The organism is Streptomyces sp. WZ.A104 (genome assembly GCF_002382885.1).
Classification (GTDB): domain Bacteria; phylum Actinomycetota; class Actinomycetes; order Streptomycetales; family Streptomycetaceae; genus Streptomyces.
The window spans coordinates 54745-168813 of sequence record NZ_NWVL01000005.1; the positions used below are offsets into that span (position 1 = coordinate 54745).

91 protein-coding genes, 1 tRNA gene and 22 pseudogenes (2 of these 114 cut by a window edge) are annotated in these 114069 nt (G+C 71.0%); 57 read left to right on the plus strand and 57 right to left on the minus strand.

Annotated features, from left to right (window positions below; all coding sequences use genetic code 11):
• Positions 1–399, plus strand: partial view of a xanthine dehydrogenase family protein molybdopterin-binding subunit gene (locus CIB93_RS03870; protein ID WP_096624072.1) — the end only. 1758 nt of this gene lie to the left of the window's left edge; only the last 399 of its 2157 coding nucleotides appear in the window; the start codon falls outside the window, past its left edge; its stop codon occupies positions 397–399.
• On the plus strand, positions 392–1522 hold the full coding sequence (locus tag CIB93_RS03875) for an XdhC/CoxI family protein (RefSeq protein WP_096624074.1): 1131 nt from the start codon (positions 392–394) through the stop codon (positions 1520–1522). Before CIB93_RS03870 ends, CIB93_RS03875 begins: the two co-directional genes overlap by 8 nt.
• On the opposite strand, the gene CIB93_RS03880 is transcribed toward CIB93_RS03875, so the two are convergent.
• The 4 genes from CIB93_RS03880 to CIB93_RS03895 form a co-directional block, all read right to left on the minus strand.
• Positions 1470–1754 (minus strand): hypothetical protein, encoded by a 285-nt coding sequence (locus CIB93_RS03880; protein ID WP_143659980.1) that lies wholly within the window; start codon positions 1752–1754, stop codon positions 1470–1472. The two genes, CIB93_RS03875 and CIB93_RS03880, sit on opposite strands and share 53 nt — an antisense overlap.
• A gap of 135 nt (positions 1755–1889) precedes the next feature.
• On the minus strand, positions 1890–2471 hold the full coding sequence (locus CIB93_RS03885; RefSeq protein ID WP_096624078.1) for an N-acetylmuramoyl-L-alanine amidase: 582 nt from the start codon (positions 2469–2471) through the stop codon (positions 1890–1892).
• Between the two features lie 354 nt (positions 2472–2825).
• The gene (locus tag CIB93_RS03890) at positions 2826–4202 is read right to left on the minus strand and encodes an SWF or SNF family helicase (protein ID WP_179499950.1); all 1377 of its coding nucleotides are present in this window, start codon (positions 4200–4202) and stop codon (positions 2826–2828) included.
• Complete coding sequence (locus CIB93_RS03895) at positions 4199–7207, minus strand: DEAD/DEAH box helicase (RefSeq protein WP_096624080.1); 3009 nt, start codon at positions 7205–7207, stop codon at positions 4199–4201. The genes CIB93_RS03890 and CIB93_RS03895 overlap by 4 nt, the downstream gene beginning before the upstream one ends.
• Before the next feature lie 283 nt (positions 7208–7490).
• Between CIB93_RS03895 and CIB93_RS03900 the strand changes: the two genes are divergently transcribed.
• Together CIB93_RS03900 and CIB93_RS03905 are read left to right on the plus strand one after the other, a co-directional pair.
• Positions 7491–8573 (plus strand): acyl-CoA desaturase, encoded by a 1083-nt coding sequence (locus tag CIB93_RS03900; protein ID WP_096624082.1) that lies wholly within the window; start codon positions 7491–7493, stop codon positions 8571–8573.
• An 80-nt stretch (positions 8574–8653) separates the two neighbouring features.
• The gene (locus CIB93_RS03905) at positions 8654–8836 is read left to right on the plus strand and encodes a hypothetical protein (RefSeq protein ID WP_096624084.1); all 183 of its coding nucleotides are present in this window, start codon (positions 8654–8656) and stop codon (positions 8834–8836) included.
• A 144-nt stretch (positions 8837–8980) separates the two neighbouring features.
• Here CIB93_RS03905 and CIB93_RS03910 read toward each other — a convergent pair whose 3' ends face one another.
• Positions 8981–9856: a hypothetical protein gene (locus tag CIB93_RS03910; protein ID WP_257002001.1), complete on the minus strand. Its 876-nt coding sequence runs from the start codon at positions 9854–9856 to the stop codon at positions 8981–8983.
• A 245-nt stretch (positions 9857–10101) separates the two neighbouring features.
• Between CIB93_RS03910 and CIB93_RS03915 the strand changes: the two genes are divergently transcribed.
• Positions 10102–11010: an oxygenase MpaB family protein gene (locus CIB93_RS03915; protein ID WP_096624088.1), complete on the plus strand. Its 909-nt coding sequence runs from the start codon at positions 10102–10104 to the stop codon at positions 11008–11010.
• Between the two features lie 21 nt (positions 11011–11031).
• On the opposite strand, the gene CIB93_RS03920 is transcribed toward CIB93_RS03915, so the two are convergent.
• The 5 genes from CIB93_RS03920 to CIB93_RS03940 all read right to left on the minus strand — a co-directional run bounded on the left by CIB93_RS03920 (position 11032) and on the right by CIB93_RS03940 (position 15804).
• Positions 11032–11634, minus strand: a complete 603-nt coding sequence (locus CIB93_RS03920; RefSeq protein WP_096624090.1) for a class I SAM-dependent methyltransferase — start codon at positions 11632–11634, stop codon at positions 11032–11034.
• 75 nt (positions 11635–11709) lie between these two features.
• Positions 11710–12285: a TerD family protein gene (locus CIB93_RS03925; RefSeq protein ID WP_096624092.1), complete on the minus strand. Its 576-nt coding sequence runs from the start codon at positions 12283–12285 to the stop codon at positions 11710–11712.
• 171 nt (positions 12286–12456) lie between these two features.
• On the minus strand, positions 12457–12621 hold the full coding sequence (gene tatA, locus CIB93_RS03930; protein WP_096624094.1) for a Sec-independent protein translocase subunit TatA: 165 nt from the start codon (positions 12619–12621) through the stop codon (positions 12457–12459).
• 92 nt (positions 12622–12713) lie between these two features.
• The gene (gene mgtA / locus CIB93_RS03935) at positions 12714–15455 is read right to left on the minus strand and encodes a magnesium-translocating P-type ATPase (RefSeq protein WP_096624096.1); all 2742 of its coding nucleotides are present in this window, start codon (positions 15453–15455) and stop codon (positions 12714–12716) included.
• Positions 15439–15804, minus strand: a complete 366-nt coding sequence (locus tag CIB93_RS03940; RefSeq protein WP_096624098.1) for a metalloregulator ArsR/SmtB family transcription factor — start codon at positions 15802–15804, stop codon at positions 15439–15441. The genes mgtA and CIB93_RS03940 overlap by 17 nt, the downstream gene beginning before the upstream one ends.
• Positions 15805–16058: 254 nt before the next feature.
• Between CIB93_RS03940 and CIB93_RS03945 the strand changes: the two genes are divergently transcribed.
• Complete coding sequence (locus CIB93_RS03945) at positions 16059–16697, plus strand: ATP/GTP-binding protein (RefSeq protein ID WP_096624100.1); 639 nt, start codon at positions 16059–16061, stop codon at positions 16695–16697.
• A 25-nt stretch (positions 16698–16722) separates the two neighbouring features.
• Here CIB93_RS03945 and CIB93_RS03950 read toward each other — a convergent pair whose 3' ends face one another.
• Entirely contained in the window at positions 16723–17151 is a 429-nt protein-coding gene (locus CIB93_RS03950) for a PPOX class F420-dependent oxidoreductase (RefSeq protein WP_096624102.1), read from the minus strand.
• A gap of 139 nt (positions 17152–17290) precedes the next feature.
• On the opposite strand from CIB93_RS03950, the gene CIB93_RS03955 reads away from it, so the two are divergent.
• From CIB93_RS03955 to CIB93_RS03965, 3 genes are all read left to right on the plus strand, one after another.
• Positions 17291–17704 carry a roadblock/LC7 domain-containing protein gene (locus CIB93_RS03955; RefSeq protein WP_096624104.1) on the plus strand — a complete coding sequence of 138 codons (414 nt, stop codon included), beginning with the start codon at positions 17291–17293 and terminating at the stop codon, positions 17702–17704.
• 110 nt (positions 17705–17814) lie between these two features.
• Positions 17815–18954: a DUF6397 family protein gene (locus tag CIB93_RS03960; protein WP_096624106.1), complete on the plus strand. Its 1140-nt coding sequence runs from the start codon at positions 17815–17817 to the stop codon at positions 18952–18954.
• 39 nt (positions 18955–18993) lie between these two features.
• The gene (locus CIB93_RS03965; RefSeq protein ID WP_096624228.1) at positions 18994–19482 is read left to right on the plus strand and encodes a GNAT family N-acetyltransferase; all 489 of its coding nucleotides are present in this window, start codon (positions 18994–18996) and stop codon (positions 19480–19482) included.
• 3 nt (positions 19483–19485) lie between these two features.
• On the opposite strand, the gene CIB93_RS03970 is transcribed toward CIB93_RS03965, so the two are convergent.
• The gene (locus tag CIB93_RS03970; RefSeq protein ID WP_096624108.1) at positions 19486–20178 is read right to left on the minus strand and encodes a histidine phosphatase family protein; all 693 of its coding nucleotides are present in this window, start codon (positions 20176–20178) and stop codon (positions 19486–19488) included.
• A gap of 247 nt (positions 20179–20425) precedes the next feature.
• Here CIB93_RS03970 and CIB93_RS03975 point away from each other — a divergent pair, with 247 nt between their 5' ends.
• Positions 20426–21061 (plus strand): LAETG motif-containing sortase-dependent surface protein, encoded by a 636-nt coding sequence (locus CIB93_RS03975; RefSeq protein WP_096624110.1) that lies wholly within the window; start codon positions 20426–20428, stop codon positions 21059–21061.
• A gap of 70 nt (positions 21062–21131) precedes the next feature.
• On the opposite strand, the gene CIB93_RS03980 is transcribed toward CIB93_RS03975, so the two are convergent.
• Complete coding sequence (locus CIB93_RS03980; RefSeq protein ID WP_096624112.1) at positions 21132–23267, minus strand: SpoIIE family protein phosphatase; 2136 nt, start codon at positions 23265–23267, stop codon at positions 21132–21134.
• A 303-nt stretch (positions 23268–23570) separates the two neighbouring features.
• Here CIB93_RS03980 and CIB93_RS03985 point away from each other — a divergent pair, with 303 nt between their 5' ends.
• Positions 23571–24653, plus strand: coding sequence for an enoyl-CoA hydratase/isomerase family protein (locus CIB93_RS03985; protein ID WP_096624114.1), 1083 nt, complete (start codon positions 23571–23573; stop codon positions 24651–24653).
• A 3-nt stretch (positions 24654–24656) separates the two neighbouring features.
• Here CIB93_RS03985 and CIB93_RS03990 read toward each other — a convergent pair whose 3' ends face one another.
• Both CIB93_RS03990 and CIB93_RS03995 read right to left on the minus strand, forming a co-directional pair.
• Complete coding sequence (locus CIB93_RS03990) at positions 24657–24884, minus strand: hypothetical protein (RefSeq protein WP_096624116.1); 228 nt, start codon at positions 24882–24884, stop codon at positions 24657–24659.
• A 65-nt stretch (positions 24885–24949) separates the two neighbouring features.
• Positions 24950–25444: a hypothetical protein gene (locus CIB93_RS03995; RefSeq protein ID WP_096624118.1), complete on the minus strand. Its 495-nt coding sequence runs from the start codon at positions 25442–25444 to the stop codon at positions 24950–24952.
• A gap of 225 nt (positions 25445–25669) precedes the next feature.
• Between CIB93_RS03995 and CIB93_RS04000 the strand changes: the two genes are divergently transcribed.
• A complete protein-coding gene (locus CIB93_RS04000; RefSeq protein ID WP_373558708.1) occupies positions 25670–26533 on the plus strand; it encodes a pentapeptide repeat-containing protein in 864 nt (287 codons plus the stop codon).
• Between the two features lie 21 nt (positions 26534–26554).
• Here the strand turns inward: CIB93_RS04000 and CIB93_RS04005 are convergent, their stop codons facing one another.
• Together CIB93_RS04005 and CIB93_RS04010 are read right to left on the minus strand one after the other, a co-directional pair.
• On the minus strand, positions 26555–27076 hold the full coding sequence (locus CIB93_RS04005) for an SRPBCC family protein (RefSeq protein ID WP_096624120.1): 522 nt from the start codon (positions 27074–27076) through the stop codon (positions 26555–26557).
• A gap of 556 nt (positions 27077–27632) precedes the next feature.
• The gene (locus CIB93_RS04010) at positions 27633–28292 is read right to left on the minus strand and encodes an NADPH-dependent F420 reductase (RefSeq protein WP_096624122.1); all 660 of its coding nucleotides are present in this window, start codon (positions 28290–28292) and stop codon (positions 27633–27635) included.
• Positions 28293–28585: 293 nt separating this feature from the next.
• Here CIB93_RS04010 and ctaD point away from each other — a divergent pair, with 293 nt between their 5' ends.
• Together ctaD and CIB93_RS04020 are read left to right on the plus strand one after the other, a co-directional pair.
• Positions 28586–30316: a cytochrome c oxidase subunit I gene (gene ctaD, locus CIB93_RS04015; protein ID WP_096624124.1), complete on the plus strand. Its 1731-nt coding sequence runs from the start codon at positions 28586–28588 to the stop codon at positions 30314–30316.
• Between the two features lie 43 nt (positions 30317–30359).
• The gene (locus CIB93_RS04020) at positions 30360–30701 is read left to right on the plus strand and encodes a hypothetical protein (protein ID WP_096624126.1); all 342 of its coding nucleotides are present in this window, start codon (positions 30360–30362) and stop codon (positions 30699–30701) included.
• A 33-nt stretch (positions 30702–30734) separates the two neighbouring features.
• Here CIB93_RS04020 and CIB93_RS39530 read toward each other — a convergent pair whose 3' ends face one another.
• From CIB93_RS39530 to CIB93_RS04050, 6 genes are all read right to left on the minus strand, one after another.
• A complete protein-coding gene (locus tag CIB93_RS39530; RefSeq protein ID WP_373558709.1) occupies positions 30735–30878 on the minus strand; it encodes a hypothetical protein in 144 nt (47 codons plus the stop codon).
• A 250-nt stretch (positions 30879–31128) separates the two neighbouring features.
• Positions 31129–32838 carry a sigma-70 family RNA polymerase sigma factor gene (locus CIB93_RS04030; RefSeq protein WP_096624128.1) on the minus strand — a complete coding sequence of 570 codons (1710 nt, stop codon included), beginning with the start codon at positions 32836–32838 and terminating at the stop codon, positions 31129–31131.
• A gap of 250 nt (positions 32839–33088) precedes the next feature.
• Positions 33089–33283 (minus strand): antitoxin, encoded by a 195-nt coding sequence (locus tag CIB93_RS04035; RefSeq protein WP_096624130.1) that lies wholly within the window; start codon positions 33281–33283, stop codon positions 33089–33091.
• Between the two features lie 295 nt (positions 33284–33578).
• Entirely contained in the window at positions 33579–34598 is a 1020-nt protein-coding gene (locus tag CIB93_RS04040) for an MASE1 domain-containing protein (protein WP_179499951.1), read from the minus strand.
• 63 nt (positions 34599–34661) lie between these two features.
• Entirely contained in the window at positions 34662–35495 is an 834-nt protein-coding gene (locus CIB93_RS04045; RefSeq protein WP_096624134.1) for a PP2C family protein-serine/threonine phosphatase, read from the minus strand.
• Between the two features lie 109 nt (positions 35496–35604).
• Positions 35605–36225, minus strand: coding sequence for a DinB family protein (locus CIB93_RS04050; RefSeq protein ID WP_096624136.1), 621 nt, complete (start codon positions 36223–36225; stop codon positions 35605–35607).
• A gap of 130 nt (positions 36226–36355) precedes the next feature.
• Between CIB93_RS04050 and CIB93_RS04055 the strand changes: the two genes are divergently transcribed.
• A complete protein-coding gene (locus CIB93_RS04055) occupies positions 36356–36625 on the plus strand; it encodes a hypothetical protein (RefSeq protein WP_096624138.1) in 270 nt (89 codons plus the stop codon).
• An 18-nt stretch (positions 36626–36643) separates the two neighbouring features.
• On the opposite strand, the gene CIB93_RS04060 is transcribed toward CIB93_RS04055, so the two are convergent.
• A tRNA-Trp gene (locus tag CIB93_RS04060) sits at positions 36644–36716 on the minus strand.
• Between the two features lie 487 nt (positions 36717–37203).
• Between CIB93_RS04060 and mptB the strand changes: the two genes are divergently transcribed.
• The 3 genes and pseudogenes from mptB to CIB93_RS39540 form a co-directional block, all read left to right on the plus strand.
• Complete coding sequence (gene mptB, locus CIB93_RS04065; protein WP_096624140.1) at positions 37204–38682, plus strand: polyprenol phosphomannose-dependent alpha 1,6 mannosyltransferase MptB; 1479 nt, start codon at positions 37204–37206, stop codon at positions 38680–38682.
• Positions 38683–38992: 310 nt separating this feature from the next.
• Positions 38993–39592: pseudogene (locus CIB93_RS39535) on the plus strand (ATP-binding cassette domain-containing protein); the annotation flags it as partial.
• Between the two features lie 495 nt (positions 39593–40087).
• Positions 40088–40469 (plus strand): annotated as a pseudogene (locus CIB93_RS39540) (ATP-binding cassette domain-containing protein); the annotation flags it as partial.
• A 181-nt stretch (positions 40470–40650) separates the two neighbouring features.
• On the opposite strand, the gene CIB93_RS04075 reads toward CIB93_RS39540, so the two are convergent.
• From CIB93_RS04075 to CIB93_RS04090, 4 genes are all read right to left on the minus strand, one after another.
• Positions 40651–40875: a hypothetical protein gene (locus CIB93_RS04075; protein ID WP_096624144.1), complete on the minus strand. Its 225-nt coding sequence runs from the start codon at positions 40873–40875 to the stop codon at positions 40651–40653.
• 208 nt (positions 40876–41083) lie between these two features.
• A complete protein-coding gene (locus tag CIB93_RS04080; RefSeq protein ID WP_096624146.1) occupies positions 41084–41704 on the minus strand; it encodes an L-threonylcarbamoyladenylate synthase in 621 nt (206 codons plus the stop codon).
• Positions 41705–41920: 216 nt separating this feature from the next.
• Positions 41921–42937 (minus strand): hemolysin family protein, encoded by a 1017-nt coding sequence (locus CIB93_RS04085; protein WP_096624148.1) that lies wholly within the window; start codon positions 42935–42937, stop codon positions 41921–41923.
• On the minus strand, positions 42934–44271 hold the full coding sequence (locus CIB93_RS04090) for a hemolysin family protein (RefSeq protein ID WP_096624150.1): 1338 nt from the start codon (positions 44269–44271) through the stop codon (positions 42934–42936). Before CIB93_RS04090 ends, CIB93_RS04085 begins: the two co-directional genes overlap by 4 nt.
• A gap of 223 nt (positions 44272–44494) precedes the next feature.
• Here CIB93_RS04090 and CIB93_RS04095 point away from each other — a divergent pair.
• Positions 44495–45240: pseudogene (locus tag CIB93_RS04095) on the plus strand (sporulation protein).
• Positions 45241–45279: 39 nt separating this feature from the next.
• On the opposite strand, the gene CIB93_RS04100 reads toward CIB93_RS04095, so the two are convergent.
• Together CIB93_RS04100 and CIB93_RS04105 are read right to left on the minus strand one after the other, a co-directional pair.
• The gene (locus CIB93_RS04100) at positions 45280–45642 is read right to left on the minus strand and encodes a DUF4180 domain-containing protein (protein ID WP_096624152.1); all 363 of its coding nucleotides are present in this window, start codon (positions 45640–45642) and stop codon (positions 45280–45282) included.
• Entirely contained in the window at positions 45635–46129 is a 495-nt protein-coding gene (locus tag CIB93_RS04105) for a helix-turn-helix domain-containing protein (RefSeq protein WP_096624154.1), read from the minus strand. The genes CIB93_RS04100 and CIB93_RS04105 overlap by 8 nt, the downstream gene beginning before the upstream one ends.
• 183 nt (positions 46130–46312) lie before the next feature.
• Here CIB93_RS04105 and CIB93_RS04110 point away from each other — a divergent pair, with 183 nt between their 5' ends.
• The 3 genes and pseudogenes from CIB93_RS04110 (at position 46313) to CIB93_RS04115 (ending at position 47705) form a co-directional block, all read left to right on the plus strand.
• Positions 46313–46747 (plus strand): hypothetical protein, encoded by a 435-nt coding sequence (locus CIB93_RS04110; RefSeq protein ID WP_096624156.1) that lies wholly within the window; start codon positions 46313–46315, stop codon positions 46745–46747.
• A gap of 210 nt (positions 46748–46957) precedes the next feature.
• Positions 46958–47125 carry a DUF6381 family protein gene (locus CIB93_RS37650; protein ID WP_179499952.1) on the plus strand — a complete coding sequence of 56 codons (168 nt, stop codon included), beginning with the start codon at positions 46958–46960 and terminating at the stop codon, positions 47123–47125.
• 74 nt (positions 47126–47199) lie between these two features.
• Positions 47200–47705: pseudogene (locus CIB93_RS04115) on the plus strand (GNAT family N-acetyltransferase).
• Positions 47706–47923: 218 nt separating this feature from the next.
• Here CIB93_RS04115 and CIB93_RS04120 read toward each other — a convergent pair.
• On the minus strand, positions 47924–48667 hold the full coding sequence (locus CIB93_RS04120; RefSeq protein WP_096624158.1) for an ABC transporter substrate-binding protein: 744 nt from the start codon (positions 48665–48667) through the stop codon (positions 47924–47926).
• A 100-nt stretch (positions 48668–48767) separates the two neighbouring features.
• Positions 48768–49280, minus strand: a complete 513-nt coding sequence (locus CIB93_RS04125; protein ID WP_096624232.1) for a DinB family protein — start codon at positions 49278–49280, stop codon at positions 48768–48770.
• A 95-nt stretch (positions 49281–49375) separates the two neighbouring features.
• Between CIB93_RS04125 and aac(3) the strand changes: the two genes are divergently transcribed.
• Positions 49376–50230 (plus strand): aminoglycoside 3-N-acetyltransferase, encoded by an 855-nt coding sequence (aac(3), locus tag CIB93_RS04130; protein ID WP_096624160.1) that lies wholly within the window; start codon positions 49376–49378, stop codon positions 50228–50230.
• Between the two features lie 8 nt (positions 50231–50238).
• On the opposite strand, the gene CIB93_RS04135 is transcribed toward aac(3), so the two are convergent.
• Positions 50239–52644 carry a polysaccharide lyase 8 family protein gene (locus tag CIB93_RS04135; RefSeq protein ID WP_096624162.1) on the minus strand — a complete coding sequence of 802 codons (2406 nt, stop codon included), beginning with the start codon at positions 52642–52644 and terminating at the stop codon, positions 50239–50241.
• 316 nt (positions 52645–52960) lie between these two features.
• On the opposite strand from CIB93_RS04135, the gene CIB93_RS04140 reads away from it, so the two are divergent.
• The 6 genes from CIB93_RS04140 to CIB93_RS04165 all read left to right on the plus strand — a co-directional run bounded on the left by CIB93_RS04140 (position 52961) and on the right by CIB93_RS04165 (position 60238).
• A complete protein-coding gene (locus tag CIB93_RS04140) occupies positions 52961–54076 on the plus strand; it encodes a substrate-binding domain-containing protein (protein ID WP_096624164.1) in 1116 nt (371 codons plus the stop codon).
• 216 nt (positions 54077–54292) lie between these two features.
• Positions 54293–55597 carry an ABC transporter substrate-binding protein gene (locus tag CIB93_RS04145; protein ID WP_096624166.1) on the plus strand — a complete coding sequence of 435 codons (1305 nt, stop codon included), beginning with the start codon at positions 54293–54295 and terminating at the stop codon, positions 55595–55597.
• Between the two features lie 119 nt (positions 55598–55716).
• The gene (locus CIB93_RS04150; protein WP_179499953.1) at positions 55717–56709 is read left to right on the plus strand and encodes a carbohydrate ABC transporter permease; all 993 of its coding nucleotides are present in this window, start codon (positions 55717–55719) and stop codon (positions 56707–56709) included.
• Positions 56706–57653, plus strand: a complete 948-nt coding sequence (locus CIB93_RS04155) for a carbohydrate ABC transporter permease (protein WP_096624168.1) — start codon at positions 56706–56708, stop codon at positions 57651–57653. The genes CIB93_RS04150 and CIB93_RS04155 overlap by 4 nt, the downstream gene beginning before the upstream one ends.
• 47 nt (positions 57654–57700) lie before the next feature.
• Positions 57701–58687 carry a hydroxyacid dehydrogenase gene (locus CIB93_RS04160; RefSeq protein WP_096624236.1) on the plus strand — a complete coding sequence of 329 codons (987 nt, stop codon included), beginning with the start codon at positions 57701–57703 and terminating at the stop codon, positions 58685–58687.
• A gap of 36 nt (positions 58688–58723) precedes the next feature.
• Positions 58724–60238, plus strand: coding sequence for an HAD-IA family hydrolase (locus CIB93_RS04165; RefSeq protein WP_096624170.1), 1515 nt, complete (start codon positions 58724–58726; stop codon positions 60236–60238).
• A 176-nt stretch (positions 60239–60414) separates the two neighbouring features.
• Here the strand turns inward: CIB93_RS04165 and CIB93_RS04170 are convergent.
• A pseudogene (locus tag CIB93_RS04170) lies at positions 60415–61058 on the minus strand (transposase); the annotation flags it as partial.
• Between the two features lie 164 nt (positions 61059–61222).
• On the opposite strand from CIB93_RS04170, the gene CIB93_RS04175 reads away from it, so the two are divergent.
• Positions 61223–61660, plus strand: a complete 438-nt coding sequence (locus CIB93_RS04175) for a glutaredoxin domain-containing protein (protein ID WP_096624172.1) — start codon at positions 61223–61225, stop codon at positions 61658–61660.
• Positions 61661–61763: 103 nt separating this feature from the next.
• On the opposite strand, the gene CIB93_RS04180 is transcribed toward CIB93_RS04175, so the two are convergent.
• Positions 61764–62489, minus strand: coding sequence for a dienelactone hydrolase family protein (locus CIB93_RS04180; protein ID WP_096624174.1), 726 nt, complete (start codon positions 62487–62489; stop codon positions 61764–61766).
• 253 nt (positions 62490–62742) lie between these two features.
• Here CIB93_RS04180 and CIB93_RS37655 point away from each other — a divergent pair.
• Positions 62743–62976: pseudogene (locus CIB93_RS37655) on the plus strand (transposase); the annotation flags it as partial.
• Between the two features lie 62 nt (positions 62977–63038).
• Here the strand turns inward: CIB93_RS37655 and CIB93_RS38620 are convergent.
• The 3 genes from CIB93_RS38620 to CIB93_RS04200 form a co-directional block, all read right to left on the minus strand.
• Positions 63039–63368, minus strand: coding sequence for a hypothetical protein (locus tag CIB93_RS38620; RefSeq protein WP_257002003.1), 330 nt, complete (start codon positions 63366–63368; stop codon positions 63039–63041).
• A gap of 345 nt (positions 63369–63713) precedes the next feature.
• Positions 63714–64577: a class II fructose-bisphosphate aldolase gene (locus CIB93_RS04195; RefSeq protein WP_096624176.1), complete on the minus strand. Its 864-nt coding sequence runs from the start codon at positions 64575–64577 to the stop codon at positions 63714–63716.
• Between the two features lie 46 nt (positions 64578–64623).
• A complete protein-coding gene (locus CIB93_RS04200; protein WP_096624178.1) occupies positions 64624–65511 on the minus strand; it encodes an SIS domain-containing protein in 888 nt (295 codons plus the stop codon).
• Positions 65512–65806: 295 nt separating this feature from the next.
• Between CIB93_RS04200 and CIB93_RS04205 the strand changes: the two genes are divergently transcribed.
• On the plus strand, positions 65807–66571 hold the full coding sequence (locus CIB93_RS04205; protein WP_096624180.1) for an SDR family oxidoreductase: 765 nt from the start codon (positions 65807–65809) through the stop codon (positions 66569–66571).
• Positions 66572–66750: 179 nt separating this feature from the next.
• Here the strand turns inward: CIB93_RS04205 and CIB93_RS04210 are convergent, their stop codons facing one another.
• Both CIB93_RS04210 and CIB93_RS04215 read right to left on the minus strand, forming a co-directional pair.
• Positions 66751–79437 (minus strand): non-ribosomal peptide synthetase/type I polyketide synthase, encoded by a 12687-nt coding sequence (locus CIB93_RS04210; protein WP_179499959.1) that lies wholly within the window; start codon positions 79435–79437, stop codon positions 66751–66753.
• Between the two features lie 323 nt (positions 79438–79760).
• Complete coding sequence (locus tag CIB93_RS04215) at positions 79761–80090, minus strand: antibiotic biosynthesis monooxygenase (RefSeq protein ID WP_096624240.1); 330 nt, start codon at positions 80088–80090, stop codon at positions 79761–79763.
• Between the two features lie 242 nt (positions 80091–80332).
• On the opposite strand from CIB93_RS04215, the gene CIB93_RS04220 reads away from it, so the two are divergent.
• Entirely contained in the window at positions 80333–81286 is a 954-nt protein-coding gene (locus tag CIB93_RS04220) for a hypothetical protein (protein WP_257002004.1), read from the plus strand.
• On the opposite strand, the gene CIB93_RS04225 is transcribed toward CIB93_RS04220, so the two are convergent.
• Positions 81283–81807 (minus strand): hypothetical protein, encoded by a 525-nt coding sequence (locus CIB93_RS04225; protein WP_096624183.1) that lies wholly within the window; start codon positions 81805–81807, stop codon positions 81283–81285. The genes CIB93_RS04220 and CIB93_RS04225 overlap by 4 nt on opposite strands.
• Positions 81808–82265: 458 nt before the next feature.
• On the opposite strand from CIB93_RS04225, the gene CIB93_RS04230 reads away from it, so the two are divergent.
• Positions 82266–83018, plus strand: coding sequence for a transposase family protein (locus CIB93_RS04230; protein WP_257002005.1), 753 nt, complete (start codon positions 82266–82268; stop codon positions 83016–83018).
• Between the two features lie 368 nt (positions 83019–83386).
• On the opposite strand, the gene CIB93_RS04235 is transcribed toward CIB93_RS04230, so the two are convergent.
• Positions 83387–84994, minus strand: coding sequence for an alpha/beta hydrolase (locus CIB93_RS04235; protein WP_179499955.1), 1608 nt, complete (start codon positions 84992–84994; stop codon positions 83387–83389).
• Positions 84995–85452: 458 nt separating this feature from the next.
• Between CIB93_RS04235 and CIB93_RS04240 the strand changes: the two are divergent.
• A pseudogene (locus CIB93_RS04240) lies at positions 85453–85733 on the plus strand (IS630 family transposase); the annotation flags it as partial.
• Between the two features lie 33 nt (positions 85734–85766).
• Complete coding sequence (locus CIB93_RS04245; protein ID WP_096624187.1) at positions 85767–86084, plus strand: hypothetical protein; 318 nt, start codon at positions 85767–85769, stop codon at positions 86082–86084.
• 299 nt (positions 86085–86383) lie between these two features.
• Here the strand turns inward: CIB93_RS04245 and CIB93_RS04250 are convergent, their stop codons facing one another.
• From CIB93_RS04250 to CIB93_RS04265, 4 genes and pseudogenes are all read right to left on the minus strand, one after another.
• Entirely contained in the window at positions 86384–86572 is a 189-nt protein-coding gene (locus CIB93_RS04250) for a hypothetical protein (RefSeq protein WP_179499956.1), read from the minus strand.
• Positions 86573–86690: 118 nt separating this feature from the next.
• Complete coding sequence (locus CIB93_RS04255) at positions 86691–87869, minus strand: RNA polymerase sigma factor (RefSeq protein ID WP_096624188.1); 1179 nt, start codon at positions 87867–87869, stop codon at positions 86691–86693.
• 8 nt (positions 87870–87877) lie between these two features.
• Entirely contained in the window at positions 87878–88285 is a 408-nt protein-coding gene (locus tag CIB93_RS04260; protein WP_096624190.1) for a YciI family protein, read from the minus strand.
• A 128-nt stretch (positions 88286–88413) separates the two neighbouring features.
• A pseudogene (locus CIB93_RS04265) lies at positions 88414–89570 on the minus strand (saccharopine dehydrogenase family protein).
• 162 nt (positions 89571–89732) lie between these two features.
• Here CIB93_RS04265 and CIB93_RS04270 point away from each other — a divergent pair.
• Together CIB93_RS04270 and CIB93_RS04275 are read left to right on the plus strand one after the other, a co-directional pair.
• Positions 89733–89942: pseudogene (locus CIB93_RS04270) on the plus strand (alpha/beta fold hydrolase); the annotation flags it as partial.
• A gap of 80 nt (positions 89943–90022) precedes the next feature.
• Entirely contained in the window at positions 90023–90610 is a 588-nt protein-coding gene (locus tag CIB93_RS04275) for a DUF998 domain-containing protein (protein ID WP_096624192.1), read from the plus strand.
• A gap of 111 nt (positions 90611–90721) precedes the next feature.
• On the opposite strand, the gene CIB93_RS37660 is transcribed toward CIB93_RS04275, so the two are convergent.
• Complete coding sequence (locus tag CIB93_RS37660) at positions 90722–90865, minus strand: hypothetical protein (RefSeq protein WP_179499944.1); 144 nt, start codon at positions 90863–90865, stop codon at positions 90722–90724.
• A 249-nt stretch (positions 90866–91114) separates the two neighbouring features.
• Between CIB93_RS37660 and CIB93_RS38625 the strand changes: the two are divergent.
• Both CIB93_RS38625 and CIB93_RS04280 read left to right on the plus strand, forming a co-directional pair.
• Positions 91115–91661, plus strand: a pseudogene (locus CIB93_RS38625) (phosphotransferase); the annotation flags it as partial.
• A pseudogene (locus CIB93_RS04280) lies at positions 91659–92289 on the plus strand (AraC family transcriptional regulator); the annotation flags it as partial. The pseudogenes CIB93_RS38625 and CIB93_RS04280, both read left to right, overlap by 3 nt.
• Positions 92290–92358: 69 nt before the next feature.
• On the opposite strand, the pseudogene CIB93_RS04285 reads toward CIB93_RS04280, so the two are convergent.
• A pseudogene (locus CIB93_RS04285) lies at positions 92359–92646 on the minus strand (phosphotransferase); the annotation flags it as partial.
• Between the two features lie 8 nt (positions 92647–92654).
• Positions 92655–92771: pseudogene (locus CIB93_RS04290) on the minus strand (AraC family transcriptional regulator); the annotation flags it as partial.
• Positions 92772–92824: 53 nt separating this feature from the next.
• Between CIB93_RS04290 and CIB93_RS04295 the strand changes: the two are divergent.
• Entirely contained in the window at positions 92825–94066 is a 1242-nt protein-coding gene (locus CIB93_RS04295; RefSeq protein WP_096624242.1) for an MFS transporter, read from the plus strand.
• On the opposite strand, the gene CIB93_RS04300 is transcribed toward CIB93_RS04295, so the two are convergent.
• Complete coding sequence (locus CIB93_RS04300; protein ID WP_096624194.1) at positions 94026–95594, minus strand: hypothetical protein; 1569 nt, start codon at positions 95592–95594, stop codon at positions 94026–94028. The genes CIB93_RS04295 and CIB93_RS04300 overlap by 41 nt on opposite strands.
• Positions 95595–96186: 592 nt before the next feature.
• Between CIB93_RS04300 and CIB93_RS04305 the strand changes: the two genes are divergently transcribed.
• Both CIB93_RS04305 and CIB93_RS37665 read left to right on the plus strand, forming a co-directional pair.
• Positions 96187–96459 carry a hypothetical protein gene (locus tag CIB93_RS04305; protein WP_257002006.1) on the plus strand — a complete coding sequence of 91 codons (273 nt, stop codon included), beginning with the start codon at positions 96187–96189 and terminating at the stop codon, positions 96457–96459.
• A gap of 1032 nt (positions 96460–97491) precedes the next feature.
• Positions 97492–97638, plus strand: coding sequence for a hypothetical protein (locus CIB93_RS37665; protein WP_179499957.1), 147 nt, complete (start codon positions 97492–97494; stop codon positions 97636–97638).
• 37 nt (positions 97639–97675) lie between these two features.
• Here the strand turns inward: CIB93_RS37665 and CIB93_RS39545 are convergent.
• Positions 97676–97771, minus strand: a pseudogene (locus CIB93_RS39545) (IS5/IS1182 family transposase); the annotation flags it as partial.
• Between the two features lie 153 nt (positions 97772–97924).
• Between CIB93_RS39545 and CIB93_RS04320 the strand changes: the two are divergent.
• Entirely contained in the window at positions 97925–98299 is a 375-nt protein-coding gene (locus CIB93_RS04320) for a PadR family transcriptional regulator (protein WP_096624198.1), read from the plus strand.
• Positions 98299–98868: a hypothetical protein gene (locus tag CIB93_RS04325; protein WP_096624200.1), complete on the plus strand. Its 570-nt coding sequence runs from the start codon at positions 98299–98301 to the stop codon at positions 98866–98868. Before CIB93_RS04320 ends, CIB93_RS04325 begins: the two co-directional genes overlap by 1 nt.
• Positions 98869–98897: 29 nt before the next feature.
• Here CIB93_RS04325 and CIB93_RS39550 read toward each other — a convergent pair.
• Positions 98898–99191, minus strand: a pseudogene (locus tag CIB93_RS39550) (transposase); the annotation flags it as partial.
• Between the two features lie 270 nt (positions 99192–99461).
• Here CIB93_RS39550 and CIB93_RS04335 point away from each other — a divergent pair.
• The 8 genes and pseudogenes from CIB93_RS04335 to CIB93_RS04375 all read left to right on the plus strand — a co-directional run bounded on the left by CIB93_RS04335 (position 99462) and on the right by CIB93_RS04375 (position 107485).
• A pseudogene (locus CIB93_RS04335) lies at positions 99462–100017 on the plus strand (transposase family protein).
• A 75-nt stretch (positions 100018–100092) separates the two neighbouring features.
• Positions 100093–100338: a DUF2283 domain-containing protein gene (locus CIB93_RS04340; RefSeq protein WP_096624204.1), complete on the plus strand. Its 246-nt coding sequence runs from the start codon at positions 100093–100095 to the stop codon at positions 100336–100338.
• Positions 100339–100400: 62 nt separating this feature from the next.
• Positions 100401–100535 (plus strand): annotated as a pseudogene (locus CIB93_RS04345) (IS5/IS1182 family transposase); the annotation flags it as partial.
• Positions 100536–100847: 312 nt separating this feature from the next.
• Positions 100848–101423: a DinB family protein gene (locus tag CIB93_RS04350; protein ID WP_096624206.1), complete on the plus strand. Its 576-nt coding sequence runs from the start codon at positions 100848–100850 to the stop codon at positions 101421–101423.
• Between the two features lie 221 nt (positions 101424–101644).
• Positions 101645–102067 carry a hypothetical protein gene (locus CIB93_RS38630; RefSeq protein WP_179499958.1) on the plus strand — a complete coding sequence of 141 codons (423 nt, stop codon included), beginning with the start codon at positions 101645–101647 and terminating at the stop codon, positions 102065–102067.
• 72 nt (positions 102068–102139) lie between these two features.
• On the plus strand, positions 102140–102508 hold the full coding sequence (locus tag CIB93_RS37675) for a hypothetical protein (protein WP_257002007.1): 369 nt from the start codon (positions 102140–102142) through the stop codon (positions 102506–102508).
• Between the two features lie 410 nt (positions 102509–102918).
• Complete coding sequence (locus tag CIB93_RS04370) at positions 102919–103275, plus strand: hypothetical protein (protein WP_257002008.1); 357 nt, start codon at positions 102919–102921, stop codon at positions 103273–103275.
• Positions 103276–103987: 712 nt separating this feature from the next.
• Entirely contained in the window at positions 103988–107485 is a 3498-nt protein-coding gene (locus CIB93_RS04375; protein ID WP_257002009.1) for a GDSL-type esterase/lipase family protein, read from the plus strand.
• Positions 107486–107721: 236 nt separating this feature from the next.
• Here CIB93_RS04375 and CIB93_RS04380 read toward each other — a convergent pair.
• Positions 107722–108021: pseudogene (locus CIB93_RS04380) on the minus strand (transposase); the annotation flags it as partial.
• A gap of 61 nt (positions 108022–108082) precedes the next feature.
• On the opposite strand from CIB93_RS04380, the pseudogene CIB93_RS04385 reads away from it, so the two are divergent.
• A pseudogene (locus tag CIB93_RS04385) lies at positions 108083–108920 on the plus strand (IS5 family transposase).
• Here CIB93_RS04385 and CIB93_RS04390 read toward each other — a convergent pair.
• Both CIB93_RS04390 and CIB93_RS04395 read right to left on the minus strand, forming a co-directional pair.
• Positions 108885–109289 carry a hypothetical protein gene (locus CIB93_RS04390; RefSeq protein WP_096624210.1) on the minus strand — a complete coding sequence of 135 codons (405 nt, stop codon included), beginning with the start codon at positions 109287–109289 and terminating at the stop codon, positions 108885–108887. The pseudogene CIB93_RS04385 and the gene CIB93_RS04390 overlap by 36 nt on opposite strands.
• A gap of 68 nt (positions 109290–109357) precedes the next feature.
• Positions 109358–109708, minus strand: coding sequence for a helix-turn-helix domain-containing protein (locus tag CIB93_RS04395; RefSeq protein WP_096624212.1), 351 nt, complete (start codon positions 109706–109708; stop codon positions 109358–109360).
• A gap of 86 nt (positions 109709–109794) precedes the next feature.
• Between CIB93_RS04395 and CIB93_RS04400 the strand changes: the two genes are divergently transcribed.
• From CIB93_RS04400 to CIB93_RS04410, 3 genes and pseudogenes are all read left to right on the plus strand, one after another.
• On the plus strand, positions 109795–110244 hold the full coding sequence (locus CIB93_RS04400; RefSeq protein WP_143659981.1) for a hypothetical protein: 450 nt from the start codon (positions 109795–109797) through the stop codon (positions 110242–110244).
• 148 nt (positions 110245–110392) lie between these two features.
• Positions 110393–110971, plus strand: a pseudogene (locus CIB93_RS38635) (transcriptional regulator); the annotation flags it as partial.
• A 12-nt stretch (positions 110972–110983) separates the two neighbouring features.
• Positions 110984–111589 (plus strand): annotated as a pseudogene (locus CIB93_RS04410) (XRE family transcriptional regulator).
• Between the two features lie 129 nt (positions 111590–111718).
• On the opposite strand, the pseudogene CIB93_RS04415 reads toward CIB93_RS04410, so the two are convergent.
• A pseudogene (locus CIB93_RS04415) lies at positions 111719–112490 on the minus strand (transposase family protein).
• Between the two features lie 77 nt (positions 112491–112567).
• A protein-coding gene (locus CIB93_RS04420) for an IS1182 family transposase (RefSeq protein WP_257002010.1) crosses the window boundary here: on the minus strand, positions 112568–114069 show its 3' portion. It continues 145 nt past the right edge of the window; 1502 of the gene's 1647 nt are visible here — the last part of the coding sequence; the start codon falls outside the window, past its right edge; it ends in the stop codon at positions 112568–112570.

The following is a 114069-nucleotide window of genomic DNA, read 5'->3' on the forward strand; positions in this document are numbered from 1 at the left end:
CTGGGCATCTTCGCGGCGGGCCGGATCGTGAACCCGCTCACCGCCCGTAACCAGCTTGTCGGCGGCATGACCTGGGGCATCTCCATGGCCCTGCACGAAGAGGCGGTCCGCGACCGGAACACCGGCGGCCACTACGCACCCGACCTCGCCGGATACCACGTGGCAACCCACGCCGACGTCCCGGACATCGAGGCGGACTGGGTGGACGACCACGACCCGGACGACCCGGTCGGCATCAAGGGCATCGGCGAGGTCGGCATCGTGGGCGCGGCGGCGGCCGTCGCCAACGCGGTCTGGCACGCGACCGGTGTACGCCACCGGCACCTGCCGATCCGTCCCGACCGGGTCCTGGAGGCGTCGATGCGGACCCCGGCGGACAGAGGAGCGGCGGATGCTTGACATCGCCGGCGAGCTGCACCGGTGGATGGCGGAGGGCCGGGAGTTCGCCGTCGGCACCGTCGTCACCACCGGCGGCAGCGCGCCGCGCGGACCCGGTGCCGCCCTCGCCGTGGACAGCGCGGGCACAGTGATCGGATCGGTCTCCGGAGGCTGTGTGGAGGGCGCGGTGTACGAACTGTGCGCGGGGGCCCTCCAGGACGGCGAAGCCGTGCGCGAACGGTTCGGCTACAGCGGCGAGGATGCCTTCGCGGTGGGGCTGACCTGCGGCGGGGTCATCGACGTGATGGTCACTCCGGTCCGCGCCGACTCGCCGGACCGGGCGGTGCTGCGGGCCGCCCTCGCCGTGGCGGCCTCCGGCGCGGCCGGGGCACTCGCCCGGGTGGTCAGCGGCCCCGACGGGCTTCTGGGGCGCTCCCTGCTCGTCCGCGCCGACGGCACCCACGAGGGCGGACTCGGCGGCCACCCGGCGCTGGACCGTACGGCGGCGGCCGAGGCCCGGGCCCTGTTGGACGCCGGTCGCACCGGCACCGTCGAACTCTCCGAGGACGGGTCGCACTGCCCCGGCGGGCTCACCCTGCTCGTCGAGACCAGGGTTCCACCGCCCCGCATGATCGTCTTCGGTGCGGTCGACTTCGCCGCGGCGCTGGTGCGGGTGGGCAAGTTCCTCGGCCACCACGTGACGGTGTGCGACGCCCGGCCCGTCTTCGCCACCCCGGCCCGGTTCCCCGAGGCCGACGAAGTCGTCGTCGACTGGCCGCACCGCTATCTGCGGCGCACCCCCACCGACGCGCGCACGGTGCTGTGCGTGCTGACGCACGAGGCCCGGTTCGACGTACCGCTCCTCACGGAGGCACTGCGGATGCCCATCGCGTTCGTCGGCGCGATGGGCTCACGCCGCACCCACGAGGAACGGACACGGCGGCTGCGCGAGGCGGGCCTGAACGAGCGCGAACTGAACCGGCTGCGTTCGCCCATCGGCCTCGATCTCGGAGCCCGTACGCCGGAGGAGACCGCCCTGTCCATCGCGGCGGAGATCGTGGCGGCCCGGCACGGCGGCACGGGCCTGCCGCTCACCGGCGGTGCGGTGCCCATCCACCGGCACCTGTCCGGGGCGAGCGCCTGACGAGGGGGACTTCCGCGCGGGCCCCCGCGAGCCGGACGGTCGGCCCGGCGGCGTGGTGTCCGACTCGGTGGCGTCCTGCGCGGACGTAGATCCGCTCCTCGGTGAGAACCCGCTCGAACTCCGAGGCGTCCCCGATCCGCGTGGTGATCGTGCCCAGCGCCCGGCCGAAGTCGTGGGAGCCCTTGCCTCCGACGCCCTCGGGGTGCACCCGGTACTCAGTGCAGCGGCGCATACGACGGTCGGCGCCGGCACACGGCGTGTCACAACAGGACTCCGCATCATCCGCACAGGCCATGCGCCCGATGCGGCATGCTCCCCCCTGCGGGGTGCAGTCCATGCCGTTTCAGATGCCGTTCGAGTCGCGGTTTCAGACGCGGTTGACGAGCCGGAGGTAGCGGTCCCAGTCCCAGTGGACACCGGGGTCGGTGTGGTCGCTGCCCGGTACTTCGTGGTGGCCCACGATGTGTTGGCGGTCCTTGGGGATGCCGTGGCGTTCGCAGATGTCGGCCGTGAGCTCCGCCGAGCGCAGGTACATGACGTCCGTGAAGAACTCCGGCCGGTCCACCCACCCCTCGTGCTCGATGCCGACGCTCCGGGTGTTCCAGTTCCAGTTGCCCGCATGCCAGGCGATGTCCCGCTCGCGCACGCACTGGGCCACGAAACCGTCGCCCGAGCGAACCACGTAATGGGCCGACACCTGCTTGGCCGGATCGCGGAAGATGCCCGCGGTCGGGGTGAACAACTGCTGTGCGACATGGATGACGACGCGGTCGACCCGGCGCTCCGAAGGGCGGGCGGGGACGGTGTAGTTGGCGGGAGAGGCCGGAGCCCACAGGGCGGTCGCGTAGTCCGTGACGCCATCCGGCGCCGCCACGGCCCGGACCGATGACGGCAGGGCGGCCGCCGCCGTCGTCACGGCGGCGCACTGAAGGATCCTTCTGCGGTACAACGGCACTCCAGGTGCTGGGGGCGGGGCGAGGGCGGGGCCTGCGGGGCCGTCGCGGCGAGGGGGCACCACCGCCCGCCGGTCGCTCCCCGCAGATGCAGATGACGAGCCCACCGGGCCTACGGTTCCCGAACGCCTACCCGCAACAGCAACCGCAACCGCAACGCAGGCGGCGCTGTCCCGCACTTGCCCGGCCCTGCCCGGAGCCGGCCGCGCCAGGCCTCGGGGCCCGTGCCTTCGGGCCCGTCTTTCCCTGCCCGCGCTTGGGGCACCCGCCTCCCACCCCCGTGCTCCGGCCCTCGCGCCCCGCGCACCCGCCCGGGACCGTCCCGCCCCCGCAGCCGTACGCCCGACCCCTCAGCCCATGCCGTCCGGCACCGCGCCACCGGCCCCCGCCAGCGCACTCGCCGGGTCGTCGTCCGACGGTCCGGCGGGTACCCAGCGGCCGCGCTCCTTGCGGTAGGGCCACCACCGCCCGTCGCGGTCGAACCGGAGCTGGACGTCGGCGCCCACCACCGTCCAGCGCGACCGGCCGCCTGCCCGCAGCGTCGGCCGCTCGCCCGTCTCCCAGGCCGAGGCGAGTTGGGCGCGGGCCCGCGCCAGTGCGTCCGCGTCCGGCTCCCACTCCTCCTCCAGCACGGTGAGCGCGGCGACCCCGCCGTACCGCCAGGCGTCGACCGCCGCAGCCAGCTCGGCGCGCTGCCGGCCCGAGCCCGCGGCCAGCCGGGAGGCGATCCACGGTTCCGGCCGGGCGTCAGCGGCCAGCCGTACCGCATCCTGCCGCGGCGTCAGTTCCACCGGCAGCGGCTGGCCCCCGTGCCCCGGAACCAGTGCGTCCAGGAGCATCCGGTGGGCCCGTACCGCACTGTCGGCGGCCAGCACCTCCAGCGCCGGCGGGTCGATCCCGGGCACCGGACCGGCCTCCGTGTCCAGTGACGGCCCGGGCCCCGGTTCGGCGGGCACCGGCGGGGGAGCGGGGAGCGGTGGCAGGATCCCGTCGGCGGCGAACGCCTCACCGGCCGGGACCCCACGGACCTCCCGGCCCGCGTCCCGAGCGGTCTCCGGAGCCCAGCCGTCCGCATCCCGGGCGGCGCAGGCGGTGCTGCGCACCTGGAGTTCGTCCAGCAGCCGCCGCTCGTCGCGTCCCCGCAACAGCAGCAGTACGAACGGGTCCTCGTCCAGCAACCGTGCCACCTGGTAGCACAGCGCACCCGAATGCGGGCAGTGGTCCCAGGCCCCGCAGGTGCACTCGGGCTCCAAGTCACCGATGCCGGGCAGCAGATCGACCCCGGCGCCCGCCGCGTCCTCCACCAGGTGCGGCGGCATCTCCCGGTCCAGCAGGGCCGCGATGTGCCCGGCCCGGTCCACGGCCATGTCCAGGAACCGGTCCCACGCACCCGGGCCGAGTCGCTGCAACAGCACGTCGCCGCGGTGGGCCGTGCCGTCCCGGTCCCGTACCACCGCCGTGATCCGGCCCGGACGTACCGAGACCGCCCCGACCCGGCCCTCCCGGGCCAGTCGCCGCCCCTTCTTGAGCTGCTCACCGTCGAGAGCCGTGTCCTCCAGGGCCTTGAGCCACGCCAGGCCCCACCAGGACGTGGCGAACCCGCGCCCCCGCGCCGGAGGCAGCGCCGCGAACGTACGCTCCGGCCCACCGCGCCCCTCCCGCGATGCCCCGTCGTCGTCCCGGTCCGATGCGTCGTAGTCGTGGTACTCGTATGCGTCGTCGCTCATCGTGCGCCCCCTCGCAGCTCGACCAGGTCGGCCAGTTCCGCATCGGTCAGTTCCGTCAGCGCCGCCTCGCCGGAGCCGAGCACCGCCTCCGCGAGGCCCTGCTTGCGGGCGAGCATCTCGGCGATCCGGTCCTCGATCGTGCCCTCGGCGATCAGCCGGTGGACCTGCACCGGCTGGGTCTGCCCGATCCGGTACGCCCGGTCCGTCGCCTGTGCCTCGACCGCCGGGTTCCACCAGCGGTCGAAGTGCACGACATGACCGGCCCGGGTCAGATTGAGCCCCGTACCCGCCGCCTTGAGCGACAACAGGAACACCGGCGCCTCGCCCGCCTGGAAGAGGTTCACCATCTCCTCGCGCCGCGCCACCGGCGTACCGCCGTGCAGGAACTGCGTACGCACCCCGCGTGCTGCCAGGTGCTCCTCCAGCAGCCGGGCCATCCGCACGTACTGCGTGAACACGAGCACCGAACCCTGCTCGGCCAGGATCGTGTCCAGGAGCTCGTCCAGCAGCTCGACCTTCCCCGACCGGTCCGCGATCCTCGGCCGCTCCTCGTTGAGGTACTGCGCCGGGTGGTTGCAGATCTGCTTCAACGCCGTGAGCAGCTTCATCACGAGGCCCCGCCGTTCGAACCCGTCCGCGCCGGAGATCTCCGCCAGCGTCTCGCGCACCACCGCCTCGTACAGGCCGGTCTGCTCCGCCGTCAGCGACACCGTCCGGTCGGTCTCCGTCTTCGGCGGCAGCTCGGGCGCGATACCCGGATCGGACTTACGGCGCCGCAGCAGGAAGGGCCGCACCAGCGCGGACAGCCGTTCCGCCGCGCCCGGGTCGGTGCCGCCCTCGACGGCGGCGGCGTACCGGCTGCGGAACGTGCCCAGCCGCCCGAGCAGCCCGGGGGTCGTCCAGTCGAGGATCGCCCACAGCTCCGACAGGTTGTTCTCCACCGGGGTGCCGGTGAGGGCCACGCGCGCCTGTGCGCCGATGGTCCGCAGCTGCTTGGCCGTCGCCGAGTGCGGGTTCTTGACGTGCTGGGCCTCGTCGATGACGAGCATGCCCCAGGCCACCTCGGCCAGCCGGGGCGCGTCGAGCCGCATCGTGCCGTACGTCGTCAGGACGAACCCGCCGTCCACCACCCCCTCCAGGGAGCGCGACGCGCCGTGGAAGCGGCGGACGGGGGTGCCCGGGGCGAACTTCTCGATCTCCCGCTGCCAGTTGCCCATCAGGGAGGTCGGGCACACCACCAGCGTCGGCCCGGCCGTGTCCTGGTCACCCCGGCGATGCAGATGCAGCGCGATGAGCGTGATGGTCTTGCCCAGTCCCATGTCGTCGGCGAGGCAGGCCCCCAGACCCAGCGAGGTCATGGTGTTCAGCCAGTTCAGACCGCGCAGCTGATAGTCGCGCAGCGTCGCGGTGAGCGCCTCGGGCTGTCCGACCTGCCGGTGGGCCGCGGACTCCGGGTCGGCCAGCCGGTCCCGCAGCTGCCGCAGCCAGCCGGTCGCCTCCACCTCCACACGACGGCCGTCCACCTCCGCGGAACCCGTCAGCACCGCGCTCAGCGCGTCGATCGGAGTGACCTTGCGGTCCTGGGTCTCCCGGGCCCGGCGTGCCTCCTCGGGGTCGATCAGTACCCACTGGTCACGCAGCCGGACGATGGGACGGTTCGACTCGGCGAGCCGGTCGAGCTCCTCGCGGGTCAGTCTCCGGTCGCCCAGCGCGAAGCGCCAGTCGAAGGCCAGGAGCGCGTCGGCCGACAGGAACGAGGGCGTGTCCGCCGTGGTACGCCCCTGCCGCCCGGCCCCCGTGCCGTCGGTATCCCGGTCCGAGGATGCCGCGTCGTCCGGATTCCGGTCCGGGGACGCCGCGGTCTCCGGCCCGACCACCGCTCGCGCGGTCAGCTTTCTGGCGAGCTCCTTGGGCCAGTGCACCTGTACGCCCGCGGCGGCCAGGGCGCGCGAGGCGGAGCCCAGCAGTTCGGCGATCTCCTCATCGGCCGGTTCCACCGAGTCGGGCACCGCAGCGGAGAGCAGCGGCGCCAGCGGGGGCCAGGCGCGGGCGGCGCGCCGCAGGGTGAGGAGGGCGTCCATCCGGGCCCGAGGCCCGAACACTGCGGCCGTCCGCGCGCCCCCGGCCCATACCTCGGCCGCATCGGCGACCAGGGAGGGGTCGCTGACGCTGTGGATCTGAAGCACGGCCCGGAACGCGGGAGCCTTCCCGTCCGGCGCGTTGCTGTCCGCAGGGCCGGGCGCGTCCCCCGGTGCGCCTGCGGCCGGGGCCACGCCCGAGATCTCGATACGCAACGAGAGCCGTGCGCCCGCGTCGTGACCGGCCGCCACATCGGCCGCCCAGGCCCGCCCCTCGGGCAGCCGCTGCGGCTCCGGGGCGGCGTACGCGGGGCCTGCGGCGACGAAACCGGCGGCAGGGGTACGGGGCATCGTGTCGGCCACGGCATCGAGGAACGCCCGCAGCAGCCCCTCCGGTTCGGGCAGCAGCGGTTGGTCGGTGGCCCCTTCCGGTGTCCGCGTGCCGCCTGCGTACGGGAGCGGGGTCGCGTGCGCGCTCGGGGGCATCGACGCGGCCATTTCCCGGAGCCGTTCGAGGTCCTCGGTGCTGAGCGGGCCGATTCGCCAGGCGTCGTGGTCGGTGGGGCTCAGCCCCGGCAGCAGCAAGCCGCGCGCGACGAACTGGAGCGCCAGAAGCCCGGCGGCGCCCCAGAAGGCGACGGACGGGGATGCCTGGGCGTCGGCGCGCGCCCGGGTCAGCACCGGCAGAGCGTTCCGTACGGGAAGGTGCAGGGCCGCGACAGTGCGGCGGCGCAGGTCGGCTCCGACAACGGTCAGATCAGAAACGGCCGTCTCCGACGAGATCCCGGGAGCGGCGGGAAGGGTGCTAATGTCCGGGTTCCAGAACGCGATCCGGCCGGTACGGGCCGGGTCCGCCGGGACGAAGACCGCAGAGCAGCGGGACAGTTCGGTGACCTCGGAGGGCGTTGCCGCAGGGTGCCTGTGCACAGCGATGTCGAATTCCTCAAATTTGACTAGTGGGTCAGGGTCGCCGAGGGTACTCCATCTCGTGCGACAACGGGCCGTTGTGTTATGTGATCTATGCCACTTCTGTGGGGTGGTCGCGATCGAGGGTGCAGCCAGCACCACCCTGTGGCACGGGGGTATGCCCCAGGCGAACCAGGGGGATGGCGCCATGGCTGCCGCGCACCTCTGATCCGTACGTTCGGGAGGTCAGCTGATCCGTACGTTCTACGAGGTCGGCGCAGAGGTTCCAGAGACCGGAGACTCCATGCCCCAGGCGACAGCCACCGCTACAGACACCGCCGCGGCCACCGCCGCGACACCCAGCGTCGCCCCCACGCCCTCCTCCCGCCGACCGGCCGCCGGGAGCGACTTCGCGCCCCTGCTGCGTGCGGTGAAGGGCCAGGGTCTGCTGGAGCACCGCCCCGGCCGGTACGCGCTGGGGATCGCCGCCAATCTGACCGCCCTGGGGTCGGTGGTCACCGCCCTCTTCCTGGTGGGCGACAGCTGGTGGAGCCTGTTCCTCGCCCTGCCGCTGGCCGTCCTGTGGGCCCGTACGGCGTTCATCGCCCATGACGCGGGACATGCGCAGATAACCGGTGACCGCAGGACGAGCAGGCTGATCAGCCTCGTGCACGCCAATCTGCTCCTCGGCATGAACGAAGCGTGGTGGAACGACAAGCATGTACGCCACCACGCCCACCCCAATCACATCGACAAGGACCCCGATGTCGGTGTTGGCGCACTGGTCTGGACCCAGAAGCAGGCGGCGCAGCGAGAGGGATTCGCCCGCTGGCTCACCCGCAACCAGGCCCGGCTGTTCTTCCCGATGCTGCTGCTCGAAGGCATCGCCCTGAAGATCTACGGGTTCCAGTTCCTGCGCCGCCAGCCCGCCCGGGAGCGGGTGCTCGCGGCCCTGCTGCTGATCGCGCACGTCACCCTGTACGCGACGCTGTTGCTGAGCACGTTGTCCCCGGGCAAGGCGGTCGTCTTCGCCCTGCTGCTGCACGCGGTGTTCGGCCTCCACCTGGGCCTGGCGTTCGCCCCCAACCACAAGGGCATGGAGATGCCCGACGCCGACGGGGAGCGCTGGGGCCACCTCCAGCGGCAGGTCCTGACCTCGCGCAACGTCCGCGGCGCGGCCCTGACCGACTGGTTCCTGGGCGGGCTGAACTACCAGATCGAGCACCACCTCTTCCCGAGCATGCCCCGGCCCCACCTCAGGCTGGCCCAGCCACTGGTCAAGGCGTACTGCGGGAGCATAGGTATGCCGTATGCGGAGACCGGTCTGATCGAGTCCTACCGCCAGGCCCTGGCGCACATGCATGACGTCGGTGATCCGCTGCGATGACGGGCCCGGCGGGGAACGGAAGGGCGCGCGGACGCGTTCACACAACAGGAGCGGCGCCGGCCGCGAAGGAGGCGTGGACCATGACGAATGGTGCGAAGGTCGCTATCGGGGGAGTTCTCGCGGCGGCCATCCTGTGGCCCCTGATCGGATTCTGGTGGGCCCTGCTGATCGTGATCGGGGTCCCCGTGGCGGGCTATCTGCTGCTGGACCCGTCGCAGCGGCGCAGGCTCCGCAGGATCAACCGCAAGGAAATCGGCCGCTGAGGTCCGGCCCGGCCGGGCCGGTTGTGGAGCGTCTCAGGATCGGCCCAGGCCGGGTCCGGGGCGCGGGCGGTCCTCATCGTGGCGCTCGGGTGCCACGATGAGGACCGCAGCATCACGCCGGGTGCCACGATGAGGACCAGAGCGTCACGCCGGGTGCAGGGCCAGTTCCTCCAGAGCCTTGAGCAGACCGGGCAGCGCGGGCCCACGCCGGACGGTGAGGACCGTGCCGGGCTCCTCGTCCAGCAGGATCAACGCGATGTCGTCGGTCCTCGCCACCATCGACCACCCCGGGCCGTCGACGCGCAGGGTGCGTACGTCCGCCGAGGCGAACGACGAGCGGATACGTCCGGGCGGCGGCGGAGTCTTCGTATAGGCGAGGGCCTCTGACAGCGCCCTGCGTACCCCCGGGTGCTGAACGGACCGTGAGGGGCTGCCACCGGACTCCCCTTCGTCGGCCGCCTCCACCCCAACCGCATCCACTGCCGCCGCATTCACTGGCGCCGCATCGGGGTGCCCCGGATCGGCCGCCGCGTTCTCGTCGATCTGCTCGCGCCAGAGGGACCACTGGGCGGCCACCTCGTCCGCCCCGAGCCGCCGGTGCGCGGGGCCCCAGGCGTCCGCCGCGGGAGGGGCGAGCGGTGCGGGGCCCTCCCCGTCCGTCTTCGGGTCGTGAGGTTCGGGGACACCGGGTGCGGCGACGGCCAGGTCCAGCGGCCAGCCCGGCAGCGCGCACACCACGGAGCGGCCGTCGGGGGAGAGGTCGTGCTCCATCCCGCAGTCCCACGCGGCGACGGCGACCGCCACCTGCGAGACGTCCTCCACGACCACCGTCCACCGCGCCCCGGTGCTGTCCTGCCCCAGGACCAGGCCGTAGCCCTCCTCGTACGGTTCGAGGGCGAGCGCGTCGCACGCGGCCACGTAGTCGTCCCCGAGCACACTCGGGAAGCGCGCGGGCGTCAGCAGCAGCGCGGTCAGCACCAGCAGAGCGTCGTCGTCGGCAGCATCGTCCGTACCCGTCACGGTGTCCTCCCCGTCCTCATCGATCGGCCGCCCGTCACGCGGTCCTGCGTTGCTTAGGGTGCTCCTGGTGTCCCTCGGTCCGTCGGCGCACCCTAACCAGTCGGTAACCCCCTCGTCGAGGCCCCGGCGAGCAGGGGGAATCCGGACGCGCCCGACTCGTCCGGGTGCCTTGGCACCCGCAGGGAGGGGGCGTGCGGGACGTTCCGCGTAAGGTTGGACGCAACCGGCCGAACGAGGGGGACAGCGTGGCGAAGCGGTACGACCGGCTGAAGGAGATTCAGCGACTCGACCCGGAGCGGGACTTCCTGGAGATCTACCGCCTCACCGTCACCTACGAGTTCCCCTGGGACATCACCCGCGCCCTCGAACTGGCCCTGTACCGCACGTATGCCGTGCCCAGCATCGGCCGACTCCTGGACGAGACAGCAGAGTTGACGGAGCGTACGCAGAAGCGGTACGACGACACCGCCCTGCTCCTCGACGCGGTGGTGGAGCACGGATTCGACACCGAGGAGGGCCGCACCGCGGTCCGCCGGATCAACCAGATGCACCGCAGCTACGCCATCAGCAACGACGACATGCGCTACGTCCTGTGCACCTTCGTCGTCACCCCGAAGCGCTGGCTGGACAGTTTCGGCTGGCGTCGCCTATGCGACCACGAGCTGCGGGCCCTCGCCGCCTACTACCGCACACTCGGCGCCCGGATGGGAATCAAGGACGTCCCGCAGACCTACGAGGACTTCGAGCGTGTGCTCGACGCCTACGAACACGAGCACTTCGGCTGGGACGAGGGGGGACGACGGGTCTCGGACGCCACGCTGGCGCTGATGGGGTCCTGGTACCCGGCGCCGCTCGCCCCAGTGGTCCGGGGCGCCAGCCTGGCACTGCTGGACGACTCGTTGCTCAGGACGTTCCGCTACCGCCGCCCGGGGCCGGTGGCCCGGGGGCTGACCCGGGGGGCACTGCGCATCCGGGCCAGGGCCGTCCGGCTCCTGCCGCCCCGCCGCAGGCCGCACTACGCCCGCCAGAACCCGGAGATCAAGGGATATCCGGACGGGTACAAGATTGCCGCACTCGGCACGTTCCCCACTCCGGGCGTCCGCGGCTGCCCGATCCCCGGCCATCGGGGGCCGTCACAGGCGCCCGTGGAATGATCCCCGCCTGCGCCGCCGGGTTCAGGCCCGACGGACGGCGAGAGCCAGGAAGCGGTCGTCCTCGTCGGTGTACGAGTGCAGCCGCCAGCCGGCATCGGCCAGCAGGACCCGCAGTCGGGGCTCGGCCCGCAGATCGTCATCGGTGACGGGGCGTCCGTGCCGCGCGGCGAGGGCGGCCCGGCCGATCGGGTGGAACAGGGCCAGCACCCCGCCCGGGCGTACCACCCGGGCCAGCTCCGCGAGATCGGCCTCCGGCCGGGCCAGATGCGAGATCAGCCCGGCCCCGAACACCGCGTCCAGCGCCCCGTCGCGCAGCGGCAGCCGGGCGACGTCGGCACGGAGCAGCGTCCCGCTGTCCGCCCGGCCCGCCCTGACCGCCGCATCCAGCATGGCGGGGGTGAGGTCGGCGCCCAGCACCGTACCGCCGGGCCCGACCGCGGCCCGCAGCGCGGGCAGTGCGCGCCCCGTGCCGCAGCCCGCGTCGAGTACGGCGTCACCCTGACGCAGCCCGAGCATGCCGGCCGCCGCGGCATAGGCGGGTCCGTCGTCGGGAAACCGGCTGTCCCAGTCGGCCGCACGCGGTGTGAAGAAGTCCAGGACGTGGGCGGTGTGTTCGTCGGTCATACGAACATGATCGCGCAGTGAAGGCGGAACCGGCGGTTGCCGGTTCCGTGAAAGCCCTCCATCCACTCGGACGTCTCAGACGTTGACGCCGTAGTCCGTCGCGATGCCCGCCAGCCCCGATGCGTAGCCCTGGCCCACGGCCCGGAACTTCCACTCCGCGCCGTGCCGGTACAGCTCGCCGAAGACCATCGCGGTCTCGGTCGAGGCGTCCTCACTCAGGTCGTAGCGCGCCAGCTCGACGCCGTTGGCGCGATTCACCACGCGGATGAACGCGTTGCGCACCTGACCGAAGCTCTGGCCCCGGCTCTGGGCGTCATGGATCGAGACAGGGAAGACGATCTTCGCGACCTGGGCGGGGACCGATGCCAGATCGACCTCGACCGACTCGTCGTCACCCTCGCCCTCCCCCGTCAGATTGTCGCCGGTGTGACGGACGGAACCGTCAGGGCTGTTGAGGTTGTTGTAGAAGACGAAGTGGGCGTCGGAGAGGACCTTGCCCGCCTCGGAGCACAGCAGCGCACTGGCATCCAGGTCGTGATCGGCGCCGGTCGTGGTCCGTACGTCCCAGCCGAGACCGACCGTCACGGCGGTCAGGCCGGGAGCCTCCTTCGACAGGGAGACGTTGCCGCCCTTTGCCAGGGTCACACCCATGAACTTCCTCCAGTGCTTCGGTGCTGTTCTGCTGTCACTCAGCCGCTATGTGCCAGAACGCCCGGCGCGGCCCCCGGGGTTCCCGGATTGCGCAAGCCATGAAATGAACGGCTGCGGGGAGGCTCCGGAACGGCCCTTCCCTCCCGCGTCAGTGGTCGTCAGCGGGCGTTCTCAGCGGGCGTCCTCGTCCCTCATCGCCTTGGCTTCGCTCTTGAGGATGCGCAGGGACTTTCCCACCGAGCGGGCGGTGTCGGGCAGCTTCTTCGAGCCGAAGAGGACGACCACGACGACAGCCAGGATCAACAGGTGCCAGGGCTCCAGGCCATTGCGCAACATTCTGGTCCCGCCCTTCTTCTCCGTCGACACGGCAACACTTGCCGCATTGCGCAACTGTACAACCGTCGCGGTCCTGGGAAGCGGGTGACCCCTCAGTGCCCGCCGACCGCCTTGTCGTACCGCCTGCGCGCGGCCGTGAGCCCGATCGCGTACAGCCCCAGGACGGAACCGAGCAGCAGGTAGTAGAGCGGCGGCAGCGCGCCCATGCCCAGCACAGGACCCAGCGCGGTGAGCGGGAGGAGGACCCCGACCGCCGCGAGACCCGCTGCGGCAGCCCGCAGCGGGCCGCCCGCCCGCCGTTCCGCGGCGCTGCGACCGGTCCGCAGCAGGACCATGACCAGAGCCTGGGTCAGCAGGTTCTCCGTGAACCATCCGGCGTGGAACGCCGCCTCCCCGCCGTCCCCGGACGCCTGGTGGAGAGCGAGCGCGAGCACGCCGAAGATGGCGAGGTCGGCGGCCGCGTTGAGCAGACCGAACCCCGTGATGAAGCGCAGGAAGTCGCGCGGCCGCAACACGGTGGGGCGCCGCAGTGCCGACGCCGCCGGGCGGTCGAACGCGAAGGCCAGCTGAGCGGCGTCGAAGCACAGGTTCTGCACCAGCACCTGCGCCGGAAGCATGGGAAGGAAGGGCAGCAGCAGTCCGGCCGTCAGCATGGCGATGACGTTGCCGAGGTTCGACGAGAGCGTGATCCGCAGATACGTGGCGATGTTCCCGCTGCTGCCCCGGCCCGCCAGCAGTGCCCGGTCGATGGCGGTGAGGTCCTTCTCCGCCAGCACGACGTCGGCTGCCTCCCGGGCCACATCGACAGCGTTGCGGGGACAGATGCCGACATCGGCGGCGTGCAGGGCGGGAAGGTCGTTGACGCCGTCGCCGAGGAACCCGGTCGTCCGGCCACCGGCGCGCAGGGCGGAGACGATCCGCGCCTTGTGCTGGGGTGTGCAACGGGCGAACACGGTGGCCCGGTCGGCCACCCGGGCCAGCTCGGCGTCCGACAGCGTGTCCACGACCTCGGCCGTCACCACATCGCAGCCGTCGGCCGAGCCCGCCCGGCGCAGTCCGAGGTCCGCACACACCCGGGCGGCCGTGCCCGGGTGGTCGCCCGTCAGCACCTTGACGGCCACGCCCCGCCGGGCCAGCATCGCGAGCGCGTCGGCGGCGCTCGGAGCCGGGACGTCCCGCAGCGCGATCAGACCCAGAAACGTCAGCCCCCGTTCGTCCGCAGGGCTGTACGCACCCGGCCGGGACGCCCGGTCTGTGCGGGCCACGGCCAGCAGGCGCAGCCCGGACTCGGCCTTGCGGTTCGCCAGCGCGAGCAGCCGGTCCCGTTCCTCCTCATCCATCGCGCACCGCTGGAGCACGGCCTCGACGGCCCCCTTGGTGACCAGGGTGTGCACGCCGAGCCTGCCGGGCCGCCGGACCACGGCGGTCGCGACGCGGCGCACCGGATCGAAGGGCACCACCGCCACGCCCTCGTACGCCTCGGCCACCGCACCCCCCGCGGACGGCGGACCGCACTCCTCGGCCGCGTCCAGGACTGCCTCGTCGAGTGCGTCGGGCGCGGGCAGCTCGGCCAGCTGAAGCGTCCACAGGGCACCGATCGCCGCCCACCGCAGCACGTCGGGGTCGGGCCGGTCCGCACCGTTCGTCGCGCCCGAGACGACGGGCCGGTCCTCGGTCAGCGTGCCCGTCTTGTCCAGGCACAGCACATCGACCGCCCCGAGGTCGTGCAGCGCGGGGAGCCGCTTGACGATGACCCCGCTGGTGCGCGCCAGCCGGGCCGCGCCGCGCGCGAGCGTTGTGGTGACGATGACGGGGAGCATCTCCGGGGTCAGTCCCACGGCGACGGCCACGGCGAACGGCAGCGTTTCCAGGCCGCGGCCGCGCAGCGCCGCGTTGGCCATCAGCACCAGGGGCGGGGTCAGCAGCATGAACCGGATCAGGGTCCAGGAGATCCCCTGCACCGAACGGTCGAAGGCGCTCGCACCCCGCTGCCGGGCCCGGCCGTCATGGGCGGCCGCGAACCGGGTCTCCCCGCCGGTGGCCACGATCACCGCCGTACCGCTGCCGGACGTGACACTGCTGCCCTGGAAGCACCACTGCGGCTGCGCGAACGGCCCGGCCCCCGACAGCGCCGGGTCCGGGATGTCGACGGCGTGCTTGGGCACCGGAGCCGACTCCCCGGTGAGGGCCGACTGGTGCACGGTGAGGCCGTCGGCGCGCAGCAACTGCACATCGGCGGGGACGAGGTCGCCCGGACCCAGACGGATCACATCCCCCGGTACGAGGTCGGCCACCGGAACCTCCCGCTCCCGGGGCGGGGAGTCGGGGGAGGTGCGGCGCACCACGGTCGCGGTCGTCGCGACCAGTTCCCGCAGCGCCGCGGTGGACCGGTCGGCGCGGTGCTCCTCGGCCGAGCGCAGCAAGCAGCTGACCCCGACGAGCGCCAGGGTGACGCAGGCGGTGCCCCAGGCGGAGACGAGAGCGGAGACGAGGCCGAGGCAGAGCAGTACGGCGGTGAAGGGATCGCGGAGGCTGCGCACGAAGCGCCGGGGCCAGGGGGCGGGCCGCCAGGCGGGCAGTATGTTCTCCCCGGTCCGGCCGAGCCGGTTCTCGGCCTCGGTCTCCAGGAGCCCGCGCGGCCCGCTGTCCAGGGCACGCAGTATCTGCAGGGGGGTCGGACCGGTGCCGGAGACAGAGGCCGGTCCGTCAGGTCGGCCGCCTGACCCCGTTCCGGCGCCCGCGACAGGGCGCGGAAACGGCGTGACGGGGGCCGGTGTGCCCGGGGTGGGGTGTCCGGGACCCGCGGCTGCGCTGCCCTCAGGCACCGAGTTCACGCAGGCGGACGGGTTCCCGTGCGGGGTGCCCGGCGCGTTCGGCGAGCTGGCCGACCATCAGCCGGACGACCGTCACCACATCGGGATCGTCGACCAGATAGACCTGCCGCCGGCCCTCGCGGCGCGAGCGTACGAGTCCGGCGAGCTTCAGCTTGGTCAGGTGCTGGCTGACCGAGGGAAGCGTGCCGCCCACCCGCTCGGCGAGCCCGGTCACATCGCTCTCTCCCTGGGCCAGCGCCCACACGATGTGCAGCCGTGCCGGTGTCGCCAGGAGCCCGAACGCTGCTGCGGCCTCCGCCAGCACCTCCGCGGGCGGATCCTGGAAGCCGCCGTCGGAACCTGTCGACACGCTTGTCTCTCCTGTCACCGGCGGCCGAAAAGGCCAGTGTAGGGGCCACGCTGGACTGGCCTGGGGCCTGTGAGGAGCGCCGGGCCTGCCCATAGGAGGGCAGGAAGAGGACGGAAAGAGGGTGGAACAAGGCAAGGGGTGACCATGGTCAAGCCGCATCGGTCAAGAGCGATCAACCCGCTCAGGCGGGGGCGGCCGGTTGTCATGCTGTCGCACCGTAGCGATTTCCGAACGACTCGTGAGAGAAGTGACGCATGCCCTCCGAGCAATTCGACAGCGCCGAGAGCCCCCATGCCGACCGAACCGGTACCGGGAGCGGCCGGGACATCGCACTGACACTGAAGATCGTGGTGGCGGGCGGCTTCGGAGCCGGGAAGACGACGCTGGTCGGGGCGCTCAGCGAAATCCGCCCGCTGCGCACGGATGAACTGCTCAGCGAGAGCGGGCGCGACCAGGACGACACCGACGGGGTGGAGCGGAAGACCGCCACGACGGTGGCGATGGATTTCGGCCGTATCACCATCCACTCGGGCCTGTCCCTCTACCTGTTCGGCACGCCGGGCCAGGACCGCTTCTGGTTTCTCTGGGACGAGCTGTGCGAGGGAGCCCTCGCCGCGGTCGTCCTCGCCGACACCCGTCGGCTTGCGGACTGCTTCGCGGCCGTCGACTACTTCGAGCACCGGCGCATACCGTTCGTCGTCGCCGTCAACCGCTTCGCAGACGCCCCCGCCCACACGGAACACGACGTCGCGCACGCCCTGGACCTGGACCGGGGCACCCCCGTCGTGCTGTGCGACGCCCGCGACCGGGACTCCGGCAAGGACGTCCTGATCCGGACGGTCGAGTACGCCGGACGGATGCACACCGCCCGGCTCCTCGACTCCGTCGGCTGACGGGCCCCGGGCAGGTCCGCGCCGCTCAGTCGGCCATGTCGGCCATCGCGACCACCTTGTCGATGCGCACCCGCACGACCAGTTCACCGGGCACCCCGTTGCGCCTGCCGAACTCCTCGGCGGCGTCGGCCCCCACGTAGCGGCCTGCGATCAGTGTCGCCCACCGCAGCAGTTCCGCGGGATCCTCGCTCAGCTCGGCACGGCCCTGTACCACGGCGAACGCGTACGGAGGCCGATCGTCGTCGACGCACAGGGCCAATCGTCCGTCGCGCGCGAGATTGCGTCCCTTCACGCTCCCCTTGCCGGTGTTGAAGACCACTGTGTCGCCGTCGAGGAGAAACCAGACGGGAGCGATATGCGGACTGCCGTCGGCCCGCACCGTCGAGATCTTCGCGGTGCGGGTGCCCTCCGAGAGGAAGGCCCGCCATTCTTCATCGGTCATGTGGTGTGCCATGCGTCCATCCTGAGCCCGCTGTCCGCTTGGCGCGAAGCGGCACCCCGGGCGGTGGGGGGCGCTTGCCCCTGCGGGACCCGTGCGCGAGGCTTACGCGCGTAGCGGGGTACGGGGAACGAAGGTACGGGGAGGACGAGCAGTGGCGCTTGACCGAGGACTTGACTGGCTCCTTGACGATCTGACCGGCAGGGTGCAACACATACGGCACGCCTTGGTGCTGTCGAACGACGGACTGGTCACCGGCGCCAGTACCGGGCTCGCCCGCGAGGACGCGGAACACCTGGCGGCGGTCTCCTCCGGCCTCCACAGTCTGGCGCGCGGATCGGGACGCCACTTCCGGGCGGGCAGGGCCCGCCAGACGATGATCGAGTTCGACGAGGCACTGCTCTTCGTGACGGCGGCGGGGGACGGCAGCTGCCTGAGCGTGCTGACCGCGGCCGAGGCCGATGTCGGACAGGTCGCCTACGAGATGACCCTCCTCGTCAACCGGGTCGGCGAACACCTCGGCGTCTCCGTGCGCCAGGGTGGACCGGAGGGCATCAGCCCTTTCTGAGCTGCGCGTATCGCTGTCGGCGAGAAGTTATCCACAGGGTCGACGCGAGATGACTCCCTCGGGCTACCGTGATCACGGAGAGTATTCGAGCCGCACGGGGGAGGACGGTCATGACGATCAAGGAAGCGACCCGCGGGTATGGCGGGGCCGGCGGTGAGCTGGGCGAGGACGCGACCCGGCAGGACACCGGGCAGACTGCCGAACGGGGGTTGGACGCAGGCGCGTTGCCGCCGTGCGACACCCCGGCGGCGACGGTCGCCGCCGGGCGCGCGGCCCAGGAGCTGGGGCTCCGGCGGGCCGAGTTCGAGCTGGCGGTGCACCTGGGGCTGATCACTGTCGGCAGTGGGCCGGGAGGCGGGCGGCCCCGGGTGCACGAGAAGGAGATCGCGCGCCTGCGCGAGCAGCCGGGGTTCCCCGACGACCTGGCGGAACGGGTCCGGACGGTCGGCACCGCCGAAGGAGCCGACCTGCTCGGCATCGCTCCGGCCCGGTTCACCCGGCTGGCGCGCGCGGGCTGCGTCTCGCCGGTCACGTTCTATCTGAACCGGTATCGCGCGGTGGTCTGGCTCTACCTCGCCGACGAACTCGCCGCCCTGGCGGTCCGGGAGCCGGAGCTGCTTGCCGGACGGACGCCCCTGGGGATGCGCACGATGCTGGAGGCGGGTGCCGACTGGCGGGCTCGCAACTGGCGCTCGCAGCGCATCGACCGGCTGCTGTGCCGTACGGATGACGCGTGGGCTCGAGCGGCGGTCCAGGCATCGGCGCTCGACGCTGTGCAACTGGCGGAGGTGGTGGAGGACCCCTATGAACGGGGCTATCTCGTACGGGTCCGGCCGGAGCCGGTCTTCGGGGGCCCGGCGTCCACGGCGGCCAGGGAAGCCATGGGGGAGTTGCTGCTGGCGGACGACCCCGACGAGCTCCTCTGGCGGCGGGTCAACCTGACTCTGGAGCTGGACCGGGCCCGCGAGGACCGGCCCGCACCACGTCCCGGAGACGGCGCAAGGCCTCGGACGACACCGGTACGGGTACGGTCGCGGGCAGAGGCAGAGGCAGAGGCAGAGGCAGAGGCAGAGGCAGAGGCAGAGGCACCGGTACGGGTAGTGGCACCGTCTCCCGCCCCGGCACGAGCAACGGCACAGACACCCACGCCCGCACCACCACCCGCACCCGCACGGGCGGTGGTAACGCGAAGGCCATGCGGGAGGGGTCTGCTGGCCAGGTTGGGGTGGCGCGGCCGGGGTGCCGGATAAGTCCTCGCGAACGGCCCTCGGATCAGCCATGCTGTGCCGATGTTGATCAGGGAAGCAGCCCGCGAGGACTGGCCCGCCATCTGGCCGTTCTTTCATTCGATCATTGCCGCGGGCGAGACACTCACCTACCCGCTCGATCTCAGCAGGGAGGACGCCGAAGGCTGGTGGTATGTCGCGGCGCCGAGCCGCGTGGTCGTCGCCGTCGACGAGGCCGGGACAGTGCTCGGCACGGCGAAGATGAACCGCAATCACATGGGCAACGGTTCGCACATCGCCAGCGGCACCTATCTTGTCGATCCCGCGCACTCCGGCCGGGGCGTGGGGCGGGCGCTGTGCGACTACTCGGTGGCATGGGCTCGCGCCGAGGGCTACCGCGCGATGCAGTTCAACGCGGTGGTCGAGACCAACACCCACGCGGTCAAGCTGTACCGGTCGATCGGCTTCGATGTGATCGGCACCCTTCCGGAGGGCTTCAACCATCCGACCGAGGGCTATGTGGGACTGCACATCATGCACAAGGCCCTGTGACAGTCAGCTGCCGGAAGCCGGGAACGCCCGGCCCGCCGGACCGGTGCCCTCCGAGCCGCTCGCGGTGATCGGAGGGACGACCGTCCCAGCCCATGACAGGGCCGTCCAGCCGGTGCCGGGCGATCCTTCGACGACGACCACGCCCGTGTTGTCCAGGCGGTGTTCGGCGGCGAACGCGACCGTCACGTTCCGGGCGCGGGCGGCGGTCCATACGCGGATCGCGGCGCCGTGACTGACGAGAGCCACGGTCCGGGGAGCGCCGGGTGCGCCGGCGGCCAGGGAGCTGGCTGCCTCGGCCACCACCGCGTCGAAGCGCGACAGGGCCTCGACGCCGTTCTCACCGCCGGGCATCCGGCGTGCGGTGTCCCCGGCGGACCAGGCGAAGGCGGTCGTCAGGTATTCCCGGGCCGCCGCCTCGTCGGCCCGCATCTCCAGATCGCCGGCCGAAAGTTCGCGGATGCCGTCCCGGATCAGTACGTCGAGGCCTCGCTCGTCGGCCAGGGGAGCGGCGGTGAGCTGCGTACGCGTCAAGGTGGAGGCGTACAGGGCGGCGATGTCCTCCCCGGCGAGAGCCCCTGGCAGGGCCGCGGCCTGACGCAGACCCAGATCGGTGAGACCGGGCCCGGGCCGCGCCGTGTCCAGAAAGTGGCCGAGGTTGGACGGTGTCTGGCCGTGGCGGATCAGCAGCAAGCGCATAGAAAGGGTCAGGCTCCAGGTCAGGGCGTGCAGGCGGAACAGAGGGCGTGTGTGAGCCACCCTCTCATTCGGCCACCGCCTGAGGGCAGCACGACGGGACGGCTGTCCGCCTTGTCAGAAGTAGCGGGCCTATGGCAGGAGTTGGTCCGGCGGAGAGATGCGCGGGGTGGCTGCGATCTCCCGGGGTGGGGGCAGTACTGTGCGCCCCACCGCCATTCGGGCGGAGATTCATCTGGAGGAAGAACCCATGACCATACCCAGGAGATCGTGGCGTGGCGCGGGAGCTCTCGTGGCCGCTGCGGTCGTCGGTCTGACCGGAGGCGTCCTCTCCGCCGGTCCGGCCACGGCTCACACCCCCGCCTGGGCCGTGACCTGCTCCGAGGTGAGCATCGACCTCACCAACTACACGAGCGACGTCCCCAACACGGTGACGGTTTCGGTGGACGGCAAGGACCTGCTCCCCACGGAGACGTTCGGCAGTGAGTTCCACCGGAAGCTGACGCTTCCCGAGCACGACAAGCTGGTGACGGTCCGACTCGTCGTCAAGGACGCCGACGGCGACGGCGAGCACTCGATCGACAAGACGAAGACGGCCGCGGTGTGCGAGGAGAGCCCCGTGCCCACGCCGAGCGAGTCGACCCCGAGCGAGCCGGTGCCGTCGGAGACCGCGGTAACCGAGCCGCCCGCGCCCAGCGCCACGCCCAGCGCGGAGCCTTCGGAGTCCGCGCCCGCCGCGCCCGCCCCGAGCCCCGGCTCGCCGGACCTGGCCGAGACCGGTTCGTCGTCGGCGACGCCGGTCATCGGTGGCGCCGCTGTCGCGGTGCTGCTGGCCGGCGGCGGCATCCTCTGGGCCGTCCGCAAGCGGCGCACCGACCAGAACTGACGCTCCGGCGTCCGAGGGGTGTGCCTCGCCGCGGAAGCGATACGGCACACCCCTCGTCCCGGCACGCCTTTCATCCTTGGCCGTTGGCCGTCGACGGGGGCGTGGTGGCCGCCGGAGGCGGGGGGCCGATCTCGCACCAGACGGCCTTGCCCTCCCCGCGCGGCTCGATCCCCCAGCGGGTGGCGACCGCGTCGAGCAGGAGCAGCCCCCGGCCCGAGGTCGAGGTCTCACCCGGTGTACGCCGCCGGGGCCAGGCACTCGACCGGTCCTGGACCGACAACCGGATCCGCCGCACCGGTTCGGGCAGCACCTCCAGCGTCAGGACGGCCCCGCCCTCGGTGTGCAGCAGCACGTTCACCAGCAGCTCACCCGTGACCAGCTCCGCGTCGTCGGCGAACTCGGCCAGATGCCAGTCGGCGAGAGCCTCCCGCACGATCGCCCGGGCGTCCGAGAGGCCTTCGGGGTCCGCCTGATGGATGTACTGGTGGAGCCGGGGTGCGTGGGTCGACCCCACATCAGGACTCCGGCGCAGGACCAGGAGCGCCACGTCGTCCCCCGACCCCCACCGTTCCCACAACCGCTCCGACAGATGATCGGCCAGGGCCTCCGCCCCCGCGGGCCCGGCGCTCACCTCGTTGCGCAGGGCGTCCACCCCGGTGTCGAGGTCGGCGCCGGGCTCCTCGACCAGGCCGTCGGTGTACAGCACGAAGGTCTCACCGGGCACCAGATCGAGCCGGGTCTCCGGGTACTCCTCGTCGTGGAGGTCCGTCGAGATGCCCAGCGGCAGACCGCCGCGGACCTGCGGGCTGCCGACCCGGCCGTCCGTGTGCCGGATCAACGGACCGAGGTGTCCGGCCCGGACCACCCGCACCGCCCCGGACGCCAGGTCGACCTGCGCGTAGGTGCAGGTCGCGAAGCGGTCGGTATCCAGCTCGGCGAGAAAGCGGGAGGCCCGCGCCAGGACCGTGGCCGGAGGGTGCCCCTCGGCGGCGTACGCGCGCAGGGCGATGCGCAACTGGCCCATGATCGCGGCGGCGTGGGTGTCGTGCCCCTGCACGTCTCCCACCACCAGCCCGTAGCGGTTGTTGGGGAGGGTGATCACGTCGTACCAGTCTCCGCCGACCTGCCGACCGCTCCAAGCGGCGTGATAGCGCACCGCGATCTCGCCGCCCTCGACGTCCTGTATCCGGGGCGGGAGCATCGCGGACTGAAGCTGGGTGGCGAACTCCCTCTCCTCGTCGAAGAGCATCGCCCGTTGCAGTGACTGGGCCACGATGGCGGCCAGGCCCAGGCACAGTATGCGCTCGTCCGCGTTGAAGACCGTGCGCTCCCGGTAGAAGAGGGCCAGTCCGCCCAGCGACCGGGCCTGTGCCACCAGCGGAAGATACGCGGCAGCCCGGAACCTGAGCTTCCCCAGGTGTGGCTCCAGTTCCGGATACCGGCGGGCCAGTGCGGCAAGGGAGGTGATGAACCGGGGGCGGCCGCTGCGGATCGTGTCCGCGAGGGGCAGATCGCGGTCCAGGTCGCCGGAGCCCAGGCCGTCCAGCACCTCCAGTGACTCGCCGCTCAGCGCCACGATGTTCAGCGCGGAGTTCTCCACGAGCCCGAGCGCGAGTCCGTCCGCGCCGAGCCTGGCCAGCCCGCCGGGGCCGGTGAGCGCAGCCGTCACGTCGTCCACGGTCACGGCACGTGACATCGCGCTCGTTGTGCGTTCAACGATGTTGGTCTGGCGCTGCCGCCGCTTTTCCAGATCGAGCACGAAGGCCGAATGGGTGACTTCCGCCGTCGCGTCCCGGACGATCCCCACGATCCGCTGGGCCCTGCCGTCCTTCGAACGCAGGATGCGGGCCTGGACATGGGTCCACTGGATGGTCCCGTCGTCCAGCGGTACGCGGAAGTGGACGCTGTAGGAATTGCTGCCGCTGGTGATGGCCTCATCGATCGTGACGTCGAGCCGGGCCCGTTCCGCAGGCTCCAAGTGCTCCAGCAGGGTGCCCGGACGCGCGTCGAACGTCGCCGGATCCACACCGAACACCATCAGCCCGGCCTCGTCGATGTCCAGGGTCCGGGCGTCCAGATCCCAGTCGAAGCTGCCGGTCCGATTCATGGCAAGGCGTTCCGTCGGCCGGATCTCACCGTTGGTCTTCCGGTCGATCCGGCGGAGCGGAGAGGCTTCGGCGTCCTGCCGCCGTTCGTCGTCGGTCATTCCTGCTCCGGAGGTCGTCCGGCGGGGCCGTGCGTCGGTGCGCCCCGTAGGCCTCAATTGTCGAGCCGCTTCCACCGGAGTGCCACAGCGGCTCACGCTTTTGTTGCGTACTGCGCGTCTACGAGGTTCCCAGGGCGGACCCCCGGGTCTCCCGGCTCGGCGGGGCGTCGCAGAATGGCGGGCGAGGCCCGTCCGGAACCGGACACAGGACGGCCGCCCAGGTGCCCCAGTCCGTGTGACCGGCGAGATGTCCAGATGACCAGGCGACCAGCTGGCCTGGCGACCAGTGAGCGGAGCGCATGCATGAACGATGAACGGCCCGTCCTGCTGGAGATGCACGGCCACTGCCTGCGCATCACCCTCAACCGCCCCCGGGCCCTCAACGCACTCAGCCACACCATGGTGGGGCTGCTCGACGAGGCCCTGGCCCGCGCTGAGCGGGACGACTCGGTCGTCTCCGTGGTGCTGGCCGGGGCGGGGGACCGGGGCTTGTGCGCGGGCGGCGACATCCGCGCTCTTCACGACGACGCGCGGGCCTCGGGCCGCGCGTCCCTGGCGTTCTGGCGCGACGAGTACCGTCTCAACGCCCGCATCGCCCGGTTTCCCAAGCCGTACGTCGCCCTGATGGACGGCATCGTGATGGGCGGCGGAGTCGGAGTGTCGGCCCATGCCGGAATCCGCGTCGTCACCGAACGCTCACGCGTCGCCATGCCCGAGACCGCCATCGGCTTCGTCCCTGATGTCGGCGGCACCCGGCTGCTGGCCGCCGCACCCGGTGAACTCGGCACCCACCTCGCCCTCACCGGCCGGTCCGTCGGAGCGGACGACGCCCTCCTGTGCGGCCTCGCCGACCACCACGTCCCGGCCCGGAACCTGCCGGCGCTGACCGAAGCCCTCGCCGCGACGGACACCGCCGCCGAGGTCGCCCGGGCGGTGGGCCAGTTCGCCACGGAGGCGCCCGCCGGTGAACTCGCCGCGCAGCGCGCCTGGATCGACGCCTGCTATGCCGCGGACACCGTCGAGGAGATCATCCGGCGGCTGCGGGACAGCGGTGTCCCCGAGGCGGCGGACACGGCGGCCGAACTCCTGACCAAGTCGCCCCTCGCGCTCAAGGTCACCATCGAAGCCGTCCGCCGGGCGGCCCGGCTGGACAGCCTGGAGGCCGTCCTCGACCAAGAGTTCCGCGTGTCCAGCCGGGTCTTCGAACAGCCCGACTTCGTCGAGGGCATCCGGGCCAGGATCATCGACAAGGACGGCAGCCCGCAGTGGAAGCCCGCGACCCTGGCCGAGGTCGACGAACAGCAGGTCGCCCGCTTCTTCACCCCCCTCGGCCCCGGCGAACAGGAACTCGGCCTGGCTTCCGGCTCCGCCGCCCCCACCCCGTAGTGCCTATCTGTCGCTGCCGGACAGGCTCGGCTGCAACGCCCGCACGAGGGCGAACAGCTTGTCCTCATTCCCCGTCAGCCCCGCACTGCGCAGCGCCTGGTCGGCCTCCCGCATCGGTGAGGTGAGCAAGGGCAGATACACCGGCGCGGCGTCCGCGTCCGCGAGCGCTGCGCGGGTGGCCTCCAGCAGGCGTACGTACGCCTGCGCCGCGGCCAGCTCGTCTTTGTCCATCTCAGCATCCCCTCGTCAGAGCTGTCTGACCGTCAAGCATCTCCTATGGGTCTGACAACGCCCCCTCAAGCCTCGCCGCGCCCACCGGACAACCCGCCAGGGGGCTCGACCTCCAGGTACCGCCGCCTGCGGGGCCCCCGATACAGCAGCACCGTCCAGCCGAGCCGCCGCAACGCGGCCGCGCAACCGGCCAGGGCCTCCTCCTCGTCGTGCACAGCACCGCTTCTCGGCGGCCCGGCCCACTCGACCCGTACCGACCCGGCCGACTCGCCCTCCAGCACCCGGTACCCGGCCGCCACCCGGCGCCCTGACGCGTCGACCCCCGACGGAGCGGCCCCCGAACTCTCCAGGGCCAGGGCGACGGCCCGCACCGGACGTTTCCGTTCCCACAGCGCCGGTACGGCCTCAGGATCGGCCTCTCCGGTACCGGTGAGGCGACGGATCTGCAGCAGCCCCTGCAGCGCGGTCCGCACTGAAGCGGCCCGCCGCTCGGCGGACTCGCCCGACGGCGGGCCGTCACCGGTCGCGGGCTCAAAACCGGTGCTGTCCTCCGTGTCCATGTACCCCTCCCACCGCGTGATACGTACGCGCCAAGTGTGCCCGGGATCGGGCAGGTGGCCCGAGCCGATCGGCCTGCGGGAGGGCGTATGAACATGCACCGGGTTCGCCCCGGCCCCGCCCCCTCATTAGAATCCTGTGTCCGACCACCACAGCAACCGCAACGACCACTGCCCCAGTTTCACCGCCGCACCTCCCGCAGCACCACCCAGCGAGGACCCGCAACCGTGCCCGACCACGTCCCCGACGACTCTCCGACCGCCCTGCCCGAGACCGGACGGAGGGCACAGGAGGATCTGCGCGCGGACTGCACGAACTGTTTCGCCCTCTGCTGTGTCGCTCTGACGCTGACGGCCTCCTCCGACTTCGCCATCGACAAGCCCGCCGGTCGGCCCTGCCCCAACCTCCAGGACGATTTCCGCTGCGGGATCCACACTCGGCTACGGCCCAAGGGTTTCTCCGGCTGCACCGTGTACGACTGCTTCGGCGCCGGGCAGAAGGTCTCCCAGGTGACCTACGGCGGCCGAGACTGGCGTTCGTCCCCCGACATCGCCGCGCAGATGTTCCAGGTGTTCCCGGTGATGCGCCAGCTCCACGAACTCCTCTGGTATCTCACCGAGGCGCTCGCCCTGCCTGCCGCCCGCCCGCTGCACGGCGAGATCCGGCGAGCTCTGGAGGCGACGGAACGGCACACCGCGCGCCCCGCCGTCGACTTCGCGGAACTCGATGTCGCCACCCACCGGGACCGGGTCGCCGGCCTTCTCCTGCACACCAGCGAACTGGTCCGGGCCACGGTGCCGCGCCGCAGGAAGCGCAACCACCGGGGCGCCGACCTCATCGGAGCGCGGCTGCGCGGCGCGGACCTGCGTGGAGCGGATCTCCGCGGGGCCTACCTCATCGCCGCCGACCTCGCCGGTGCTGACCTGCGTCTGGCCGACCTCATCGGGGCGGACTTCCGCGACGCGGACCTCTCCGGCGCCGATCTCACCGGGAGCCTGTTCCTCACCCAGTCCCAGGTCAACGCGGCCAAGGGCAACGCGAGAACAGCCCTCCCCGCAGCCCTGAGCCGCCCGACGCACTGGGCCGGTTAGACCGCGCCGCCGCCCGTCGCATCACGGGGCGATGGTCCCCCTGACATCGTCCTCCAGAGCCGCTTTGAGGCGCTTGAGTGTCGTTCGGATGTTGCCGCGCTGGAACTGGGCGAACGTCTTCCCGCCCGTGGCCACGCGGTCGAAGGCATGGGCCAGGAAGTCCGGCCAGGAGCGGCGGTCATCGGTCCAGGTCTCGGTGACCCGGGTTGCCCCGTCCACTACCTCGAAGCGGTACTCCCAGGTGGCGATCGGCCCCCGGAGCCGCGGCCGCCGCAGGCCGATCGCGTGGACCCGGAACGCGAAGCGCTCGCCCGGATCGGCCGCCGTCACCGTGCAGCGTGTGGTCCAGCGCGCCACCCCTCGCTTGTTGCGGCCTTCGAAGACCATGCCGACGTACGCACTCCGCCGCTCTCCCCGCACGGTCGCCCCTCGGTTCTCCGGGCTCCAGCGGCCCATCGCGGTGGGGTCGCTGAGCTGTTCGTACACCTGGGCGGGGCTGGCGTGGATGATGATGCTGTCCGCTACGGACGTGGTGCGAGGCATGGCGCGACTCCATTTGTCCACGGCCGTAGTCAGACCAGCGCCGGGAGCCGGACGGGCCGTGGAGCCGACATCCGATGTCCCTGGCCCACACCTTACTCGCGAGTAGTCATGATGGAGGCGGGGCGGCAGGGGGACAGGTGGCGGTGGCAGGAGCCGGGTTCCGGTACCGGGCGCCGGCCAACGCGTCCGCTGCTCTCGTCAGGCTCGCGACCCGTGCCCGTACCCGTACGTCGGCCGGCAGGTCGGGTATGCCAAGCAGACCCGGATATTCGCGACGACCCGGCCAGGTCCCGCAGCACCTCTGGCGGTAGGGCCTCCGGATCGACGGCCACGGTCACCACCGCTCGCAGCTGTCGGCCCACCAGGTATGAGAGTGAGCGCCCCGATCACCGCTGTGTACCATCTGCCGTTCCGGTCACCGTGATGGGGGAGGTCTGAGTCCCATGAGGGAGGGCAGGCCGACGTGAGCGGCCGGGGGTACTCCGGACCCCCGCCCACAGCGGACCATCGCGGATAATGGCCTCCGTTCACAGCGGCCCCCCCCGTGCCGCCCTTCTCAGGCGCGCCACTCCGCCGTACGCTCCGGCGACGCCTCCGCGAGGGCCTTCGTGATCGCGTCGGCATCGCCCCGGTTCCCGTACACCGGCGTGCCGGGCTGCTGGCGCCAGGATTCATCCAGGCCTCCGGCGTCCACGGTGTCAAAGCCGAGCTCGTCGATGAGGTCACGCACGGTTTGTTTGGCCGCCGCGTCGTCACCGGCCACCGGGAGCGCCTGCCGGCCCGGGGTGCCCTGCGGCTTGCCCTGGTCCAGGATGTCCTGGGCGTACGTTCCGTTGAACGCCTTGATCACCGGGTGGCTGATCTGCTGCTCGGTCCACCGGCTCTCGGGCAGCCCGTCCTCGATGGCGGCAAGGCGGCCGTCGCGCTGCTGCGGGTAGTAGTTGCCGGTGTCGATGACCACGACGTCATCCGCCGCGCCGGCCAGGAAGCCGTCGGGCAGATCGGGCACGGCCTTGAGGGGGACCGTTACGACGACGACGCGGGCGCCCTTCGCCGCCTCCGATGCTGCCACCGGCGTTGCACCGGTCTCCACGGCGAGGGCGGTCAGTGTATGGGGGCCACGGGAATTGGCGACCGAGACCTCGTGGCCGAGGGCGGTCAGACGCCGAGTCAGGTTTCCGCCGATGTTGCCCGCGCCGATAATACCGATCTTCATGGGTCCGACCTTCCGAAGCCTGCCGAGTGGTGAAGAGGTGGTTCTGTCGTTTCACCAACTCCGCGACCAGGGGAGCTATTCCGACACCGGGGAAGGAATATCCGGTCGCGTCCCGGACGTTGGCATGCGTTTGGCCCGGCTGCGCAGCGCGGGGCGGCGCACGGGTGTAGGCCATTTGAGTGTCCTTGCCCGCCGCTGGCGCCGGGCGGGGAGTGATGTCCCACCGCACCGATCACCGCGGGTCCATTCTGGTCGCCGAGTCCGCACGGGCCGTCGACCGAAGGAGCGTCGTAGTGACGACGAGAGGCATCTCGCAACCGGTGGAGACCGATGCTGCCGACCAGGACGAAGTGCTGGTACGGCGCAAGGAACCGGGCAACGTCGTCATCAAGTGGATGACCACCACGGACCACAAGACGATCGGCACGCTCTACCTCGTCACCTCGTTCGTATTCTTCTGTGTCGGAGGGCTGCTGGCCCTGGTCATGCGTGCTGAACTGGCGCGTCCTGGAACCCAGTTGATCTCGAATGAACAATTCAACCAAGCGTTCACGATGCACGGCACGATCATGCTGCTGATGTTCGCGACGCCGCTGTTCGCCGGGTTCGCGAACTGGATCATGCCGTTGCAGATCGGCGCGCCCGATGTGGCGTTCCCGCGGTTGAACATGTTCGCGTACTGGCTGTACCTCTTCGGCTCGCTCATCGTGGTCGCGGGTTTCCTGACTCCACAGGGTGCGGCCGACTTCGGCTGGTTCGCCTACGCGCCGCTGAACGACGCGGTCCGCTCGCCGGGCATCGGCGCCGACATGTGGATCATGGGTCTGGCCTTCTCCGGCTTCGGTACGATCCTGGGCTCGGTCAACTTCATCACCACGATCATCTGCATGCGCGCACCCGGCATGACGATGTTCCGCATGCCGATCTTCGTCTGGAACGTCCTGCTGACCGGCGTGCTGGTTCTGCTGGCGTTCCCGGTTCTGGCCGCGGCCCTGTTGGCGCTGGAGGCGGACCGTAAGTTCGGTGCCCACATCTTCGACCCTGCCAACGGAGGCGCACTGCTGTGGCAGCACCTCTTCTGGTTCTTCGGCCACCCCGAGGTGTACATCATCGCCCTGCCGTTCTTCGGTATCGTCACCGAAATCTTCCCGGTCTTCAGCCGCAAGCCGGTCTTCGGCTACATCGGCCTGGTCGCGGCCACGATCGCCATCGCGGGCCTGTCCGCGACCGTATGGGCGCACCACATGTTCGTCAGCGGGGCCGTACTCCTGCCGTTCTTCTCCTTCATGACGTTCCTGATCGCCGTACCAACCGGTGTGAAGTTCTTCAACTGGATCGGCACGATGTGGAAGGGGTCCATCTCGATGGAGACCCCGATGCTGTGGTCGGTCGGCTTCCTGGTCACCTTCCTCTTCGGCGGGCTGACCGGGATCATCCTCGCCTCGCCGCCGATGGACTTCCATGTCTCCGATTCGTACTTCGTGGTTGCCCATTTCCACTATGTGGTCTTCGGTACCGTGGTCTTCGCGATGTTCGCCGGATTCCATTTCTGGTGGCCGAAGTTCACTGGGAAGATGCTCGATGAACGGCTTGGGAAAGTGACGTTCTGGACGCTCTTCGTTGGATTCCATGGAACGTTTCTCGTTCAGCACTGGCTTGGTGCCGAGGGAATGCCTCGGCGTTACGCCGACTATCTCGCGGCGGACGGGTTCACCGCGCTGAACACGATCTCCAGCATTTCGTCCTTCGTGCTCGGGCTGTCGCTCCTGCCGTTCTTCTACAACATCTGGAAGACCGCCAAGTACGGTAAGAAGATCGAGGTCGACGACCCCTGGGGATACGGTCGTTCGCTTGAATGGGCGACATCCTGCCCGCCGCCGCGCCACAACTTCGTCACCCTGCCGCGAATTCGGTCCGAATCCCCGGCGTTCGACCTGCACCACCCCGCGTTCCGTGCCCTCGACGAGGCGTCCAACCGTCCCCACAGCTCCACGGTCATCGCACCGGGCGACAAGCAGGATTGAGGGCGGCCAGCGGGAAGGACGGCCCGACGGACAAGGAGGACGGGTGAAACCCGACAAGGAGAGTGCCCGGGGCCTGGCGCAGCTCGAAGGCTTTCTGCTGTGGAACGCCGAGGTCGAAGGGGCGCGGCGGCAGGCACGCCGCTTCACCGATCAACTGCCCTGGCTGACCACGGCACAGCGCGAGGACGTGGAGCGTGTGTACGTCACCGAACGGGTGGACGCTTCCCGGGAGTCGCTCACCCGCATCCGCGACCGAGCGGACGAACTGCGCGAGGAGTACTCCGAACGCTACGCACGGCTCCGGACCCGCTGCGTCGCAGTCTCTACCGCGACGGTGGGGGCGGCCACCGGCCTCTGCACGGTGCTGACGCTGCTTCTGCGCTGACCCGAGCCCGGGCGGGCTCCACGAGTCCGTCCCTCAGCGGCGTACCAGACAGTAGGGGTGACCGGCGGGATCGGCGTACACGCGCCAGCCGCGCCGGTCGTCCCCCGCGTCGAGCGGGCGGTAGGCGCCCCGCAGCACCGCACCCCCGTCGAGCGGTCCGCGCTGCGTCCGCAGCACATGAGAGAGCCTGGGCGGCAGCCGACAGTCGGCGTGGGGAAGGGCGGGTGACACACCTGGCACCAGTCCACAGGGGGAGGGGAATCCGCCGGGGGACTTCGTTGGCCTGGGCGTGGACCCCAGTCCGGGGCACCGGGGTGGAGCAGGCGCTTCCGGCGCATTTCCACTGGATGACACCTTGATCAGCCGGATCAGCCCCGCACGATCACCGGAGCCGGAGCCGGAGCCGGAGCCGGTGATCGTGCGGGGCTCAGCGCGCTCCGAACTTCTGGGTCCACACCGGACCGTCGCCGGATTCCTGCTTGCCCACACCGATCTCCTTGAAGGAGCAGTTGAGGATGTTCGCCCGGTGGCCCGGACTGTTCATCCACGCCTTCATCACATCGGCCGGCGTCCGCTGGCCCTTGGCGATGTTCTCGCCGTAGGTGGACCAGCGGTATCCGGCGGCGGTGATCCGGTCGCCCGGGTCCGTGCCGTCCGGCGACGTGTGCGAGAAGTAGTCGCGGGCCGCCATGTCCGCGGAGTGCCGCTGGGCCGCGGTGTTGAGCAGCTCGTTGACGCTCACCGGCCCGCACCCCGCCTTCGCCCGTTCCGCGTTGACCAGCTCGGTGACCTGCGCGGCGGTGCCCGCGGGGGCGGCCGGCGCGGGCGCGGGCTGTGTGGGCTTGGGCGCCCGGGGAGCGGAGCTGGGCGCAGGCGGTGGCGGGGTGCTCTTCGTCGGCTTCGCCTTGGGTGTACGAGAAGGGCTCGGCGACGTCGAGGCGCTGGGGGACGCGGACGGCGACGGGGAGGCCGACGCGGACGGGGACGCCGCAGCCGACGTGGGGACCTCCGTACGGGGGGCAGGAGCGTCGGCGGTGACGGTCGTCGCGTCCCGGTCCTCGCCGTCGGTGTACAGGTGCACCGCCGCACCGCCGGTGCCCAGGGCCGCCACCGCGACCACCGCCGCGATGGCGGAGTTCCGGCGGCGGCGCCGGGCCTGCACCCGTCTGCGCTCGGCGCGGCCCGCCCCGAGCGCATCGGCGTGCGCGTCGGCGTCCGGCACCCGCAGATGCGCGGTCGTCGCGACCAGCTCCGGCGCCGTGGCACCGGCCGTGGCGTGCTGGTCCAGCGTTGGGACACCGCCCGTGGGGAACTGCCCCAGCGGCGCGAGACCGGCCGCAGCGAGCAGTTCCGGCGCCGCGCCCGCCCCGGCGGCCGCCGCCACCGGGACCAGAGCCAGCCCCACGAGCAGCCCCTCGGCAGGCACCAGCCCCGAACCGTGCCCCGAGCACACCGTGCACTCACGGGCGTGGCGGGCCAGCCGCTTGCGCCACAGAGCGGACGGGACCCCGTCCCATCCGGCGACCAGGTCCTCCAGGAGAACGCACGGCGGATCGGCCGCCAGCGCGCCCACCACGACCCTCGCCGCCTCCAGCTGGGCCTTCATCCGTTGCACCCGTACGGCGGTGTGCTGCGGGGTGAGCTCCAGGGCAGCGGCGACCTCGGCCCGGGACAGATGCCCGGCGGTCTCCAGCCACCACAGGGACAACAGGGCGCGGTCGTCCTCGTCCAGCCACCGGGTCGCCTCCGCCACCTGGCGTCGCTGGCCTGTCAGCCCCAGCTCCAGGATGGTCAGCTCCACGAAGTCCGCACGCGGGTCCGGGAGGTCGTACGCGTCGTCGAGCCGGTCGGCGGGCATCGCACCCGACTGCCGCTCGCGCCAGTTCTGGCGTATCTCGTTCATGGCTATCGCCACCAGCCAGGAACGGAACCGCTCCGGATCACGGAGTTCGGGCAGGCCCCGGAGCATCCGCAGCACGGTCTCCTGCACCACGTCGTCGACATCCGCATGACCGTCCAGCGCACGTCCGACGACGTTGTACAGCAAGGGCAGGTACGCCGCGACGAGCCGGTCCTTGGCCTGCTGATCGCCGCTCCGCGCCGCGGAGATCAAAGCCGTCGGGAGATCCTTGCCCATGCTGTGCTCACTCTTCCGGGGTCCGGTGCTGTCACTTCCCACACTCGGGAGATGCGGTGCGGGCGGGACGATAACAAGAATCCGGCGGACAGCCCCGAAAACCTTCGCCACGCGTACCGGTCCGTGCCACAGATCACTCTCTGTGGCACGGACCGGTGCACGGGACAGGCGTATGGAAGAGGTGTATGGAACGGGTTCACGGGACAGGGGCCGGTCTGCGGTGCGGCCGCCCGGTGAACCGCGGAGCGGCTCAGGTGCGCGGCGGGCCGTCCTCGTCGCGGTCCGCCCCGAACTGCTGCTTCAGCTTGTCCTGGGCGGTGTCGACCTGGCTCTTGTACTTGCCCTGGGTGCGGTCGTCCACCATGTCTCCGGCCTTGTCGACACCCTTGCCGGCCTGGTCCTCGTGGCCCTTGAACATCTTCTTGATCTTGTCCAGTGCGGACATGCGTCCTCCTCCTCGGCTCACCCCCACTCATCAAGGGTCACCGCACCGGGCCCGCCCCGCATCCGCGCGCCACCGGCGGCAGGAGCGCCCCTCAGCCGTCGGGGACGACAGGAAGTGTGAAGCCGCGCTGACTGGGCACATACCGGTTGACCAGGAGGAGGTGGTGGCCATGGGCCGCATCCGAGTCGTCGTCCGTCGTCCCCCGCCCCCTTCGGGGCCACCCCCGCTCGATCTGCGCACCCCGTCCGGCCGCCCCCTGCCGTACTGACCTAGGACGCGCGTCCCCGGTGGGCTCTCAGCGCCCCGGGTGCGAACCACCGCCGAACGGGCGCTCCCGCCCGTCCCCGTACTGCCGCCCCGTGCCCGGTCCGGACAGCGGGGCGAGCTGATCGACCAGGGCCTCCAGCTCCACGACCGCGTGCTCCGTCTCCCGGCGGATGTTCTTGTGCTCCGCGACGGTCGCCCCGAGCAGTAGCGCGGTCAGTGCCACGCATCCGTTGAGCACCGTCAGATTGGCCATGATCTCCATCAAGGTGTGGCCCGCGAACGGTCCGAGGGAGTCCGTACCGGCGATGATCGCGAACACCGACACGACCAGGGCGCACGGGGCGCTGCCGGGCAGCTGGAAGCGGAGCGCCGCCCAGATGATCACCGGGAACACCAGGTAGATCATGGACAGCGAGCTGCGAGTCGCGATCAGCGCGGCCACCACCACGACCACCGCCAGAACGGCGGCCTCCGGCCACCGGTCGTCCAGCCGGGGCAGCCGCACCCGGCGCAGGACCAGCAGTACGGGGGTGACCACCAGGACCCCCATCGCGTCCCCCGCCCACCAGGACGACCAGACCAGCCAGAACCGGCCCGGCGGAACCTTGCCGTCGGCCAGCAGAGTGAAGCTGCCGATCGTGGCGCTGATCAGCATCCCGGCGAACGCCCCCAGGAAGACCAGACAGATACCGTCCCGCAGCCGGACCAGCTCACTACGGAATCCCACCTTCCGTAGCAGGGCGTACGCGGCCAGGGGGGCCAGGGTGTTGCCGAGCATGATCGCCAGACGGCTCATGGTGAAGGCGTCCCCGATGTCGGCGACGGTGATCAGCGTGCCGAGCGCGATCCCCGGCCAGACCCGCACCCCCAGGCACAGCAGCGCGGCCAGGGCGATACCGGTGGGCGGCCAGAGGGGCGTGACCACCGCGCCGTCGATCACCACCTGGCGCATCAGCCCGAGCCGCCCCGACAGGTAGTAGGCCCCGGTCACACCCAGGACCTGCGCCACGTACACGGCCCGACGTCTGGCTTTCTTGCTGCGGATCACAGCACTCATCAGACACCGACCACGGCGGGAGGCGGCAGCTGACACGCGCGGCACGCTCCGGCGTCACCGCGGTCCGCGGCGGGCGGCGGCGTGCCGCAGGACCAGTACGGCGGCGTCGTCCTCGTGGCCCGTCAGCTCCGCCGCGCCCAGAACCTCGTCGGCCAGCAGCTCCGCGCTGGCCCCCGCGTGCGCCGCGACGAGCCGGCGCACCCGGTCCAGACCGTCCTCGATCAGCAGCGACGGGCCTTCCACGACCCCGTCGGTGAGCAGCACGATCGCACCGTCCGAGTCGAGGGTGCGGCGGGTGACGGGGTACTCCTCCCGGGGCTGGATGCCCAGCGGCATTCCGCCCGGGTCCTCCGTGACGCCGGACCGCCCGTCCATGGTGGCCCACACGCAGGGCACGTGCCCGGCCCGGGCACTGTGCAGCTCCCAGGTCGCGGGGTCCAGCCGCAGGAACGTACAGGTCGCGAAGAGCCCGGAGTCCACGGACAGCAGCAGATCGTTGGTCCGGCCCATGACCTCGCCGGGATCGGATGCCGTGCCCGCGATGGCACGCATCGCGATCCGGACCTGCCCCATGAAGGCGGCCGCCTCGACGTCATGGCCCTGTACGTCGCCGACGGCGAACCCGAGGGCGCCGTCGGCGAGGGCGAATCCGTCGTACCAGTCGCCGCCGATGTCCAGGCCGTGCCGGGCGGGCGCGTAGCGGGCCGCCGACTGGAGGCCGGGGAGCGCGGGCAGGGTCGCCGGAAGCATGTCTCGCTGAAGGGCCTGCGCGAGTTCCACTCTGGCCTGGTGGAATTCCACCTCCCGCCGAGCGCGGGCAGTGAGGTTCTGCAAGGTGTTGAGCAGGTCCTCGGCGCTGACTGAGCGGGGAGTCCGACGCCGGTTCATGGGCTGCTCCGCGGTGCGTTAGTCCCTGAATCATATGGCGGGTGTCCGGGGGCGGCGACTGCGGCGACCTCGGGACCTCGATGGGAACCGGGGCCGCCCGGTCCGTCGCTCAGGAGTGCTGCGCGCGGTACAGGTCGCGGATCAGGGCGATCTCCGCGCCGTGGTGCAGCACTTCCTGGTTGACCCACCAGACGATGTCGAGGAACGGATCCTCGGCGTCGCTGCCGTTGGGGTAGGTGCTGTGTCCGACGGTGTCGAGCGCCGTGTCGTCGGCGGCGAGCAGGGCTTCGCGCCAGGCGGCGGCCCCGGCCTCGAAGGCGGCCAGGCCCCCGGCGGCGTCCCCCGGGGTGCGGTAGCCCGCACGCGTCAGGGAACGGGTGCCGTTCGTGTGGTCGGCCCGCAGTGTCAGCATCTCGCTGAGATGGCTCAGCCGCCAGGCGATGGTCGTGAACGGCGGCGGGAAGGGATGCGGCGAGTCCGCCCAGTCCCGGCCCCAGCCCCCGGCCCCCGTCAGGCTGGTCGCCCGGGCCCCGGGCCCGTCGTGGCGGCGACGGACGGACCAGCAGTCGGGCACGGGTTCCCAGAGATACTCGTCGTCGCCGAGCGCGGCGACGCCGATCTCGACACCGTTGCCGCTGTCCACGAGAGGGCCGGCCAGCCGGCCGAGGAGCCGCTCGCAGGCGAAGTCGAACTGTTCCAGCAGAGGGGACAGACGCGGTGGAAGGCTCATTCGACGGAGCGTGCCACACCGCGCGGGCGCGCGCCCACCCAATTTCTCGGCGGCCGTGCCGGGGCCCGGCGAGGGGCCGGATGGACGCTGGTGCCGAGCCGTTGTCAGTGCCCGGTGGGATGCTGCCCGCATGGACGAGCTGATGAGGCAGCGACGGGTGTACGGCACCGATCACGACGATCCCCACCCCGGGCCGAGGCCGGGCCACGACTACCGCGAGCTGGTCGGCGGCCCGCTCGACGGGCTGCTGCTGGACGTCACCGACTGGAGCGAGGCCGACCTGCGAGAGGGCGTCGGTCTGGTCACCGAGATCGGTGCGTACGGACCGGGCGGGCGCGCCGAGTACGGCCCGCGCGCACCGGACAGCCACCAGTGGGACTGGCGCGGCGACGTGCGGTGACGGACGGCACGCGATGGGCAGGGGCGGCAGGGATCGAACCTGCGACGCGCGGTTTTGGAGACCGGTGCTCTGGCCACTGAGCTACGCCCCTTCGTTACGGGTGCAGCTTGGCACGCCCGGTTTCGCGCGCCAACAGGTTTACGCGGGGGCCGCGTTGGCCACCGTGGCCCGGAACACCCGGAACGCCCGGAACGCCCGGAACGCCCGGACGGCCGGCCGGAGACCGGTGCGGTGGGAGGCGGCCCGCGGCCGTGCTGACCCGCACCGGCAGACCGGTCGCGCACGGCGATGCCGGGAGGCGTGCCCCGCACCATGCTCCGCTGTGCGGGCGAGGGCGAGGGCGAGGGCGACGTCCGAAACCGGAGGGGGCCTGGGGCTTCAGCGTCAGCAAAGAGCGCGTCGGCCTGGGCGGACATGAGCGCACCGGTGAACGTCTTGGTCGAGCCGTTCGAGAAGAGCAGCGCTGCTCGAACCCGTCCTGGTCCTCGACCTGGACCTCGGCCTCGACGAGCCTCGCCCGGACTTGTCCCCGGACCTCTCCCGGGCGCCCGGCGAGCCGTCCGATAGGTTGGCCGGTCATGTGGGCTATGAGTGCGGTCGGACACCGGCGGCTGGGTGCGGCAGGATCGCTGGCGGTCGCCGTCGGTGGCTGGTTCTCCGGAAAGCTGCCGGCCCACGACCCCTGGGGCCTGTGGACCGACCACGGCTCCGCCACCAAGGCGGCCGCGGCCGTCCTCGCCTACCTCGGACTGACCGCGCTCGTCGTCGCCTGGTGGCAGTACGGCAGGACCGCCTCCACCGTCCGTGACACCCTCGTCACCCTCGCCTGGTGGACGGCCCCGTTCCTGCTCGCGCCCCCGCTCTACAGCGCCGACGTCTACAGCTACATCGCCCAGGGCGCGATGGTCGTCGAAGGGCACGACGTCTACACGGTCGGCCCCTCCGCCCTGGACCCCGGAGGCATCGGCGGCGACGCGGCCGCGAGCGTCGGCAACCACTGGCGCGACACCCCCGCCCCCTATGGCCCCCTCTTCCTGCTGCTGTCCGCCGCCGTCGCCTGGACCACCGGCGGAACGGTCGTCCCCGCCGTCCTGGCCATGCGCCTCATCGCGCTCGCCTCGCTGATCCTGATCGTCTGGGCACTGCGCCGCCTGGCGCGCGAGCACGGCCACAGCGAGAGCCGCGCCCTGTGGCTGGGCGCCCTCAACCCGCTCCTGCTGATGCATGTCATCGGCGGCCTGCACAACGACGGGCTGATGATCGGCCTCATGCTCGCCGGACTGGTGCCGGCCCTGCGCGGCCGGTGGATCACCGGCAGCGCACTCGTCGGACTCGCCATGATGGTGAAGTCCCCAGCGGCCGTGGCGCTCCTGTTCATCGGCGTCCTCGTGCACGCCTCCGCCACCGGACCCCAGCCGCGCCGCTGGGCCAAGGGGCTCCTCGCGCCCGGCCTGATCGCGTGCGCGGTCGCCGGAGCGGCGACGCTCATCGGCGGCACCGGCTTCGGCTGGCTCCACACCCAGGGCGTCGCCGCGAACATCCACACCGCGCTTTCCGTCCCAAGTGACCTCGGCCTCGGCCTCGGAGAGCTGCTGCACCTGCTCGCGGGCACCGACCCGGCACCGGTCAAGTCCGCTGTGCAGACCCTGGGCCTGGCCGCCGCGCTCGTCGTGATCGTCCTGCTGGCCCGGCGCGCGATGCGGGGCAGCATGACGCCCGCCCACGCCCTGGGTCTCTCACTGCTCGTCCTGGTCGCTCTCTCGCCCATGGTCCAGCCCTGGTACCTGCTGTGGGGCATGGCGGTGGTCGCCGCCACCGCACCGTACGGCAGGGTCTCCTCGATCCTGGTCGTGCTGTCGGCCGCCCTGGTGTACGAGACCCACCCCATGGGCGCCACCCCGGCCTACGGGTTCGCCCTGGCGGGCCTCGCCGCCGTCCTCGGCACCCTCGCCATCCGCAGGACCCCCGTCGTACCGCCCGGCGTCCACCTGCCCGCACCTCGCACACCCGCCGCCGCGGCCCCGGCCCCCGCACCGGCCCCGCAGAGCAGCCCGTAGGAAACGTCCTCGACGCCCGGGCAGCGCCTCCGGTAGCCTGACCGGGTCCTGTTGTCTCCGATAGAGGTGGACGTTGCGCATCTGAGGTCCGCGATCATCGCGCGGTACGGCCCAGGCCCGTACCTGGTCACGACGTTGTCGGCAGATCTGCCGTCCGTGGCTTCCGCGTGGATGCGACCTCGGTGCTGAGCCGTTCCCCGCCTTCGCAGGACTGCTCCTCCCACCTTTTCCTCCGGTCTCCGGCCCGGTCGCCGCGTGCTGTTCGCATACGAAGCCCTGTTCCTTCCGCTTCTGCGACTGCGAGAACCCCATGAGCCATCCCACCGAGCCCGGCGCCTCCGTGGCCGCCTCCCAGCTCACCTTCCGGTGGCCCGACGGCACGAACGCCTTCGACGGTCTCTCCCTCACCGTCCCCCGCGGCCGCACCGGCCTGGTCGGCGCCAACGGCACCGGCAAGTCGACCCTGCTGCGCCTGCTCGCCGGACGGCTGCGGCCCACCGCGGGGTCCGTCGCCGTCGGCGGCCGCCTCGCCCATCTGCCCCAGAACATCACCCTGGACACCGAACTGCGCGTCGACGGGGCGCTCGGCATCGCGGCACGCCGAGCCGCCCTGCGCGCCATCGAGTCCGGAGACGTACAAGAGGAGCACTTCGAGACGGTCGGCGACGACTGGGACGTCGAGGAACGCGCCCTGGCCACCCTCGGCTCCCTCGGGCTCGGCGGTGTCGGACTTGACCGCACCGTCGGACAGCTCTCCGGCGGGGAGACCGTCCTGCTGCGCCTGGCCGCGCTGCTGCTGGAGCGCCCGGACGTCCTCCTCCTGGACGAACCCACCAACAACCTGGACCTGTTCGCCCGCCGCCGCCTCTACGACGCCGTCGAGTCCTGGCGCACCGGCATCCTGATCGTCGTCAGCCATGACCGGGACCTCCTGGAGCGCGTGGACCGCATCGCCGAACTCCGCTCCGGTTCGGTGAGCTGGTACGGGGGCGGCTGGTCCGCCTACCAGGAGGCCCTCGCCACCCAGCAGGAGGCCGCCGGGCGCACGCTGCGTGCCGCGGAGGCCGACGTACGGCGTCAGCGGCGCGAACTGGAGGAGACCCGTGTCAAGGTGGCCCGCCGCCGGCGCCACGACAAGAAGCTGGACGCCCAGCGGCGTGCCCCGCGCATCGTCGCCGGTGAGCGCAAGCGCTCGGCCCAGGAGTCGGCGGGCCGGCTGCGCGGGCTGCACGAGGACCGTCTCGACGAGGCCCGAGAGCGACGGGAGGAAGCCGCCGAGGATGTCCGCCAGGACGCCGAGATCCGGATCAGCCTGCCGCACACCGCGGTACCCGCGGGCCGTACGGTCCTGACCGTACGGGACCTGACCCTCCCCTACGGTCGGCTGCGTGAGGCAGGCCTCCAGGTGACCGGACCCGAACGCATCGCCCTGGTCGGCCGCAACGGAGCGGGCAAGACGACCCTGCTTCGCACGCTGTCCGGGGAGCTCGCACCGAGCTCCGGCGAGGCGACGGCGTCCGTGCCGCTGAAGTTCCTGCCGCAGCGGCTGGACGTCCTCGACGACACGTCGAGCGTGGCCGCGAACGTCGCCCGCACGGCTCCCGGCACCACCGACAACCAGATCCGCTCCCAGCTGGCCCGGTTCCTCTTCAAGGGGGCCCGCGCGGAGCAGCTCGCGGGCACCCTCTCGGGCGGCGAACGCTTCCGGGCCGCACTCGCGGCGACGATGCTCGCTGCCCCCGCCCCGCAGCTGCTTCTGCTGGACGAACCGACGAACAACCTCGACCTGGCCAGTGTGCGGCAGCTGACAAGCGCTCTGGAGTCCTACGAGGGCGCCCTCGTCATCGCCGGGCACGACCTGGCGTTCCTCGAATCCGTGGGTATCACCCGCTGGATCCTCCTCGCGGAGGAGCTCCGGGAAATCAGCGCCGAGGAGGTCCACGACCTGCTCGGCGGCGCTGCGACGCCTCAGGCCGCCTCGTAGCGGTGGGCCCTGCCGCCTCGCCACTCCACCCAGACCGGGTTGTCGAGGATCCGGTCCGGTTCCTCCAGGCCCGCCTCGGTCAGGAACACGATGACGTCGTGGTCGCTGTGGGCCAGCCCGAGTATCTCGTCCCGGCCTTCGTAGTGCACGGTCACCCGGCGGCCGCCTGAAGGGGTCGGCCGGTGGATGACGATCGGGGGATTCGCCATGGGTCCACCCTGCGACGCGCCTCGCGGCCGCGCATCCCCGGCCCGGACGGTCCGGCGGTGAACGGGCTCGCGTCCCGCTCGGCGCGGGCGCTCGGCCGCCCGCCGGTGCGAGTTCCACCGTTGTGGTGACACACACCGGGGAGGGGGTGCGCGGGGGCGGTCCGCAGCCGCGCACCCGCCGCACCCACCTCCGCGCCGTTCACTCGAATCACTCGAAGCGGGACGGGTCACCGGCGCCCCGGCGTACGATCTCGGGCTCGTCACCGGAGAAGTCGATGACCGTGGTCGGCTCGGTGCCGCAGTCGCCGGAGTCGACCACGGCGTCCACCTCGTGGTCGAGCCGCTCCTTGATCTCCCAGCCCTGCGTCAGCGGTTCCTCCTCGTCCGGCAGCAGCAGCGTGCTGGAGAGCAGCGGCTCGCCGAGCTCGGCGAGCAGGGCCTGCGTCACGACGTGGTCGGGGATGCGCACGCCGACCGTCTTCTTCTTCGGGTGCATCAGCTGGCGGGGCACCTCCTTCGTCGCCGGGAGAATGAAGGTGTAACTGCCGGGCGTCGCCGCCTTGATGGCACGGAACACGTCGTTGTCCACACGGACGAACTGCGCCAGCTGCGCGAAGTCGTGGCACACCAGCGTGAAGTGGTGGCGGTCATCGAGATTCCGGATCGACCGGATCCGGCCGATGCCGTCGCGGTTGCCCAACTGGCAGCCCAGCGCGTAGCACGAGTCGGTCGGGTACGCGACGAGCGCACCGGAGCGGATGCTGTCGACCACCGTGGCGATGGTGCGCGGCTGGGGATTTTCGGGGTGTACGTCAAGGTACTTGGCCATTCGCCGAGCTTACGCGTTCGGGGCGGGCCCGTACGGCGGTCGGGCCCGACGGCCGGAAAGCGGCCCGCCGGGCATGCACGGACGAAGGCGGCCCGCCGCGCACGTGAGGACGAAGGCTGCCCGCCGCGCGGAAGCACACGGAAAGCGGCCCGCCGCGCAGGTGCGCGCGACGGGCCGCCTCGGCTTCCGCTTCGATGCCGGGTGCTCCCGGGTCCGTCAGACCGCGGCGGCTCCCACCAGCTCCTCCAGCACGTCCTCCATCGCCACGAAGCCGATGACCGTGCCCTTGTCCCCGGCGACCGCCGCGAGGTGCGTACCGGCGGCGCGCATAGCTGTGAGGGCATCGTCCAGCGGGGTGTCGATCTCGACCCGGATGACGGGGTGGATCGCGCTCGTGGGCAGCGGCTTGGTGCGCTCCGCGACACCGAGGGCGTCCTTGATGTGGAGGTAGCCGAGGATCCCGTCGTCCGGTCCGGTGACCGGCAGCCGGGAGAAGCCGGACGCGACGGCGGCCCGCTCCAGCCCCTGCGGGGTGATGCCGAGGTCGACGGTGACCGTCCGGCCGAGCGGGACCATCACCTCGCCGACCGGCCGGGTGCCCAGCTCCAGGGCGTCGCGCAGGCGCTCGCCGTCGGCCGGGGCGAGCAGACCCGCGTCGCTGGAGTCCTTCACCAGCCGGACGAGCTCGTCGTCGGTGAACACCGAGGCGACCTCGTCCTTGGGCTCGACCTTGAGGAGCCGCAGCAGCGTGTTGGCGAAGGCGTTGATGCCGAAGATCACCGGGCGCAGCGCCCGGGTCAGGGTCACCAGCGAGGGCCCGAGAGCCAGGGCCGTGGCGACGGGGGCGGCCAGCGCGATGTTCTTCGGGATCATCTCGCCGATGAGCATGTGCAGGTACGTCGCCAGGGTCAGTGCGATCACGAACGCGATCGGGTGGACCAGCGCGTCCGGCACGCCGACCGCGTCGAACGGCGGCTCCAGCAGATGGGCGATGGCCGGCTCGGCGACGGCGCCCAGCACCAGCGAGGAGATGGTGATGCCGAGCTGTGCGGTCGCCATGGCGGCCGACAGGTGTTCGAGGCCCCACAGGGCGCTCTTGGCGCGTCGGCTGCCGCGTATGGCCTGGGGCTCGATCTGGCTGCGGCGTACCGAGATCAGGGCGAACTCCGCACCGACGAAGAACGCGTTGGTCAGGAGGGTGAGCGCGCCGATGGCGAGCTGGATGGCGGTCATCGGGCGTCCTCCTCCACGAGGGCCAGCGCCGGGGCGGGCGCGGTGATCCGGACCCGGTCGGCCCGGTGGTGCTCGATGTCGAGGACGTCGAACTGCCAGCCGTTGAGCTCCAGCCGGTCCGTGCGGACGGGAATGCGGGCGAGCTGCGTCGCGACGAGACCGGCGAGCGTCTCGTAGGGGCCCTCCGGCGCACTGAACCCGATCCGGTCGAGCTGGTCGAGGCGGATGCTGCCCTCGGCCTCCCAGACCGGGCGGCCGTCGCCGAGGGGTTCGGCGGGCGCCAGGTCGGGGCGCTCGTGGGGGTCGTGCTCGTCGCGGACCTCGCCGACGACCTCCTCCACGATGTCCTCGACGGTGGCGACACCCGCGGTGCCGCCGTACTCGTCGATCACCACGGCCATGGTGCGGTGCTTGCGCAGCTGGGTGAGCAGCCGGTCCACGGGCAGCGAATCGGGGACGAGCAGGGGTTCGGTGGCCAGCGCGGTGACCGGGGTCCGGGCCCGCTCGGACTCGTCCAGGGCGAGGACGTCGCGGATGTGGACCGTGCCGATGACCTCGTCCAGGCTGTCGCGGTAGACGGGGAACCGGGACAGGCCGGTGGCCAGCGTGAGGTTTGCGGCGTCGGCGGCGGTGGCGTGGGCCTCCAGCGCCCGCACATCGACGCGCGGCGTCATCACGTTCTCGGCTGACAGCTCCGCCAGGTTCAGGGTGCGGACGAAGAGTTCGGCCGAGTCCTCCTCGATGGCGCCCTCGCGGGCGGAGTGCTCGGCGAGCGCGATCAGTTCCTGGGGCGTACGGGCGGAGGCCAGCTCCTCGGCGGGCTCCAGGCCCATCCGCCGTACGGCACGGTTCGCGGTGTTGTTGAGGTGCCGGATCAGCGGGGCGAAGGCGGCCGTGAAGGCCCGCTGCGGGGTCGAGACGACCTTGGCGACCGCCAGCGGGCTGGAGATCGCCCAGTTCTTCGGGACCAGTTCACCGATCACCATGAGGACGACGGTGGACAGGGCCACACCGAGGAGGGTGGCGACCGTGGACACGGCGCCGGAGGGAAGCCCGACAGCCTCCAGCGGGCCGCGGAGCAGCACGGCGATGGACGGCTCGGCCAGCATGCCGATGACCAGAGAGGTCACGGTGATGCCGAGCTGTGCGCCGGAGAGCTGGAAAGTGAGCCGCTTGGCGGCCTTGAGCGCACTTTCGGCGCCGCGCTCACCGGCTTGCGTGGCGCGTTCGAGTTCGCCGCGCTCGACGGTGGTCAGCGAGAACTCGGCCGCGACGAACACCGCGCAGGCCAGGGTCAGCCCGAGGGCGAGGAGGAGCAATATCACTTCGCTCACCGTGTCACCTCCATCCCCTGGTGTGCCGGGGTGGTGATGACACGGTTCGTACTGGGAGGTTCACCCATTGCGGTACCGCAGCTCCTTCTCTGTTCGGGTCGTCCGGTCGACGACGGAGGTGGGCTGTGAACCCACCCCGTCGATATTAAAGGGACCGCAAAGCAAACGGGAGTGGCAGGTATCACACGGGGTGTCACCTGGGGAAGAGCCGTGGCGGAGGGGGATGTGGCGTGAGTGCTCGACGGGCGGGCGGCAACCGGTGATCTTGATGGCCGGAACTGCGCGTAACGGTCGTGCGGTTGGGAAACCCTTGTACCTTCGCGGGCGGTTTCGCCCGGCGGGGCGGCACAGGCCTCCTCGGTCACAGCCGTCACGGACCACACGGTCACGGATCACTCTGCTCCTCCTCGCCCGGGTGGAGAAGGAGGGCCAGGAGGAGGAGCAGGAGGGCACGGTCGCCCTCGACAGCTTCACCGTCGGCGGCGGCTTCCGGCTCGCCGCGGAGGCCGAGCTCACCGTGCCGTTCACCGTCGCCCTGCCCTGGGAGACGCCGATCACCGAACTCCACGGCCAGCACCTCGGCCCCGTCCTCGGCATCCGGACGGAGCTGGAGATCGCCGGGGCCCGGGACAAGCGCGCCGGACTCCTCTCCGGGGACACGACACGGTCCACCGCCTCACGGCCTCCCACCACACCGCCCCGCGGGCCGACTGGAACGACCGGGTCGACGGCTGGCTGAAGCAGGTCATCGCCGGACACGAGGCGTACGCCGCCCCGTCCCCGTACGGAGGACACCACGGCGGTCACCACGACGACGACGCCCACCGCCGCTCGGGCCCCGGTACCGGTGCGGTGGTGGCCGGAGTCGCGGCGGGTGTGGCCGTCGGCGTCGTCGGGGGCATGGTCGCCGCCGAAGTGGTCGACGAGATCGGTGACGCCTTCGAGGGCGATGAGGACGAGGAGGGCTGAGCCGGGGGCTGCGGCCGGGGGTGCGCCGCCGGACAAGTCCTAGGCCAGCCGGGCGGCGAGGGCGTCCAAGTCCGGTAGGAACCAGACGTCCCTGCCCCGGTTGGCCTCACGCACGAGGTCGGGCAGGGCGGCACTGGCCGAGAGGTGGTGGCCGATGTCCCCGAGGACGACCAGGCGCAGCCGGTAGGCCGAGAACTTCTGCAGCACCTCCCCGGCGAAACCGGTACTGAGGTCGAAGAAGCGGTCGTCCAGGCGCGCGGCCGGCACGGCCACCACCTCCGCGCCCTGGAAGGCCATGCCGATCAGCTGGTCGAGGGCGTCCTGGACGGTGGCGATCTGCACACCGTCGGCGTCGCACACCAGGACCGGTACGCCGTGGTGCTCCTCGATGACGTCAGTCATGGTCCGCCCCCTGTCCGCTCTCCGTGGAGGGGAACAGACCGCTGTCCGGGCCCGTCACGCTGTCGATCAGGTGCAGCAGCTCCGCGGTGGTGGCGGCGCCGCCGAGGACGACGATCTTCATTCGGGCTCGCTCCTGGTCGTAGACGGTCTGGATGCGCAGGGAGTCCGACGGGCTCCGCGCGGACTGGGCGCTCGCCGTGACCAAGGTGCTCAAACGGTGTGCGGCGTCCGGGGTGAGCCCGTCGATCTGCACGATGCTGGACACCTCCAGGTGGCCGCGTGCGGGCGCGGAGGCCGGACCCGGGGCGGCCTCGGCGGTACGGCCGGTAAGGGCCTCGAAGTCCTCCCGGCTGATCCGGTACTGCTTGCCGATCCGGACGGCCCTGAGCTTTCCGTCGCGGACGTAGTTCCGGACGGTCCGCACATGCAGGCCCAGCCGTTCGGCCACCTCGCCGATCGAGTACAGCTCGCGTTCATCGCTCTCCATGCTTCCTCATCGTAACGTAAAATGCTCCATGGAGGGCATGTTAAGGAGTGATAAGGAATATTAGGGGTGCAGGTGGTTGCCGTCGGCCTCCTCCGTCCGGGCGGTCCACCGGCGGGAGTGACGCCGCTCGGGGTAGGAAGGTGGGCAGGTGATCCAACGCCTCCACGCCGAGAAGGAGCCCCGATGAACGCCCAAGCGCGGCCGCTCGACCCCCGGCACCGGCGCCCGGAAGGCGTCAGCGACACCACCGTCGAAGCCCTCGGGGCCCTTTCGAAAGCGCTGGAGACCGCCGAGCGGGCTCGCGGTGCCCTCTACGACTTTCATCAGCTCACCGGGAGCGCCGACCTCTGCCTCGACGATGCGGTGCGCCTGCTGCGCGAGGCCGGGCACGGGCCGCAGGCCGAGCAGGTCGAACGGGAGATTCTCGGCCGCAATGTCATTCCCGGGCACTGGACGTTCCAGATCGTCGAGGAGTACAACGCGACCTACTACGACGTGTTCCGGGCGATCGAACGGCAGATCAGACAGGAACTCGCCGAAGGCCGCGACCACCTCTACGAGGCCGAGATGAAGGAGGCCCGCCGGACCGAGGGCCACCCCGCCCACACCGTCGACTGACCGTCCAGTCCACGCACGGTCGTTCGCCCCCCGAGTGCCGGTTCTCGCCGGGAGCCCCGCCGGGAGCCCCGCCGGGAGTTACTGAGCGTAGCCGCACGAGATGCGGACCGGACCGGCTCCGGTGACGCTGGTGCTCCGGTCGCGCGCCCGACGCCGGTCGCACGCACCGCGTCGGCCGCCGACGGAGGACCCACGACGGAGGACACCCGCATGAACCTGCCCGACACCCCGGTGGAACGAGCCCGCCGCACCCGTGAACGCGCCGAGGAACTGGGCCGCGCCGCCGACCGGGCCACCGACCCCGAACACCGCAGGCGGCTGCGGGAGAAGGCCCTGCGACTGCTGAGGGAGGACCCGGCGGCAGGCCCCCGGCCCTGAGGGGAACCGCCCTCCCGGCCCGCGGGCGAAAGGGGTTCGCCGACGGGGACACGGCCCCGGTAGCGTCACCGCCTGTGACCCCGACTCTGCGCACCCACAGGCTCCTGCTGGAGCCGTACGTCCCTGAGGACGAACAGGCCTTCGTCGCCCTGTTCCAGGACACCAGCGTGTCGCGCTGGATGGGCGACGGCCCGCCTCCGAGGCGGAGGACCGCGCCCTGTTCGGACGGATCTTCAGCAAGGTCTACGCCCAGGACCTGTTCGCCGTCTGGGCCGTTCGACGCGACGGTCTCCTGGTCGGGCACGCCGAGATCAAGCCGACCGAGGCCGTCGGCGGCGGCCACGAGATCATCTACGCCCTCGCGCCGACGGCCTGGGGGTACGGCCTGGGCACCGAGCTGGCACAGGTCCTCGTCGCCCACGGCTTCGAGACCCTCGGGCTCACCGAGGTGCACGCCACCGTCGCCGCGGCGAACCAGGCCTCGCTGACACTGCTGGCCCGCATCGGCTTCGAGCACGTACGGGACATCGAGGAGGACGACGGCAGCACCACCCGCGTGCTGACCTGCCGCCGCTCCTGAGCTGCCGAGGCGATCCGTGCTCCGTCCCTCATCCCTTCGGCCCGCTTCCGGCGGTGACCGGGTCCGGGCCCCGGCGGCGTCGACCGGGCCCTCGAACAGGTCCGGGCCTTCGCCGCGGAGGGTGACCTGCGCTTTGCCGCCGAACTCGCCTCCACGCCGCCTTCGCCGACGCCGAATGCCCCCGTCTCGCCCTGGACCCCCGGGCGCCGTGAGGAGATTCAGCCGGAGGGCGCGACCGTCGCGCCCTCGACGCCATGACGCTTCAGAGCGTCGGCGACGAAGCCGCCCGCCTTCATCTCCTCCACGAACGCCGCCAGCAGCTCCTGCGCCGCCGTGCCCCGCCCCTCGGGCGTGCCCATGGCCTGCTGGATCACCATGAACCGGCCCGGCAGCACCCGTACGCCGACAGCCCGCGCGGCCTCGCCCTCCAGCAGCTGCCGGATACCGGCCGCCACCTCCACCTCGCCCGCCCGCAGGGCGGCGAGCGCGGGACCGGCCCCCTGGAACCGGACGATCTCCGCGCGCCGGATCCCGCGCGTGAGGAAAAGGTCGTACGCGGACCCCGAACCGACCGAGATCCGGGTTCCCTCGCGGTCCACCTGGCCGTTCTCGGTGACCGGAGACGCGTCGGGCACCAGATAGCTGCCCTCGATGAGCACGTACGGCGCGGTGAAGCGGAGCCCCTCGCCGCGCGCGGGGTCCACCGCGAAGAAGCCGATGTCCGCCCGGCCCGCCTTCACCGCGTCCACCGACAGCGCGGCCCGATCGAAGACCACGAGCTCGACCGGCACCCCGAGTCGGCGCCCGAACTCCCGCGCCAGGTCGACGGAGACGCCGGCCGGCTCACCGGTCTCGGCGTCCCGGCCCGCCAGGATCGGGTTGCCCAGATTGATCGAAGCCCGCAGGGTGCCGTCGGGCGCGAACGTGGAGACGAGGTCGGGGGAGACCGGCTGCCGAGTCATGCGGCCGAGTCTACGAGGCGGCCCGTCGGCGCTCCGCGGTCTACGCCCGCACCACCGGCGCTCCGCCGAACCACGCCCTACCCACGGGAGGTTCGCGCACTCAGGCGCCCACCGTCCCGTCCACCCCTTCGCGCAGCAGGTCCGCGTGCCCGTTGTGGCGGCCGTACTCCAGCAGGACGTGAACCATGACCATCCGCAACGAGACGTCCTTGCCCCACCGGGGCCGACGGCCCGGCAGATCCAGCGACGCCGCCTCCCGCTCGATGCGGCGCGAGGTCGCCACCTCGGCCTCCCAGGCCGCGAACGCCTCGGCGCGGTTCGAGGCGCTCGCGTCGTACGCGGCCTGGAAGTCGAAAGGCTCCTGTGACCAGACCATCGGCGCATCGCCGTCCTCGAACACCCGCCGGAACCAGGCGCGTTCCACTTCGGTCAGGTGTCGTACCAGAGCCAGCAGCGACAGCGTGGACGGCGGCATCGAACGCTCGCGCAACTGCTCGTCGCTCAGCCCGGCGCACTTCATGGCCAGAGTCTCGCGGTGGTAGTCGAGAAAGCCCCGCAGCGTCTCGCGCTCGCTCCCGGACAGGGGAGGCCCGACCCGGTCATCACTCGTCATGATCATGTCCTCGGTCCGTGGTGCCGGCCGACAGTATGACCGCCCCGCGCCTCCGGGGCAGCCGGTTTGCCCGGAGCGCCCTAGGCTGTGGGGGCATGGACGTACGAGCACTGCTGCGGCGCTCCGGGGGGCCGGTGACGCGGGACCGGATCAGGGACGATCTGGCCGCGCTGGGCCTCGGCCGGGGTGACACCGTGATGTTCCATACGCGGCTGTCCGCGATCGGCTACGTCCCGGGCGGCCCCCAGACCGTCATCGACGCCCTCCTCGATGTGGTGGGCACGACCGGCACACTGATGGTCTCCTGTGGCTGGAACGACGCCCCGCCGTACGACTTCACCACCTGGCCCCGCACCTGGCGGGACGCCCTGCGCGCCCACCACCCCGCGTACGACCCGGAGCTCAGTGAGGCCGAGCACGGCAACGGCCGTCTCCCGGAGGCCCTGCGCCGCAGGCCCGGGGCGGTGCGCAGCCGTCACCCCGACGCGAGCCTCGCGGCGCTCGGCCCGTCGGCGGCCGCACTGATGGCCGACCACCCCTGGGACGACCCGCACGGCCCGGACAGCCCGCTGGCGCGCCTCGTCGCGCTCGGCGGGCGGGTGCTGCTGCTCGGGGCGCCCCGGGAGACGATGACGCTGCTGCACCTCGCGGAGTCCCTGGCCCGGGCGCCCGGCAAACGGTTCGTGACGTACGAGCAGCCCGTCCAGGTGAACGGCGAGCGGGTCTGGCGCACCTTCCATGACATCGACTCGACGGACGGCGCTTTCGACTACTCCTCCGTCGTGCCCGCGGGACAGGACCCCTTCGCGGTCATCGTCCGGAGCATGCTCGACGCAGGCATCGGCCGGGCCGGCGCCGTCGGCGCCGCCAGGAGCTGTCTGTTCGAGGCCGGTCCCGCCGTCGACTTCGGAGTCCGCTGGATCGAGGAACACCTGAGCACTCCCGTGTGACAGGCCGCTCAGGAGAGCCGCACCTTCACCGTCTGCGTCGCCCCGCGCGTACCGGAGAGGTCGCCGAAGACCAGCCGCAGCGACGCCCCGGTGGCCGCCGATGTCACGGTCGACGGCTTCGAGACGACCGAGGCGACCGCCCGGTCCCACGTGAGGGTCAGGCTCGTCCGCATGCGCATGGGGTCGCTGACGCACACGGTGGCTGTCCCGTCGGCGTGTTCGGTGACCATCACCGAACAGGGGGCGTCCGCCACCAGCGGGCCGATGCTCCCGCCGAACCAGAAGTTGACGGCGGTCAGCCCGATCGACGGGACCGCGACGCCCTGCTGGTCGTCGGTGTTGGCGAGCACCCGCAGCCAGTCGCTGTCCGCCGCCCGCGCCGCGGTCCGCTGTTCGGTCGCGCCCGGCAGCACCTGGTAGACGTAGGCGGCGTCCGTCGGGTTCTGGCCGTGGTCGAACCAGAGGGTGAGGTATTTGCGCGAGACCGGGTCCGTGGAACCCGCGGTGTTGATGTCGCTCCAGCGCCCGGTCCGGTTCTCCCGCAGAGCCTTCACGGTGGCCCCGCCGGGGAAGACGTAGCCGCCGTGTCCGGCGAGATGCGCCCAGGAGGTGTTGGTCAGCGTCGCCGACCAGGGGAGGGTTCTCGGTGTGGCCGAACCGCCGACGGTGAAGGGGGCGTTGCCCACCGGCCCCAGGTTGCGGTTGTCGACCGTGCTCTCCACGGCCGCGCCGTCCCGGCCGTGGATGCCCGCGCCCAGGCACACCACGGTGTCGTCGAGGAAGAACCACGACTTCTTCGCCATCAGCGTGCTCGACAGCCCCTTCAGGTACTGCCCCACCGCCGCGCGCTTCTTGTCGGTGACCCCGCCGACCCAGTTCACATCGGGCAGGGACGCGCCCCAGTCACCGCCTGCCCCGTCGGCCAGCGGCTTGCGCGAGACCGTGGTCCCGGGCAGCCGGTAGGGGTCCACAGTGGGCCAGAAAGCGTCGCTGTACTGGCCGTTGGCGAACGTGTCGCCCCACCAGTAGAGCATCCCCGCCCCGGTGTGCCAGCCGCGCAGATTCTCGCCGTTGCCGGTCTCGTAGTAGGTGATCCGCCTATCGGCCATGCTCAGTGCGGCGGCCCAGCCGGGGCGGCGGTGGGTGGCCCGGGCCATGTCGGGGAAGAGCCGGTGGCCGTCCGGCTCGGGCACCACCGTGAGCGAGGTGTCGTCCAGGACGCTCTTGATCCGGGCCAGTGAGGTCAGCCCGAGTGAGGGGTCGCTCAGCGGCGGGCTGTAGTAGTCGCGCTGCGCCCAGCCCTTGACCAGCCCCCGCCAGCGGGCGTTCTCGGCGGCCGACGCGCCCCGGCCGAGCAGCACGATCGACGCGAGGACCGGATGGCCGCGCCGGTGGTCGTCGCCCTCGCCGCGGCTGATGGCCCGGCCCGCGACGGAGTCCATGACAAGACCGTTGTAGAGGAAGGGGGCCCAGGCGTTCTCCACCGCGTCGAACACCACCTGCCGCCGCGGGTCGGTGACCTCCCACGCGGTCCCCTTGAGGAGTGCGAACAGCAGCCCGAGCCCGCCGAGCATCACCGATCCGTAGCTGCCGGTGTAGGGCACGGTGGTGTGCTGGATGAACGAGCCGTCGGCGTAGAGCCCGTCGCCCTTGGTCACCAGCGGGAAGACGGGGGAGAGGGCGTCCCGGGCCAGGGCGATCTTGGCCGAGGTCCCGCCGACGACCCCCCGCAGGGCCAGCACCCGGCACAGATCGACCCGGTTGGCCCCGGTGCTCGTCCCGGTGTACGAGGCCACGGTGGAGTCCGGTACGAAGTGGTCCACCGCGGCGCAGTAGCGCGCGAGCCGCTCCGGGGGGAGGGCGTCGTACAGCAGCACACACACGTCCAGCAGGGCCTGGGGTGCGCCGATCTGCCAGCTGTACCAGTTCCCGTACCGGGTCTGCTGGTCGTTGTACACCTGGCTGTGGAGGTGATCGAGGCCCCTGATCACGGCGTCGCGCAGTCCGGCGTCCCCGGTCAGCCCGGTGCCCTGCTGGCGGTAGGCCTGCGCCATGGTGCTGAGGCGGAGGAAGCTGTCGGCCATCCGCCCGGAGAAGACGTACGACTCGGGGTCGGTGTCCGGGTCCGGGTCGGCGAACACGGCGTCGGGCCACAGCGATCCGTCCGCCGGGGCCATGGTCTCCAGCAACTGCCGGGCCCGCGTACCGAGGTCGGCCAGCCGGCTCCTGAACGGTTCGGCGGTCGGGCTGAATCCCTCGCCGAGGATCAGTGCGCTCCACGTGGCGCGCAGGGCGGTGTACGGATCGTCGTCGGCGGCGGCGTGGGGCGCGGGCAGCACCAGCGCGCCGCCGCCCGTGGCAGTGAGTGCCGCGGAGGTGGCCAGAAAGGTACGGCGGGACCAGGCAGAAGTCATGGGAGGGCTCCGGGTCGCTGACGTGTGTCCGGCGGGAACCGGTGCGCCGAGTGCGGACCTGATCCCGGGATCCGACTGTTCTGAGCGGGCGGCCACTTTCTAGCAGTCACCGGACGACTCGCTCAATGACTTTGGCTGAATTGATCGTATCGATCGCTTGCGGGGGCGTGTAGAAGCGCGCGGAGCGCGATCAGGTAGTCGCCGGTCCCGAACTCGCCGCATCGAGGCAAATCCGTGCTCGGATCGTTTCGAGCGGATGTGATCGATATGGTTGTCACAGGTCAGAGCCCAGCCGTCTCCGAGCCCAGGGGGATCCATGCGACTGCACGTCGACCAGCGCCACGAGCGAGTACTGGAGCTCGTCCGCGAGCGCGGCAGTCTGCGCGTCGCGGAACTCGCCGCGGAGCTCGGCATGTCCGCGGTCACGCTGCGCCGGGACGTCGAGGCGCTGGCGGCCCAGGGGCTGGTGGAGCGGCTGCACGGTGCCGTTGTGTGGCCCTCGGGACAGCCCCGGCCCGTACCCGCCGCCCCCTCCGCCGAAGGGCTGGTGGTGGGCATGGTGGTGCCGACCACCGAGTACTACTACGCGGATGTGGTGCGCGGCGCCCGGGAGACCGTCGAGGCCGCGGGTGCCCGGTTGACCATCGGGCTCTCCCACTACCTCCCGGACGAGGACGCGGCCCAGACCCGCCGCCTGCTGTCCACGGGAGCCGACGGGCTGCTGCTCACGCCGAGCTGGGAGCGCGGTTGCCCGGAGCCGGGCGAGGGGCTGTGGGCGGTGGAGCAGGAGACACCGGTGGTGCTGGTGGAGCGCTGGGCCCCGCTCGGCCATCCGGCGGCGGGCCTGGACCGGGTGCGCTCGGACCACGCCCACGGGGCCGCCGAGGCGGTGGCGCACCTGGCCGGGCTCGGCCACCGGGCGATCGCGCTCGCCGTGCAGGACAGCCCCACCGCGCCCCGTCTCAAGGTCGGCTACCGGGCCGCGGTCGAGGCGCTGGGACTGAGCCCGGTCCCTGCCTCACCACTGGAGAACACCCCCTCACGATCGGAGCAGGACCGGTTCGAACGGACGCTGGAGTATCTCTGTGAGGGTGTGGCGAGCGGCCATGTGACCGCCGCGATCGTGCACAGCGACGCCGACGCGATCGTTCTCATCCCCCGGCTCCAGGCCCGGGGCGTACGGGTGCCCGAGGACCTCGCGGTGATCGCGTACGACGACGAGGTCGCCTCCCTCGCCGACCTGCCGCTCACCGCCGTGGCCCCGGACAAGCGCGCCGTGGGCGCCGCCGCCGCACGGCTCCTGCTGTCCCGCCTCGGCGCGTCGGACCCGGATGCGCCGGCCGCCCGCACGGCGGGCCCCGGAGCCCGCCGCCACCTCGACATCCTGCCGGCCCTGCGCATCCGGGTCTCGTGCGGAGCCGCCGCTTCCTGACCGGGCGTCAGTCCAGGATGCCGAGAGGGATGCCGGTGCGGAGCTCGGAGCCCTGCGGTGAGGTGATGTCGGCGGGCAGCGGGACCGCGCCCCACCGCATGCGTGATCGATTCGATTGAATTGGTCATTTGCTCTTGACGGTGATCGGTTCTGCGCAAAATGATGTGTGGCGTTCGCCTCATCTCCCGCAGTCCGAGGTCTCGTAGGAGTCGGCCCATGCCCCGTAACGTCCGTACGTCCCGCATCGCCCTCGCGGCGTCCGCCGCTTCCCTGACCCTGCTCGTCACCGCCTGCGGCGGCTCGGGCTCGGACTCCTCGGCCCCCGGCGACGGCGAGCCCGTCACCCTCACCTTCTGGTCGGCCACCGCGGGCGCCAAGGAGACGGCCGACGCGTTCAACAAGGCGCACACCGGCATCAAGGTGAGGTTCTCACTGGTCCCGGCGGGCCCTGAGGGCGTCACCAAGCTGTCCAACGCGGTCAAGGGCGGCAACGCCCCCGACGTGGCGACCATGGACTACTCCGCCCTGCCCGAGTACGCCAGCGAGGGCAACCTGGAAGACCTCACCGCCGGCTCCGGCGACCTGGTGAAGAAGGAGTTCCCCGAGGCGGTCCAGTCCCTGGTCAACCTCGGTGGCTCCACCTGGGCGGTGCCCTTCGACGTCACGCCCATCCAGCTCTTCTACCGCAAGGACCTGTTCGAGAAGTACGGGGTCGACGTGCCGAAGACCTGGGCGGAGTACCGTACGGCCGCCGAGAAGATCCACCGAGGCGACCCGGACATCACCATCACCAACTTCGGCGGCGGCGACCCCGCCCTGCTCTCCGGCCTGGCCTGGCAGGCGGGTGCCCGGTGGTACGGCACCGAGGGCGACGCCTGGAAGGTGAACATCGACGACCCGGCCTCCCGGAAGGTCGCCGCCTACTGGGACGACCTCCTCGCGGACGGCCTGGCGTCCAGGACCCCGCTGTGGGGCGAGGGCGAGACCAAGGAGCGTGCCACCGGGAAGGTCGCCACCATCATCGGCGCCGCCTGGAGCGCGGGGAACTTCCCCGTCAGCTACCCCGACGCCAAGGGCAAGTGGGGCATAGCCCCGCTGCCGACCTGGGAGGGAAAGCCGAGCACCGGCATGTACGGCGGAACCTCCTACGTCGTGCCCAAGGGCAGCAAGCACACCGAGGCCGCCGCCGAGTTCATCAAGTGGGTCACGACCGACCCCGAGGCCATGACGGCCCGCCTCAGCTCGCTGAAGACCCCCAGCAGCGCCCTGCCCGCCAACGAGGGCATGCGAGCCGCGGCGGCGAAGGAGTTCGACAACTCCTACTTCGGAGACCAGGACGTCTACGCGCTGGCGGGTGAGGCCGCCGACACCATCGTGCCCGGCTGGACCTGGGGCCCGGTGCAGCAGCAGGTGACCTCGGCGCAGCTGGCCGCGGGCGGCGACCACACCAGGATGCTGAGCACCGGACAGGCGAAGGGCGAGAAGGCGGTCACCGACCGCGGCCTGAAGCTGGCCCAGTAGCCGCGCGCCCGGCCCGGGACGCAGCGTCCCGGGCCCGCCGACGCCCTCAGGACGGCCACCGCACCGAGGCCCGACCTCCAGCCGTCCCCCTCCCTCCCGACCCGCCGAAGGAGCAACAGGTGGCAGCCCCACTCGCCCGGCCGGCCAAGACCCCGCCGCCCCGGCCCGCACCGCCGGCGGCCGCCACCGCCGGACCGGGAAGGCCCGGCGCCCCGGGCGGCCCCGGCACCCGCAGCGGACAGCGCAGGGCCGTGGCGCTCTTCACCGTGCCGTTCTTCGCCCTCTTCCTTGCCGTCACCGTCCTGCCGTTGCTCTACGCGGGGTGGATGAGCCTCTTCCGGGAGGAGTCCTCCGGCCTCGGATTCGGCGGAACCGAGCGCGCCTTCGCCGGGTTCGGCAACTTCACCGAAGCCCTCGGGGACGAGGCGTTCCTCCGTTCGTTCGGGAACATCGCGCTCTACTGCGTGCTGTACATCCCCGCCATGGTCGGCGGTGCGCTCATCCTCGCCCTGCTCGTCGACTCGACCCTGGCCCGCGCCCGGCGCTTCTTCCAGATCGCCTACTTCCTGCCGCACGCCGTGCCCGGCCTGATCGCCTCGCTGATCTGGCTCTACCTCTACACCCCGGGCCTCAGCCCGGTCACCGACGCCCTCGACGCGTTCGGTGCGAGCTGGAACTTCTTCGGCGAGGACGAGGCGATCCTCTCGGTCGTCAACATCTCCGCCTGGCAGTGGACCGGCTACAACATGATCATCTTCTACGCGGGCCTCCAGGCCGTTCCCCGCGAAGTGCTGGAAGCCGCCACCGTCGACGGAGCCGGAGCCCTGCGCACCGCCCTCCAGGTCAAGATCCCGATGATCCGGCCGACCGTCGTCCTGACCCTGCTCTTCACCTGCGTCGGCGCCATCCAGCTCTTCGACGCCCCCAAACTCGTACAACTGCGGGCCAACACCATGGGCGAGGACTGGTCACCGACCATGTTCATCTACACCGCCGCCTTCAAGGGCCATGACTACGGCCTGGCCGCCGCGAGCTCGCTGCTGCTCGCCCTCGTCGCGGGCCTGCTGTCCTTCGTCGTCACCAAGCTCGGCAACCGGTGGAAGGCCTCATGAACACCCGGACAGCCACCCCCGATGCCCCGTCCGACCCCACCCGTAGAACCCGGCGCGCCCGGACCGCCCGCCGCACCGCGCCACGGCCGCCGGCCCGCGGAGGCCGCACCGGGAGCCTCACCTCCCGGGTCGTGGTGAACACGGTGCTCGCCGTCGTCGCCGTCTACACCCTGATGCCGCTGACCTGGCTGCTCATCGCCTCCACCAAGAGCTACCGGGACCTGTTCGCGACCAACCCGTTCAGCCTGGGCGACTTCGCCCTGCTGTCCAACCTGGAGGCCCTCTTCGCCCACAACGACGGGGTGTTCGTCCGCTGGCTGCTCAACAGCCTCCTCTACACCGTCGTCGCCTCCGGGCTCTCCACCCTGATCTCGGTCGCCTGCGGCTATGCCTTCGACAAGTACGCCTTCCGGGGCCGGGAGAAGCTCTTCGGTGTCGTCCTCGTCGGCGTTCTCATCCCCTCGACCGTCGTCCAGCTCCCGCTGTACCTGATGGCCTCCGAACTCGGCCTCGTCAACACCTACTGGGCCGTCCTGATCCCCAGCCTCGTCAACCCGTTCGGCGTCTACCTGGCCCGCGTCTTCTCCGAGGGGTACGTCCCCGACGAGGTCCTGGAAGCGGCCAGGGTCGACGGGGCGGGGGAGGTGCGGACCTTCGTGAAGGTCTCCCTGCCGATGCTGGCGCCCGGCTTCGTGACCATCTTCCTGTTCTCGTTCACCGCAGGCTGGAACAACTTCTACGGCGCGCTCATGATGCTCAACGACGACCGGCTCTACCCCGTCAACCTGGGCCTGTTCATGTGGAACCAGAACGTCTACCAGCAGCCCGAGCTGTACCCGCTGGTGATCATCGGGTCGCTCGTCGCCGTCGTCCCCCTGATCGTCGCCTTCCTCTGCCTCCAGCGCTTCTGGCGCTCGGGCCTCACCGCAGGAGCCGTCAAGTGAGCCACCCCGCCCCGTCCCGGCGGCCCCGCCCGCGCACTGTCCTGGCGATGAGCCGCGAGACCCGCGCGGCGGTCCTGGCCCCCGGGGCGCTGGACCGGATCGCCCGGATCGCCGACCTCGACCCCGGACTCCTCGTCACCGACTTCGACGCCGACGACCCGGCCCAGCGCGCCGGACTGCGCGACGCGGAGGTCCTGTTCACCGGGTGGGGCTGCCCGCCCCTGGGCTCCGCCGCCCTGAGCGCCATGCCCCGCCTGCGGGCCGTGATCCACGCCGCGGGCTCCGTCAAGCACCACATCACCCAGGACGTCTGGGACCGCGGCATCACCGTCAGCACCGCCGCGACCGCCAACGCCCTCCCCGTCGCCGAATACACCGTCGCGGCGATCCTCCTCTCCAACAAGCACGTCCTGCACAGCGCCCGCCTCTACCGCGAGGAACGCTCCCGCGTGAACCTCCTCACCCGGTTCCCGGCCATCGGCAACTACCGCCGCACCGTCGGCGTCGTCGGCGCCTCCCGCATCGGCCGCCGCGTCGTGGAACTGCTCCGCCCCCACGACCTGCGCGTCCTGGTCCACGACCCCTACCTCGACGAGGACGAAGCCCGTGCCCTCGGCGTCGAGCGGACCGGCCTGGACGCCCTGGTCTCCCTCAGCGACGTCGTCAGCATCCACGCCCCCGAACTCCCTTCGACCCGGCACCTGTTCGACGCCCCGCGCCTCGCGCTGATGCGGGACGGGGCGACGCTCGTCAACACCGCACGCGGCTCGCTGGTCGACACGGAAGCGCTGGTGAAGGAGCTGGCCGCCGGACGCCTCAACGCGGTGCTCGACCACACGGAACCGGAGGTCCTGCCTCCGGACTCGCCCCTCTACGACCTGCCGAACGTACTGCTCACCCCGCACATCGCGGGTTCCCAGGGCGGCGAACTCCACCGGCTCGCGGACGCCGCGGTCGACGAGCTCGAACGGTACGCCCACGGACTGCCGTTCGCCCACGGGGTGGACCCGAGCACCCTGCACCAGCAGGCCTGACCCGTATCCGTACACCTGGAGCCGTGGGAGACCGCCATGTCCCGTACCCGCCGGGTGCTCGTCGTCGGCATCGACGGGGTGCGCCTCGACACCCTGAACCGCGTGAGCACCCCGCACCTCGACACGGTGGCCGACGCGGGCTTCCTGGCCCCCGTGACCGTGGCGGAGGGCACGCCCACCATGTCGGGGCCGTGCTGGGCGACGACCGTCACCGGTGTGAACGTCAGAAAGCACGCCGTGTGGAGCAACGACTTCGACGGCCACCGCCTCGGCGTCTTCCCGGACTTCACCACCCGCCTGTCCCGCCAGGACGGCCGCCGCACCTACGTCGCGGCCGCCTGGGAACCCCTGGTCACCGTCGCCGACGGCGGCCCGATGTTCCGGCACCCCACCCGGCTCACCCACCACGCTCCGGCCGCCGACACCCCCGAGGCCTGGGAGCGGGCCGACGAGTCCACCGTGCGCGACGCGGTGAGCATCCTGACCCACGAGGACCCCGAGGCGTCCTTCGTCTACCTCGGCGCCCCCGACGAGACGGCCCATCACCTGGGCTGCGGGGCGGCCTACAAGGCGTCGATCGCGTCGGCGGACCGCCGCCTGGGCGACCTCCTCGCCGCCCTGCGCGCCCGCCCCTCGTACGAACGGGAGGCCTGGACCGTCCTCGTCGTCACCGACCACGGGCACCGGGACGAGGGCGGCCACGGCGGCGGCAGCGCGGTGGAGCGCACCGCGTGGCTGGCCTGTGCCGGCCCGGACATCACGGCCGGGGCCCGCCCCGCCCGCCCGGTCCGGCACGAGGACGTCGCCGCTCAGGTGTACGCGGCCCTGGACCGTACGCAGGACACGCACTGGACGCTCGACGGCGGCGCGGTGCCCACCGTGCCGCGCGCGGTGCTCCTCGGCATGGACGGCACGCTCGTCGACACCGAACGCCTCTGGCTGGAGGCCGCCCGGGAGGTGGCATCGGCGCACGGCCACGCCCTCACGGACGAGGAGGGCGCGGGGGTGCTCGGCCGCAACCGCGCCGACACGGCGTCCCTCCTCGTACAGCTGTGTCCGGAGCCCACGACCCTCGCCGGACTGGAATCGGAACTGGAAGACACCTTCCTCGCCGCTGTGGAAGCGGGCGTACGACTCCGGCCGGGAGCCCGCGCGCTGCTGGACCGGCTGGTGCGGGACGACGTGCCCGCCGCCCTGGTGTCGGCCTTCCCGCGCCGGGTGGTGGACACGGTCCTGCGGGCGCTGGGCGGTGAGGTGTTCCGTACGACGGTGGCGGACGGCGAGAGCGACCGTTCGAAGCCCTTCCCGGACCCCTACCTGAAGGCGGCCGCCCGCCTGGGCCTCCCGCCCGGGGCCTGCCTGGCGGTGGAGGACAGCCCCGCCGGGGTGGCCGCGGCCGAGGCGGCGGGCTGCCGGGTGCTGGCGGTCCCCTCGGCCGCGCCGATCACACCGGCCCCGGGCCGACGGGTAGGGCGCGACCTCGCGGTACTGCCGCGGGAGTGGGGGAACGGCCCGGAGGAGGCGGGAACCGGGCCCGCCTGCCTGACCTGAGCACGGCAAACGACGGGGGTCGTCCGGCGAGCCGCCCACCCGCCGGACGACCCCCGACGCACCGTCAAGCGGTGTGCACTCCCTGAGCTTGCTTCTACGGTCTGTGAGCTTTGAGGTGATTACGTTCGGTGACGCTTTCTGGGCGCCTGGTTGATTCGCCCACGTCGGAACGGGCGGCGGGCCGCGGCCTCGGAACTACGGAGCCTGGGACGGTCCAGCCGAGCGTCTGCTTCACAAAACGGAAAGTATGTTCAAGATCGAAGCACCTCAAGAACGCTTGCCACCGCAGGTCGACGTCCTCGCTGGTCATGCCGGTAAGGAGGTAAGCCGTGCGCGGCGCGTCGTAGCCGGCGTCGAAGACGACCAGGATGCCCGGGGCGCCGTCCTCACACCGGCCCTGGCCGATCAAGTCGTTCACGACACGGCGGACCTGCCGGGCGGTGACCTCGGCGACATCATCTTCGGGGCCCAGGCGGACCGAGTCCAGCAGCTGGCACCACGAGGTGCGGCACGTCTCCAGCGCGGCGACGAACGAGTAGGGCCAGCCGGGAATGAACTGGTCACTGGACCGTCCTGAGCGTCCGTAGACGTGGCAGAACAGCCGGTCGGGGCTGGTCGGCGCGTCCGGACGCAGCCACGGGGAGACACCGACGGCCAGGACCGGGCGCCCGTCGGCGGCCTTGGGCTGTGGCCGCACGGCCAGTGCCTTGCGCAGCCTGTCCGCGTCGATGCGGCCCTGGTTGAGCGCTTCGTACAACGCGCCGTGCCCACGCCGGTGTTCAGCCAGCAGCGTCAGGTCGACCGGCGAGGTCACCGGCCCGCCGGGCATCGTGGGTGCAGCAGACTCACCCCTGCGGCCTTCGTATGAGTACGGTTCTGTGACGGAACGCATGCTCATGCGGGGGTCGTCCGCCTGTCCGGCGAATGCCCAGGTGAGCGGCCTGGTTCGAGGAGCATTTCGACTCATCGGTAGCCTGTATCACCATGATGCGCGCTTGGACCTTGCCGATGCTGCTGGTACTCAGCGGCTCAGCCGTCGCGGCTGGGCAGATTCTCAAGGGGAGCCCCGGCACAGCCGCGGCACTCCTGCTGGCGTTCCTGGCGCTCGCCGGCGTGAACTCACCCCTGATCTTCCCGAGGTCGATCGGTGCGCAGGAGGCACAACGCCGCAGCGCGGTCGACGGCCGACCGGTCGTCTTCTGGCGGCCGGGCTGCAAGTACTGCATACGACTGCGCATCCGGCTGGGCCGCAGCGCCCGCCAGTTGCACTGGGTCAACATCTGGCGCGACCCGGCAGGAGCCGCAGCGGTGAGAGCAGCCAACGACGGCGACGAGACCGTGCCGACCGTCGTCGTGACGGGCCGGCCACACACCAACCCCGATCCCAGATGGGTGCGCGAACAGCTCTCCCCTCCCGCGTGATCAGAAACCGCGCCCTGCGGAGAGGCACCCGCAGACCCAACTGAAGCGCACAGAGGCTAAACGACAAGCTGAGAGCCTGTGAATAGACCGCAGTCTGCCCGGATCACTCGGTTATGGGCAGGCACTCGGCGAGCAGGTCGACGACGTCCCACCAAGCTCGGTGCGCGTGCTGAGGGTGATAACCGACCCCGGGAAGCACGATGTGGTCGACCGGTGGGTGATGGAAGGCGTGCAAGGCGCCGCCGTAGACCACGAGGCGCCAGTCGACGCCCGCGGCCTGCATCTCGGCGGTGAATGCGTCCCGTTGCGCGGGTGGCATGATCGGATCTTCCGACCCGACCCCGGCCCACACCGGGCAGCGAATGCGCGCAGCCTCGCCTGGTCGGCCCGTGGTCAGTCCGTTGACTGTCGCGATCGCGCGCAGGTCAACGCCGTCGCGCCCGAGTTCCAGCGCGATTGCGCCCCCGGTGCCGTAGCCGACGGCGGCGATCCGGTCCGGGTCGGCCCGCGGCTCGGCGCGGAGCACGTCGAGCGCCGCGTGGCCGATGCCTCGCATCCGGTCGGGGTCGGCGAGCAGAGGCATGCAACGGGCCAACATCTCCTCAGGGTCGCTCAAATAGCGCCCGCCGTGGAGGTCGAAGGCCAGCGCCACGTATCCCAGCTCGGCGAGCGCGTCGGCCCGGCGGCGCTCGACGTCGCTGATCCCCACCCCCTCGGGCCCGACCAGGACCGCGGGCCGGAGGCCGACACCGGCCGGGAGCGCGAGATGCCCGATCATCGTCAGGCCGTCGGCCGCGTAGTCGATCGTGCGCGTTCTCACTGTCGTCATGAGCCTGGACTGTAGTGATCGTCGAGCCCGGTCGGGCCGGTGTTCTGCCGTTGGCAGAAGGCAGAACTCCGGCGTATTCCGGAAACCCCGTCAGCGGTTCAGCTCAGCCCGTGTTTTATGGTCTGACCTCGAACGATGCCCCGAACGTGATCGCTCATTCGTGGATTGCGGGGACGTGAACACGGCCTTCGCCTGATCCTGTGCTCCGACGAAGGAGGCACTTGACGAGCACGAAGGCCGTGGGGGAACGAGTCTGCTGCATCACGATGCCGGGCCGGATGTGTTCGCTGTGACGTCACACTTCCGAGATGACTTCTACGCGTGCCTGCGCGCGCGTGGCGACGAACTGTACGAGCTGACGGACGCCCTGCTGTGTGCGGACGGGCCGGTGAAGAAGCCGGTGGATCTGACACTGCTGGCCGAGCATCGCCGAGGGCACGGCGTGTTGTACGCGGCGTTGAACGAAGGCCGTATCGATGTCGGCCGACCCGAGAGCATCATCGAACGGAACCGAGCCAGACCCTGACGAGGCCGTGGGAGACGCATGTTTCAACCTCTGTGGTCAGGTCGCGGCGGGGCGTAGGGCGCTGCCGCAACCTGGGCCATCGTCCGAAGATTCGCGAAGCAGGAGGCGCAGTACTCCTCGTTGATCAGAGGAACGATCTTGTCGAGGTCGGTGATGCAGCCCCAGAGGCGGGCGATGCCACTGCCGTCGAGCCCGCCCTTCAGCTCCCTCTGCACGAGGCCGCCGCCGTCGGCGTCCAGGAGGACCAGAGCCACGCCGTCGAAGTCCACACCGCGGAAGCCGTCGGGGAACAACGCGCGCAGGTGGTCCTCCCACAAACGGGCGAGTCCGCCTTCGAGCCGTGCTCCGCCCACGTCGGCGGCTGTCGCCTCTATCGCGGACGGTGGGCGAAGGAGCAGGGAGACGCCATCGAAGACGGCACGCAGCCTTGCGACAGCCCGGATCGGGCGGAGGGCGGCACTTGACTCGGCGCCCTGCGTGAGCTTGTCGCGCAGCAATCGGCTGCGGTGGGGTTCGATGGCGAGCTCGGCCGCGATGAGCCCGGCGTCGGAGGCCCGCTCGATGAGGACGTGGAGCGGTTCGTTCGTGGCCAGACGCTCAGCGAGGACGTGCTCCAGAGCGAACAGGGAATGCGTGACGGCGACGGTGGCGAACTCGCATCTGCTCGGGGCGGCCGCATCTCGCCGGCGGGTCCGACCTTAAAGAACAAGCTGAGGAGGTAGTACGGCCATCAGCCGGGCCACCGTCTGGGCCATCGCGTCCCGGCCCTCCGCCAGATAGCGGCGCGGGTCCACGCCCTGATCGTCCCGGGCGAGCCGGTCCCGTATCGCGCCGGTCATCGCGATGTTGAGCGCGGTACCGATGTTGACCTTGGCGATTCCGCCCGCCACGGCGCGGGCCAGCTCCTCGTCGGAGGCCCCGGACGACCCGTGCAGCACCAGCGGAACGGCCACGGCCGTACGCAGCCGGGTCAGCAGGCCGTGGTCGATGCGGGCGTCCCGCGAGGTCATGGCGTGCGAGGTGCCGACCGCCACGGCCAGCGCGTCGACCCCGGTGGCCTCGACGAAGGCCCGCGCCTCCTCGGGGGCCGTACGGGCCCCGGGCGCGTGGGCGTCGAGCGGGGCCTGCCCGTTCTTCCCGCCGACCTCCCCGAGTTCGGCCTCCAGCCAGAGACCCCGCTCGTGGGCCCAGACGACGGCGGCGCGGGTGGCCGCCAGGTTCTCCGCGTACGGCAGCCGGGCGGCATCGAACATCGCCGAGCTGAAACCGCAGTCCGCCGCCTGGTGCAGCAGCTCGACGGACTGCACATGGTCCAGGTGGAGGGAGACGGGGACGGCGGCCTGGTCCGCCACCTCCGCCGCGGCGCGGGCCAGCGGGCGCGCCCGCCCCCGGTGGTAGGCGACCGCGTTCTCGCTGATCTGGAGGATCACCGGCGCCCCCGCGGCCTCCGCGCCCTCGGCGATCGCTTCGGCGTGCTCCAGCGTGATGACGTTGAACGCGGCGACCGCACGCTGCTGTGCGGCGGCCTCGGCGACCAGATCGCCGGTGGCGGCGATGGGCATGGCAACTCCGGGTGAAGGTCCGTCAGAGGGTCCGTCAGGGGGGCGGTCAGGCCGTACTGCTGAGAATGACGGAACGGGTCAGATGACGCGGCCGGTCCGGGTCGAGACCGCGAGCCTGGGCGATGGCGAGGGCGAGGCGCTGGACCCGGACGAGCTCGGCCAGCGGGTCGAGGCCGCCCGCCACCCATCGGGCACCGGTCGCGTGCACCTCGTCCATCAGCCCGGCCGGGGCCTCGCCGAGCATCCAGGTCGCGGTGGAGCGGGTGGAGATGCTGATGGGGCCGTGCCGGTACTCCATGGCCGGGTACGCCTCGGTCCAGGCCAGGGCCGCCTCACGCATCTTCAGCGCGGCCTCGTTGGCGAGGCCCACGCTCCAGCCCTGTCCGAGGAAGGTGAACTGACTGCACTCCACCAGCCCGACGGGCAGCGGCTCGGCGAGCGCCACCTGGGCGTCCTCGACGACGGCGTCGGTGTGCAGGCCGAGATGGGCGCGGAGCAGGGTCAGCGCCGAGGTCGCGAAGCGGGTCTGCACGACGGACTTCTCATCGGCGAACTCCAGCACGATCGTGTCGTCGGCCATCGCCGCCATCGGGGTGTCGGGATCGCCGATCACCACCGTCCTGCGGGTCGTTCCGCCGAGCCGCCCGAGCAGGCCGAGCACCTCGGTCGTCGTCCCGGAACGGCTCAGTGCCACGACCCGGTCGTAGGGCCGCCCGGCAGGAAACTCCGACGCCGCGAAGGCGTCGGTCTCGCCCTGGCCGCTGCCCTCACGGAGAGCCGCGTAGGCCTGGGCCATGAAGTACGACGTACCGCACCCCACGACGGCGATGCGCTCACCGGCCGCCGGAAGCCGGTGGGCGAGCCCGTCCGCCATGCCTGCGGCTACCTGCCAGCAGTCGGGCTGACTGGACAGCTCCTGAGCCACGTACGTCATCTCGTCTCCCTGTCCCCGCACTCCACCGACAGCATCGATGCTTGAAGCTGCATATTAGGCCTGCGTTTCAATCAATATCAAGCAGATGTGTGCAAGGGGCCGCACGGTCGGCGCGCACCGTCCGGGCCGACGCCCGCCCGGCCGACGCGCCCCGGGCCCAGGGGTGTTCGCACCCGCGTGCGCTCGCCCCGCTTCCGGCCGGTGCATCGCGGGAGCACATTTCGCCCCGGTTCGGTGGGTAGGGTGGCTGCGCTTCGCGAAAACGGCGGAATGTTCGACGTAGGGGGATGGATTCATGGGTGCGTTGGCGGGAAAGGTCGCGTTGGTCACGGGTGCGAGCCGCGGAATCGGCCGGGCGATCGCCCGGCGGCTCGCACGTGACGGGGCCTTGGTCGCCGTCCATTACGGCGCGCGGAAGGAAGCCGCGCAGGAGGTCGTCGAGGAGATCGGGAAAGCCGGTGGTCAGGCTTTCGCGGTGGGCTCCCTGCTGGGAGTGGCGGGCGACGCCGAGGCGCTGTACGAGGCGTTCGGCACGGGAATGGCGGACCGGGGCGAGGAACCGGTACTGGACATTCTGGTCAACAATGCCGGCGTCAGCGGATCCGGACGAATAGGCGACGCCTCACCGGAGAATTTCGACCGGCTCTTCGCGGTGAACGTGAAAGCACCGATGTTCCTTATCCAGCACGGTTTGACGCTGATGCGCGATGAGGGACGGATCGTCAACATCTCGTCGGCCGCAGCCCACCGGTCCTTTCCCGAGTCGGTGACCTACGCCATGACCAAGGGAGCGGTGGAGACCCTGACGCTTGCTGTGGCAAAGGAAGTGGCGGGGCGGGGCATCACGGCGAACGCGGTGGTGCCGGGCTTCGTGGAGACCGACATGAACGCCAGACGACGCGAGACCCCCGAGGCCACGGCAGCCCTGGCGGCGCACTCCGTGTTCGGACGCATGGGCCAGCCGGCGGACATCGCCGACGTCGTGGCCTTCCTCGCCTCCCAGGACGCACGCTGGGTCACCGGCCAGTGCATCGACGCCACAGGAGGCACCGCACTCTGAACCGCTGCCCGGCAGCCGGAGGGGCTTCGTACTCAGCGCTCCACGTGTCCTTCGCGCAGCGGACCACCGGTCAGATCGAGCACTTGGAGAGCCGCCGCGACCAGCGGCCGAGGATCGGCCCGCCGGGCCAGAACGAGGTGCCCGCCGAGCAGAACCCGTTCCGCGACGCCCAGCGGAAGCTAACGGCTCCCTCCACCCGGCGCGACCGCTTTGCCCGCCCACGGAACCAGGGAGTCCACGTCGATCGCGTGGGTGAGCAGATGGAGGGGCGCCGCACGCGTCCCGGTCGCCTCCGCCGCCGCCCAGTAGGCCAGGGCGGTGGTGCTGTCGACCGGGCCGCGGACGAGCGGAACGCCCGCCTCGGAGGAGTGGAGCAGGGACTCCAGCCGGCACGACGCGATCGTGCCGGGCAGCCACGGCTGCGCCGCGTACCCGCTTGCCGCGGCGGCGGGCAGCCCGTCGGCCACGTGCCGTTCGGTGGCGCCGACGGTCAACAGCCCGCCGCCCGCGACCAGGACATCCTTCGACCGCCCCATCCGGCCGATGGCGCGATGCGTGTCGAAGCAGTGCGGGAAGGAGTCGTCGATCACCGTCGTACCGGGTTCGAGGCGGTCGACGTCGAGGAGCGTGCCGCCCCCGCTGACCGCCGCCACGATCAGGCGCGCCCCGTACACCTCCCCCGGAAGCCCCCGATCCGAATCGATCACGTCCACCGCGCCGGCGAGCCCGCGCTCGCGGAGGCTCCTGGCGAGTTCCTCCAGGCGCGGTCCGCTGCCCCGTACGTCGCAGAGCAGCAGCCGGGCGGGCGGGCGTCCCGCCAGGCCGAGCAGCAGCTCCAGCGAGGACGAGCCGATCGAGCCGAGGCCCACGAACGCCACGGTCACGTCGGACAGTTCCTGCTGACGCGCATCGAGTGCGGCGTGCACGGTCTTCACGACGGAGACGACGGTTGCCGCGTGCCCGGTGGTGACGGCGGCACCGGTCGTACCGGTGGCGCGCAGGACGTCGAACCCGTAGCCGGTGAGCGACGGGATCATCCCGGCGAGAGACACGGACCGCGCGCCGAGCGACGAGGCGAGGTCCACACCGCGGGCGGTGTGGCCGAGCAGCGAGTCGCCGGGAGCGAGTTCGTCCGCGAACAGCGGGACGCACACGAAGCCCGACCGGCCCAACGGCGTACTCAGCGTTTCCAGGAGCCGCGGGCGGCCGCCGGGGAAGAGCAGCGTCCGCAACTCCTCACGCGGCAGCGCCTCTTCCGACAGCCCCGCCAGCCGCGCCAGCTGGCCCGGGGACGGGAGATAGCCGACGAGCGCGGCATCCATGCGCTGTTGGTCCGGGCCGGGGCCGGTGCCGGGGCCTGGTGCCGGGCCGGTGCCGGTGCCGCTCGGGCGTCCGAGGGCACGGCCCTGGACTCCTGCCGATGCATGAACCGACGCGGAGGAAGCCGCCGCGTGTGTCAGGTTCTCGCGCACCGTCTCCGCGAACGCCGCCAGCCCCTCCGGGGTGAACGCCGCTGCGGCCGCGCGGACGGTCAACCGCAGTCGCCCGGCGTCCAGGCGGGCCGACAGGAACACGTCCGTACCGACCGGAGGTGGTGTGTACACGCTGTCCCCGTCCTCCTGGATGACCCGCAACGTCTGTCCGCTCTCCGGCCCCAGGGCGGAGAAGTCCAGATAGGTGAAGAAGAACTGCGAGGCCAGGGGCAGCCCGTTGGGCAGGGACGGCACAGGCCCCTCGTGGGTCCGCGCCGCTGTCGCCTCGGCGGCGATCCGCCGCAGATCGTCCTCGAACGCCGCCTCGGCGGGCCGCCCGGACTCCGCCTCCGTACCGGCGGCCGGCCGCAGCGGCACAGCCGTGGCGTAGGGCCCGAACACCCGGTGGACATCGGGCTGAGCGGAATGATCCCTGCCGCTCACGGCCAGGCCGAGCACCAGGTCCGCCCGGCCGGTCGCCGCCACGAGGGCACGGTAGTAGGCGGTCAGGACCGGGGCGTGGAGGGTGGTGCCGACGCGGGAGGCGAGTCCGCGCAACTCCGTCACGTGACCGGCATCGACCACGAAGCTGTGGGCGTGGAACGCCGGACGTAGGCCGCCCGGCACGACCACTTCGGCCTCCCCCTCCTTTCCTGTCGGCCCGTTCCCGGAGCCGAGGACGGGGCGGAGAACGGGGCAGGGGTAGGGAGCGCTGAGCCGCGCCCATCGGGCCCCGCCATCGCCAGCACGGTCGCCGGTGGCACCGGCCGCGTTCGTCCCGCCCGGCGTACCGGTCGAGTCCGCCGGTACGGCGGCACGCACGGCGTAGTCGCGGAAGGTGCCGCGCAGCGGAGCCAGCACCGGCTGTTCGCCCTCGGCCGACGCGTCGTACACGGCCATCAGCTCCCGTACGAGCAGGGCGGCGCTGTAACCGTCACCGATGATGTGGTGGGCGTGCACCACGAGGACGTGCTCGTCGGGGGCGAGGGTGAACACCCGCAGACGCAGTAGGGGCCACGCCCAGAGTTCGAAGCGGCGCGCCCGCTCGGAGTCGATCCTCTCGTCCAGGTGGTGCGGTTCGGAGAGCGTCTCGAATTCGACCGGCAGGCGCAGTGAGGGCGGGAGTTCCTGCTGGACGGCCGGGCGCGCCCCGGCGGGGAAGACGGTGCGCAGCATCGGGTGTCGGGCGACGAGGGCGTCCACCGCGCTCTGGAAACGAGCGGTGTCCAGGGGACCGAGCAGCCGCAGCCGGGTGAGCCAGGACGAGGTCGATCCTGGGGCGATGGCTTCGGCCAGCAGGAACCCTCGCTGGGTGGGCGTCAGAGGGAAGGGGCTGGGGCCGGGGCCGGGCCCTGCGTACGAGAGCTCCCCGACGCCCGCCATGCCCGTACCGGCATCCATGCGCGTCCCGGTATCCGTGCCCGTACCGGCATCCGTTTCCGTGCCGGGCGTCGCGGGGGCCCCGTTGTCCACGGCGGTGGCGAGGGCCGCGAGGGTGCGGTGGCGGTAGATGACGGTCGGCCGGGGGAGCGGCCCGCCCGTCCCCTCCAGCCGGGCGAACACCTCCAGGACGAGCAGGGAGTCGCCGCCGAGGGCGAAGAAGTCGTCCTCGCGGCACACGTCGCCGGTCCCGAGCAGCTCGGACCAGATACGCGCCAGCCGGATCTCCGTCGGCGTCCGTGGCGGTGTCCGCCGGGGCGTCTCCGCAGGCCCGGCCGAGTCCGACACCGCCGCAGCCCGGAGTGCGAGGAGCTGTCGGCGGTCGATCTTGCCCGTACCCGTGAGCGGCAGGCTGTCGACCGAGGTGATCCGGGACGGAACCAAGTACGGCGGCAGGGTCTTCCCGAGATGCAGCCGCAGTTCGACCGCGTCCGCGCCGGACGTCCCGGGCCTGGGCGTCACGAACGCGGTGAGGCGGCCGTCCTGGAGCAGGACGACGGCGTGCGTGACGTCCTCGTGCGTCTGGAGCACCGCTTCGATCTCACCCGGCTCGATGCGGTGACCGCGCACCTTCACCTGGTCGTCGAGCCGCCCGAGGAATTCCAGGCCGCCGTCCGCCGACCACCGCACACGGTCCCCGCTGCGGTACCAGCGCCGCCCCCGCCGTGTCGTGAACGCGGCCTCGGTCAGGTCGGGTTCGCCGAGGTATCCGGAGGTCAGGCCGATTCCGGCGATGAGCAACTCACCGGCCTCACCGGGCCCGAGGGTCCGACCGTCGGGGCCGACGACCTCCACCTCCGTACCGGCCACCGGGCGGCCGATGGGCAGTCGCCGTACGTCGTCGCCGGGCCGGGCGCTGATGATGTGGCAGGTCGTGTTGATGGTCGCTTCGGTCGGCCCGTACAGGTTGGCGATGCGCTGACCGTCGCCCAGGAGGTCGAACCAGCGGCGCACATGAGCGGGCGGCAGAGCCTCGCCGCCGACATGAACCCACCGGAGCGCGCCCAGGTCCGGCCGCGGGCCGCCGCTGCGTATCCGCTCCTCGGCGGCGGTCAGCAACTGTTCCCACAGCGTCGGCACCGAGCTCCACACAGTGATCCGGGTGCGTTCGACGTGCGTCAGCAAAAGACTGGGGTCGCGCAGCAGATTCCACGGCACCGCCACCACGGTCGCTCCGACGAGGAGCGGGGCCAGGAGCTGGCGGACGGAGGCGTCGAAGCAGATCGAGGCCGTCTGGGCGAGCCGGTCGTGGGCGTCGTATCCGAAGGTGCCGATCGCCCAGTCGAGGTAGTTCTCCATCGACCGGTAGGTGATGGGCACGGCCTTGGGGCGGCCGGTGGAGCCGGAGGTGAAGATGACGTACGCGATCGACTCCGCGTCGACGGCCCCCTCGGGCAGCTCCCGTACGTTGTCCTGCCCCTGTTCGGACCCTTGCGCGCACTCGGGGGCCGGTACGTCCACGGGCACCTGGGTGACGTCGCGCAGTGCGTCCCCCGCCGCCCGGGTGGGGGCGTGGCAGAGCACCGTACGCACACCCGTGCGGGCGATCTGGTCCGCGAGGCGCGCGGTCGGGTGCCCGGCGTCCAGCGGCACCCAGCCCGCCCCGGCCCGCAGGATCGCGACGACCGAGACGACGGTGTCCGCGCCGGGTTCGGTGAGCAGCCCGACGAGGCTTCCCGGGGTGACGCCGTGGGCCACGAGCCGGGCGGCGACCGAGCGGGAGGCCTGGTCGAGTTCCGCGTAAGTCAGGGCGCCGGACCCGGTACCGGTGTCGACGGCGACCGCGTCAGGGGTGGCCCGGAACCGGTCGAGCAGCCGCCGCACGATGGTCGCCGACGACCCGGTGCCGGAATCGGACAGTGTGCCGGCGGCAGCCGTCAGCTCGTCGTGGAAGTCACGGTCGAGCCGCGCCACCGTCGCCGGATCGAAGAGGCGGGCGGGGAAGTTCCACGAGAAGCGCAGGATCGTCCCGTCCTGCCAGCACAGCAGGCTCAGCCGGGTCGCGGGGGTTCCGGTTCCGGCCGCGGCCGGTCGTACGGTCACGGGGCACCGCTCGTCGAGGGCGGCCGGAAAGCGCGCGAAGCTGAAACCCGCCGGGCTCACGGTCCGGAGCCCGTCTCCGGTGAGTCCGGCCGGTAGCAGCCGGGCCAGATCGAGGCTGGTCGGCGCGGCGTGCTGTTCGCTCTCCAGCCATACCCGCCCGAGCCGCTCGGCCAGCGTCCACACCGACTCGTCCGGGTCCGTGTCGCACAGCAGCGGGAGGGTGTCGGCCAGTGGCCCGACCAGCCGGTCCACACCGGCCAGACGGACGTCCCGCCGCGCGCGGGCGACGTTCACCGCGATCTCGCGCTGCCCGCTCCACCGGGCCAGACACCGAACGTGGACGGCGAGCAGCAGGTGGAACAGGCTCACACCGTGCGCGGCGGCCCGCTCCTCCAACGTGCCAGTGAGCACCGAGTCGAGGGCGCTCTGGTGGGTGGTCAGGGGAGGCGCCGGAAGAGCGGCCGGATCACCGTCGTACGGCAGCGGCAGCCGCGGTGCTTCACTCCGGGAGGCCAGCCGGTGCGCCCAGTAGCGCCGATCGGAGTCGAGGGCCGCCGCACCGGCCGAGGAGGCACGCTCTTCGGCGGCAGCGGAGGCGTACCCGGCGAAATCCGTTCCTGGAGCGGGCAACGCGGGCTCGTCCCCGTGGGCGAGGGAGGTGTAGAGCGACCAGAGCTCCTCACCGAGGATGTTGAGGCTGTAACCGTCCCCGACAGCGTGATGGATGACCAGCAGCAGATGGGCCAGCTCGGAGCTCTCCCGTACGAGGACGGCACGTACGGGAGGCTCGGCGGCGAGGTCGAACGGCCGGTTGCACAGGGCGGTTTCCAGCTCCTCGACGCGGCCGTCGAGCCCGTCACGTACCGCGTACCAGGCAGTGACGTCGACGGCGGGTGCGACGTACTGCTGCGGGCGCGTCGTGCCCCTCCCGTCCGTGCTCCTCCCGTCCGTGGCGCTCTCGATGCGGATGCGCAGCATGGAGTGCCGGTCGGCGAGCAGTGCGAGAGCCCTGCCGAGGAGCCCGGTGTCCAGAGGACCGCGGACGGTTTGGCGGACGTAACCGTGGGCGGGGACGTCCGGATGGAGCCGACTGCTGGTGTGGAGGGCCAGTTGGACGGGGGTGAGCGGGAACGGTACGCCCTCGGGGACGGGGTCCCGGCCGGAAGCCGGCCCGTGCCCCGATGCGCAGGGGGATGCGGGTGACGGGGCGTCGAGGTGCGCGGCCAGCTCCCGGACGGTCCGGTACTCGAAGAAGAGGGTTGCGGGCAGCGCGGTGCCCCGCTCCCGTTCGAGCTGCCTGACCAGGTCGACGGCGGCGAGCGAGTCGAGACCGAGGGTCAGGAACGGTTCGTCGTCCGGAATCTCGGCGGGAGACAGCCGCAGCGCCGCGGCCAGGAGCCTGCGCAGCAGGGCAGCGGTGTCCGTGCCGGAGCCGGTCGTTCCTTCCCTGGCCGTCGGCGACGGCCAGGGCTGTGCGTCCGGTACGAACCCGGGTGCCGTGCCGCGCACCGGAACCGTCCCGGCCGGTCGCTCCTGGCGCCCGGCGGGCGGGGAAGAGTACGCGGAGGAGGGCGCGAGGTCGGCGAGGACGAGCTGTGCCGCATCGACTCCCCATGCCGTACGGAGAGCCGCCAGCGCGGGCGCGGTGGCCACGGGCCGCCCGCCGGGCCGAGATACGAGGGAGGCGTGCGCCCCCGGACTCGTACCGGGCACAGCCCTCGCCCCCGCCCCCGTCCCCGTACTGAGGCCTGCGGTCATGCCGGTCTCGGCGAACGCGGCGAGGTTCACGGACTGCCACGGGCGGCCGGACGCCCGCTCCGCGGCGGCGAAAGCGTCGAGGAAGGCGTTGGCCCCGGCGTAGTCCCCCAGAGCGCCCGCCAGACCGGGCAGGACGGCGGAGACGGAGGAGAACGCCACACAGACCGCAGGGCGCAGCCCGTGCCGCCGCAGAGCCAGTGAGAGCAGCAGACTGCCACGCGTCTTGGCGGCCAGAGCCTCCGCAGCCTCCTCGCGGGTCCTGCTGCGCAGGGTGCCGGGCCGCACGACTCCCGCCGCGTGGAATACGGCGTCCAGGTGGGGGAGCGCGGCGATCAGGGCGTCGACGTCGGGCTCCCGCGACACGTCGGCCATGTGGTAGCGGACGGTGGCCCCGAGCGCGCGGAGTTCCTCGGTCAGGCCGGTGGGCAGACCGGGGGAGCGCCCGGCGAGGACGAGCGTCGGCCGCCCCTTCGAGGCCAGGTCGCGGGCGAGGGCGGCCCCGATTCCGCCGCCGCCCCCGGTGATGAGGAAGGTGCCGTCCGGCGGGAGCGTGGTGCTGCCCGGCGTGAGTGAGGACGGTGCGGAACCTGTCGATGTCGAGGAGTCGCCGGGAGGAGGTACGTCGGCATCGGCCAGCGGCGGGACGGCGCGGGTGAGCCTGCGCCCCGCACGCCAGGCGATGGTCCCGGCCTCCCCGGGAGCGCCGTCCGCCCTCAGCTCGGCGAGCACGGCCTCCAGCCGCAGGGCGGGGGTGTCCAGCGAACAGAGGTCGACGCCGATGGCCGAACTGCCCGGCGTCTCCTGGGGCACAGCCAGTAGAAGCCCGGTGAGGAGGGCATGGGCGGGTCGTGGCCTCTCGGGTGCGGCCCCCGTGGTGTGAACGTCCTCGGTGAGGACGAGCAGCCGGCTCGCGCCGGTCTCGTCGAGGTGTGCGAGCGCCGTGTCGAAGGCCGCCAGCGCGGCGTCCTGGGCGCGGTTGAGGGTCTCGCCGTCGTGCTGCTCCGGAGCGGGACCGGCCACCAGGACCACGGCGTCCGGCTGCCCGTCCGCGCTGCCGTACACCTGGATGTCCTCGGCGGCGAGCTGCGCGGAGAGGGCGTTGACAGACGCGGTGTCAGGACCCGTCAGGAGCACCGATCGTACGGCTGCCGGGGGCCCGGGCAGCGGAGTGTCCTGCCACTGGACCCGGTGCAGCAGCGGGCTGGTGGGCGGGTCCGCCCAGTACCGGGTGCGCTGGAAGGGGTAGGTGGGCAGGGGGACCAGGCGGCGGTCAGCGTCGAGCGCGGTACGGTCCAGGGGCACACCGCTCGACCAGAGTCGTCCGACGGTCTCCAGAAGTGCCCCGCGCCCGAGACGCCCGTCACCGGGAGCCGAAGCGGAGGACGAGCGGCTGTCGGAATCCGCAGACAGGGCGGACAGCATGACTACTCGGCCACGGCCGCCAGAACCACCACGATCACTACCGGCGGCACGATCACTACCGGAGGCACCGGAGGCACCGGAGGCACCGGAGGCACCGGAGGCACCGGAGGCACCGGAGGCACCGGAGGCACCGGAGCACCCACCGCCACCACCACGGCTCGCGGCACGGACCGGACCCAAGAGCGTCCCGCCCCGCCCCAGTTCCACGAACGTGTCGTAACCCTCGCTCGTCATGCGCTGCACGGCGGCCCCGAACCGCACCGGCCGCAGGGCGTGTTCGCGCAGGTAGTCCGGATCGAGGACCGGCTGCCAGGCGCCGGTGACCGTGCTCATCAGCGGGGTGGACGGGGTATGAGGGGTGAGCTTCCGCGCCGCGTCGGCCAGCCGTTCCGCGATGGGCCGCATGAGAGGTGAGTGGAAGGCCCGGGAGACGCTCAGTCGTCGTACGGGAACACCCTGAGCGTCGAGGTCGCGGGCGGCGCTTTCCACTGCCGGAACGTCACCGGAGAGGACCAGCAGCCCAGGACCGTTGTACGCGGCCACGACGAGGGCACCGCCGGACTCCGCGACCACCGAGGCAACGGCCTCCTCGCCCCCTCGGACGGCGAGCATCGCACCGTGCTCGGTGAACTCGCCCATGAGACGGCCGCGTTCGGCTGCGAACCGTACGGCGTCCGCCAGACTCAGCGCCCCGCTCGCACAGGCGGCGGCGATCTCCCCGACGCTGTGCCCGGCGACCGCGTCGGCCTCCACGCCCCAGCTCCGCAGCTGACGGGCGAGCGCCACCCCGGAAGCGACCAGCAACGGCTGCGCCACCTCCGTCATGGCGGCGAGGGCCTCCACCTCCCTGTCCGGATTCAGGCCCCAGTCCAGCAGGGGCCGCCCCCGTACCGGGCCGAGGAGCGCGGACGCCTCGTCGAGCGTGTCCCGGAACACCGGTGCCGTCCGGTACAGGGCGCCGCCCCGGTCGGGGAAGTGCGCCCCCTGCCCGGGAAAGAGGAAGACCACGCGCGGCCGGGACCGAGCGAGACTCCCCGCAGCAGACGCAGCAGACGCAGCAGACGCAGCAGACGCAGCAGACGCAGCAGACGCGTCGGCGAGCCGGTCCCGCAGGTCCCGCAGGTCCTCGTCCGCGACGAGTGCGAGCCGATACGGACCGTCGTCCCGGGAGGTGCTCGCCGTCCGGCAGACGTCCCCTTCGCCCAACTGCGGGTGACGGTCCAGATGGTCGGCGAGCTGCGACGCCGCCTCCCGCAGCCCGGCCGCGCTGCGGGCCGAGAGGGTCAGCAGGTGGGGCCCGGCGTCCGTACGGCCTAGCCCGGCGCGGGTCGGTGGGGGCGGGGCCTGTTCGAGGACGGCATGGGCGTTGGTGCCGCCGAAGCCGAAGGCATTGATCCCCGCGACGAGCGGCCCGGCCGACGTCCAGTCACGGGCCTCGGTCACCACGGAGAAGCCGGCGGGCGCGAGGCCGGGGGAGGGCGGCGTGTGATGGAGCGAAGGGGGCAGCCTGCGATGGCCCAGAGCGAGCACCACCTTCACCAGTGCGGGCAGAGCGGCCGCGTTCAGCAGATGACCGATGTTCGTCTTCACCGAACCGAGCAGCCGCGGTTCGCCGCCGGGCCGTACCGGAAACGCGTGGGCGAGCGACCGCAGCTCGATCGGATCGCCCACGGCTGTGCCCGTTCCGTGAGCCTCCACGTAGGTCACCGATGCCGGGTCGACGCCTGCCTCCTGGTAAGCCCGGGTGATGACCTCGCGCTGGCGCAGGGGGTTGGGGGCCATGAGGCTCAAGGACCGGCCGTCGTTGTTGACGGCCGTCGCGCGGACGACCGCGAGCACGGGGTCGTCGCCGAGCCGGGCCGCGTCCAGGCGGGTCAGGGCGAGGGCGGCGCCGCCCTCACCGGGCACGAAGCCGTCGGCATCGGCACTGAAGGCGCGGCTGCGCCCGGTGGGGGAGAGGGCCTGCGCCTCCTCCAGCAGGCGGTGACCGGTGGACGTGAGGTGCAGGTTGACCCCGCCCACGACGGCGAGGTCGCACTCCCCGTCCAGCAGGCTGCGCCGGGCCAGATGCAGGGCCACCAGCCCCGAGGAACAGGCAGTGTCCACGGCGAGCGCGGGACCGTCGAGGTCCAGGCTCTGGGAGACGCGGGCCGCGATGAGGTTGGGCAGGTTCCCCGTGAGCGAGGCGGGCAGCGGGGACCCGTCGGCCGAGGCGCGGTCCAGGACCGCCCGGTAGCCGCTGTCGCCGACGGCCGCGAAGATCCCGATGCTGCGGCCGCGCCGACGGGGCCCCGCGTAACCGGCACGTTCGAGGGCCTCATGGGAGAGTTCGAGGAAGAGCCGGGCCTGCGGGTCGAGCGCGCGGGCCTCGTCGTCACCGATGCCGAAGTACGCGGCGTCAAAACCGGCGGTGTCGTCGAGGAACGCGCCCCAGCGTTGTCGTCGGCGCTGTCCGTCAGGGCCGTCCGGAGTCGCCCCCCTCTGCCCGGCAGCGTCCCAGCGCCCTTCCGGTACGGAGGTTACGGCGTCGTGCCCGCCGGTGAGCAGGTCCCAGAAGGCGTCGGGGGTGTCGGCGCCGGGGAATCGGCAGGCCATTCCGATGACGGCGGTCGCAGGGACGGGGGAGCCGTGCGGACCGGCCCCGTTGTTGTCACCTTCCATGACACGCGGCGGCACGGCGTCTCCCTCGGCCCGGGACTCACGCTCTCCGGCCCGGGACCCCGGTGCGACGGTCAGGAGGTGGGCGGCGAGTTCCGCGACCGTTCCGTGGTCTCGGATCACCGCGGGCGGGAGCGTCACGCCGAACGCCTCCTCCAGCGCGACCAGGACTTCCATCGCCTTGAGGGACGTCCCGCCGAGGCTCCCGAACCGCTCGTCGCGGCCGACCGCCGGTGCAGGCAGCTCCAGCACCCGCGCCCACACATCCCGCACGACGGCTTCGGCCTGGGCCCGAGGGAGAGGCGCCTCAGCCCTCGAAGTGGGCGTTTCCGTACGTGCTCGGGGGGACGCAGCCGCCCGCGAAGAGCCCGCTTCCATGCGAACGGAAGCCATGGAAGCCGCAGAAGGTACGGAAGAGACTGCCGCCGCTCCCGGGCCTCCCGCCCCCCAGGCCCCCGCCTCGAACCGCTCACGCAACCGCTGCCGTTGCAGCTTCCCGCTCGTCGTCCGGGGGAATGCACCCGGGGGCAGCGCCAGCACCCGCACATCGTCGTGCAGCAGCGCCTCACGTACACGGGCGGCGACCCGTTCCAGAACGTCCGACGCGTCGTGCGGCGGGCGGGCCCAGGGGACGAACACCACGACCCGTTCCCCGCCGCTCACCGGATCGGTCGAACCGATCACCGCGGGAGCACCGGCCGGCAGCCCGGGTGTCTCCGCCGCGATCTCTTCCATGTCCGGGGCGTGGAAGGTACGGCCGTTGAGGAACAGTACGTCTTTGTGGCGTCCCGTCACGCACAGCCGTCCGTCCCGCAGGAACCCAAGATCGCCGGTGCGCAGCCACCCGTCGGCGAAGGCCTCGGCGCTCACCTCGGGGAGGCTCTGGTAGCCACGGGCCAGCTGCGGACCGCTCACCATGATGTGCCCGACCCGCCGGTCCCCCAGAACGGAGTCCGCGTCGTCGACGATCCGCACATTGCACCCCGCCACCGGCACGCCGACGTCCATGAACTCGACGGCTTCCGGTCCGGGTTCGGCGTCGACCGCCTCCCCGACGCTCAGCGCCGCACGGTCCAGGACCAGTGGCTCGGCGACCTCCCCCGGCGGCGGGAACGTCACCGCCAATGTGGCCTCCGCGAGCCCGTAGACCGGTTGGGAAGCCGCCGGGTCCAGCCCCGCCGGACGCATCTTGCGGGCGAAGTCGCGCCACACCGCGGGCGCGATCGGCTCCGCCCCCACCAGGATCAGCCGGACGCCCGACAGGTCCAGCCCCTCGACGACCTCGTCGGGAACGCGTCGTACGGCCAGGGCCAGGGCGAAGTTGGCCGCGGAGAGCACGGTGGCCCGATGCCGGTCGGCCGTCTCGAACCACACGCGGGGCCGCTTGGCGAACGACAGCGGACCGATCTTCACCTGCTTGGCGCGGGCGGCCAGGGGCGCGAGATGCGTGCCGATGAGCCCCATGTCATGGAAGTACGGCATCCAGCTGACCACCACGTCCTCGGCGCCGAGTGTCGAGGCGCCGCGTATCTGCTCCAGGTTGGCCAGCACCGCGCCGTGCGTCACCTCCACGCCCTTGGGCGTACCGGTGCTCCCCGAGGAGAACTGCACGAACGCGACCTCGTCCTGCCCGGCGTTCCCGGTCGCAGGCTCCGGTAGCTCCGGCCCTTCCCGCAGCACATCGAGGCTCAAAGCACGCACACCGCACGGTAGTTCACGGGCCAGCGGAGCGTTGGCCGCATCCACGACGACGGGCGGCCGGCCCAGGTGCTCCCAGACCGGCAGGACCCGCCGGACATCCGGGGCCAGCGGTACCGGAACGAGACCGGCCGCTAGCGCACCCCAGAACATCGGCTGGAAGTCCTCGCTGCGATCGGCGAGCAACGGCACGCAGGTACCCGGCGCGACCCCCGCTTCCCGCAACCCGCCCGCCACCCGCAACGCATCGTCCAGAAGCTCGCGCAGAGTGACGGTCAGCTCGCTGCCGTCACCGCAGACATGGACGACGACCTGTCCGGGAGCCTCACGGGCCGCGCCCAGCAGTACATCCAGCAGTGTCATGTCGTGGTCCACCGGTCCGTCGGTCCGTTCTTCACGCACGCGCGGCAACGCACGCACTGATCGAATTCCCCGGAATGATCATAAAAACGCGCTGATCACGAAGAGTCCACCGACGGGAGGAGACGGCCTGCTCCCTGAGACTGACGTCCGCACAAGGGAGCGGCGAGGAGCGGCGAGGAGCGGAGAGGGGTGGCGAGGAGCGGCAAGAGGAGAGGAAATGGGCGGCAAGAGGAGTGGCAATGGGCGGCGAGAGGCGGCAGCAGGGGCCCGCCCTCACCGGGCGAGCCCCGTACGCACAACTCACACACCGGACCGGCTGAGCGCCGGTCGACCGACTACGCGCCGGTCGGCGCGGCCTGCTGCACGACCTCGAAGGACCATACGGTGGACCCGCTCGCCGCGGGCTTCGGCCGTTCGCCGCTCCCGGCGTCGCCGCCCTGGTGGGCCGCCTTCATGGGGCCCTCCATCCAAGCCTGGAAGGATGCCTCGTCGCGCCAGCGCGTGTAGACGAGGTAGTCGTCCGTTCCTTCGACGGGCCGGAGAAGCTCGAACCACTCGAACCCGTCGGAGTTCTCCACCGCGTGGGCCCGCGAAGCGAAGCGCTTCTCCAGCGTCTCGCGTTGTTCCTGGGGGACGGTCAGCACATTGATCTTGACTACGCTCATGGCCTCATCCTGCCGTACGAGGCCCGGCGGGCGGAGCATCGGCCCCCGGCCGACGCGGCGGACGAAATCCTGTGGGCCCGCCGTGGACGAGCTGCGACGATACGTCCTTCCCCACCGGAGGACATTCGTTCGTTTTCGTGTGTGCGGGGTGCGGTGCCGATCTCACCACCCCGCTGTCCCAAGTCGTCCTGCCGGTCCACGCTCATCAGACGTACGGGAACGGGATTCAGCTCCCGGTACTCATGGAGCCGGGCACGTTCGCCGTGGACCCGGAGTCCTGGGGGCATCGGCCCGACGGCGCGCCCGGCGCGATCGTCATCGCACCCGGAGACACCCGGGGCACCCTGCTGATCCCGGAGAAGAGCGGCGGCTGCTGTTGCGGCCTCGTCGGGACCGACGGCCCCAACATGGTCTGCGAGGCGTGCGGCCTGTCTGTGGCGAGCAGGATCGACGACTGCTCGCTCTGGCAGTCGGTGCGGCTCGTCCCGCACGCCGTGCACCGCACCCGCGTGGACGACATCGATGACGTACCGCTCTCGTGGGCGGAGTTGAGGGCGGAAAGGAAGGGCACACCCCCGTTCGAGCCGATCACCACCTGGGGGGCGCGCCCGGAGTCCCGCTGGTGGTCATGGAGCCCGCAGTGGGAGGCAGCGGCAGGCCGGGCTATCGCCCACCTGCTGGCGGCTTCGCAGGGTCGGCCGGTGACCGTCCCGGACGGCCTGACCGGGGAAGTGTTCCAACGGGCTCTCGACGCCCTGCTGCCCGCGGGCCCGCCGCCGATCCAAGCCGCTCTGGCCGGACCCGGACTGCCCGCCTCCGACGCGGGCACCGACATCCTCCTGGCCCCGGTCCATCCGCGGACGGGGGAGACCTGGGCTCCGTCCGGCCCGCAGGCGTCGGGATACCCGGTGCCGCTCCCGTACGGAGTGTGGCTGTGGCTGGCGTTCCCCGAACCGGACCTCTCCCTCCCCGCATCCGGCAGCATGCCCGAGGGCGTCCTCCGCGACGACCCGCCCCTTCTGCGCCCCTCTTCCCTCTTCCGGACCGATGCCGGGACGCTCCGCCACACCATGGCTCGGCTACCGGCCGTCCACAGCCCGTGGCTGCGCGAGACCTTCGACGACGTCCCCCGTCATCTGAGCGCCCGCATCTTCCAAGGGCTGTCCCGTGACCAGCAGTTACGGGGCAGCCCTTAGCTGGCCTGCTGCAATTCCCAGTAGTGCGGTTCGATGGGTACCCGCCTCACCACGACACGACCGATTACCTCGGGAATGTCGACCACCTTCCCCCACGAGTCGGATCGATCGCCGGGAGTGTGCTCGATGTCGGCCCACACCACGCTGCCGGGCCCGGCGGAGCCGAAGGACACGGTCCATTCGGCGTACTTGTCGGCGCAGGAGTCGGTGACCCTCACCCTGTAGTTCGTGTTCACGCCCAGGCAGGTGCGCGGGTTCGAGCCCGGCGTCGAGACTTCCATCGTCCCGTTGGGGCGCTTGCGCACCTCCCAGTTCGCCGAGGTCGACGCGGTCTCCGTGCAGGCGCCCAACTCGACCGAGCCGATGCTCGCGTGCGATTTGGGCCAAACCAGGCACTTGCCGTCCTGGAGAGCAGCGAACCGGTAGACCCCGTCGACAACCGGGGCGGCGTGGGCGGGTTGAACAAGGGTCGCGGAGGCTGCCGCCGCGGCGGCCATGACTGCGATGACGCGTGAACGCATGGGAAAGGGCTCCTCGGAACAGCCGTGGTCACGCCGATCACCGGCGCGGACGCGGTCGATGCACGCTCCGCCGGGGACGGCGGCGGCACCAATCTTGGACCACCGGCCCGCCCGGCAGCAGTCCGCGCCGGGCGCTGTCACCCGCCTGGTCGAGCCGCGACACCCAATGGTGTGGCAGCCTGCCGTCGTCGGCTGCGGCCCGACCGCGCAGCCGGGGGGCGTCCTTCAGCAGCCTGAGGTGTGGTGCCGCTCCAGCGGCTGGCCCGGGTCCACTTGACGCCTGTGAAGGGCCGGTGCGTGGTGCGGTCCTGGTAGGAGTACTGGTTGCGGGTCTCGTGGGCAGCGAGCCTGTGCACGGTAGGCAGCGGGGCGTCGAGCCCGGATGGTTGATCATGGCCGGGTGGCGGGGAATCAACACGTGCGGTGTCATCAGCAATCGGCGGGTCAAAGGTCTGGCCGTGGGAGTGATCGCTGAACTCGTCCAAGAGGTCGTCCTGTTGTGGCAGGAGCGTCACCAGGCCCGGCCCACCGCCCTGCCGCGGAAGCGCGCTGTGGGCGCCGACGCGAAGGACCGGCTGGTCTTTGTTGACCGGCTGCCGGCCACGTTCGTCCACCTCCGTCACGGGGGCACCCGCGACGTGCTGGCCTGCTGGTTCGGCGTCCACCGCTCCACGATCCTCCCCGCCGTCGGCGAGGTGCGGCCCCTACTCGCCGGGCGAGGCTGCACCGTCAGCCCCGGCGCGCGGCTGCGAACTCAGGCCGACCTCGTCGATCGCTTAGGCGCCAGCGGGGCGACCGGAGTCATCGACGGCACCGAGATCCGGGTCCGTCGGCCTGCCGCCGGACGCAAGGACCGCGACAAGTGCATCTCCGGCAAGAACAAGCAGAACGCTTTCAAGTCCATGGTGGTCGCGGACGGCGAAGGCCGCATGCTGTGGTGCAGCCCGACAGGTCCCGCAAGCTGCGCGGACATCATCCACGCCCGCCAATTGGGGCTGGTCCAGCTCTTGGCCGACGGGCCTGCAGTGTGGAGAATCTCGCCGATGCCAGCTACCAGGGCCTGGGCGCGCAGACCAGCGACCGGGCGGTGGCACCACCGCACCGCAAGTTCAAGAAGAACGCCCTGGACTGGTACGAGGCGGTGCACGAACGCCAGCGCATGGAACACTCCTCACGTCGTATCCGGGTCGAGCACGGCATCGCCCATCTGAGGAACCGGCGGGCTGTGCCCGCCGCCTCGGCTGCCGCGAGCCGTGAGCGACACCGTCCAAGCCACGCCCGGCCTGCTGTCCCATCAGCAGACCGACCTGACGTCGACACGTCAGAGGTGAACACTCGGTCCCGCCACCGTCCTCGACGCCTTCCTGCCTACCGTGCACGAGCTCGTTAGGCCGCCTTTCCTGGAGCTGGATGCTGCGGGTGTCGAGAGCATCGCCACATGACCGACGCAACAGCCCTAGCCCCAATCCACTTGGGCGAAGGCGGCGACTCCGACCCGCCTCACTGCCTTTGTCTCTTCGATGGCGACATCGACCGAGTCGCCGACGCCTTCGAGGCACAAGGCGCCGACGAGCCACGGTCATGGCTGGGAACCGCTGGCCGAGTCACTGGTCCGCTCCCGCCTGCCGTCCTGTTGGGGGCAGGTCTTGTCGGTGGCGGGCAGCTTGCCGGTGGCCAGGTACCGGTTGACCTGGTTGTCGACGCAGGCGTTCTCGTAGAGGCCGTAGACCGCGTGCCGGTTGGCGCCCTTGAGGGTGAGTAGCTTGGAGCTGGGCAGCAGGCCGTGCAGGGCGACGGCCCCGGTGTGCGTGGTGCGCGGGTCTCCGGTGGCGGACACGATCAGCACCTTGGCGTCGCGTTTCACCTTGGTGGGCTTCTCGCGGGGCCGGTCCCAGAAGGCGCACGGACTGATGTTGTTCACCAGCGGACCGAGGCGCGGGTGCGCGGCACGGCTCCGCTCGATGTCGCGCCAGTAGACCTCGGGGTCGCGCGGGGCGGCTACGTCCCCGCAGATGACCGCGGACTGCACGCTGCCGTGGTGCGACTGCTCGCCGGTCGTCACCAGGCGGAGGATCCCCGCGAACTGCGGCGACAGTCGGGTTGGCAGCCCTGCCGCCGCCCGGTTCAGTACGGACACCTGCTCACCGAGGGTCGCCCGGGACGCGTCGGTGTCGCTGTCGATCCCGGCGACGAGCACGAACGGGACCAGGCTGTCGTCGAGGTGGAAGGTGTCCGGACCCGTGCCAACGGTGATCGGGCGGCTCGCGGATTGCTCTATGAGGCGGTCGATCGTGGCGAGGACCTGGCCGCGGGTACGGCCGAGGCCGTAGGTGTCATTGCGGACGGCGGCCCATGCGGCCCAGTCGGCAAGCGCCTGCTCGTTCTCTCCGACGGCCTCCCGCAGCAACCGGGGGCCGAACTTGCGCGGATCGATGGCGCCGTCCAGGACCATGCGGTCGGTGCGGCCCGGGAACATCTGGGTGTAGACGGTGCCCAGGTAGGTGCCGTACGAGTAGCCGAAGTAGGAGATCTTCCGCTCGCCGAGCGCCCCGCGGACGACGTCCATGTCGCGGGCCGTGTTGCGGGTGCTGACGTGCGGCAGCACAGCGGCGTCGGTGGCACGGCACTTGGCGGCCAGGTCCTTTTGGAGCACGACCTGGCGCTCGAAGGCCGTCCGGTCGAGACCGGCCGAGGAGAGAGTGGTGCCGACGGGCCAGCCGCAGTCCAGCGGGGTGCTGCGGCCGACGAAGCGCGGGTCGAAACCGACGATGTCGTACCGCCGTCCCGTCTTCTTCATCCAGGCGTGGAACTCCGGCGGGGATTCGAAGGCGGTGCCGCCGGGACCGCCGTTGTTGAGCAGGATGGAACCGATGCGGTGGCGGGTGTCGGTGGCTTTGAGCCGGGATATCGCGACGGTGAGCGTACGTCCCCGGGGGGCGGTGTAGTCGAGCGGTACGGTGACGTCCGTGCACTGCACGTCGGCCGCGTCCAGACCACGGCCCACGGTGTCGTCCGGGCCATCGGCGCAGCTGCCCCAGCTCAGTGGCTGGTTGTAGTAGCGGTGGAGGCCGGAGGCGTACTTCGGCTTGCTGGGGACCGCAGTGGCCGTGGCGGGGGCGGCCCCGAGGCAGACGGCGAGGGCGAGGCCCACCGCCGACGCGCGGCGCAGGGCCGAGGCGGCGGTCATCACGAAGTCTCCTCGGGGCGGTGGGTGTGGGGCGTTGCGGTCGGGGGCACCAGCCGTGTTTTTCTCACCCCTCAGACGCTAGGCGGAACGGCCGCCCCTCTCACTACAGTTGACCCCCCAACTCCGAGGGGGTAACCCCCACCAGTGCGGCTCCAGGAAGTCGGGCAGTTCGAGTTACTCGGGCCTCCGGAAGGCAGGCTCTCGCCAGCCCGGTATGAACCTGCCGTCGGGGGCTCGGATCGCCGGAACCAGTTCGCCGTGCTCGTCGTAGCGGTGCCCGCAGGGTGAAGCTGTCGTAGCGCGGGTGGACCGGCCAGGCGCCCCAGCGCGGGCCACTGAGGATGGACGGGTCGGCCGCCTCAGCCGGCGCGGTCTCCAGCTCCTGGAGACCGCGGTCGTCCTGGACGCGCTCGCCCTGTGCCACGGACGTGGCAGCTACCTGCCCGGCGATCAAGATCTGGCTACTGGCTCACCTGCGGTTCCGTCTGGCTTCACCCCGACTGGATCGTCCTGGCTCAACCTGGTGGAGCGAGAGTTCGCCGAGCTGACGAACAAACAGATACGACGAGGCACCCACAAGACCGCCCAGGCCCTGGAGAAGGACATCCGTACCTGGATCACAGCCTGGAACACCGACCTCAGGCCCTGCATCTGGACCAAGACCGCGGACGAGATCCTCGAAGGCCTCGCCTCGCATCTGAACAGAACTCCTGACTCAGAGAACTACGGCCTGTCGTGAAAGTGCTGGTAGGCGGGTTGCTAGGGTCTGGTCATGGTGCGTCTGAAGATTGAGATATCCGTTCCGGAGAGTCATGCAGATGTAGTGATCGATGCTCTCCATGCGGCTGGGGCGGGCCGGGTCGGTGAGTACGCACGGTGCTCCAGTGTGTGGAGGGTGACCGGCAACTGGCTGCCGTTGCCCGGCTCGCAGCCGTATGAGGGCGAGGAGGGCGTCGTGCAGCACGGTGAGGAATGCAGGATCGAATCCGTCTGTGATGCGGAGCAAGCCCGCGCCGTCCAGCAAGCGGTCCGCGATGCCCACCCGTACGAGGAAGCGGTCATCCACTTCCTCCCCCTGTACGAGCCGTGACGCAGCCGACAGACGCAAGAGTCGCAGCAGCTCATTGATGGCTGCGACGAGGACGGTGGCCTCGTCGTGGACGGCGAGTCTGTTGTAGCGGGTGGCTTTGGCCCGGTGCCGCTTGAGGCGATTGATGCCGCACTCGACTGTGTGGCGCGCGGTAGTCGTCCCTGTCGAGCTTCCGTGGCGGGCCGCGGCTTGAGCCGCGCTTCGGGTGCTTGCGGATCTGGTCCTTCTTCTCCGGGATCGTGCAGCAGATCCCGCGCCTGAGCAGGTAGGCGCGGTTCTTCCAGGAGCCGTACGCCGTGTCAGCACGCACGCGCCTTGTCGAGCCGTTCGCGCGGCCGCCCCAGCGCTTGTCGGGGCACCCGGATGCGATCCAGGGCGCGTTCCAGGACGCGTTCGAACTGCGGAGAATTCCCGAGCTGTCCGGCCGGGATCACGATCGGCATGGGCCCCTGGCACTGCTCGACCGCGAGATGGAGCCTGGTGGTCACACCGCCGGCGTGAACGCCCGAGGCCGTGGCCCGTCCGGCTCGGACTCAACGCGGCCGGGCGGCTCCTTCTGGAGATTCCCAGGCCCGCGCAGTCCGACCCCACGCATTCCGGCGACAATCAGCTCGCCAGCGGAGGACCTGGGGAAGGCCGCTTCGTAGGAAAACGGGAGTTGAGACGGGCGGCCTGGCGGGTCAGGTGGTCGCGCTCGGCGAGGTTGGGGGCCTCGCGGGCCGCCTCGGCGTAGAGCCGGGCTGCCGTCGCCGGGTCGCCGTCGCGTTCGTGGAGATACGCCGCCACCGCCGTGTGGCGCGGCAACGAGTCGTCCAGCTCAGCGAGTTCGGCCAGCCCGGCCCGCGGACCGTCGGCCTCACCCACGGCCACCGCCCGGTTCAGCCGGACGACCGGGCTGTCGGTGAGCTCCACGAGTTCGTCGTACCACTCGACGATCTGCACCCAGTCGGTCTCCGCCGCGGTCGGTGCGTCGGCGTGCAGCGCCGCGACGGCGGCCTGCGCCTGGTACTCACCCAGCCGGTCACGGGCGAGGGCCGCCTGGAGGATCGCGACGCCCTCGGCGATCGCCGAGGTGTCCCACCGGCTCCGGTCCTGCTCGGCGAGCGGCACCAGACCCCCGTCGGGCGCGGTCCGGGCGGCGCGCCGGGCGTGGTGGAGCAGCATGAGGGCGAGCAGCCCCGCCACCTCGGGGTGGTCGATCGCCGCCGCGAGGTGGCGAGTGAGCCGGATGGCCTCCGCGGCGAGGTCGACGTCGCCGGAGTAGCCCTCGTTGAAGACCAGATAGAGGACGCGCAGCACGGTGGCGACATCCCCGGGACGGTCGAACCGTACGTCGGAGACGGTGCGCTTGGCCCGGCTGATCCGCTGCGCCATGGTCGCCTCGGGCACCAGGTAGGCCCGGGCGATCTGGCGGGTGGTCAGCCCGCCGACGGCGCGCAGTGTGAGCGCGACCGCCGAGGAAGGGGTCAGCGACGGGTGGGCGCACAAGAAGTAGAGGTGAAGCGTGTCGTCCACGGAGGGCGCCGGGCCGGGCGAGGGCTCCTCGTCGACGCGTTCCTCACGCCGGCGGCGGGCCGCATCCGCCCGCGTCGCGTCGAGGAACCGTCGCCAGGCCACGGTGACCAGCCACCCCTTCGGGTCCCTCGGCGGGTCGGCGGGCCAGACACGGACCGCCTCGACCAGCGCGTCCTGCACGGCGTCCTCGGCCGCCGCGAAGTCGGCTCCGCGGCGGACGAGGATTCCGAGCACGTCCGGGGTGAGACTCCGGAGCAGCAGCTCGTCCATCGAGGACGTCACTCCGTGATGGTGGGCGGCGCGGTCAGGAACGGACGCACCTCCAGCCACTCGTGGATCGGCTTCCCGCCCGCGCCCGGGGCGGCGGACAGCTCCCCGGCCAGCTCGACGGCCCGCTCGTAGCGGTCGACGTCGATGATCATCCACCCGGCGATCAGGTCCTTGGTCTCGGCGAACGGCCCGTCGGTGACCGGCGGCCGCCCCTCACCGTCGTACCGGACCCACGCGCCCTCGGGGGCGAGCGCCTGACCGTCGACGTACTCCCCGGTCTTCTCCAGCCGGGCCGCGAAGTCGTTCATGTACTGCACATGAGCGGAGATCTCCTGCGGTGTCCACTGATCCATGGGTACGTCATTGACCGCGGCGGGAGCCCCTCGGTAGTGCTTGAGCAGCAGGTACTTTGCCATGGTTCTTCTCCTCGGTGCGGGCGACCACGGTGGTCGCGTTCACTACGGGGACGGAGCCGGGCACGGGTTCTCGACATGGCGGCCCCACCTTTTCCGCTTTTCTTTCGCCCTTCTTCAGCCAGGCGCGATCACTGCTCGCGTACAGCCCAGGGTGCCCCGTATGCGACGAGCAGGTCGAGGAAGGGGCCCGGAGGCATGGCCTCGGCGCCCAGGACGCCCGTACCGTTCCAGATCCCGTCCGCCACCAGCTACAGCGCGACGACGGGATTGATGGCCGTCTGCCAGACCACCGCCTGGGAGCCGTACTCGCGCATCGACCACTGGTTGTCGACGATGTGGTAGAGGTACACCTCCCGGGGCTCACCGTTCCTCGTGCCCCTGACCCAGGTTCCGGCGCAGGTCCTGCCGCGTATACGGTCGCCGAGTGTGGCCGGGCCGGGAAGACACGCCGTGACCACACCACGTGGCGACACTTCACCACCGGCGACCGACACCTTGTCCGTGCGGTCGAGGCCGACGGTCCGCGGGCCGGGCGTTTCACCCAGCGCGAGATCAGCAGCACCTCCTTGTGCTCGACGTTGACGCATTCGACCGGCCCGATACCTGCGGGGAGGTCGAAGACCTTCGGTTCGCTGAAGGGCGCCGTGGTGAACCAGCCCCGGTCCTTCTCCCAGATCACCGGCGGGTTCAGACACTCCCTGATGGTCGTCCAGGTCGAGGACGAAGGGGCGAAGTCGTAACCGTCCACCGTGAGATCGGCGCCGTCACGGACGCCGATCTCCTCGATCTCGCCGAACAGCGCGTCCGCGGCGTAACGGGCGAAGGCATCGGAGGGAGCCGGCTCGACGCCCATGCCGACGAGCGCGAGACGCCCCGCCTCCTCCCAGGCGGCGGCCCGCGCGAACTGCCCGTCACCCAGCTTGACCCCGCACTCCTCGTACGGCCGCTCCGGATGCGGGGCGGACAGGGGCATGGCCAGGTCCAGATAGTCCACACCGGCGCCAGGCGCCGCCTCGAACAGCGGCATCACGAACCGGGGAACGGTGACGTTCACGAGGATGCCGCACCGGTGCTCGGTGAGGAGCGCGGTCACCACCGCCCGGTCCGAGGCGTCGACGCGCAGGGCACTGAACCGGGTCTCCTCCCCGCCGAGGGCGTCCACCGCGGCCTCGGCGCGGGAGAGATCGTAGTCCGTGACGATCATGTGGTCGAAGAACGAGCGGCGGGCGGTGATCCTGGTGATCGCGGTGCCCACGCCGCCCACGCCGACAAGCAGCACGCGCATGGCAGGTACACCTTTCATCGGTTTCTGTCAGATCTCGTCGGAGAGCGCTGCCCTGGGATTCGTCCAGGAACGGCGTGAACTTGAGCGACGCCAACGCCGTTGGCCTAAGGCGTCCGTCCCCGCGGGCCTGTTCCGGTGCGGGGGGACGCATCCTGTGCCCGTGTGGCGGACGACGACCTGATGACGCCGGAGCACACGACCGCGCTGTACCGGGTGATCCCGGGCGCGCAACCGGCCGTCGTCCCGGGTGCCTCCCACCTGGTCCCGCTGGGCAAGCCCGCCCTCGTCAACCGGCTGATCCTCGACCACCTCGTACAGGGCGCGGTGGGGACGATGGTGCCCGTCCGGCGCGCCGACCCCCAGGGCGACTGACTGACCTGCGAGGGCCCAGAGCCCAGAGCCCTGGGTCGAGGGTCGAGGCCACGCAAGGCCTACCCATTTATGCTGTTTCAATGCGACTTGCTCCCTGGTGGGCCCTTCTCTCCTCCGGGTGTGCCCCTGTGCTCCTGGTCGGTTCCTGGGCGATCGCGCAAGCGCGCCAAGCCCCGGAGTACGACCCGGCGCGAGAGACCCTCAGCGTGCTGGCAGCGTATGGCGCCACCAGCTACTGGCTGATGACAGGGATGCTGGTGGTGCTGGGCTCCTGTTACGTGCTCACGGCGCACGCGCTCCGCCCGGCGGCGCTCGCCGGGCGTGTGGCCCTGGCCGGCGGCGGGCTGTCCGCACTGGCCCTGACCCTGGTGCCCGCACCGAGCAGCGGCGGAGCCCTTGAGCACGGGGCCGTGGCGACGGTGGGCCTCGTCCTTCTGGCGGTATGGCCTCCCCTGGCCGCCGTCCGGGGCACGCCGTCGGCGCCGTGGGGCCTGAGGTGGGATGTGTCGCTCGCCGCCAGCGCCTTCATGGGGGCAACCGCGCTGTGGTTCCTGGCGGAACTGCAGGTCGGACGGGCGCCCGGTGTCGCCGAGCGGGTGGTGACGTTCGTCCAGGCGCTGTGGCCCTTCCTGGTTGTGGTCTCCTGCCGACGGCAGCGCATCGGCTGACCTGCCGCGAACGCGGGGCATGGCGGTTGTGCGAGAACGACCACGGCGCGAGGGACGGCGGCCGCACGCTGCCGCCCCTGAGGGACGGTCGGCGGCTCGGGTCAGCGGCAGTCACAGCACCGGCTTGGTCACCGGCTCGGCGTCGAAGGGGCCCGAGGGGTTGGCGCAGTGGTTGAAGAAGCGGTCCTGTTTGATGTGAAGCAGCTCCGAGGAAGGCAGCAAGCCGCCCCTGGTTGTCCAGTCGACGACCAACATGGCCCCTCGGGCCCCAGCCAATGCCGTTGGGGTGCGCAGCCCTCATGGGCGATGTACTCGACCTCACCGATATCCAGCCCCCGCACTTCCCACCGGGGGAGCGGCGGCCGACCAGGGGAGACGCACGTGGCGACGGAGAGCCCAGAAGTGAACGAGCAAGCCGTACGGCCCGGACCGGCCGGGCTTGACGGCGATGCCGGGCTCGGGGCCGACGCCCGGACTCCTGTCGACGCCGCACTCGTCGGGCGCCTGATCGCCACGCAGTTTCCGCAGTGGAGCGAACTGCCCCTGACACTGCTGGACCCGGCCGGCTCGGACCACGTGATCTACCGTCTGGGCGAGGAACTGTCCGTACGGCTACCCCGCCCCCCCCGACGCCATCGGGCAGGCGAGGAAGGAGGCCGAATGGCTGCCCCGACTCGCGCCGCACCTGCCGCTCGCCGTCCCCGTGCCGGTGAAGGTCGGCGTGCCCGCCCTCGGCTACCCCTGACCGTGGGCGGTGACCCGCTGGCTGGACGGCGAAGTGGCGAGCGTGGACACACTGGCCGAATCCACCCCGACCGCCGCCCGGCTGGCCGAATTCCTCACCGCCCTCCAGCACTTCGAGCCCGAAACGGCCAGGGCCGTGGGCGCCCGCGACGACCTGACGGCGGAACCGCTGGCCGCCCGCGACCGCGCGACCCGTGCCGCCATCGCCAGGACGGCGGACACGTTCGACGCGGAGGCGATGACCGACCTGTGGCACGCGGCACGGAACGCCCCGCCCTGGGACCGCGCGGCGGTCTGGAACCACGGCGTGGTGGCCGTCATCACCGATCTCGGCACCTGGGTGGCACCGGCGAACCGGGCCATCTGGATACCGGCCGGTACCGTCCACGCACACCGTGCCCACGGGTCGCTCGAACTGTGTCTGGTCGGTCTGCCCGTGGCGGACAACCCTCTGGGGCTGGACGCTCCGTCCGTACTGACCGTGGGGCCACTGCTGCGGGAGCTGGTCCTCGCCTGTTCCGGCGCTCCCGACGACGGCAGGCCGGAACGCCGGCGCCTGCGGGCCGTACTGCTCGACCAGCTGGCGGCCTCACCGCAGCAGCCGGTCCATCTTCCGGCCCCGACCGACGCCCGCCTCCGCCGGGTCTGCGACATCCTGTGCGCCGATCCCGCGGACCAGCGCACCCTGGATGCCCTGGGCAGGGATACGGGCGCGAGTGCCCGCACGCTGTCGCGGCTCTTCACCTCGGACCTGGGCATGACGTTCCCCCCAGTGGCGCACTCAACTGCGCCTGTACAAGGCCCTGGTCCTGCTGGCCGAGGACACCCCGGTAACCGCGGTGGCGCACCGGTGCGGCTGGTCGTCCGCCAGCGCGTTCATCGATGTCTTCCGTCGTGCCTACGGTCACACTCCGGGCACCTACCGGCCCCGATGAGCCGGGAATCCTCGGCGTGGGACGGAACGGTCAATGTGTCGGCGCCTTCGAGGCCGATCACAGCGCGCTTCAGCCGTCGAGTGCGGCGGTGATCTGGCGGGTCGTCTGCTCGGCTACGCGGCGGTTGGAAGCGGCGTACGTCGTGTACGCGTTCAGGCCGGTGGCCAGGGCCCAGCCCCGGCCTCGCAGCCAGGTCGCGTCGTCCACGCCCAGTGCCGTACGGAAGACGCCGCGGCTGTCGGCAGACAGCAGGGTGAAGGCGATCATCAGGTCACGGGACGGGTCGCCGACGCCGAGTTCGCCGAAGTCGATGACCGCGCTGAGGCGGCCGTCGGCGGTCAGCAGGTTGCCGGTGTGGAGTCTCCGCCACGTGCGGCGTAGACGATCTGGTGGTCGTCGTGGTGGTGGGCGTGGATGCCCGTTCCCGGGAGCAACCACTGCGTGCGGGTCGGCGCTACCGGCTCATGGCGGATCTCAGTCATGTCTTGTCTTCATATCGGAAGTTCGCCACCCGGTGGACGGTGACGATGACCCCATGGCGAAGAACAGATCAATCATCCTGCTGTCCGTCGGACATGCCTGTGTCGATGTCTACCAGGGGGCGGTGGCCGCGCTCGTCCCCCACTTCGTCGCCGAACGCGCCTACACCTATGCCGCGGTCTCCGGGATCGTGCTCGCCGCGTCGCTGCTGTCCTCCGTGGCGCAGCCCCTGTTCGGAGCAGTGACGGACCGTAGGGCGATGCCCTGGCTCCTGCCGGTGAGCACCGTCGTGGGAGGCCTGGGAGTCGCCCTCAGCGGGCTCAGTGGCTCCTACACGCTGACCCTGCTGTTCGTCGCCGTCGGAGGGGTGGGCGTCGCCGCCTACCATCCCGAGTCCGCCCGGGTCGCCCGCCTCGCGGCCGGAGGCAGCCACACGGCGATGGGCTGGTTCTCTCTGGGCGGCAACCTCGGCTTCGCCTTCGCCCCGGTCCTCGTGGCCGTGGTCGTCGGTACGGGCGGTCTCCAGCTCACCCCACTGCTGGTGATCCCGGCCCTGGTCGGCAGCGTGCTCACCCTGCCCGTACTGCGCGCCCTGGAGCGCGGAAGCTCCCCCTCTTCCACAACGGCCACGGAGGCACCCGCAGTCTCCGACGACCTGTCTTCCTTCGTGAAGCTGGCCCTGGCGGTGGTCTGCCGGTCCGTCATCTTCATCGGCCTGAGCACCTTCATCTCGTTCTACGTACGCGAGCGCACGGGCGGAGGCACGGCGGCAGGCGCCGCGGCCCTGGTCGTGCTCTACCTCGGTGGCGCTGTCGGCACCGTCCTGGGCGGCAATCTCGCCGAGCGCTGGGACCGCGTCACCGTGGCGCGCCGGTCCTCGCTGCTGGCCGTGGCCGCCGTGGCCGGCCTCGTCCTCACACCGGGCCCCGCGCTCTACGCGTTCGTCGCCTTGACCTCAGCAGCCCTCTACATCCCCTTCTCGCTCCAAGTGACCCTGGCTCAGGACTACCTGCCCAGCCGCGTCGGCACGGCAAGCGGCATCACCCTAGGCCTGACCATCAGCATCGGCGGTCTGTTCAGCCCGCTGATCGGACGCCTGGCCGACGCGACCTCGCTGCAAACCGCCCTGACCCCCTTGATCGCCGTGCCCGCCCTGAGCTGGCTCCTGCTCCGCACCCTCGCGGAACCACCCGTACGGGAACCACGCAGGTCACCGATACCGGAGCGGGCTGATCAAGCACGGGCGGCCGGGCGGGCTACTCCGCCGGGTTCTGGGACAGGGCCAGCGGACAGCTGAGAGGAAGCACCCGCTCGGCCAGCTGCCCGGTGAGACAGGTGTCGGTGACTTCGGCGTCGGTCAGCCATTGTGCATTGGTCAACTGCTCAACCAAGGCTTCCAGTTCATCGGGGGCGACAGCACACCAGGAAGCCAGGTCCTCCAGGACGAGACCTTGCCCGTCGGACCCGAGTTGCCCGTCGGTGGTGGTCCGGGTGGCCAGCGCCAGCGCGAGCAGACGGGTCTCGGCACTGGTCTTGCGTTTACGGAGTTTCTTGTCGCCGACGACTTTCTGAGCCCACCCGCTGATCTTGGGGCGGGTCTTCCTGCCGAACGTGAAGAGGCCCTCGCCATCGTCGCCGGGCATCAGGGAGGGGATGGCGATCTGGGTGGGGCACTCCGGCCGGGAGACGAGTACATCCTCCGGCGTGCCGGGGATCCGCAGCCAACCGCAGTCGACGAGCTGCGCGATCAGGTTCTCCGGCTTCTCCAGGGGCAGGGACGTGACGTCCTGGCCGACTAGGTTGCCGGTGCCGGTGAGTACCGTGCGCAGGGTCAGCATCACCACCATCAGGCGTGCTTGGGCTCCGGGGAGGGGCGAGTGCGCGGCCACGTGGTCGAGGATGCTTCGGGCATGCTGCTGGGCGGTCCCGGTCAGCAGCCGCTTCACCGCCGGCTCCTCACCGTCGCCGCCGTGGCCGGTGCGGAACCGGTGCTGGAGGAGAGCGGCCTCGGCGGCCTGCTCGGCACGCCGGGCATCCAGCCGCAGCCGGGTGTCGCCCGTGACGTCCGCCCAGATGGTGAACGCCTTCGCCTTGCGGGAGTGGAGGTCGGCGAGGACCGCCAGATCGGGTTCCGTGCGCTGCTGATAGGCACGGAAGAGATCGCCCAGCTCGATGAGCTCGTCGCGCAGGGCGACGGGGTGCAGATCGTGCGGGACGATCCGCTGCGCGATCTTCCCGTACCGGGGGCGACGCCGCGGCGGTGCGGAGCGCGGAGCGGGAACACCGTGCGGCAGGTCGGCGGGGGGCGGGGAATGGTCGGAGAACCGCGGTGCGGTCACAGCCGAGTCGGCCGCGCGGCCGGGACCCGTGCGGGTGCCGGTGGTGCGTCCAGGTCCAGCGGCGGCCGTGGCGGTGGCGACGACCTTCGCGGCGGGATGGGCGGCCGCGCAGCGCGCACAGCACTCCAGGATCTGCCACCAGCGGCTCTGCCGGTCGGTGATGACGGCGAGAACGACCGGCCCTCCGCACCGCCAGGGTGCGGCACGTCGGGGCCCGGCAGGCGGGGTGTGCAGGCGGCAGTCCTCGGCCTTGCATGCGCAGTGGGCTTCCGGCCGAGGTCCCGGTGCGGCTTGCAGGTGGGCCTTGAGATGCGCGACGGCAGCCGCACGGCCCGCGGCGGCGGAGGGAAGCTGCTGGGTGGCGCAGACCGGTCGGCTGCACGAGACGCGCACGGCGGGACTGCCCCCGCCGGCCGGGTCCAGGCGCACGGTCCACTTGCGGCCCGGCAGTCGCTCGTCCAACTCACTCGTTACGGTGTTTTCCACGCCGTGACGCCTTTCTGGCTGTTCCTGATACGCGCCTTGACTGTGCAGGGGGCAGGCCCGGCCGGGCGCGCAGCGGCCCGGGGGTCCGGTCGGCTGCTGCTCCCGGGGCCCGGGGCCCCGGGGTCGGTGTCCGTGCCCCCACCCCAACCCATGACGCTATGTCATGATCCGTTTCCGCACAGCAAAATGCTGGTGGACGTCACCGGGTCAGGTGGGAGGACCCGGAGGGCAGGGGTACCCGAGCCGGACTGGGGGTACATACCGATTCCAACGACCTGGAGCAGGAGAAGTACCGGACGAGCGGCGGTCTCAGCCGCAAGTGTGCCGCGCATCAACTCCGTTGCGAGCGCGCCACTCCACCCTGGATGTCCATCCCATGTCATTCCTGGGAGCCCGCATGACCGTCGAGCACACCCCGGATTTCCCTCCGAGGTCTCCGCCTCCTCCCAAACGCCCGGTGCAGCCCCCGCGCCCGGAGGCATTGCTCACGGATTCGGCGCGGATACAGGTACGGAACCGCAGGTCGGCGAACTGGTCTCTGGAGGCGGCCCCATGGGCACCGAGGAAGGCCTCCAGGGATGTACTGGCCCGGTTGAACGAGTGGGGCTACGGCGAATCCGACCGGGCCGTCACCGACCTGACGGAGCTCCTGGTGCGCACTGCGGTCGCTGACGGCGGCCGCCGCATCTCGGTACACCTGGCCGACCAGGACCGCCGGGCGCTGATCGTCGCCCTGTCGCACCGACCGTGCGCAGCGGCCACGGATGCCGCGCTCCTGCCGAGACTGACCCGCTTGGGCGCCGTGTCGTGCGGGTCGGACGTGGCGGTGGGCGGCCGCCGGGTGTGGGCGGTCCTGGACCTGTGACCACGTGAGGGTGGGTCTGGGCGCTTTGGAGCCGGGAGGGCCGCCCTTGCGCAGGTGTACGGGCAGGGCCTGTCGTGCGGCTGGTGGTCCCTTGTCACCCCTGGGGTGCGGAAAGAATCTGCGTGGCCGTGGTGCGGGACCGCAACCGCGTGGGGTCGGGTGCGTTGAGCTGTGTTCTGAGGGAGGGCTGACGGGCTGGCTTACATCGCGCCTGTGTCCGGACCGCGGCGGGACATGGCGATGCACAGCGACTGGTGGGCTTGGGACTGGGACTGTTTCCTGCCCTGCTCCCGCACCGTCCCCAGGAGGCACTGGGCAGCGTCTGCCCGGCCCACCGCGGCCTCGACCGCGGCCTTGTGAGCAGGGTCCGTGATCCTGCCGAAGCCTCGCCCTCGGTCGGCCCGGCGCGCTCGGCGGAAGAGGGGCAGCGGCTCAAAGCCGAGAACCGATGCGGTGGGTCTGTCACCAGGACGTTGCGGCACGACCAGCAGCCACTGGCCCTCAGGCTCCCGTCCCAACTGCTCAAGGTAGGAGAGGTGCGGTCGCAGCTGTGGCTCGGCTGTCCGCCAGCTCGCGCAGGCCCTCCTACAGTTCCCGCCTGGTGCGTTCGAGGAGCCGGATGCGGCTCACCGGATCCATGCGGCTCTCCTTGTCCCTGCGAAACGGCGTCGCCCGCGTCGTGGAGGAGGTTCTTCACGAAGTCCTCCGGCGCGGGCAGCTCGCCACTGAACGCGCGGCTTACGTAGCTGGCGGCGCGCGCTTCCTTGTTCGCGTACGTCCGCAGGAGCATATCGATCCTCTGGAACGACCCGCGCAGGGCGAGGGCGAGTTCCCGGCGCTCCGGGACCGCATCAGGATGGAGCGGGCCGAGCGCCGCGCCCGCCCCACTTCGACGTCTACTGGTCGTCGCTGACCCAGTGTCGGTCACCGCTGGGACCGGTCAGGTTGTTGTGCGCGAATTGGCAACGCGTCGCGGGCCGTTGGCAACTGCTGCATGCCGCGCATCACCTTCCGCCGCTTCAAGCTTGCAGCATGACCCAGACGGCTCCCGAAGCCCCCAGCGAAGACCTCCCGCCTCCGCCGCGGGTCATCGTTCTCGGCTTCATCGGCGGAATCGCCACAGGCCTTGGCCGTACTGCCGGAGCGGGGTCCCCGGGCTGGCTCCAGTCGCTGCTCTGACGGTCTCGGCCTCGGCTGACGGCACAGCGGGCGGTTGCCAACTCGGGTCGGTGCGTACTTCGCCGAGGGCGCGCCAGTTCGTGAGGTGGGCGAACCCATGCTCGACCGGGGCTCGGACGGCGGCCAGCGGGGTTGCTCTTCTTGCTCACTGCCGGCGACCCCCTTCTCCGGGGCCATCCGTCCCAGTGTCAAGCCGCCCAGCTCAGAGGGGGCTTCAGAATCGCCTGCGCCCGAGACCTACCCACTACCTTGCGGTGCAAGGTACCTCTGCGCTATCTTGCATCGCATGGGAGTTGGGCTGTCCGGAACAGGAGACCAGCGGCGAAGCCAGCTGCTGCGCGGAGTCCTCGACCTGTGCCTGCTGGCACTCATCGCCGAGCGCCCGCGCTACGGCTACGAGATCGTCGAGGCCCTCGGTGACAGCGGACTGGAACTGGTGAGCGAAGGCAGTATCTACCCGCTGCTGGCTCGCATGGAGAAGGCGGGCCTGGCCGACACCTATCGCGCGCCCTCCGCCACGGGCGGCCCGCCACGCAAGTACTACCGGCTGACCGAGGCCGGGCACGCCGAACTGGCCGCAGGCCGCGCAGCCTGGACAAGCTTCACAAGGGCCGTCGACAGGACGCTGTCGGCGGGATCCGAAACGACAGGGGGAAATTAGTGACGACTGATCAGGTTCTTGATCGTTGCCGCACCGAGTGGATGTTCAACGACATACCCGAGCCGGAAGTCGAGGACATGCTCGCCGAGTTGCGCGATCACCTCGACGACGCGGCACGCGCAGGCAAGTTGCCGACTCTGGTGGTGGGGAAAGATGTGACAGCCTTCGCAAGCACCTGGGCCGACGAGCACCGCTCCCGCCCACCGCGTCGCGCGCTGCGCGAACTCGTCCGCCACACCTACGCGGGTGGCGCGGCACTACTGCTGGGGCACCACGTCATCGGCCGGTCCGCCACGGTGGAGGTGGTCCCGGGCGCGGTAGCGGCAATCGCCCTCTTCGGCGGGCTGATGACGTTCACTCCGTACTGGCGTTGCGTGCTCCACTGGCCGTTCTGGAAGTGGATGGCGTTGTCCTACGGTCTCTGCGTGGTCCTGCTAGCCCTCTTCTTCATCGGCTCGGCCCCGGTCCTGCTGACCGTTCCGCTCTGGGGAACCGCTCTGTTGCTGCTGCCTGCTGTGGCAGCTGCCGTCGGCCGCATCCTCAGGACCGAAGTGTTCCGAGCTCGATAGGGATCCCAGACTGCGAGGGCACCGTGAAGTTACAGGTCACGGGTCTGGGCCCGGACGGCGGCCAGCGCCTTGTCGGACAGTTTCTGCCCGCGTGTGAGCGGCCGGTTCCGGGTGGCCTTGTAGCCGGTGACGAGCGCCGGTCGGCGCTCGGGATCACCTCGGCCGCCCCGCGCAGCCTGGATGCGGGCCCAGTTCGTCGTCGGGGTGCGCTGCTTGGTGGTGCGGCCGTGGTGGGGCTTGGTGTCGGACTGGTGGTGTTCGGGGGCTGTCCCGGCCCAGGAGCGCAGCTGGCCGGGGCCGGGGCCGGGGATGCGGGTTAGGCCGCCGGTCTCGGCGGCCGGCGGCGCGGGGGAGGACTGGGTCGATCCCGGGGGGGGCGTGCAGGACCGCGTAAGGGCTGCCCCGTAGTCCCTGGCGGGCGCGCGGCGTCAGCTACGGCACCTCGCCGCGCCGTCGGAACGCCCGCGTACATCCCGCATGCGGACGTCCCTCCTTTCGTCAGGCGGGTTGGCACGCAGGGGTGTTGAGGAAAAGCTGAAGCTCCTGATAGGCGGGTTGCCGACCAGCTTCAACCTGTCTGTCCGGAACTTCACGTGCTTCTCTATCCATCGGGGATCGATCTGTCCAGCCCGACCCTGCGTTACCTGTCCGAGCTGCTGACAGCCCGGCGCCGTGAACGCGGCACGCGATGGCGCTGCCTGACCGCGGACCGACAGGCCCTGCTCGTCCTGGCCCACCTGCACTGCAAGCACAAGTGGCACGGCATGAACGTCCAGGTCGTCGCTGATGCCTTCGGACGCCTGCTCTGGGCCTCACCTGTCCTGCCAGGTGCCGTCCACGGCATCAAGGCCGTACGCACTCACGGGATCATCGAAGCACCGACCAAACTGGTCTTCCGAACGTGGGCGGACAAGGGATATCTGGGAGCTCGCGGGACGATCCTGGTGCCTTGTCGGGACCGCTGGAGCACGCTTCCGACCGGGAAGCGGGCGGGGTGCACTCCTCCCGCGCCAGGATCCGAGCTGCCAGCGAGCAGACCAATGCCACCCTGAAAGTTCGCGGCTCCTGTGCAAACTCCGTTGCAGCACCACCCGCATCACCGGCATCGTCGAGGCCGTCCTGGCCTTGCACCTCGCCACGTCGGCCTGAGGTCGGTGCAGTTCCTGATGCCGTGGACAAGAGAGCAGCGCCGCCGGCAAACAACATCAAGGGAGTCCTCTCACCGTGGCAGACGTCAGAGTCACCTACGACGAGACAGTGGACGCAGCGTACGTGTACCTCACCGGACCGCAGTCCCGCGCGGAGTCCGCGCGCATGTATCCCTGCGCTCCGGCGGACGTTGACGCCATGATCAACCTCGATTTCGACGAGCAGGGCCGTCTCATCGGCATCGAGGTGTTGGCCGCCAGCTCAAAATTGCCCAAGTACCTGCTCCAGTCCGCGGAGCGGCTGGACACCGAAGACTCATGAACAGTCGTGCACCGCCCTGGCGGCGACCGGGGTGCGACGCGCAGCAGGTTGGACAAGGCTCCTTGTATGCGGACGGGGGCTACGACCACGACATCTACCGTCGCCGACTGCGTGAGCGGGGCATCGTCCCGAAGATCTCCCGTCGCGGTCAGCCACACGGTTCGGGCCTGGGCCGTGTGCGATGGGTAGCCGTGAGCTGCCGCCAACTTGAAGTCGCAGGTCAAGAGGCTGGTGTGCCAGCCTGTAGGGATGCTCACGCTGGTGGTAGGCGGTAGTCTGCGGTGTAGATCGTCTGTCGCCGCAGGTTTTGCTGGTACCTGCGAACCGAGTTTCTCGATGGCGTGAGGCGGCTGTCGGTGACCACCCGGCTCATGAATTTCATGGGGGCCGCGTGTGTTCGGCTTGGCGGACTGGACGCCGCAGTGGGGTGGGACGTGGTTGGTCGGCCACCGCCGACTCGGATGCGATATTCGGTAGCGGACGGAGTCAATGCGCACCACGATGCGAGCATGGACTCAGGCGAGCGCAACAACGAAGCGGCGGTGACTCGGTGGACCCCTTCCACCATCTACCCCGACATGTGGGTCGATCCGGATGACGACCCGCGCGAGACGGAAGTCGAGACGGTCGACGAGCTCGGCTCTCTGCAGGAGAGTCTGCGCTACTTCCGCCTGACCATCGAGATGAAGTGTGCGGGCCTGGATGCCGAGCAGATGGCCCGGCGCTCCGTACCGCCGTCCACGATGTCCCTGCTCGGGCTGGTGCGGCACATGGCCGAGGACGAACGGCACTTCCGCCGGATGGCCGGAGAGGACTCGCCCAGGATCTACCGCACCCCTGAAGACCGTGACGGCGACTGGAACGGAGCGGTCGCCGACCCGGCGGTCGTGGAGGATGCCTGGCGGCAGTGGCGGGCCGAGAGCGAGGTGACCGACCGTTTCATCGCCGGCTTCGCTGACCTCGGCACGCGGACCGGGGAGGCGCCGCTGCGCGAGATCCTGGTGGCGCAGATCGCCGAGTACGCGCGACACTGCGGCCACGCCGACCTCCTTCGCGAGCGGATCGACGGCCGAGTAGGCCAGTGATAACACCCGCCGTGTGGATCGGGGAGGCGGGAGAAGCCAGCCGGTGTTGGCGGGTGTCCCGGGGAGCCGGGCCCCTGTGTCGGCGAGGCGGTAGGAACCGCGGCCGCTCTCCGTGACCCTGCCACGCGAGGGGGGCTGACCGTCCGATTCTTACCCGCTGTGGCCGGTCAGCCTTCTACGATCGGGTGCATGCTGGATCCCGAGCTGCCGAACGGATCACCATGCGCCGCGCGAAACTGGACGAACTCGAAGAACAACTGGCCAAGCAGTTGGCCGAGGTGCGGATCGAGCGCGACGAACTGGCCGTCGCCGAACGTGTCCTTGAGCGGGTGAGTGCGGAGCTCGCCGACGAACGCGTCTCGGCTGCGTCGGCGCCCGGGCAGGTGGGCGGTCGGGCGGTGATGCTGATCCCACACCGCGAGCCGGGAATGGAGGAGAACACGCTTCCGCCGGAATACCAGCGCATCCTGTCTGCCGTGCGGCAGGCCGCTGGGCCGGTCATGGCCCGGGAGGTCGGCGACATGCTGGCAGTGGACGTCAGAGTGAAGAGCAAGCTGGAACCTCTGCGTGGGAAGCTGGTCAGACTGACGGACCGCGGCTGGCTGCGCAAACTGCCCGACGGCAGGTTCACCACCCACATCTGAGCAGATACGCAGCCGCCCGGGGTAGCGTGACGCGGGCGTAACCGGGCTACCCCCGGTGGCTGTTGGAATTGTGTGACGAATGCTAAAGAACGCGCCGAAGACACCTGCCCGTCTGTCTACCAGTGCCGTCTGCCGCTGTCCACGCGAACCATCAACCACCTCGCCGATCTCCTCAGACGCCGACTGAAGGGGATTCGGTCCCGGTGGCGGATCCTGCCGCCTGGGAGGATCGCGGTGATCGTCCTGGGCGTACTGCGTCACGACCAGCGCCTGGCCGACATGGCCGGCGGCAACGACGTGTCCGAGTCCACCGTCCGACGCTGGCGCGACGAGCTGATCGGACTGCTCGCCGCCCAGGTGCCGCGCCTGGACCGCGCCCTGAAGCACGTCGCCAGGCAGGGTGGGGAGGTGGGGACTGCTGCATGGATAGGTGAGACCTGACCTGGCTTGCTGAGAGGCGGCCTGGAGGATGTCGCAGTGCCCAAGCCGTATCCGAGGGAGTACCGCGAGGACGTCGTGCGGGTCGCACGTAACCGTGAGCCCGGCGTCACGCTGGAACAGATCGCCGCCGTTTTCGGCGTCCACCCGATCACGCTGCCGAAGTGGCTGCGCGCGCGGACACCGACGAGGGCGCCAGGCCCGCAATGGCGTCCGGCTGCTGGAGCAGGAGGACGAAGTCCTCGGGAGGGCTGCGGGGTATCTGTTGCAGGACCTCGAACCGAGTGACGGGATACGGCATGGGTCGCAACAAGCCGGTCAAGCCGCGGCGGGAAAGGCCGGCGGGGCCGCCGCAGCATGTGCACGGGGGGTGCGAGATCCCCGACGGCTTTGCTGACCCGGGCGGGCGGCCGGTGGATCACAGGCTGCTCGGGGAAGTAGTGGGCGCCGCGTTCGACGGCTGCACCACATGCCAGGACCCGCTGCTGAGGTTCATGGTCGAGGACCCGGCGACGTCGGCGCGTACGGTCGAGCTGGCGTGCGTCGCCGTCCATGGGCAGCTCGGCGGGTTCCCTCCCTCGATGACCGACGAGGATGCGCCGGGCAGTACGTCGTCCCCGGAGTTCCGGCGGCTGGCCCGTGCGGGCCTGGACGGTGCGAACGGCGCGATGTTCCGGGAGTGGGAGCGGAGGGTGGCGGGGGCGGAACGGCGGTCGACGGTGAACACCGCGACGGACACCATCGTCGGGCTGATGGCGGTCGGCGGGTAGAGCGGGCCCGTGCCGAGCTGGCCGATGGTGTGCGGGCTGCGGGGTGTGCCGTCCGGACGCCGTGCTCAACAGGCCGTGACCGGCCCGGCCTCCTTCACAATCGGCCAAGCCGTCATTAAGCGCGTGAGAGCCGTGGCCCGATGGGGCGGGAAGCGGACCACCAGCGCTCGGTGACGGGATTCAGGATGCGGAGGGGGCCGTATCCCCAGGCGTCGCGGAAGCGGGGCGCCCCGTTCCTGAGAACGCAGGCGCTCCGTGCTCTCTCGACTGCTGAGGCCCGGTGGTCGCCGCGGCCGCCGAGTGCGCGAGCAGGTTCCCTGTGGCCGCGACGGGGCCTGCGGCTCGTGCTGTGTCGGCGCACGACGGCTGCGCTCCGGTGCGGCCTTGAGCCGGTACCGGGCGTAGCGGGGCTGTGTCGTTCAGGCGGTCAGGGTGATCCCAAGATCTCGATGGTCTGCCGCTGTTCCCGGTTCCGCTTGAGTAGCCATCTGCCTGATCCCCCGTCCATCTAGCCAGCATCTGGGTGGGCAGGAGTGTGGCAGGCCCTCAACTATGCGACCAGCGGCACGGGTCTGCACCAAAACAGCACATAATATCAGTGCAGCCCAAGGTGTGACGCGGAATCGAGAGTCACCGCAGGCTTTGTGCTGTCCGGCGGCATCACCCGTTCAGGGGCTGCACGCGAAGTACCTTATCCAGCTAGGAAGCTTTGTTGTCACATATACACAGATATAGACCCGTCGTTCGTGTGCCGCGGCGGGTACGCGGCGGGATCACCGCCGCAGCGGCCGTCGCGGTTGTCCTGGCCGCCCCCAGCCCGCTGTCGGCTGTGAACACCGCCGCCCCGACGGGGCAGCCATCCGTACAGGCGGCGGTGAAGACGGCCTCCGGTGCGCAGGAGCCCCCGGCCGGTCAGAGGAAGGAGACGGCGGCGGGTCCTACTGTCCCCGCACGTGCCTCCGCGACGCAGGAGGCGAAGGACGCCGATGTTCCTGGCCCCTTCACGTCCTGGGCGCAGTTGCGGCGTGCGCAGGTGAAGATGAACGAGACCGCCTATGTGCTGGAACACTCGGTGGGGCAGAAGGACGGACAGGGATTCGCCGGTGCGATCGTCGCGCCTGAGAAAAGGCATCTCACCCTGTACTGGCGGGGTGCGCTGACACCGGCTGTCAAAGCCGCCATCGCCAGCAGCCCGGCGCCGGTGGTGGTCAAGTCGGCCTCCCATACGGCAAAGGACCTGTCGCGGGCATCTGCCCAGGTGGTGCGGCTGGCCGGTTCCGCCAAGGTCCAGCTCGCGGAGATCATCAGGCCGCAGGACGGGAGCGGGTTGCAGGCGTCGGTGGCGGGGGACGAGGCCGCGGCGGCACAGCTGCGGCAGACCGTGGCCGCTGCCGACATAGACGTGCCGGTGGCCGTCACCGCAGGAGGGGCGGTGCAGACCAGCCTGAACCGGGGGAACGACCCCGAACTGGGCGGCGCGCAGATGGTCCGCCCCGTCTGCAGCACGGCATTCGCGGTCAAGTACGGGGGCGCGGACGCAATGCTGACCGCCGACCACTGTTTCGCCCCCGGCTACGGCAACGAGAGGTACTCCGTCGGCTCCGACGGCCAGCCGGTGACCCAGCCCTTCGGAAGTCGGGCTTCCCCCAGGGCGTCGGCAGGGTACGGACACGTCGACGTCGCCGTGCTGGATCAGCGCAATGGGACGACGTACTACCCCATCATGTGGGCCGGCGGAAGCGCCGCCTCTCCGCTCACCACGCAGAGGGCAGTTTCGGTCACCGGCGCGCAGGTACCGCGACAGGGCAACTGGGTCTGCCAGTCCGGTGCCCGTTCGGGCGAGGTGTGCAACATCCAGATCACCGCCCGCGTCGAGGACTACTTCTCCAAGGGCCCCGATGGTAGGGGCGGCGAAATAACGCACCACTACAGGTGGGGCTGGCAGGCGAAGAAGAGAGTGACCCCGAGCGACAGCAGCACCATTGCGGCGCGGCGGGGTGACAGCGGCGGCCCCGTCGTCCTCTCCGAAGGGCAGGACGCGGGGATCGGTAAGGCAGTGACGGCGATGGGCGTCGTATCGTCAGGTGCGGGCCGGGGCTTCGCATGTCCGACCGGCGTGGTCAGCACCTGTTTCAAAACGATCACCTTCGTCGGGATCGACGACGCCCTCAACTTCCTCGGTGGTACTGACCTGACAGTGACGGATGCCTCGGACTCCAGCGTCAGGAGGACCGTGAACTTCCAGGGCCAGGGGCCCGCCCAAGGCCCGGCAGTCCAGCCTGAAGTCGGTCTGCACACCGAACTGGTGAGCGAGAACGGTGCCGCGCTGGCCTACGATGAAACGCTCGGCGACTACGACGGCATCATCCATGGCTACGACAGGGCCGACTGGGAAATGCATCAGGCGCCCGACGGCAGCTGGATCTTCCAGAACCTCGCCCATCCTTCGCAGTATCTCGGGTATCCCGATGGTTCCGGGTATCGGTTCATCTCTGCGGGGGACGGCTATTTTCAGCTCCGGCACGGAGACTCCTGTATCGCCCTCAAACTGGTGCTGGGTCCGCGCAACATCGGAGACGTCTGGACAGAGGGGTGCGACAGCAGCAAGAGATCCCAGAGGTTCAAACTGGTCCCGGTGAACGATGCCACGTCCGGGGCTCTGGAACCGGTGCCTCCCGCCGAACGGAACACGTCGGCCCCGGCCACGAAGCCCACGCCCCGCCCCGGGCTTGCCGTGATGCCGCTGGGCGACTCGATCACCCTAGGTGTGGGGAGCACCACGCGCACCGGCTACCGGCCCCTGCTGGCGCGCCGCCTCGCTGACACCACGGACGCCCTGCGGTTCGTCGGGTCGCGTGTCGATCCCGACGGCACCCGTCACGAGGGCCACTCGGGCTGGCGCATCGACCAGCTCCAGGCCAACATCGAGACCTGGCTGGCCGATGCGAAACCGAATGTCGTACTGCTGCACATCGGCACCAACGACATGGACCGCGACTACCAGGTAAGTACCGCGCCCCAGCGTCTGGGCACTCTCATCGACCAGATCCACGCGGCCTCCCCTGACACCGCGGTCGTGGTCGCATCCCTCGTGCCGGCAGCCGAACCCGCAGTGCAGGCCCGTGTCACCGCGTACAACAAGGCGATCCCCGGCGTGGTCGCGGAGCGGGCCGCCAAGGGCTACCGGATCACGCAGGTCAGCATGGATACCCTCACCACTGCCGACCTCAACGACAGCCTTCACCCCAACAACGCCGGTTACGAAAAGATGGCCGAATCGTTCCTCGGCGGCATCGCGACGCTCTCCCGCAACGGCTGGATCACGGAGAAGATCGACGTCAAGCCCGCGCCACCCCGGCAGACGGCGACCGCGGGTGACTACAACGTCGACGTCAACGGCGACGGCCGGGCCGACTACCTCGTCGTCGACGACAATGGCGCCGTCCGCGCCTACACCAACACCGCCAACAGCACCGGCGGCGTGAAGTGGACCGACCAGGGCTATATCGCCTCCGGCTCCAACGCCTGGACCGGCAGCCAGGTGCGCTTCGCCGACATCGGCGGCGACGCTCGCGCGGACTACCTGATCGTTGAACCCAACGGCGCCACCCGCGCCTTCATCAACCAAGGCGGCGACGGCCACGGCGGATGGCACTACCAGGGCTATATCGCCTCCGGCTCCAACGCCTGGACCGGCAGCCAGGTGCGCTTCGCCGGCATCGGCGGCGACGCTCGCGCGGACTACCTGATCGTCGAACCCAACGGCGCCACCCGCGCCTTCATCAGCACCACCAACACCACCACCGGCGCCATCAAGTGGACCGACCAGGGCACCATCGCCTCCGGCTCCAACGCCTGGACCGGCAGCCAGGTGCGCTTCGCCAACGTCGGCGGCGACGTCCGCGCGGACTACCTGATCGTCGAACCGAACGGCGCCACCCGCGCCTTCATCAACCAAGGCGGCGACGGCCACGGCGGATGGCTTGACCGCGGTGCCATCGCAACCGGCTCCGAAGCCTGGACCGGCAGCCAGGTGCGCTTCGCCGACATCGGCGGCGACGGCCTGGCCGACTACCTCGTCCTCGCCGACAACGGCAGCGTCCGCGCCTACACCAACAGCGCCAACACCACCACCGGCGCCATCAAGTGGACCGACCAGGGCGTCATCGCCACCGGTACGGGAGCACCCAGTAGCCGGGTCCGTATCTAGAAACCCGCAGACGGACTGATACGCAACCCACGTCCGGACGGGAGGTCTCTCCGATAGCCCATGCAGCATCAGGGCCTCTCGGCCTCCCAGGGCACAGAGCCCCGGGAGGCCGAGAGGCCCTGATGCTGCATGCTCGTGTCCCAGCTCCACGCCAAGCTTGAAGCACCCGGGGGGTGCCTCTATGTCTTCCGTCAAGGCGTCCCTGTGGGGTTTGGAGTGGTTCGGGGTTGCTGGGGTTATGCGGCGAGCTCGACGTCTTTCGGCGTTCGGGATTGGTAGAAGGTGCCGTCGCGGAGCATGGCGAACAGGACGCTGATGCGTTGACGGGCGAGTCGGAGGAGGGCCTGGGTGTGGGTTTGGCCGCGTGCTCGCTGACGGTCGTCGTAAGTGCGGGAGGCGGGGTCGGCGTTCATGCAGGCGAAGGCGGACAGGAACATGGCACGTTTGAGCTGCCGGTTTCCGCCTTGTGGTGCGTGTTCGCCGTGGATCGAGGTGCCCGACTGCTTCGTGGTGGGGGCCAGCCCGGCGTAAGAACTCCTAACGAAATGATCTTCGAGGTGGTTGGATCACTCCGGGGCCGTTGATCGGGGGTGCGGAGTGGCTCGGCGGAAGCCGTGGGACGTCGATGACGAGCTGTGGGTGGTGATCGAGCCGCTACTGCCGAAGATCGAACGTCGCCCTCGTCGTCCCGGGCGGAAGCGGCATCCGGACCGGCGGGTGTTCCAGGGCATCCTGTTCGTCCTGCATACCGGTATCGCCTGGGAACACCTGCCGCAGGAACTCGGCTTCGGTTCGGGCATGGCGTGCTGGCGACGCCTGGCCGGGTGGAACGAGGCCGACGTGTGGCCCCGGCCCCGCGAAGCGCTCTTGGCCAAGCTCCGCAGCGCGGACGCCCTGGACTTCTCTGCCGCGGCCGTCGACAGCTCCCACATCAGAGCATTGAAAGGGGCCCCAAGACGGGACGAAGTCCTGTCGACCGGGGCAGGACGGGCAGCAAGCACCACCTGATCACGGACGCCACCGGCATCCCGCTCGCCGTCACCCTGACCGGTGGCAACCGCAACGACGTCACCCAGCTCATCCCGCTGCTCCAGGCAGTGCCGCCCGTTTGCGGGGCAAGCGTGGCCGACCTCGGCGCCGCCCCGACATCGTGCTCGGTGACCGCGGCTACGACCACGACAAGTACCGCCGCCTCGTCCGCGCGCTCGGCATGAAGCCACTGTTCGCAAGACGTGGCACTGAACACGGCTCCGGACTCGGCACTCAACGCTGGGTTGTCGAGCGCGCCTTCGCTCACCTGCACTGGTTCCGCCGCCTGCGGATCCGCTGGGAGATCCGCGACGACATCCACGAGGCCTTCCTCACCCTGGGATGCGCACTCATCTGCTGGCGACGCCTGTCACAGCCGACCCGAGCCCTCGCCCTCTCGCAGTAGCCATTCCCGGACCGAAGGAGCTTGGTCAAGCAACTGTCTGACCTGCATTCCCTCTTCGCGTGAGGTCATCTTCGGCAGCGGGGTGAAGTCGTCGGGGATCACGTCCAGCCAGCTCACCACGCGGTCTCCCGTACGCAGAGTGATCAGCAGTTCCCACCGCACGTGATCGGGAACCTCAGGGCGGTGGGACAGGGTGTGCCACAAGGCCGGCCACAGATAGTGGGTGCCGCCGGGCGCCACATTCGCCCGCACCCACGTCAGGTCCAACCGCTGGCTCAGGCCGAGGTCACCCGCCCGCTCTTCCAGCCGGAACAACGAGGCCGAATCGATGACCTTCACCTCGCGTGGCAGCGGTCGCTCAACGTCCATCGCCCCATGCTGCCCGACAGCACCTCACGTCGGGCAACCGACGCCAAAGAGTCATTCCGCTAGGAGTTCTAAGTCAGGTGGAAGCGTCGGCCGATCACCGTCTTCACACGGCTCAGGGTCCAGTGCTGGTCTTCCCAGCCGTGCGCGGTCGGCCCCTTGGCCAGTTCCGACTCCAGCTGGGCGAACTGCTTCTCGCTCAGCCTCGGCAGCGATGCCGGTCCCTGTGACCGCAGAGCCCGCGGACCTCCCTCGTCCCACATCCGCCGCCATCGGTGCACCGAGCGGACACTGACCCGCAGATCCTTCGCGATGACTGAGCTCGCCTCACCCCCGGCGAACCTCTCGGCCGCCTTCAGTCGTAACTCCTGGCGGAACTGCTGCCGTTCGGCGGTCAGCCCGCCCCCTTGTGGATACCGCATGCCCCCGTGATACCGCACAGGCGGCGAGCCGTCAGCCTCCACGACTCCACGAGTTCAATCTCAGTAACCAGATGTACGCAGCGTGCGTGGCAGTGGAGGGCTACCTGCCGGTCCCGCTGACCCGCGAGGATTGTCCGCAGCTGCCGACCGCTTGGGTCGGGGTCGGTGAGCAGGGCATCCGACTGTATGGGCGCACCTACGACCATCCCTCCCGGGATCCGCACGAAGGGTTGAATCTCTACCGGCGTGCGCGATCGGACCTGCGTGGTAAGAGGAAGGGGCGCTGGGAGGTCCGGTGTTCCCCCAACGACCTGTCCCGGGTGTGGCTGCGCGATCACACCACCAACCGGTGGGTAGAAGCCACATGGGTGCACAGTCCCGTGGTCGGGGCGCCGTTCACACAGTTCCTGTGGGACATCGCCGTCTCCCAGCATCTGGAACGCGGCGGGCGCACCGAGGACGAGGAGGCGATCGCCCACGCTCTGGCCGCGTTGCTGGAGCGGGCCGAACGGGGGCCCGAACAGGCCCGCCTTTGAAGATGGAGCTGACGTCCGAGGAGGAACGGCTGCTGCGCGATACAAGCGCGGCCGGACCGTTGCTGCTGGCTCCTCCGACACCATCGTGGCCGCAGGACTGCCATGCGTGGAAGGCGCTCGCCCAGTCGGCGCTCCACGCCCCGAAGCTGTGCGTGACGCCTACCTGGCCACGATGGCCGACCTCGGCGTCGATGCCGACCTGTCGCCGGAGGACTTCCTGACGGCGGTGGACGGCTACAAGGGTCGTGACCCGGAGCTGGGCATCGTCATCACGGCGATCAAGGCGACGGCCAAGGGCGGCCTGGGCAAGCTGCGCGAGCGCCCGTGCGGGGAGGGCTGGCGGCCGGGCGAGCGGTGGCGGCCCTGGAACGCCCGACATGGCGGCCCGATATCCGAGCGGCGGTCATCTCCCGCACCCGGATCAATCTGCACCGCAAGATCGTCAAGCACGCGGCGTTCACCGGGCAATATCCGATCGCGATCCTGTCCGACTGCGTCGTCTACGCCGCCGACGGGCCCTCGCCGCTGGACTTCCTGCCCTACCGGGACGGCAAGCCGCTGCCCGGCGGGTTCAAGCTCGGCATCAACCCCGGCCTCGTGAAGTGGGAAGGCACCCAGGACGTCCTGTGGGGCGAGGAGGTCCGTGATCGGGTTCAACGCGCCGGAGCTCAACCTCGCCCGGTACATCAAGGACGGCACCGTCACCGACGTCGACAACGGAGAGTAGGAGAAGGCCAGCATGAGCCTGATTGGGGACGGCCTGAACAAGGCGGTGCAGAAGGCGTTCACCCGCCCGGCACCCAAGAACGCCGGCCCGTAGATGCGGTACCTGGTCAAGCAGCTCGGCGGCACCAAGCCGGTCGCCCGGATGCTGTGGATCTCCCAGCGCACCGTCGAGCGGTACGTGAAGGACCAGATCAAAAGGCCCCGCCCGGATCTCGCCGCCCGCCTGGACCGCGAGGTGAAACCGCGGTGGCAGCCGCAGATCCGGGCCAAGGCCAGGCAGAAGGCGGCGTCCACGGGCGGCATCATCATCGACGTCCGCGCCCGCATGGGCTACACCGCCCCGATCGGATCGACGGACCAGGACCGCATCCGGCACCTCACCCTCGCCCTGCCCCCGCGGTACGCCGCCCGCTTCTTCGACGCCCAGGAGCAGGGCGCCAGCGACACCCGCCTCCAGGAGATCGCGGCCGAAGTGCTCAAGGAGGTCTACTTCCAGGACGGCCGCCGCCGCGCCGGCTCCCTGGACGAGGTCCGTTTCACCGACATCGAGCACCTCGAATTCGACCTGTGGATCGCCCAGCAGTATGGGCCCGAACCACCACTAGAACGGAAGGCATAGGTTCGGGCCCATACTGCTGCTCCTGGCTTTGCCGAGCCGTGGCGACAGGGACTGTCGGACCTTGCTCCTAAAGCGTGTTGCACAAGGCTGTGATTGGTCGGGGGAAGCCGCGTTCTGTGCCCTTGAGGATCATGCGGCCAGGGCGTGGTTGTGGAGTGTGGCGACGGCTTGGACTGCGTAGTGGAGGCCGTTGCCGCGTTGCCGGCAGTCGCGGAGGATCTTGTAGTGCTTCATGCGGGCGAAGGCGTGTTCCACGCGGGCCCGCACCCGTCGGTGCTCCGCGTTGTCTGTTTCCTCGCCGGGCAGGAGTGGGCGGCCGGGGCGTTTGCGGTGCGGAACGACGAGTCCGGTGTTGATGTAGGCGCCGTCTCCGAGCACCGTCACGCCCTGGCACATGTCGGGCAGTCCGGACTCCCGCCATGCCTTGGCGTCCGCGGTGTTGCCGGGCACCGGGCGGGCCGTCGCGATCACGAGTTTCGTGTCCGCATCGATGATGACCTGCACGTTCGCGGAGAACCGGTAGTTGCGTGAGGAGGCGCCGACCTTCCGGTCCCGGACCGGGATCAGGGTGCCGTCCACGATCCACAGCCGGTCCATGGCGTCCGCCGGGCGGGCGCGCGGGCTCGATCGCCAGGAGCGGCCGCAGCCGGTGGATGACCCGGCACACGGTGGCCGGCGAACAGCCGAACAGCGGCGCGAGCTGCCGCATCGTGAGGTTGGTCCGGTAGTAGACGGCCACCAGCAGCACCCGGTCCGCCAGCGGCAGGCACCACGGCCGACCCCCGCCAGGCCCGTTCCCACCCCGCTCACGCACGACCTTCAGAAGCCGGTCGAACTGCCGCATCCGCAGCCCGGTGAACGTTTCCACCCACAACGCCTCAGCTCGCAACACCCCACCCATACAGGAGAAATACCCATCCCACAGCCTTGTGCAACACGCTTTAGCTTGACTCTGTCGGGGATCTTGGTGTCGTCTGCTCAGTCTCTGGCGGACCGCCAAGACCTCGGCCGGGGGATCCCGTGCTGGTCCAGGAAGTTCTGGAAGGCGGTCGGCGGCCGGGGCGAAGGGGCTTCTCCGGTCGGCGGCCGTCGGCTGAGGCGCTCGATGTTTGCGGCGATGGCTGTGAACACGTGCTGTAGGTGGGCTTTCTGCTGTCCCCGGTAGCGGCAGCGGCGCATGCCGTGTCCGTGAGCGAGCTCGTTGATGGTGCCTTCCACTCCGGAGCGGACCGCATAGCGGGCCTGCCATTCGGGTGTCTGTTGCTCGGCGCGGACTCGGAGTTGCAGGTCACGGAGTTCTCGCGGGGGAAAGCCCACGGTTCGGGCGCTGTCGGTGGTGGTCGTGCAGCGGGTGCGGACCGGGCAGGGGCGGCACTGGCTCTTGGTGAACCGTGCCACGATCAGAGGTGCCGCGGTGGGTGAGGAGGTCGGGTAGGGGCCGTGCCATCCCGCGCTGGTCTCGCCCTGCGGGCAGGTGACCTGCCGGCGGTCGAAGTCGATGTGGAAGTCGTCGCGGCCGAAGCCGTCGTTCTTGCGGTGCTGGCGGGTGGAGTTGACCGGCAGCGGTCCGGTGACCGTGACCTGGTGTTCGCGGGCTGCCTGTTCCAGATGGACCAGGGAGGTGTAGCCGCCGTCGACCAGATGCTCGGCGGGCAGCAGCCCGCGGCGCTTGAGCCGGGTGTGGATGCCGGGCAGAGCCTTCGCGTCGTAGCTGGTGGCGTCGGTGGTGGCCACATCTGTGATCACGTTGACGCCGTCAGGATCACAGGTCTCGGTGAGATGTGCGACGAATCCCTTCCAGCGGGTGACATGTCCGCGGCGCGCGTAGCGGGCCGTCGGGTCGTAGGGCGAGACGACTGCGACGGCCGAGGGCGGCAGCCCGCCGTCGTCGGCGGTGCGCCAGCGCAGGCGGCCGGCCCCGTCGCGGTAGTAGTTCTGCACCGTGATCTGCCGCAGGGCCTGGGCCCGGGGACTGGACAGGCGATCCGCCCCATGCTCCCCGATGTGCTCCAGCAGCCGGACGGCGTCGCCGCCTGTGGCAAGGATCCTGGTCTTGGGGCGGGTGGGGTTCTTGCCCAGACGGACCGGACGGCCGTAGCGGCGCCCCCACTCCTCGTCGACCAAACCGGCCAGCAGGTGCGGAGCTGTGCCGGCCAGCTCTTCCAGCGCGGCGCGGACGGCCTCGGTGACCAGTTCCAGCCGGGTCAGGTCGCGCACCGCGGCCAGGACGTGGGTGGAGTCCGTGCGCTGGGTGGTGCGCTCGCGGACGAGACCGGCCTCCTTCAGGCGCGCGAGCGCGAGGTCGAGGAGACGGTCGGCTCGGCCGCCCTCGGTAAGACGCTCGCGGAAGTCGGCAAGCACGCTGTGGTGGAAGCCAGGATCATCCAGTTCCATGGCCAGCGCGTACTTGAAATCGATGCGGCAGCGAACCGCCTCGGCCGCCTGCCGGTCCGACAGACCGAGCAGGAACTGCAGCACAC

Coding starts and splice junctions, on each gene's coding strand:
- CIB93_RS03890 (WP_179499950.1), bottom strand. CDS start 4,202: ATGAGCGACGACGCATACGAGTACCACGACTACGACGCATCGGACCGG.
- CIB93_RS04175 (WP_096624172.1), top strand. CDS start 61,223: ATGATGCGCGCTTGGACCTTGCCGATGCTGCTGGTACTCAGCGGCTCA.
- CIB93_RS04085 (WP_096624148.1), bottom strand. CDS start 42,937: ATGACCGCCATCCAGCTCGCCATCGGCGCGCTCACCCTCCTGACCAAC.
- CIB93_RS03980 (WP_096624112.1), bottom strand. CDS start 23,267: ATGACCGACGACGAACGGCGGCAGGACGCCGAAGCCTCTCCGCTCCGC.
- CIB93_RS04225 (WP_096624183.1), bottom strand. CDS start 81,807: ATGCGTTCACGCGTCATCGCAGTCATGGCCGCCGCGGCGGCAGCCTCC.
- CIB93_RS04080 (WP_096624146.1), bottom strand. CDS start 41,704: ATGGCCAAGTACCTTGACGTACACCCCGAAAATCCCCAGCCGCGCACC.
- CIB93_RS04195 (WP_096624176.1), bottom strand. CDS start 64,577: ATGCCCATCGCCGCCACCGGCGATCTGGTCGCCGAGGCCGCCGCACAG.
- CIB93_RS04200 (WP_096624178.1), bottom strand. CDS start 65,511: ATGACGTACGTGGCTCAGGAGCTGTCCAGTCAGCCCGACTGCTGGCAG.
- CIB93_RS04295 (WP_096624242.1), top strand. CDS start 92,825: ATGGCGAAGAACAGATCAATCATCCTGCTGTCCGTCGGACATGCCTGT.
- CIB93_RS04350 (WP_096624206.1), top strand. CDS start 100,848: ATGGACTCAGGCGAGCGCAACAACGAAGCGGCGGTGACTCGGTGGACC.
- CIB93_RS04030 (WP_096624128.1), bottom strand. CDS start 32,838: ATGGGCAAGGATCTCCCGACGGCTTTGATCTCCGCGGCGCGGAGCGGC.
- CIB93_RS04320 (WP_096624198.1), top strand. CDS start 97,925: ATGGGAGTTGGGCTGTCCGGAACAGGAGACCAGCGGCGAAGCCAGCTG.
- CIB93_RS03925 (WP_096624092.1), bottom strand. CDS start 12,285: ATGGGTGTGACCCTGGCAAAGGGCGGCAACGTCTCCCTGTCGAAGGAG.
- CIB93_RS04105 (WP_096624154.1), bottom strand. CDS start 46,129: ATGGAGAGCGATGAACGCGAGCTGTACTCGATCGGCGAGGTGGCCGAA.
- CIB93_RS04260 (WP_096624190.1), bottom strand. CDS start 88,285: ATGGCAAAGTACCTGCTGCTCAAGCACTACCGAGGGGCTCCCGCCGCG.
- CIB93_RS04220 (WP_257002004.1), top strand. CDS start 80,333: ATGGAGCCGGGCACGTTCGCCGTGGACCCGGAGTCCTGGGGGCATCGG.
- CIB93_RS04005 (WP_096624120.1), bottom strand. CDS start 27,076: ATGCCTCGCACCACGTCCGTAGCGGACAGCATCATCATCCACGCCAGC.
- CIB93_RS03960 (WP_096624106.1), top strand. CDS start 17,815: ATGACGATCAAGGAAGCGACCCGCGGGTATGGCGGGGCCGGCGGTGAG.
- CIB93_RS03920 (WP_096624090.1), bottom strand. CDS start 11,634: ATGACCGACGAACACACCGCCCACGTCCTGGACTTCTTCACACCGCGT.
- CIB93_RS04395 (WP_096624212.1), bottom strand. CDS start 109,708: ATGCGGTATCCACAAGGGGGCGGGCTGACCGCCGAACGGCAGCAGTTC.
- mptB (WP_096624140.1), top strand. CDS start 37,204: ATGTGGGCTATGAGTGCGGTCGGACACCGGCGGCTGGGTGCGGCAGGA.
- CIB93_RS04205 (WP_096624180.1), top strand. CDS start 65,807: ATGGGTGCGTTGGCGGGAAAGGTCGCGTTGGTCACGGGTGCGAGCCGC.
- CIB93_RS04255 (WP_096624188.1), bottom strand. CDS start 87,869: ATGGACGAGCTGCTGCTCCGGAGTCTCACCCCGGACGTGCTCGGAATC.
- CIB93_RS04275 (WP_096624192.1), top strand. CDS start 90,023: ATGCGACTTGCTCCCTGGTGGGCCCTTCTCTCCTCCGGGTGTGCCCCT.
- CIB93_RS03950 (WP_096624102.1), bottom strand. CDS start 17,151: ATGGCACACCACATGACCGATGAAGAATGGCGGGCCTTCCTCTCGGAG.
- CIB93_RS04390 (WP_096624210.1), bottom strand. CDS start 109,289: ATGGACGTTGAGCGACCGCTGCCACGCGAGGTGAAGGTCATCGATTCG.
- CIB93_RS04075 (WP_096624144.1), bottom strand. CDS start 40,875: ATGGCGAATCCCCCGATCGTCATCCACCGGCCGACCCCTTCAGGCGGC.
- CIB93_RS03970 (WP_096624108.1), bottom strand. CDS start 20,178: ATGCGCTTGCTGCTGATCCGCCACGGCCAGACACCGTCCAACCTCGGC.
- CIB93_RS03905 (WP_096624084.1), top strand. CDS start 8,654: ATGACGAATGGTGCGAAGGTCGCTATCGGGGGAGTTCTCGCGGCGGCC.
- CIB93_RS38630 (WP_179499958.1), top strand. CDS start 101,645: ATGCGCCGCGCGAAACTGGACGAACTCGAAGAACAACTGGCCAAGCAG.
- CIB93_RS03995 (WP_096624118.1), bottom strand. CDS start 25,444: ATGGACACGGAGGACAGCACCGGTTTTGAGCCCGCGACCGGTGACGGC.
- CIB93_RS04100 (WP_096624152.1), bottom strand. CDS start 45,642: ATGACTGACGTCATCGAGGAGCACCACGGCGTACCGGTCCTGGTGTGC.
- CIB93_RS04215 (WP_096624240.1), bottom strand. CDS start 80,090: ATGAGCGTAGTCAAGATCAATGTGCTGACCGTCCCCCAGGAACAACGC.
- CIB93_RS04235 (WP_179499955.1), bottom strand. CDS start 84,994: ATGACCGCCGCCTCGGCCCTGCGCCGCGCGTCGGCGGTGGGCCTCGCC.
- CIB93_RS03985 (WP_096624114.1), top strand. CDS start 23,571: ATGAACGATGAACGGCCCGTCCTGCTGGAGATGCACGGCCACTGCCTG.
- CIB93_RS04155 (WP_096624168.1), top strand. CDS start 56,706: ATGAACACCCGGACAGCCACCCCCGATGCCCCGTCCGACCCCACCCGT.
- CIB93_RS37660 (WP_179499944.1), bottom strand. CDS start 90,865: ATGTTGGTCGTCGACTGGACAACCAGGGGCGGCTTGCTGCCTTCCTCG.
- CIB93_RS03975 (WP_096624110.1), top strand. CDS start 20,426: ATGACCATACCCAGGAGATCGTGGCGTGGCGCGGGAGCTCTCGTGGCC.
- CIB93_RS03945 (WP_096624100.1), top strand. CDS start 16,059: ATGCCCTCCGAGCAATTCGACAGCGCCGAGAGCCCCCATGCCGACCGA.
- CIB93_RS03875 (WP_096624074.1), top strand. CDS start 392: ATGCTTGACATCGCCGGCGAGCTGCACCGGTGGATGGCGGAGGGCCGG.
- CIB93_RS04245 (WP_096624187.1), top strand. CDS start 85,767: ATGGTGCGTCTGAAGATTGAGATATCCGTTCCGGAGAGTCATGCAGAT.
- CIB93_RS04120 (WP_096624158.1), bottom strand. CDS start 48,667: ATGACTCGGCAGCCGGTCTCCCCCGACCTCGTCTCCACGTTCGCGCCC.
- CIB93_RS04135 (WP_096624162.1), bottom strand. CDS start 52,644: ATGACTTCTGCCTGGTCCCGCCGTACCTTTCTGGCCACCTCCGCGGCA.
- CIB93_RS04125 (WP_096624232.1), bottom strand. CDS start 49,280: ATGACGAGTGATGACCGGGTCGGGCCTCCCCTGTCCGGGAGCGAGCGC.
- CIB93_RS03900 (WP_096624082.1), top strand. CDS start 7,491: ATGCCCCAGGCGACAGCCACCGCTACAGACACCGCCGCGGCCACCGCC.
- CIB93_RS04165 (WP_096624170.1), top strand. CDS start 58,724: ATGTCCCGTACCCGCCGGGTGCTCGTCGTCGGCATCGACGGGGTGCGC.
- CIB93_RS04050 (WP_096624136.1), bottom strand. CDS start 36,225: ATGAGCCTTCCACCGCGTCTGTCCCCTCTGCTGGAACAGTTCGACTTC.
- CIB93_RS03880 (WP_143659980.1), bottom strand. CDS start 1,754: ATGCGCCGCTGCACTGAGTACCGGGTGCACCCCGAGGGCGTCGGAGGC.
- CIB93_RS03990 (WP_096624116.1), bottom strand. CDS start 24,884: ATGGACAAAGACGAGCTGGCCGCGGCGCAGGCGTACGTACGCCTGCTG.
- CIB93_RS04045 (WP_096624134.1), bottom strand. CDS start 35,495: ATGAACCGGCGTCGGACTCCCCGCTCAGTCAGCGCCGAGGACCTGCTC.
- CIB93_RS04110 (WP_096624156.1), top strand. CDS start 46,313: ATGAACGCCCAAGCGCGGCCGCTCGACCCCCGGCACCGGCGCCCGGAA.
- CIB93_RS04035 (WP_096624130.1), bottom strand. CDS start 33,283: ATGTCCGCACTGGACAAGATCAAGAAGATGTTCAAGGGCCACGAGGAC.
- CIB93_RS04145 (WP_096624166.1), top strand. CDS start 54,293: ATGCCCCGTAACGTCCGTACGTCCCGCATCGCCCTCGCGGCGTCCGCC.
- CIB93_RS04160 (WP_096624236.1), top strand. CDS start 57,701: ATGAGCCGCGAGACCCGCGCGGCGGTCCTGGCCCCCGGGGCGCTGGAC.
- CIB93_RS37665 (WP_179499957.1), top strand. CDS start 97,492: ATGACCCAGACGGCTCCCGAAGCCCCCAGCGAAGACCTCCCGCCTCCG.
- CIB93_RS04010 (WP_096624122.1), bottom strand. CDS start 28,292: ATGAAGATCGGTATTATCGGCGCGGGCAACATCGGCGGAAACCTGACT.
- tatA (WP_096624094.1), bottom strand. CDS start 12,621: ATGTTGCGCAATGGCCTGGAGCCCTGGCACCTGTTGATCCTGGCTGTC.
- CIB93_RS37650 (WP_179499952.1), top strand. CDS start 46,958: ATGAACCTGCCCGACACCCCGGTGGAACGAGCCCGCCGCACCCGTGAA.
- CIB93_RS04180 (WP_096624174.1), bottom strand. CDS start 62,489: ATGACGACAGTGAGAACGCGCACGATCGACTACGCGGCCGACGGCCTG.
- CIB93_RS04055 (WP_096624138.1), top strand. CDS start 36,356: ATGGACGAGCTGATGAGGCAGCGACGGGTGTACGGCACCGATCACGAC.
- CIB93_RS04140 (WP_096624164.1), top strand. CDS start 52,961: ATGCGACTGCACGTCGACCAGCGCCACGAGCGAGTACTGGAGCTCGTC.
- CIB93_RS03965 (WP_096624228.1), top strand. CDS start 18,994: ATGTTGATCAGGGAAGCAGCCCGCGAGGACTGGCCCGCCATCTGGCCG.